Here is a 115,343-nt window from a genome sequence, read left to right as displayed (position 1 = left end):
CTTTTTCGCGCTCTAATAAAGCTATTTCTCCGTCAACGATATACAGGCGGCGTTCTAAGCTCACTAAATTATCATAAATCTGATGGGCTTCGGGAGAATCTACCATACCAGGGAGTGTTTTTTTCATATAATCTTCACTGCCAAGTTCTGTATGATAAATCTTATACCGCTTTCTGATACCTGCCAATGTGTCTAAAATGGCTTGTTTTTGCTCTTTTAATTCGGCTAATGTGGGCTGTATTGCCAAAATGCTCGTTTTGCGGCCGGCAAAAGTTTCTAACAAACTATCTAAATATGTTACCAAAAAATTAGCTGTTGCAGCGGCTTGGGTAGAGTCAATATTAAAGACGGATACGACAATTGAAGAGGCTGGAGTTGTGCGAACGTCTATATCTCCGTCAAAAACGCCTTCTATTATTTTGTCTTGCTTATCTAACGGATAATGAGAAAGCCCAAATTGTTGTATCCATTGAAATTTTTCGGATACCGCCTTTCGGGCAGAAGCTGCTGTTAAAATAGCAACACATCTATCAGCGTCGTCATTTCCGCCAATTCCAAAGCCTACCTGTTGGCTTTCCTTGAAGTTCAACTGTTTGATACTGGCAAAGTTAGGCGGGATAAATTCTGCTGATGCTTTGTATTTGGGGGTAACAAACCAAGGGAGCGAAAATATAACCGCTAATAATGCGCTAATAAGCACGGTAACTATTACGTATTTCCTACGAAACCAAACGCGCAGCCATGCCTCTTGTAGTGTTAGCGGAGGATTATTAGACATCCAAAATGAAACAGCCGCAAAACTATAAAAGCTACTGATACAATTCTAATATATCTGTAAATTTTTATTGCCTTCAGCCCCAAAACCCACCGAACTTGCTTTTTGTTTAAGCTATAATCTTTATTTTGAAACTTATTTATCCCTTTATTTAACAGTTTTCTATCTTTGCGGTTGGTTTTTTAATTTTACTTTTACTATAAATGCGCTTATATTTTTTTTTCGTAGCAACCATACTACTACTTTTTTCAACCGGTTGTACAGAAAAAGACCTTGTATCTGTTACGCCTAAAACAATGGTTCAATGGGCTACTGAGTTGGTTCAAAATACCCCTCCTGCGCAAAATATTTATACAGCCAACACGTCCGTTGTAGCATGGAAGGATCTTGCCGGAGCCGGAGAATATACCTGCAATGCAGACCATAGCGGACTACTAACTGCTTTGTTAAAAGTTACTTATAACTATAACAGCTTTGATCTTCAAACATGGCTTGGTTCAGCTCTACCAAGCGGTACAGACTATTTTCAGGCAATTGAACATAAAGATCGCTTTAAGCGATTCTCTTATATTAAAGATATACACCCAAACACCGTTATCGCGATTCACAATGCTGATTCTGTTGCAACTTTTAACCACATCATGATAGTAACGCTTGTGCCGGAAGAAATAACCCCAATTGCACCGATTGTTGGAAATACCCGCCAGTGGAGTATTCGAGTAGTAGATTCCAGCCTTTTGCCACATTCTAACGATACTCGATGCGATACTTGTTCCGGTCTTGGGGCAGGAACCGCTCGGCTATACACCGACATGAATGGAGTGGTCGTAGGGTATTCTTGGTCATTATCCCCTAACTCTACGGTATATTCCGGAAGCCAGCACCACTTAGCTATTGGGGATTTTGTGCAATAAAACTTATTTTACTTGCACACATAAGTTCTAAAATTACATAACTTTGTATATGGTTTTTCGCTCCATACTGCTTAGCAGTTTATTAGGTTTATTATTGTTTAGCTGTAATTGCAAAAAAGATCCGGATGTTCCGGTGGGTTTATCGGCATCCGAAATAAAAGCTGGCTTACGCGAAACTATTGTCATTGGGTCAGATTCTGTCATCAGCCGTTTAGGGCACTATCAGGGATTTGCAGCCGGAAGTCTCACACAAATACCTTTTCCACAGCAAGATAGCGCATTGGTTTCTATTATGAACCAAACAGAGGCCGGAGTAGCTAAAATGCAGGAATTAGAATACTTAATGAACCGTTCTGCAGAACGTTCTGTAAAAGCATTATTCCCGATAATAAAGCAAGCTACTGATAATTGGGATATTACAGATCCACAAAAAATTTTATACGGAAACCCAACGGACGCAACACGGTTTTTTAAAATGGCTTCCTATGAAATGGTTTATCAAAACTTTCATGGAATTGTGGCACAGGAACTACAATCCAGCTTAGCTACATTGCGTTGGAACGAATTAGTAGAAACTTATCTTAAAGTCCCCAACACACCAACTATTCAAACACAGTTAGATAACTATGTTACTAACAAGATTTTAGAGATTATATTCAATCGTTTAGCACAAGAAGAAAGTTATATCAGAACTATTCCCAAAGCACAGGTAACTCCGTTATTGCAAAGAATATACAGATTTGCATAACTATTGTTTATATTTGGCTTAAAATTTGCTATCTTTGGGTTGTTTTTTATTAGAATTTATGAAAAGAATCATTCTTTTTTACGTAGCATTATTAATGTCCGTAAGTGTTTTTGCCCAGAAAAGTAAAGAGCCGGGCATACATTTTTTTCAAGGCTCTTGGAGCGAATTACTTGCGGAAGCCAAAAAGGCCAAAAAAGGCTTTTTTGTAGATTTTTTTGCGGTTTGGTGCGGCCCTTGCAAAATGATGTCATCTACCACTTTCAAAGATGAAGATGTAGGCAACTTTGTGAGTAAGAATATGTTAGCCTATAAGTTAGATGCTGAGAAAGGTGAAGGCCCCGGACTTCAGAATAAATACAGAGTGAGAGCATACCCAACCGTAGTTTTCTTTGACTCAGAAGGGAACGAAATTGGGCGCGAAATTGGTATGCTGGATAAAACTGGTTTTTTACAGGTTTTGGAAAAATATCTCCCAAATATGAAACCCAAAGGAAAATCTTCTTCACGATTAGAAGATTATCAGCGACTAAAAGAAAAAGTAGCACCCGTTATTGAAGACAAAATCGGGATGAATCCGGCAACTAAGTCTGCCAAGCTAAAAGCCGCCGAGTATGGTAAGTTTTGGAATGAAGTAGATTTTGATGCCCTGATGGCAGAAAGCCAAAAACAGCTGCCTCCAAACCAACTATGGATATTAGAAGCAACTTATTACGGAAATTCGCGACAATATGAGAAGTTAACGGAAATCATTAACCCGCTTTTTGAAAGTGAAAAACTAAGCGCAGACCAATTACATTGGTCTGTGCTTTTTTACATGAATAGCGACCAGATTTCCCCAATAACAATGCGCTGGATTAACCAAGCCATCCGAATGGAACCAGACCCTGAAAAATATGACACCAAAGCCTTCTTGCTGTTTCAAAACCAACGCTACGAAGATGCCGCAGAAGCTATTAAAGAATCCCTAAAATTGGCCAAAAAAGAATCTATTTCCCGAGAAAGCTCCGAAATCCTAAATGCACTCATAACAGCTAAACTTTAACCCCTAAACTTGGAATAAAATTTGCACTACATCTACACAACTAAACCCAAAATGAATAATCATAAGTTGCAGATAACTAAGCTCTTGTTTTTGGCAGGGTTTATATTTTCAACCTTAAATCTTTTGGCCAAACCATCCGAAAAAACCCGCCCTGACTCCGCCTCCCGCAAAGTCAGGCAGGATGCTTTTGTAGAAGGAGAACGTCTTACTTATCGAGTTCATTATGGCTGGCTTAATGCCGGAGAAGCAAGTTTTGAAGTACACAAAAAAAGTATTCTGCATAACGGACGCGAATGTTACCAATTATTAGGAAGTGGCCGGTCTGCCTCTTCTTTTGACTGGTTCTTCCGTGTTCGTGATTACTATACAACTTATGTAGATAAGCAAACACTCCTCCCGCTTTACTATATCCGAAAAGTAGAAGAAGGCGGCTATAAATTTAGTGATACCGTATCTTTCGATTTCAGTACCAAAACAGTCAAAAGTACCCGAAAAACAACCGCTATTCCCATAAATATTCAGGATGTATTAAGTGCCTTATACTATGCACGTTGCTTAGATTTTGAAAACGCTTTATCTGGTGATGTTTTCAAAATCCCTATATTCTTAGATGACGAAATTTATGATTTAGGCGTAAAAGTTATCGGAAAAGAAAAACTTAAATTGGGAAATGCCGTATTTAACACCATTAAACTACAACCGCTCTTGGTTGAAGGCCGCGTTTTTAAAGAATCTAATACTATGGAAATATGGGTTTCCGATGATGAAAATAAAATCCCCCTAAAAGTAAAATCCCCTGTAATCGTGGGTTCAGTAGAAGCAGACCTAAAAAACTATTCTAACTTACGCAACCCGTTCACCTCAAAAGTTAAGTGATGAAGCTATTACGTTTTTGTTCGTTCATAGTAGGCTTATATGCAGGTATTTTGCGGGCTGACTATATCCTTATTCCGATGGATAATACGCAAACAGACCACCTAAAAGCATACGGTGCTGCCTATTGGATTATCGCTCATGGTATAGAAGTAGATTGGCTACTAAATTATCGCGGCGGAAGTTTTATGTTTAAATATAGCCAAGTATTTGAAAATGAACTAACAATACGAGGGATTAGCTATGATCGAATTCCAGATGCCAAATCCACTCAAATTCTCTCTTTAATAGCTTCCGAGAATAACAATATGGATGCCGTGAAGTTAGAGAAGACCCCAAAGATAGCTGTATATTCCCCAAAGTCCAAACTACCTTGGGATGATGCCGTAACCTTAGTGCTTACCTATGCCGAAATACCTTATGACATCGTATATGACGCAGAAGTAATGGATGGAAAATTAGCCGAATACGATTGGTTACACCTTCATCATGAGGATTTTACCGGACAATACGGAAAGTTCTGGGCATCTTTTCACACACAAGCATGGTATCAAAATGACGTGATGGAAAATGAAGCTATCGCTAAAAAATATGGCTATACCAAAGTATCTCAATTAAAATTAGCGGTAGCAAAAAGAATTCGGGATTATGTAGAAAAAGGTGGCTTTTTATTTGCAATGTGCTCTGCAACAGATTCTTATGATATTGCTCTCTGCGCAGAGGGTTTAGACATCTGCGATGTAATGTATGACGGAGACCCGCAAGACCCCAATGCACAATCCAAATTAGATTTTACCCGTGGGTTTGCCTTCCAAAACTTTACCTTAGAAAAAAATCCAGTCATCTATGAATATTCAAATATAGATACCTCTCCTTACCGAATGGTTCCTCAGGATATAGATTATTTCTCATTATTTGAATTTTCAGCTAAATGGGATCCGGTTCCTACGATGCTTTGCCAAAACCATAACCTCACCGTTAAAGGATTTATGGGGCAAACCACAGCATTTAACAAAAAGTTTATTAAGCCGGATGTTTTGGTAATGGGTGAGTTTAAGGCATTTAGCGAAGCCAGATATATGCACGGAAATTATGGACGCGGTATGTGGACGTTTTATGGCGGGCATGACCCCGAAGATTATCAGCATTTTGTAGGGGATGAGCATACCGACCTTTCACTCCATAAAAATTCTCCGGGATACCGGCTTATCCTAAATAACGTCCTTTTTCCGGCTGCGAAAAAGAAAAAACAAAAAACCTAAATCCATTTTGATATTTACTGAAAACCATAAAATACAAACGGTGAATTTTAATCAAAATTCACCGTTTAGCTATTCGTAGGATTTTGCTTCTATCAAAAGAATTCATTTTTAGATTGGGCATCCACCACAGCTATTGAAATCATATTGACAATTTCACGGATAGAACTTCCCATTTGTAAAATATGTACTGGCTTGTTTAGCCCCAATAGAACCGGCCCTATTGCTTCAATGCCTCCAATTTCTTGAATTAGTTTATAGGCAATATTTGCAGAAGTTAAATCTGGGAATATAAACGTATTGGCTCCGGTAGCTGCCAGTTCTGAAAACGGAAAAAATTCCTGCAATAAATCTGTCCGTAAGGCGAAGTTAGCTTGGATTTCACCGTCTAAGATTAGCTTAGGGTGTCTTTGTTTTAAGATTTGGGTTGCCTGCTGGATTTTTTCGGACGTAGAATCTCTATTGCTGCCAAAATTAGAATAAGAAAGCAGTGCTACACGGGGCTGGGCGTTGAAGAAACGAACTGCTCTTACAGTAAGCTCCGTGATTTCAACTAATTGGTCTGCAGTTGGTTGCTTATTAAAGGTGGTGTCGGCAAAGAAGAAAAGACCTCGTTTGGTATTGAGAACATACAAGCCAGCCAATGTTTTTACAAGAGGTTCTTTTCCAATGACTTCTAATGCCGGGCGTATTGCTACCGGATAGCTGTTGTTCAGGCCGGTTATTAATGCATCGGCCATTCCGGTTTCGACCATCATGAGGCCAAAATAATCTGGATTTTGCATCAGGTTTCGGGCTTCAATAAGCCGAATTCCTCTTCGCTGTCTTTTTTCAAAATATAGATTTGCAAAATATTCCCTTTGCTCATGGGCTGGCTCTGGGTCAATAATTTCTACGTCAGCGAGGTCAATTTCAAATTCTTGTATTTTTGCGCGGATTTTAGCCTTATTTCCAATCAAAATAGGCTGTGCAACTCCTTCATCAATAGCTATTTGAGCTGCTTTTAGTATTTTGTAAGAATCTGCTTCCGGCAGAATGATTCTTTTGGGGGTTTGCTGTGCTTTCAGTACAATTGAGCGGATAAAGCCTTTGTTCAGCCCGAGCCTGCCTTCTAATTGTTCTTTATAGTTTTCCCAATTTTCGATGGGTTTTGAGGCAACATTTGTTTTTATAGCAGCTTTAGCCACAGCCGAAGATACTGCCCAGAGTAAACGGGTATCCATTGGTTTGGGAATAAGATATTCCGAGCCAAAAACTAAGCTATGTTTATTGTAAATGCTGGATATGGATTCAGGGACGGGTTCATGGGCTAATGCAGCGATGGCTCGTGCGGCAGCCATTTTCATTTCTTCGTTAATGGCAGTAGCCCTAACGTCTAATGCACCTCGAAATATGTAGGGAAAACCCAATACATTGTTTACCTGATTTGGATAATCTGAGCGTCCGGTAGCCATGATGATGTCGTTACGGGTTTCCATAGCTACAGGATAGGCAATTTCGGGATCTGGGTTAGCTAAGGCAAAAACAATTGGGTTTTTGCTCATGGATAGTAGCATTTCCGGTGTAACTAAATTAGCAGAAGATAGCCCCACAAAGACATCGGCATTTTTCATAGCTTCTGCTAATGTGGTTATTTCGGTACGGTCAGTAGCATACAGAGATTTTACGGAGTCAAGGTTTGGGCGGCTTTTATGGATTACGCCGGTTTTATCTACCATCACAATATTTTGCTTTGAGACCCCTAATGAGACATAAAAGTTAGCACACGCAATAGCTGCGGCTCCTGCTCCGCTAACAACCATTTGAATCTGGCTGATGTCTTTTTGGGCTATTTCTAACGCATTTATCAATGCTGCACCGGAAATAATCGCTGTACCGTGTTGATCATCGTGCATAACCGGTATGCGTAGTATCTCTTTCAGTTTTTTCTCGATGATAAAACACTCAGGAGATTTAATGTCCTCAAGGTTAATGGCTCCAAAAGAAGGCTCTAAGCTGGCTATTATGCGGATAAGTTCTTCGGGGTCAGTGGCGTTTATCTCTATATCTAAACCGTCAATATCTGCATATTTTTTTAGGAGGACGGCTTTTCCTTCCATAACCGGTTTGGCGGCTTCCGGACCAATGTTTCCTAAACCTAAAACGGCAGTTCCGTTACTGATAACAGCAACAATATTTCCTTTTGCCGTGTAGTCATAAACCTTAGAAACGTCTTCGGCAATTTCTAAGCAAGGATAAGCTACCCCGGGTGAATATGCTAATGATAAATCCCGAATCGAAGAAACTGGTTTTGAAGGAATAATTTCTATTTTTCCGTTTTTATCTCCTTGGTGGTATGCCAATGCATCCTCTTTGCGAATATTCATAACTGACAAAATTAAGCGGTTTTAATTAACTTTAATGTTTTTGCACTAAAAATTTTCGGAATAAATCTGGTTGTTTATACCTATATGATTGTGTATTTCGCAATATCAAGCCTTCAAATTATTCAAATCAGTAGTTTTATTATCAAATTGAATTACTTAAAAAGGCCATCCAGAAAACGGGATGGCCTTTTTAAGTATAGGGTTACTGTGTTTTTTAGAAACTTACATTTACTGTAATTTGTTTTTGGGCGTAATTACCGGAGCATATTGTGATGATAGCTGTTCCGGGTGCAGCAGCGGCTATAAATCCGTTGCTATCTACAGTACAAGTAACTGCGTTATCAGAGCTATAGCGCAGTTCTGGATTCGTTACTGGGTTGCCAAGTGCGTCTAAGGCTGCAACAGTCAATTGTTTTGAGGGGTTAGAAGTTACACTTAGGTTGATTGTGTTTCCTTCGGCTACTGTTATTGAGGCAACAGCCGGATTGCCGCTACCGCAATCATCACCAGCCTGAACGCCAACCATAACCATTGCACCTCCCGCAGTGTATTCTTTGCCTGTTACGTAGCAAACTACGGTAGAAGCGTTTCCTTGTATAGCATCTGTTTTTACAGTAACTAAGCCGGTAGAAGAAACCGTTCCGATATTAAGTATGTCAAAGCCGGCAGGGAAAGTAGGTAATTCCCATGTTAGGGGTACTCCGGAAAGAACTGTATTTGTTTTGGCGTTATAAACTTTAGCTGTGAATTGTTTGGTTTTTCCGGGAGCTACTGAGGCATAAAATGGCTCTATAACAACCATTGTATCTGGATATACTTCTAAATAAGCTTCTCCTATCACCCCTTTGGCAATAGCCTGAATGGTAACTTCTCCCATTCCCACACAAGTAACAAGGCCGTTTGGATCTATGGTAGCTACAGAGCTATTGGTCGTTTTCCATGTAAATGTTTCTGTAACTTGTTGATTGTTACCATTAAATGCTTTTGCTGTAAATTGTTTTGTATCTCCTTTAAAGGCAGATGCGCTTCCGGGAGTTACTTGAACCCTCACTACTGGAAGAGTTACTTCTGGAACGCCTACCACAAGCACTGGTACTAATACTACTGGGTCTCCGTCATATTGAGCTTTAACAGTAATTGTAGCTGTTCCGGGAGCTACCGCCTTGAATGCTCCTGAAGCAGAAACCGTAGCTACTGATGATTTATCTATAGAGTAGGTGAATTTATTGGATGCTAAGGGGCCGGTTCCGGTGTATAAGAAAGATTCAAATTGCAGTTCAAAACCGGGATCGCACAAAATAGCTGCGGGTCCAACGGTAAATAGCGGTGTTCCGGCAATTTGTAGTGGTACAGAAGCAGTATATTCACGCCCCTCTAAATTTACCTTTGCTGTGATAGTTGTTTGGCCAATACCTTTTGCCGTTACTACCCCCGAAGCTGAAATATCAGCCACACTGGTAGTGCTTGAACTCCACGTAACACTTGTTGCTGCCGAAGATACGCCGCTTTCGTTAATTACGCGAGCAGTGTAGGTAAATGACTGGTCAGGAAGGATAGTTTTAGCACCATTCTCAATCTGTAAAAGATATTTTCCTTTCCCTTGTGAAGAACCACCATTTGGGTTGTCATTGTCTTTTTTACAGCCCACTAACGTTGCTCCGAATACAAACGAAGCCAGCACTAAAAAGTGCCATAACCGATGAAAAGTTATTCCTTTTTGCATATAGTTTAAAAAAAAGTATTTCTCAATTATCAATATTAATGCCAAAATTAGTTTTTTCTGTTGAAAAAACATATAAAGTAATTGAAAACTTATTCTAATCCGTTGTTAATTAGATTATTTAAAAATCAAAAACTATAATAAGGTTTAATTGTTATCTTCATTATTTGATTTTTAATTAGTTTTTGGGTTAAAAAAACAAATCATTATCTATAAAAATCAAAAAAAAAATAATTTGGCACTCAAGACTAAAATATTCAGTGATGAAGTATGCACATTATTACTAATTTTGCGGGCAATTGAGAAACCTAAGAATACGTAATCCATTAAACTTAAAATATGTTATCACCTAATACGCTTATCTATAAATTTTTGTTAGCGGTTTTTTTGGTTTTCGGGGGCAATCTTATTGCGCAATCACCAGCTAATAATGCGGAAAAAGACAAAAAAACACCCACTACTACTGCTAACCAAAAAGATTCTAAGGCTGCCAGCCCTGCCGTAAATAGCCCCCCTGTTACTTACAATACTTGGTTAATCGGGATTCATGGAGGAGTTACGAACTTTTGGGGAGATATTCGGAACTATGACTTTGGGCAAATTCCACCTTTCTTCAGTAAAGAAGATACTAAGTCGAAATCTGAGTTTCAATGGGGAGCGGGAGCAATGGTTCAAAAAAATATTTCTTCTATGTTTGGCGTAAGATTATCCGGAACTTACGGTAGGCTATCGGGAACTATTACAGTATCTAAAACCCCAAAAACACGCCACTATTTCTTAGCTAATTTTTGGGATGCCTCTCTAAATGGGGTTATTTATTTAAGTAACATCCATTTTAATCCCAACAAAGAGTACAAAAACAGAAAAGCATTGATTTACGCAACATTAGGTGTTGGTACTATTGGTTTTTCAGGGAAGTATCGGAAAGTTTCTAATGACTCTTTACTGCTCAGTTATGGGAGCTATATTCGCCCAATTCTTCCTATCGGCTTAGGAATCAAATATCCGGTAAGCATGAAATCTGATATAGGGTTAGAGTTTTCGTATCGCCCTGCAATTACAGACAAAATAGACGGCTACGAAGCAAAAGGATCTGGTAATGATAGTTATTCATATCTTAATTTAAATTATACCTACTATTTTGGTAGAGGTGACCAAAATATTGATAGAGTTCATCCGTTTGCAGATAATAACGACAAGGTTAATAGTATGGAGGCAACCATCGCAAATATGCGTAAAGATAAAGACAAAGATGGCGTTCCAGATTATTTAGACCAAGACAACAACACCCCTCCCGGTACTATTGTTGGGCCACGCGGTGTTCCAGTTGATGTTGACGGAGACGGCGTAAATGATGCTTATGATATGGATTTAACTACCCCAAAAGGCGACCCGGTAGATAAATATGGAGTCTCTACCAAAGATTCTGACGGAGACGGAGTGCCAGACCATAGAGACCAAGAGCCTAATTCACCCCCCAATGCAATTGTTAATTTCAAAGGACAAAGCGTAACCGGCACAACCCCAACAGCAAATAATGCAGGTAACAACAATACAACCGTTATCAACAAATATTCCGGTAGTAATCTTTTCTTAAATGTAGTTTATTTTGACTTTAATGACTATACTGTTAAAGGTGATTTTTACCCACAGATTGCCGAAGTAGCAAACCTATTGAAAACAACTCCGGAGCTTAGAGTAAATTTATCCGGCCATACTGATATTGTAGGCTCAGAAGCTACAAACCAAAAATTATCTCAAATCAGAGCAGACGCAGTAGCTAAAATCTTAACTGATGTTTATGGTATTCCAGCCAATAAAATTAAAACACAATCATTTGGAAAATCCAAACCATTGTCAGTCAATAAAATGAAAGCCGTACAAGCAACTAACCGTCGGGTAGAAATTCGTATTTCTTTGGACAAAGAGTAATTTATCCTGACATTTTGATTCTAAAAAACTCTGCCTAATGTACTTTTTAGGCAGAGTTTTTTTAATTATCCGTAGTTTTGCCTTTAATATGAACTATCCGTTTAATTCAGAACAAATTGCTGCCTTTCAGAATCAACGTTTTGCAGCTCTTGAAGTTATACATAAGAAGAATGTTTTGTACATTACCCTAAACCGGCCGGAAGTTAAAAACGCTATTAATTCCGTAATGATGTCCGAGTTAGCTTATTCTATGGCGTATGCCCACTACACTCCGGAAGTTTGGGCAGTTGTTTTAAGCGCAAATGGAGATACTTTTTGCTCCGGTATGGATTTAAGAAGCATCGGCAAAACAACTCATTCTGATGAATCTACCATACCTTTAGTGGACGAAACAGTAGTAATCGCCTCTTTGTTTCAAAACTTACATAAACCGGTTATTACCAAAGTACAGGGAAATGTGTATGCCGGAGGCTTCTTATTAGTGGGTTCAAGTACCTATGTTATTGCTACTGAAAAAACTACATTTACATTACCTGAAGTAAAACGAGGTATATTTCCCTTTCAGGTACTCGGGGTTTTGTTAAATTTAATGCCGCCCAAACGTGCCCTTGAACTATGCCTATGGGGAAGAGCAATTTCGGCAACAGAGGCTTACAGTTTAAATATCATAGATAGCATTGTTTCCATAGAAAACATTGATAACCATACTGATACCTTATTAAACTCATTGTTACAGAACTCTCCCACAGCTATACGGCACGGAATGCAAGCCATGCAGGCAATGCGTGGTGTATCTTATGAAGAGCAACAAATTTGGCTCAAAAATCAGCTATCCCAACTACTGCAAACCCAAGATGCCAAAGAGGGAATACAGGCTTTTCTGCAAAAAAGATCCCCTATCTGGACAGGATTATGATTTATCTTGAAAAAATCAGAACTAATTAAATTATTGTTTTTTCTATGTTTTTTTTTCCTTGATTTGCATAATGAACAAGCGTATTCTGACAGGTAGGCCAGATGAGCGTACCCTAAATTTTGCTGAACGTTTATACTTTCCGGAGATATTCAAAGGAATGTGGTACACCTTTAAACACATGTTTAAGCCTACATACACATTAGAGTATCCGGAAGAGAAGCCCGTTTTGGGAGCAGAATTTCGCGGTAGGCCGGTATTAGTGGCCGAAAACAATAAAGAACGGTGTGTTGCCTGTGGACTTTGTGCCCGAGTTTGCCCCCCCTTAGCAATATCTATGCAAGCTGCCGAAACAGATGACCCTAAAGAAAGATACCCCATAACATTTGAAATCAATATGTTACGCTGTATCTATTGTGGCTTTTGTGAAGAAGTTTGCCCAGAAGAAGCCATCGTTATGTCTAACAACTATGACATAAACTTTGCGGAGAGATCCGAGGCTATCTTTGATAAAGCCAAATTACTCACCGAAAAATCTCAATTGACTAACCGTCTTCAATGGTTAGCTCAAAAAAGAAACCCTGACTTTGGAGTTGTGTTTAACTTTTTAGTAAACAACAACCGCCATAGTATTAGAAACCGAGCGTCCCTTTAATCTAAAAATTAAACTACTGAGCAATTCGTAATTCAGAAACTTAAGTTACATTTGCATCTCGTTTTGTTCGTTAGATAACTATCTTTACAGAGAACCTAAGATTATGAAATCTTTGCTAAGAGTATCCAAATTCACTTGTTTTACAGTTATTGGCTTAGGCTTTTGGGCTTGCCAGAAGCCGGACTATCGCTCATGCTTTATTCCATCAGCAACAAATATAAAAGTACGCCAAGAGGTTAGTTTTACCAATTGTTCTGATTATGATAAAGGCTTTGATGATTGTACTTGGTATTTTGGAGATGGAAAAGTGCAAAATTCTGTTGGAACCTTGACCGTTACCCACAAATATTTGGAAGCAGGAAAATACAAGGTTCGCCTTGTTATCGGTGAAAAAGATAATATTAGCGAAAAAACAGAAATTATTACCGTAACGGATTAATTTTTTATTGATTATTATTACTTTTGCTACAAGATTACACGCATAAATCCATAAAGTTATCACACACAAACACACACAATATTCATGAAACGTACATATTTAGCACTCGCCATAGTGCTTGCTATCGGGTCGCATAGTTGTAAAAGTTTTAAAGGGGCAACAGTTACCGTAACGCCTAACCCTTTAGAAGTTCACGCTGATTCCGTTAAATTTTCCGTAAAAGCCAATATTCCGGCAAAATCCGGTATCAAAAAAGGCGGTATTTATACCGGAGAACTCGTCATTAAAAACGGAGCTAACACATTCACACTCAATAAAATTAATGTTCCCTACGAAAAATATCCCAATATCAAAAAAGAGGGAGCCAGCCTCTCTACCAGCGGAGAAACCGCCTTTAACGACAAAATGGACGGCGGAAACTTAATTGCTGTAAATAAATATAGCCGCAAAAAGAAAAACGTTGATTTACCGGATCTCACCTTAGCACCTTGCTGTATCACTACTTCTCGCTTAGTATATGAAAATGACCAATTTTTAATGACTAAGCATAGCTATGTTAAAGAAGTTCCGCTTACCTTAACAGCCGTATTTCAATTTCCTCGTGATGTCTTTGCTATACAGCCCACAGAGTTTGACAAGTCTGAAATCCGTAATATCGGAGATTTTATTTCCAAACGCTTTCCGGCTACCAGCATTACCGTTGTAGGTTTTGCTTCCCCCGAAGGGCCTTTTAAAAGAAATCAAATGCTTTCCGTAAATCGCTCTAAAGAGGTCGTAAAATGGCTAACCGACCAGCTAAAAAATTATGGATATTCCGCTTATTTAGATTCAACTTTCTTTAAAATATCCACTACTTCAGAGGATTGGGACGGGTTTAAGGCAAATTTACGCTCAATGCCTTTCTCCGAAGATGTAAAAAGCCAGATTATCGAAATTGCCTCAGCCGGCTATGATGAAGACCTTAAAGAGAAGAAAATCATGGCTTTAGTTGGTGGCTACAAAAATGTAGAGGAAATTTTAGCTCCGTTACGCCGCGCCACCATTCGCTTAGAAGGCTACGAACCCAGACGCACTGATGCACAAATAGATTCCATTTCTGCTATCTTTGCTAACGGCGGAAACAAAGGTACACTTCGCGAAATCTTCCAAAAAGAAGAATGGCTTTATGCTGCCTCCCGCATTACCAATAACACGGCTCGCCGCGATATGCTCAAAGAATTTACCCAAGCCTACAAAGAAGAGTATCGCGCCTTTAACGACTTAGGAGTTCTTTACCTAAAAGAAAGAAATACCGAAGAAGGCTTTAACGCACTAAGCGAAGCGAACCGACTGAGCGCAAACAACTATATTGTTCAAAACAATTTAGGCGTTGCCTATAAAAACAAGAAAAATATCGCTGAAGCCAAAAAACTATACGAAAATTCATTATCCGGTACATCAACACCTGAGGCACAATTTAACTATGGCGTAATCTTAGAAAAGAAAGCTATGTATTCTGCTGCTACTGAGCGTTTTGGAAACTCTCGTTCTTTGGGAGGTGCGTTATACAATTCAGGATTATGTAAACTCCTAATGGGTGATTTTGCCGGCGCAAAAACAGATTTAGAAACAGCTATTCGCGAAGACCAAACTCAAGCATTATACTATTATGTACTCGCTATCGTAGGTGTGCGTACAGGTGCCAGCGACATAATGGCTGTTAATTTAAAGAAAGCTGCTACCTTAGACTCAAAATTCGGAACCAAAGCTCGTAATGACTTAGAATTCCGTAAACAATGGGAAAGTGCAGAATTTAAAGCCGCAGTAGGAAACTAATTCCATTCTTTTAACCTTTAAAATAGCTGGATAATATCATGTCCAGCTATTTTTTTCTGCCAAAATTTTTTAAAAAACTTGTTTTTTAGCTCGAAAAAAACAATAACTTTGTTCACCTGACAGAGAATCTGTTCGTGATACTTCCTATGATAAGCCAAGCAGTTCAGGATATAGACATACATAAGACCCTCAAGCAATTTTTTGGGTACGACTTTTTTCGCGGAAAACAAGAATCTGTTATTCGCCATTTATTAAACGGCGGAGATTGCTTTGTCGTGATGCCTACCGGAGCCGGTAAGTCGTTATGCTACCAGCTACCAGCCGTTATGAAGCCGGGTACAGCCTTAGTAATATCGCCATTAATCGCACTCATGAAAAACCAAGTGGACCAAATGCAGGCACTTGGTATAGAAGCCGGATTTCTAAACTCAACCATGAGCAAAAGCGAATATGAGTTGGTCAAAGAAAAAGTCATATCCAGACAGTTAAAACTCCTCTATGTAGCTCCGGAATCCCTTGTAAAAGAAGAATTTGTTGAGTTTTTACGGCAAGCTGACATCAGTTTTGTAGCCGTTGATGAAGCTCATTGTATTTCTGAATGGGGGCATGACTTCCGCCCAGAATACCGAAGAATCCGTTCGATTATTAATATCGTAAAACGTGTCCCAATCATTGCCCTAACGGCTACTGCAACCCCAAAAGTTCAACAAGACATTGTAAATAACCTTTCTTTAGAAAATTCGGAGACTTTTATTTCGAGTTTTAACCGCCCTAACCTATACTACGAAATTCGCCCTAAACGAGATCCCGTTACAGATATTATTCGATACATCAAGTCTAATCATAATAAATCCGGAATTATTTACTGTTTAAGCCGCCGTAAAGTAGAAGAGCTTTCTGAAATTTTAACTGTAAATGGAATCAAAGCCGCTCCTTATCACGCTGGTTTAGAGACTTCTGTACGAAATCAGCATCAGGATATGTTCTTATCCGAAGAGATTCAGGTAGTTGTAGCTACTATCGCCTTCGGTATGGGGATAGATAAGCCGGACGTGCGCTTCGTGATTCATTATGATGTACCAAAATCCATCGAAAGCTATTACCAAGAAACCGGTAGATCTGGCCGAGACGGCCTCGAAGGAAACTGCTTACTTTTCTATGACTTTAACGATATTGTGAAGTTAGAAAAGTTTATGAAGGATAAAGGGGTTTCCGAAAGAGAATCACAAAAACATTTACTTTATGAGATGGCGGGATTCTGCGAATCAGGAATCTGCCGCAGAAAATTAATCTTACATTACTTTGGTGAATTCTATGATGAGAAACACTGTGAAGAGATGTGCGATAACTGCCGAAGCCCTAAACAACGTTTTGATGCAAGCGATTTGGTGAAACACGCTCTCGGTTGTGTGCAGGAAACAAACGGAAAATTTCAGATGAACCACCTAATCAGCCTTTTGAGAGGCTCACAAGGCCAGCAAATAAAAATGCACCACCACGATAAATTAAAATCACATGGAAAAGGTGCTCATTTAGATGAACTTGAATGGAAATCTATATTTACCCAACTTATCGTATTAGATTACCTTGTTAAAGACATCGAAGACTATGGCTGCATCAAATTAGGGAAGCACGGTAAAGAATTTTTAGAACACCCAACACCAATATCTCTGATAAAATTTGAAAATACCGTTATTCAAAATAGTAGCGATATTACTCATATAGAAGACGTTAAGTCTTATGATGAGATTCTTTTTGAAATGCTAAAAAATCTAAGGAAGAAAATTGCTCATGATAAGAAAGTTCCTCCTTACATTGTATTTCAAGATCCGTCATTAGAGGATATGGCCATCAAATATCCCATTACGTTGGAGGAATTTGAAAATATCGTGGGTGTAGGAGCCGGAAAAGCACGAAAATTTGCGACACCTTTTTTAGAACTTATCCAAAAATACGTAGAAGAAAACGATATATCTCGGCCAAATGACTTTATCGTTAAAACTAAAGGAGATAACTCCTCTAATAAATTATTTATCATTCAGCACATTGACCGTAAAACCCCGATAGACCAGATTGCAACACTACGCGGCATGACCTTAGCTGAAGTAATTGCCGAAATTGAAAATATTATTTATTCCGGAACAAGACTAAACATAGACTACTATATCCGCCAAATTATTGAGCCAGACCGTATCGAAGAAGTATATAACTATTTTCGCCACGCTGAAGACGGCTCCATTGATATTGCAGTAGAAGAATTTGACGATGAATATGACCCCGAAGAATTACAATTGGTGCGTATCAAATTTTACTCAGAAATGGCTAATTAAAATATTATGAATAACTCATTAGAAGATACTTTTTTTGAAATTGAAAATGCTTTTTTAGAAACCGAAGACAGAGAAGCAGCCTTAGAACAGCTTAAAGCATTACACATAGGACAGTTACGCAACCCTGAATCCTTAGAAGAATTTCGAACCTTAGCCCTCAATGGTTGCGGCGGAATCTACATTCCGTATCTTTTTTGGATTGATTTAACGGGCTTCTTTGCTCATAAAGTCCCCAGCCAACGTTTGTTTGAAATTCTTAAAGCTTTCTCTGAATCTACTTTTGAAGATACCGAAAAAGCAAAAATGAAATCTCTCCTAATGACCTACTTTGGCGCTGAAAAAGAATTTGAAATAGATAGAATCCGCACATTCATCATCCAGAAATCACACCCAAAAGTACAAGAATACTTAAACAAGATTCTCAATTTTGTCCTAAAAAACAACCGTTCAATAGAAGTTTATCACCAAAAATTCAGGTTGTTATCTTCTTTTTATCCGGACTTTACCTTGCTGAATATGCCACTATCCCAAATTCAAGAAACGATTGCATAACAATAAAGTTTTCTGAACTAAGTTTTCTATTTTGAAAAATATACCGTAAAGGAACAACGGAGTTTGTATTTTTGCAGCAAATTCAGGTTTCCTATTATGTTATATAATTCAAAATTAGAATATCCGTTTTCTAACCGGCATATTGGCCCGGACGAGTTGCAAACTCGGGAGATGCTTCAAGCAATTGGTTTTTCAACCTTAGAAGACCTAATAGAAGCGACTGTTCCGAGTTCTATCCGCACCCGCAAGCCGCTAAATCTTCCGCCCGCTTTAACCGAAAATGCTTTTTTAGATACTATCCAAAAAATTGCCGCTAAAAATAAGATTTATCGGTCTTACATCGGCTTAGGGTATCACGACTGTTTTACACCTTACGTAATTTTACGGAATATCTTAGAAAGCCCGGCTTGGTACACCGCATACACTCCGTATCAAGCAGAGATTTCTCAGGGAAGATTAGAAGCTCTGCTGAATTTTCAAACGATGGTTTGCGATTTAACCGGTATGGCTATAGCAAATGCTTCTTTGTTGGACGAAGGCACGGCGGCAGCAGAAGCAATGGTTATGATTCGCTCTATTGTAAGTACCAAAAAATCAACAGCTAACCAGTTTTGGGTAGCAGCTAATAGCCTTCCACAAACTATTGAGGTTTTAAAAACCCGCGCCCAACCGCTTGGAATAGAAATAAAACTCTTTGAAGGAACCCTACCTAAAGACACCTCCGCTATTTTTGGAATCTTACTCCAATATCCTACAACCGATGGATTGGTTGTAGATTACCGGGACTTGGTTTTAGCAGCGCATCAGCAAGATATTTTAGTTGCCGTTGCAGCCGACCTATTAAGTTTAACGGTATTAACACCTCCGGGAGAATGGGGAGCAGATGTTGTTGTGGGTTCAACCCAGCGTTTTGGGATTCCGATGGGATACGGCGGCCCCCACGCAGCTTATTTTGCCTGCAAAGATGAATACAAAAGACTGATTCCCGGTCGCTTAATCGGTGTGTCTATTGACGCTGAAGGAAAAACCGCTTATAGAATGACCTTACAAACCCGTGAACAACATATTCGGCGGGAAAAAGCTACCAGTAATATCTGCACAGCCCAAGTTTTGTTAGCCGTTATGGCAGGAATGTATGCCGTTTATCACGGGCCAAAAGGTCTTAAAAATATTGCAACAAGAACCCACCGCCTCGCCTCAACTCTTTCAGAAGCATTGCAAAAAATTGGATTTTATCAAAATAATAAATTCTTCTTTGATACTTTGTGTATCTCATTAGTAGATAACGCGGGTCAGCAACTTGCAGCAATCAGACGCTTAACGGCAAAAGCAAAAATTAACTTTCGCCTAAACGAAGAAGAAGAAACCGTTTGTATCTCCTTAGATGAAACCACAACAATTGAAGACATTCAGGATATTGTCAAAATTTTTGCAGAAGTAATTGACTATAATGGAACTATACCGGACGTTCTTGAACTCTGGGGGTATGGGAAAATGCAGATTCCCGAATCTCTTACGAGAAAATCTGACTATATGACGCATCCTGTTTTCAACACTTATCATGCTGAAACCGATATGCTTCGCTATATCCACCGGCTTGAACAAAAAGATTTGTCGTTAAACACTTCCATGATTTCATTGGGTTCTTGCACCATGAAGCTAAACGCTACCGCAGAAATGTTGCCGGTAACTTTTCCGGAATTTGGGCGAATCCACCCTTTTGCACCGCAGAATCAAGTTCGTGGTTATCAGCAGTTATTCAAGGAATTAGAACAATATTTAGCCGAAATCACCGGCTTTGATGCAGTTTCACTACAACCTAATTCCGGCGCTCAAGGAGAATATGCCGGCTTAATGGTTATCCGAGAATACTTTAAAGCCAAAAAGCAAGAATTTAGAAATGTTGCTTTGATTCCGGCTTCCGCACACGGAACAAATCCAGCCAGTGCTGTTATGGCTGGAATGAAAGTTGTTGTGGTAGCCTGCGACCCACAAGGAAATATTGATATTAACGACCTAACCCAAAAAGCAGCACAATACCAAAGCCAATTAGCTTGTTTGATGGTTACTTATCCCTCTACTCACGGGGTTTATGAAGAAGGTATTCGGGAGATTTGTACAATTATCCACCAACATGGCGGGCAAGTGTATATGGACGGAGCAAACATGAATGCACAGGTCGGTTTAACGAACCCTGCCTTAATTGGTGCTGACGTTTGCCACCTGAACCTGCATAAGACATTTTGTATTCCACACGGAGGGGGAGGTCCCGGTGTAGGGCCAATTTGTATGGCTAAACATCTGGCTCCGTATCGCCCAAGCCATTCATTAGTAAAAACCGGTGGCCAAAAAGGGATGAGTGCCGTTTCCGCCGCTCCTTTTGGAAGTTCCTCAATATTAGCAATTTCCTACGCCTATATCCGAATGATGGGAGCTACCGGCCTTACTATGGCTACCAAATATGCTATTCTAAATGCGAATTACCTTCGCGCCAAACTCGAAAAATACTATCCGGTTCTGTATAAAGGAAAGCAAAATTGTGTTGCCCATGAAATGATACTTGACTTCCGCCAGTATAAACACTCTGCCGAAATAGAAGTAGAAGACGTAGCCAAGCGACTTATGGACTTTGGGTTTCATGCTCCTACTGTTTCTTTTCCCGTACCCGGCACACTCATGATTGAGCCAACCGAAAGTGAAGCTAAACCTGAGTTAGACCGCTTTATTGCTGCAATGGAAGCTATTTACCATGAAATTGAAGCCGTTTTAGCCGGAAAATCTGATAAACACGATAATCCGTTGAAAAACGCCCCGCATACCGCTATGCGCGTAACCGCTAACGACTGGAAACACGGTTATTCACGGGAACAAGCAGCTTTTCCCCTACCTTGGCTACAAGAAAATAAGTTTTGGCCAGCCGTTTCACGCATAAATAATACCTACGGAGACAGAAACATCATGTGTACCTGCCCACCGGTTTCTGATTACGCAGAAAACCCAACTGCGTAATTTTAACAGTATTGATTGAATATAGCTAAGACAAATTGGGTTCAAACTTCATAGCAGTTTGAACCCAATTTGATATTGTGAGATTAAATAACTCTTTTTAATATGCTACGGCAAACAATACCCTACCGGCAGAGGGTTTTCCGGTACGTATGCAAACGCCCGGTGTCATGTCTCTATCAAAAGGAACACAGCGTATTGTTGCATGGGTTTCTTCCTTGATTAACTGTTCCGTTTCAGATGTTCCGTCCCAGTGAGCATATACAAATCCTCCCTTTTGCGCCATAATCTGTTTAAATTCCTGATAATCATCTACAAAGTAGGTTTGAGATTTTACTCTTTCAGAAGCAATTTTGAATAAATTTTGCTGAATCTCGTTGAGTAATTGTTCACAAGTTGTAACAATACCCGCAAGCGGAGCAGATGTTTTGGTTTTTAAGTCTCTGCGAAATACTTCTATTTGGCTATTGGCTAAATCTCTTAGTCCAATGGATAGCCGAATAGGAACACCTTTTAATTCCCATTCAGCGAATTTCCATCCAGGTTTTTGGGTATCGTCATCATCAAACTTAACAGAGATTCCGGCAGCTTTAAATTCTGCTAAAAGCGGCGTAATTGTATCTTGAATTTGCAATCTTTCTGCGTCATTTTTGTATATTGGGATTATAACTACCTGAATAGGGGCAAGTTCCGGAGGAATGATTAAACCGTTATCATCAGAATGGGACATAATAAGAGCCCCCATCAAGCGGGTAGATACTCCCCATGAAGTTGCCCATACGTATTCCAACTTATTTTCTTTATTCAGAAAAGTTACTTCAAATGCTTTGGCGAAGTTTTGGCCTAAGAAATGGGACGTTCCGGCTTGTAATGCTTTTCCGTCTTGCATCAGAGCTTCGATGCAGTAAGTATCTAAGGCACCAGCAAAGCGTTCTTGGGGTGTTTTAGCTCCTTTTAGTACCGGAATAGCTAAGTAACGTTCTGCAAATGTGGCATATACATTTAGCATTTGAGTAGTTTCGTGGATTGCTTCTTCGGCTGTTGCGTGTGCTGTATGCCCTTCTTGCCACAGGAACTCAGCAGTACGCAGAAATAAACGAGTGCGCATTTCCCAACGAACAACATTTGCCCATTGGTTTATTAATATCGGTAAATCGCGGTAAGATTGTATCCAATCTCGGTAAGAGTTCCAAATAATTGTCTCGGATGTTGGGCGGACGATAAGTTCTTCTTCTAACTTAGCGGTTGGGTCCACTACCACTCCACTGCCATTGGGGTTCTGTATAAGGCGGTGGTGGGTAACAACGGCACATTCTTTTGCAAACCCTTCAATGTGGTCTGCTTCTTTGCTTAAAAATGATTTTGGGATAAATAGCGGAAAATAGGCATTAACGTGGCCTGTTTCTTTAAACATCCTATCCAGATGTTGTTGCATTTTTTCCCATATTGCATATCCGTAGGGTTTAATTACCATACAACCGCGCACAGCCGAATTTTCGGCTAAGCCGGCGCGTTTTACTAATTCGGTGTACCATTCGGAATAGTTTTCATCCCGTTTAGGTAACTTTTTTTCTGCCATTTAAACTATGTGTGTTTTGTATGGCAAAATTAGATATTGTTTGCTAAAATTTTAGCTTTTTACTTAAGCCGGCTGTAAAAACGATTGCTCGGCTATTCGGGGGCACAAAATTTTATTCGGAAAAGAGGGAAATTGTCATCGTTTGGTTATGCAGATAACAGGCTTCACCTTTTTGGGCTGCTGATTTTTTTCCTGTTTCTACACTTTGAACGCCCGGCGCTAGTTCTCCGTAGGAATAAAATCCCGTAATAGCTGCCTTGCCGCCGATAGTTTCCCGTACTGCTTCTACTTCATCTTCTATCTTTTGACCTAATACTAATTTTCTGCCTACACAGCTCACCAAAAGGGCTAATTGCGGTTCTGACTCTAAAGACATACTTTGTTGGGCAGCATGGTTAGCACCTTGAATTAAGCGGTCAAAGTTTGCTTTCATTAGCTGAGCGTGGCTTCCCTGCGGAATATCGCCGGCAAAAGTCATGGATTGGGTTGCTTCATCAACCGAAAGAACCGTTCTGGTTATGCGTTCTTCGTTATTTTGGCCGGCGCGTAGGCTTAACGGAAATAGTAATGCTGATGCCGGTAGTTCTGAGGCTTTTTCTCCCAGATATTCTTTGTATAAAGCTAATGCCGGTTTACCGTCTAATTCATATAAAACGTTGGCTTCTGACTTAGTAACAACGCGCTCCGGCCCAAAAGTTTCCCAGCCACCCATAGTTCCGTAGCCAATCTTAATATCTTGGCCATAAAAACCTACGGCGACTATCAAACCGTCTTTAGGTGAATTGTTTAAACCAACTAATGTTTTTTGGAATCTGGCTCCATCTCCGGCTAACCCTCCCGTAACTGAAATACCCTTTGGTAAAACAGCGTTCAGTCCGGCAATTAAGTCCGTACCATTTACCATTAGCCCGTCTGAAACCACAAATACATGGCGCAAATCATTATGAGATAGCTGCTTGGCTAACTCTTCGCCAGCTTTACGGCTGTCTTTATTTAAATCTAATATCTGAACAGAAGCTACCGAAATAGGTGTTTTTTCAAATTGAATTGCAGTGGCAATTATTGTATCATCCAAAACTGAGGTATTGAGTATTTCTCCAGAAGTAGAGCCTAAAATCACCTGCGCTTTGGGATAAAATTTCTTAATTTCTGCTACTCTTTTTGGGTCTTCCAGTAAATCTCTTCCCCCAAATGCAAACACTAAATTAGCATTGGTTTTCACGGTGGCGCACCTTCCCATAATTTTCCATTTATCGCCTTTAAATGTACGTTGCTCAACTAACATAATGATTTCTAATAAAGTGCACGAATTTATGAATCTAAATTAATATTTACTATTTTTTTTAAAAAGTTATAAAAAGAACTATCTTAGTTTAAAATTGTATAACTATTTTATGGAGAGTGAACTTCCTGAGATTAGTCGCTATCAGCTACATTTGGCTGTTGAAGATTGTATCGCCTGCGATCAATGTGCCCGTATCTGTCCTGTTAATTGTATTGATATAGAATCTATTCGGGCTGTTTCTGATCTTGGCACAACTGCTGACGGAGCCAAGAAAAAGTTCTACCTATCTAAATTTAACATTGATTTAGCAAAATGCTTTTATTGCGGCCTCTGTACTGTTGTTTGCCCTACGGATTGCTTGACGATGCTACCGGTTTATGACTTTCCGACTACAAACTTGGAAAGTTTAAACTTCCCTTTTGGCAACTTAACTGAACAGGAAAAGAGTCAAAAATTAGCTGAATTAGCTGAATTTGAGGCTACTAAAAAGGCAATAAAGTTAGGTTCTGCAAAAACTGATTCAGTATCTACGGATTCTAAAATTACCGATGAAGGGTAATCCACAAAGGCTCTTTTCACCCATTTTCTTACCTTTGATAACTAAGTGTCAAAAATCATTCAGGACACTTGTAATTTTGTGCCGTGTCCCAAGAACCTCAACAGACAAAATCACGGCTAAACGAGCAATTATCTGAGTTACAACGAAAGCTCAGTTTTTTCCGTCTATTGCAAGCAAATATTACTTACGTGATGTTTTTGGTTGTGATTGGCTTACTCTATATCTGGAACAGCCATTTTGCGGAAAAGCAGGTTCGCAAAGCGGAATACTTACAGCGTGAACTCCGTGATTTAAAATCAGAATACATGACCCTAAACGCCCAATTGAGTAAAGCACGGCAGCAAAGCGAAATAGCTAAACGTGTAGCTCCTATGGGATTAGAAGAACTAAAAACCCCTCCCTTTAAATTACCCAACGCAAGCAATAAGTGATTTTTCACCCGTAATTAATTTTTAAACTTAAAATTATGAGCCAAGAAAAAGAATTAAAAAGCCGGATATTATTTCGGGTTTATTTCTTGTTTTTTGTTTTTGCGATATTTGGTTCTCTGATATTTTTTGAAATTTGGAAGATTCAATATATCGAGGGAGACTATTGGCAGCGTAAACAACAGACAGACCGCGTTTATGAGAAAAAACTTTTAGCTGATAGGGGAACCATTTTTGCCTCAGATGGCTCTATTTTGGCGATTACATTGCCTTACTATCGAGTTGCCGTTGATGTAACGGTCTTACGAGAATCAGACTTTCCAAACCTAAAAGACAGCCTAACAGCCTTAGCAAAGCAGTTAGCAAAATATTTTCCGGAGGAAGGAACTTATACAATGCAAGACTATCTCCAAAAACTTCAGTTAGCCCGCCAAAATCACGATAAACACTTTTACCTAACTTCTGTAAAACGATTTTATAACTATCCGGAAGTATCTCTTTTAAAGACATTTCCAATATTTTGTCGCGGAAAAAACGGAGGTGGGCTGATTTTAGAAAAAATCAATAATAAGCGTTTTTATCCATTAGGAGATATGGCCAGAATCACACTTGGGCTAATCCAAGGAGACACAGTGGGTATCAAAGGGTTAGAATTTTCTTTTGATAAAGAACTACGTGGCAAAGACGGCCTAACCCTTGTTCAGCGTATATCTGGAAACGTAGAAGTACCCATTGAAGAATACGGAGAGCTATCCACAGAAGATGGGCACGATATTGTAACAACCTTAAATATTAACCATCAAGATATTGTAGAAACAGCCTTAGAGAAAGCTATAAAAACAAATGATGCTAAATCCGGAGTAGCTATTTTGATGGAGGTAGCTACGGGCAAGATTACCGCTATGGCAAACTATCCGGAAAACTTAAATAACGCTGTTTTAATGCAGGTTGAACCCGGAAGTACCTTTAAGATAGCCTCAACCATAGCTGCTTTGGAAGACAATGCCGTAACTTTAGCAGATACGATAGAAACCAATGGTGGAAGCTATGAGTTTTTTGACCGCACAATGCGCGATGTTCAGGCTAATGAAAAGCTATCTTTTCGGCAGGCCATTGAAAAGTCTTCCAACATCGCAATAGCCAGAGTGATTGATGGATACTATAAATCAAAGCCTGAACTATTTTTTGAGCGCTTAGATCGTATGGGAGTTCTCACCGCTAGCGGCTGCCAGTTGCGGGGCGAGCCAATACCGGCCGTTATCCGGCCAAATACGCCCGCGTGGAACGGAACAACCCTCCCTTGGCTCGCAACCGGATACAACATCCGCCTAACTCCCTTACAACTACTAACTTTCTTCAGCGCAATAGCTAATGGCGGAAAAATGATGCGCCCAATAATCGTATCCGAAATCCGAAATAACGCAGAATCTATCGTCAAATTTGAGCCGGAAGTAATCCGAAAGCAAATCGCTAGCTCCAAAACATTAAAAGAAGTTCAAAGCCTCTTAGAAGGAGTTGTAGAAAATGGAACGGCATCAGGCATTAAGGGATCTCACTATAAAATAGCCGGAAAAACAGGCACTGCCCGAAAACTAATTGACGGAGAATACCAAAAAGTCTATCGGGCATCCTTTGTAGGATATTTTCCGGCAGATAATCCTAAATACTCTTGTATTGTGATTGTGGATGAACCCAATGCTGGACTGATTTACGGGTCTTCGGTAGCTGGGCCTGTCTTTAAAGAAATTAGCGATAAAGTATATGCATTAGATCTTGAGCTAAATCAAGAGCCGGTACGAGAAGTCGCTAATGCGATGCTATACACACCCGTTACCCGCGTAGTTCATCGAGATGACGCAATACGGGTTTACAATGCCCTGAATATATCCTCACCCCAACGCCCAAAAACAGAGTTTGTTGTGGCAAAACGAGATAAAGAAAGTGTCCATTTTCGTCCGTATTCTCCCTCGTCAAGAGTTTTGCCTAACGTACACGGTATGAGTGCCAAAGATGCCCTAAGTTTATTGGAAAACTTTGGTTGTAAAGTGCGGCTAAACGGTACCGGAAAAGTAACAAACCAATACCCACAGGCCGGCTCACCAATGAAAAAAGGAACTACAGTCTGGCTACAATTAGTAACTAAATGAAAAACAGGATTTTATTTTTTAAAATAACCCAAGCTAAAATCAAGTAAGATTATTTGAGATTTTGAGACACACTTCGGTTGTTATCGGTACTTTAACGCATAATTAATGGCAAAATAATTTTATATTTTTTGTCAATCATTATCCAAAACTGTGTAACTTTGGGGCATAATTTTCGTTTGATTAAAAAAACAATTCTAACCCTGAGTATGAAAAAGTCTATTTTCTTTATCTGCTGCTTAGTGATTGCGGCTTTGGCATTTCAGTCTTGTAAAGCTCTTGGTGGCTTTAACTCACATGAGTGTCAAGCCCAAAAGACTGATAATCATTAGACTGTTGCCAAACAACTGCGTTTAGGGCAGCCTAATAATTAATGGTTAATACATTACAAAGGTTTCTTATTAGAAGCCTTTTTTTGTTCGGGACTATCTTTTTTCTTACTATCGTTGGTGGAGTTTTGTTTGCTGGAGTAGTTTATTGGCTTCCGGGGTCAGTATCTTCTGTATCACAAAATGATGACCTAAATGTTATTCACACTGAAAGTAATCCTGACTACATTAACCGGTCGTTACCGTTTTTTTATCTTGGTATAAATTATCATTCCAATAACTTGATTCTGCATTTATTTCCAGTTCGTTGGAATGGTGCTGATAATTTTTTTCATCGGTTTTGGATAGGCTTTATTCACAATAAGGGAGAATCCAAACGGTTAGGCAAAACTGTATTTACTTGTATTTGGGAGGCGTTACCTACTACTTTGTTAATCAGTATTCCGGCGTGGTTTTGGGGCACTTGTTGCGGCGTTTTGGCCGGAGTTTTTATTTCACAACATTACTGGCATCGGTTTCGCAGTATCTTTGAGTCTATCATCATCACAAATTGGGTTATTCCCAGTTTTTGGATAGGTACACTCGCCATTGTGTGGTTTTCAAAAGGAGGGATATTTCCCATCTTCCCAACAGATGGAATCACACTAAAGCAAGAAGATAACTATTGGGCTATTTTCTACAACTATACCACACATTTATGTTTACCCATATTGACAGAAGGATTCGGCATATTTTGGTTTGTATGTAAAATAACGCAAACTCAATGCTTAAATATACAGCAAGAATTATGGTGGAAAGTGTTAATCAGCAAAGGGTTGCAGAAAAGAAGGATTTTGTGGCACTTGATTCCGCATTTACGCCTTCAACAAGCATTTTGGTCAGCTCAGGTTATCTCCAGTTGGATAGTTGGTACATTGGTGATAGAAATTCTTTTTAACCTGCCGGGAATAGGATTTTTGTTTATCAACAGTTTGTATAGTAGAGATTACCCGATTATAGTTGGTTTAATATTATTTTTTTTTATTTGGAGCGTAGCCGCACAATTACTGGGGAAGTGGTTAGTTCAAATAAATGACCCCCGAATATTGCGCCCGATTAGCTCTCCAAAATAAAATTTACGGTATTGCTATTTATCATTTATGTTTTTTATAGTTTTGCAGGAAGAGTTTGTTAGTTATGTCAAAGTTTTTGAGTAACCGTGCTTTAACCGGTTTAATACGAATGGGAGATGTTATGCTACCCCAAAACGGAGAATTTCCGGCCTATTCTGCTTTTGGCGGCTACGAACATATTGACGATCTCTTAGAATATGTTCCAGAAGCAGACCGAAAAGACTTAAATTTAGTATTGGTATCTATTTCGTTTTTACCCAACGGCTTGTTAAACTGGTTAGTAAAAAACATCATGAATAGTTTTGGTACCGGAAATGGTGCTATTGCGGTAGTTTACAGACAATTAAACTTTGCCTTACGTGGGCTGCTCTTCTCTACCTACTATACCGAAAAAAGTGGTGCAAAGTTTTCAGGAATCCGCCCGATAGATATTTGTGGATACCAAATAAACAGAATCTAATCCTAAGTTTTCTTTTTGAGAACTACCAAAACTTTTGATGCTTCAAGAAGTTATTCTTACAAAAGACTTTGATTACGACCTTCCGGATAGTTCTATTGCAAAGTTCCCAAACCCTGAGCGCGATAGCAGTAAATTATTAGTCGTTTTGGGTGAAAAAATACAAGACGATGTCTTTAAAAACATAGCTTCCTATTTACCTAAAAATGCGCTGTTTGTGTTAAATGATTCTCGTGTGTTTCCCGCACGTATTCATTTACAGAGAGATACCGGCGGGGTCATAGAAATTTTACTTGTTCGGGCTTTGCCGGAAAATAGATGGCTTGCCCTTGCCAAAAATAGCAAACGCTGGAAAATCAATGAAACGATAACTAAACATTTTTCAGAAGGTCTTTTTCAGGTAACATTAAAAAATATTCATAACACCGAAATTGAAGTAGCATTATATTGGGAGCCAATTAGTTGGACATTAGAACAGGTTTTACAAACTGTGGGTGAAGTCCCACTACCGCCGTATTTACACAGAAAAACTACTGATATTGATTTTGCGCGTTATCAGACGGTATATGCCCATTCGATAGGTTCTTCAGCGGCTCCTACTGCCGGCCTCCATTTTACACCCGATTTAATAGCCCGTTTGAGCGATTGTGGATACCAATTTGAGAGGCTTACGCTACACGTTGGCCCAGGTACATTTTTGCCGGTAAAAACACAAACGCTGAACCAGCATGAAATGCACACCGAATTTTGCTCTATATCAATACGTTGCTTAAAAAAACTATCTCAATTCTCTCCCATTGTAGCCGTAGGAACTACTACCCTCAGAACCTTAGAAAGTTTTTATAGAGCCGCTTTACCCCTTGTATTCAATGCTACTGAACCACTTACTGTTATCCCACAATTTTCTGATTATCAATATGATGAAAAAAAATCACCTTCTTACCAACTTGTTTTTGAAGCATTATTGGCTTATCTTATTCAAAAAAAATTACAGGATTTTACTATCCAAACAAAGTTAATGTTGGTTCCGGGAATGCAGGTTCATACTGCTGATTATTTAATCACAAATTTTCATCAGCCACAAAGCACTTTATTAGCGTTGGTAGAGGCATTTGCCGGAAAAATTTGGAATCCTGCCTATAAATATGCCTTAAATCAAGGATACCGTTTTCTAAGTTATGGAGATGCTTGCTTGTTCTCCCAAAAAATGAAGTCCGAATAAGCCTAAACTACTACTTTCTAAGATACGGATGTTGTGCTGCCAATTCGTTTTCCCACCAAAGAGCTAATTCTTTTTGGTATTGAGCGAAGGTAAAAGTTTTTATAATTACCTGATAATCATCAGGATTTATGATGTATGGAAACGATTCTTGTGCTAAATAGAAGCGTTGGTTTTCATAGCCAACCAATCCCAGCAGTTGAGTAATCTGGTTAGCCGAAAAGCAGTTACCGATTAAAAGCCTACGAAGCATCTGAACACGCTCTGCATCAGTACCTTGCTGAGAAATGATACCATAAATAGCGCGAAAATCTTCTCTGGGTATTATCTCTGACCCGGCACATGAGGCCTGCCGAGATTTACATAACTCCTCTCCTACCCCCATCAGTTTTCCGGCAAAACACTGATTATAAACTAATTGTAAGAAAAATATAAATATAAAAATAGCTCTCATAACCCTAAGAAATCTTTCTTAGTAGAATAAGCAAAAAGCGTTCCTAAATCCTTACTAATCGCTGGAGACTGTACTTAATGAGGCTTAAATCTCAGTAAAAACACTCAATTAACTATACAATAAACTTATTTTCAGGTAATTAATCGTAATTATGACTAATGAGTGTTTCTTGGTGAAAATAGCTTTCGCTGCTAATTTCCACATTAGTTCCGACGATATTTCGTTTTAAAAACTGGTCATACTTAATGACTTTCCCTATTCCGGGAGCATAAACTTCCCACGCACGCCTATGCGTAATGATAGAGTTTGTATCCAATGCCTGTAAAACCATTACGGATTTTGGGAAAATGTTTCCATTTAGTGTTAGTAAAGTATCTAATGTAGCATATTTGTAAAACTCCTGCCCGCGTAAATTATACTGATTTCCGTCCCATTTTCTCTTATAGTTTAACGGGAAGTTTAGCACTAAATATTTTGTATTTCCCTCAATTCGCTCTGCAAATTGTCCGTCTTTGTATTGTGTCCAAAGTTCCGCAAACTTAAAGTCACTCAAAGAGTCGCTGGTATAAACTTCTAAGCGGCTTACGGTTCGGTTCAGTAAATCTTGTTCTTGACCCTTTGTGAGTTCCATTTTATAGTATTTTCTACCAACAACTCCTGTGGTTGGGTACATTGAATCTACTACTTCGTAAATACGATATTTGGAATCAATTATTGGGTATAAGTTTAGGTCAAGGTTTTCTTCTTCTAACTTTCTATTACAAGCCATAGCCAGAAGTGCATAACAAACAATAAAGATAGCCTTGCGAGAAACCTTGAAATTCACGAACGCAAATATACTATTTTTTTCAAATACTTTCGTCTAAAACCTCTATTCAGTTTCTTTTTGAAAACAGCAGTATTTGTTTCTATAACCCTTTTAGTAGCACATCAAATCTATCAGATTAGCACTGCGTTAGCGGCTAAAAACTTATTAACTTGCGCACTCACTTAAAATAACAAGAAATTGTTTATATCAATTGATAATCAATGAGATATAATCAAAAAGTAAGTGTACTCCATATTTTTCTGATTTTGTATGCAAACAATAGCTCCGTATCAAACTGCCCATAAAGTTCGAATAGTTACTGCGGCCTCATTATTTGACGGCCATGATGCCAGTATTAATATTATGCGGCGGATATTGCAATCGAGTGGTGCAGAGGTAATCCATTTAGGCCATAACCGCTCTGTTCAGGAAATCGTAACTTGTGCTATCCAAGAAGATGCTCAGGCAATTGCGATAACTTCATACCAAGGCGGCCACATTGAATACCTAAAATATATGTACGATTTGCTGGTTCAGGCGCAAATGGAACATATTAAAATCTTTGCAGGCGGCGGCGGTACTATCTTACCAAATGAAATAGCAGAACTCCAAGCCTATGGCATTACCCGAATTTACTCCCCCGATGACGGTAGGAATATGGGACTGCAAGGTATGATTAACGATGTGTTGCAAAAAGCTGATTATGAAATAAATGCAAATATCAATGGAGAAATTAAAAACTTAACAGCAAAAAAGGATCGGGATATTGCCCGTTTGATAACCCTATTGGAAAACAATCCTGAATCCGGTCAAGATATTTTGGCAGAAATTCAACCTAAAACAGCACTTAAAGATGTGCCGGTATTGGGAATAACCGGCACCGGCGGTGCCGGAAAATCTTCTTTAACCGATGAGCTTGTCCGAAGGTTTTTAAACTTTACGACCGATAAGACCGTAGCTATTCTGTCTATTGACCCCAGTAAACGAAAAACCGGCGGCGCATTACTCGGAGATAGAATCCGAATGAATGCCATCAACAGTTCCAGCGTATTTATGCGCTCTATGGCTACCCGCCAAGCCCATACTTCTGTAAATAAGGCCGTTCATGACGTTATCCAACTATTCAAAGCAGCTCAATACGACCTGATTATTATAGAAACAGCCGGTATCGGGCAATCTGATAGCCAAATAACAGAACTCGCCGATGTGTTTTTATATGTAATGACACCTGAATTTGGCGCAGCTACCCAACTCGAAAAAATTGATATGCTCGACTTTGCCGACCTCGTAGCCATCAATAAATTCGACAAAAAAGGTGCCGATGATGCTTTAAGAGACGTAAAAAAACAACTACAACGAAACCAAAAACGTTTTTCTGAACCCTTAGATAATATGCCGGTATTCGGTACTATGGCTAATCAGTTTAATGACTCCGGAACAACCAGACTCTTTTTTGAGGTAATGGCTGCCATTACCCAAAAAACAAAAGTTTCTTTATTGCCGGAAGCTATCACATTTTCTCCTGAATCTACTTCTGTGAAAAGCCGCGTTATCCCACCAGAAAGAACCCGCTACTTAGCTGAAATCGTTGAAGATGGGCAACGATATAACCAACAGGCTCATAAACAAGCAGTTATCGCCAGAACCTTATTTCAACTGCATGGCACTCAAGAACTTTTAGCAAAACAAAATCCCGCAGACCCAACCATAGAGGTAATCCAACAGTTATATCAAAAGCAAGAGCAACTTCTTGACGCAGCAACTCGGCAGATTATGACAAACTGGGAAGCTACCCGAAATAATTTTCGGCAGCCCTATTTTTCATACTTCGTGCGCGGAAAAGAAATTCGGGTTTCAAACTATACCGAAACATTATCACATTTGCAGATCCCCAAAATTGCATTACCCAACTTTCAGGATTGGGGAGAAATTGTTCGTTGGGTGATGTTAGAAAATGTTCCTGGTGAATTTCCATACACCGCAGGCGTTTATCCTTTCAAACGCACTAATGAAGACCCCACCCGAATGTTTGCCGGAGAAGGAAATCCAGAGCGAACCAACAAGCGGTTTCACTATCTTTCGATGGGGATGCCGGCAGTCCGGCTCAGCACCGCATTTGACTCCGTAACCTTGTACGGCGAAAACCCAGACCACAGACCGGATATTTATGGAAAAATAGGCAATTCCGGCGTATCCATCGCCTGTTTAGATGATGCCAAAAAATTATATTCCGGCTTTGACCTCTGCGACCCCAAAACGTCCGTTTCTATGACCATAAACGGGCCTGCACCTATGGTATTAGCATTTTTCTTAAACGCTGCCATAGACCAGCAATGCGAACGCTATATCCTTGAAAACCACCTTGAAGCAGAAGTTCAAGCAACAATAGAAACTATTTATACACAAAAAGGTGAACCACGCCCGGTATATCACGGAGATCTCCCGCCGGGAAATAACGGATTAGGGCTGATGCTACTCGGCGTTACCGGAGACCAAGTGCTCTCCCCCGAAGTTTACCAAAAAATAAAGACCAAAACACTGCAATCAGTTCGAGGAACTGTTCAGGCTGATATTTTAAAAGAAGACCAAGCCCAAAATACCTGCATCTTTTCCACCGAATTTGCCCTCAAATTAATGGGAGATATACAAGAATATTTTATTCAAAATCAGGTACGCAATTTTTATTCTGTATCTATTTCCGGCTACCACATTGCAGAGGCAGGAGCTAACCCGATTTCCCAAGTAGCTTTTACACTGGCTAATGGATTCACTTTTGTTGAATATTATCTGGCACGCGGTATGGATATTAATGATTTTGCTCCCAATCTCAGTTTCTTCTTTTCAAATGGTATAGACCCCGAATACAGTGTAATCGGAAGAGTTGCACGTAGGATTTGGGCAAAAGCTATCAGATTCAAATATGGCGGCAATGAACGCTCTCAGATGTTAAAATATCACATCCAAACTTCCGGACGTTCTTTGCACGCACAAGAAATTGATTTTAACGACATCCGCACTACCTTGCAAGCCTTGTATGCTATCTACGATAACTGTAACTCGCTGCATACTAACGCTTATGACGAAGCCATTACAACGCCTACCGAAGAATCCGTTAGAAGAGCCGTTGCTATTCAACTTATTATTAATAAAGAACTTGGATTAGCAAAAAATGAAAATCCATTACAAGGAAGTTTTATCATAGAAGAGCTAACGGACTTAGTTGAAGAAGCTATTTATACAGAATTTAACAGGATTTCCGACCGAGGCGGGGTGCTGGGAGCTATGGAAACTATGTATCAACGAAACAAAATTCAGGAAGAATCTCTTTATTATGAAACACTTAAACACACCGGAGAATATCCAATTATCGGAGTAAACACCTTTTTGAGTGCCGAAGGCTCACCTACACAAATTCCGGAAGAGGTAATCCGCTCTACCCCAGCGGAAAAACAGTTGCAGATTAACAATATCCAAGCACTTTGCAAACGAAACCAAGCAGAAATCACCATTAGTCTTCAACGCCTTCAAGAGGCCGCACTCAACAATAAAAATATCTTTGAATGTATGATGGAAGCCGGAAAAGTAGCCTCCTTAGGGGAACTTAGCAAAGCTCTTTACCAAGTGGGCGGGCAATATCGGAGGAATATGTAATCGCTGAATTAGCCAAAATATTACCCCCCAAGATACTACTGATAATCAAGAAAAATTTTTAATATTAGATATTTAGAAATACATTTATGCCATTTTCCGCTGAGCATTTTTTTGAAATTTTTTTAAAAGAACTCCAAACACATGACTATTTTGGGGGTTACTATAAGTTTGGAGAGAACCATAAGTTATTAGCGTTTCGCAAGGCTTATTTTATGCAGCGGCTAAACTATATTTGGGAAAATATCCAAAATACGAGCCCTGAAAATCCTATTTTGGATATTGGATGCGGTTATGCCACAACGGCTATCTTCTTGGTTTTGAATGGATACACAGTTAAAGGTTTAACCCTCGAATTTTATTTTCAGCACATTCATAAGCGTAAGGAATTTTGGTCTCAATACGGTGATATTTTCCAGCTTTTTGTTTCTTATGAAAACCTCTTTAATATGCCTCCGGAAGCAAATAGTTATCAAACAATTATTGTTCAAGATACCTTGCACCACTTAGAACCATTATCAGAAGCATTAAAAATAATTTACAATTCTCTGTCAGATACCGGAAAGTTAATCGCGGTAGAAGAAAACGGAAATAATATCATACAACGTGCAAAATTATTTTTACAGCGCGGCAATAAAAGAATTATCCAGATATATGACGAAAAACTCCAAAAGCATATTTTATTGGGAAATGAAAATATTAGAAATCTAAGCACTTGGAAGTCAGAGCTTTTAAAACAAAATTTACAAATTTTGCCGGAATCTGTTCAGTATATTCGCTATTATTTGCCGAATAGCTATGTGGGCGAGTCTTGGCAATCTGTAGCTAACCGAGAGCAAAATATCTGGCGAAATAATCAGTTTTTACGAGAATACTTTTTTTTCGGGCTAAACTTCATCGCCCAAAAGAAATCAACTTTATGAAACCGTTTGGTTTTTTCATCTGGATTTTTATTATTACAATTTACTGCCCTTTATTGGGGTTTGCGCAAGGTAAACGGCTTTCAAGGCAGCCTATTTCCAGAGTGTTGCAAACTAAATTAGACAACGGACTTGATTTTATATTTGTAGAAAACCACGCATTACCGGTATTATCGGTTCATCTTTTTGTTAAAAATGGCGCTTTCAACCAACCATTTTCGGAACAAGGAATTGCCTATTTGATAGAGAAGTCCATTTCTTGTTCCAATCAATTGTATCCTACTCCTTCGGAAAATCAATCTTTTTTCAACAAAAACGCCATTTCTTTTGATTCTGAAACTGATATTGAATACACTCGTTTTTCATTGGAGTTATTGTCAAATCAGATAACGACTGGATTATCTTGGTTAGCGACAGCGGTACGCCAGCCTACTTTTGATTCGCTTATAGTGAAGCAGTTATGCACCCATTTAGGGGATTCTTTGCTGGTGCGGGATAGCGACCCTTTGTTTGGATTGCAGTCCAGATTAAACCGTTTACTCTGGAAAGAAAATTTATATCGGAAGCAAGTTATCACGGATGTAGAATTATTAGCAGGCTACTCTCCGGTATTATTACGGTATCAATACAATCACTATTATTTTCCCAATCATTGTGCATTAGTGATTTCCGGAGATGGGGATTTTGGCCCGTTATATGGCTTAGTAGATTCATTATTTGGGAGTTGGAAGCCATTGTTGATGAATCAATATACTCGTTTTCCGATACCTGATCCAAAACCTTTAAAGCAAGATACTGCTTCTTGGCGCGAAATTTCTGGAGGGGAATATTCTTATCTCACTGTTGGCTGGCAGGGACCTGATTTTCAAAACGACCCGATTGCCACTATTTCGCTATCTGTTCTTTGTGAATTGCTAAATTTTCGCCAATCTAAATTCCAGCAGTCGCTTCCGGAAAAAGTTCCGGGTATGTTATACGGTCAGTTTAAATATACCCCCCGAAAATATACCGGAGAGCTACTTTTTAACGCAGCATTATCTCCTGAAATGACCAAACCTGATGTGCTGGAAAACTTTAAAAACTATCTTAAAGAAGTAGTTGCAGAAAACTATTTTACTGAAAGAGAGTTAAATCGAGCGAGGCAACGAGTAGAGCGAAATTGGATACGTTCATTGCAAAAAAATATTGATTACGGTCGTGAAATCGGAATTGCGTGGGCTACACACCAGCCAGAATGGATTGAACAAAGGACGGACATTTTGTATCATCTGCCAGAATCAGCACTACAAGATGTATGGTCAAATTGGGTACTGGCAAATCATTTTGTAATGGCCGGAAACGTCCCAACGGAAGCTTATCAAAAAAACTTCCTCCCTTTAATATCCCAAACTGCTGCTAAAAATAGTTATCCAAATACAGATTCCACTCTCAAAGAAACACACCATGATACTGCTATTACGGCAAAATCACAAGCCATAGATACATTGCTTTGCATCCGTAGAAACCGCCTACAAATAGACGTTAATACCCGAAAAATCCTGCAGGAATGTTACAAAATATTGGTAAAAAACAAGTTAAGCAAAATGATATTAGTTACTTCTTTTGAAGAAGCTAAAGGAGGTTCAGCCAGAACAAGAGCTTTTCAGCAAGCTATCACGATTAAAAATGAATTAGTTAGAAGCTATAAAATACCGTACCACCAAATTAAGGTACTCTTAGCCCCACAGACCGTTGGTGATGATTGCGTAAAACTAAGTATGGATAGCGGTTCACAAAAATGAACGGGTTGTGAGTGTATTCACGCTTAAATCAAGAATGCAAAAAAACTGCACAATATTAGTGTACTATCGAATTAAGGTTATGGTTCCGGTTTGCCGTACTTCTTTTTTATCAAAACCAACTAATTCCAGATAATACACATAAACACTTTCTGGCGCATCAACACCCGTTTTTGCTTGCCCATTCCATAAAAAGTCCGGCATCTCTGATTCAAAAACTAAATTTCCCAACCGGTTAAAAATCTTTATGGAAAAACGTTCAATAAATAAAGACTCTATTTTAAAAACATCATTAATTCCATCTCCATTGGGAGAAAATGCCGATGGTACATAAACCAATGTTGGAAATGATACCGAAACAGTATTTGACCAAGAAGTATCTCCACAAGCGGTATTGGGATTTAAGGTCATGATTCTGTATAAGAAATTTCCTTTGGAAAGGTCTAAGTTATCATCTGTGTAATAAAAATCACTTGCAGGAAGCGTTTTGAGTGAAATAAAACTATTGGATTCTGAGGTAGCGTTTGTAAATATCTGCCATTCCAGAGGATTCCAAGGTAATTTTCCGCGATCCCACTCTAAATTAGCTACATACGGCTTTGAGCTACCTGATAATAAAATCGGTGCTACTACGTTGCTCGTAACGACCTCATCACAAGAATCAACTGCTTGAATTTTATAGCTATAACTATATTTATCTACAAAAGTATGTTGGTCAATAAAGTTCGTTCGGGATACATCGAGTAGTTGTTCAATAACCTGAAAAGGTTGAGAGTGGTCTTTTTGCCTCAATATTCGGAATTCTTTTAAATCAGGGTCTGTTATTGGATTCCATCGGATTTCAATTCCGTTGTTATTAGGGAGTACCGAAACATGGCAGATAGAAATTCCGGTTGGGGGTATGTTATGTAGGTTTAGCGAACGGGAGGGCGCAGACCAAGCGAAACAATTTGAAAGCGGGTCTCGCACTCTAATCCGAATATTTCCGGTATATTCACAAAGGGAAAGGAGTTCTGTTGTGTCTTGAGGCTGAGAAGCTACGCTGTTGTTGCTTAGAACGACTTCATAAGTGGGGTTATCCCAAGCTGTATAAGCTGACCATTCCAAATATGCTGTGATAGCAGTAACTTCATTAGCGGTACGCAAAATGATATTTGAAACAGAACGGCTTTTGGGGCTTTCATAAAATTCATTACAATATCGAACCGTAGTTAAAGCATAGTAATACTGCTTAGTATTGCAGCCAAAAGCTTTAATATCTGTATAGGTAGTAATTTGGGCGTTTGGTATGCTATCATAAAGTGCCCAGCCGGAACCGTCATTGCGGTAAATTCTGTAAGACACAAAACCATCCGGTATTGGCGGAATTATCCAAGACAATGTTAATGAATTTTGGTTTAAATAACTGATACATCGCAAGTTAGGAGGGTCAGGAAGTCCTGTTACCACAGTTGCCCAAAAATATTGTTGGTTGGTATTTGGCGTAGGGCATTTATAGTTATCCTGCATTTGGATGTAGAACGGGAATACTTTTCCGATTTGGTCGCAGGTTGGTTTCCAACACATTGTGGCATTATACTTTGCCACGCCGGCTCCTTGCAGTGTTGCATTGGGCAGCACTACGGGCTGGTCATTTCCAAAAATTCCGCCTATTCCCTGCACAAATACAGAATCTCCGACATTATCTCTTATCGGAATGGTGTAGCAAGTTTGAACGCCTTCTCGAAACAATAGGGTGTCATTTTGGGGTGCTGGTGAGATTTCGGTAGTATTGACAAAAGGAGCTGTGTTGGCTGGGCATACGGCCACATTAACCTGCCAATCTCGTCTTAGTTCGTTTAAAAGTTCTCCATTTCGGTATTCTTGGGCTACTACCACAAAAACGAATTGCCCAACTCTACCCGGTTGGGCGCGTAAGTAGCCGGTGTTTGGGTCTATTGTTAAAGGGACTGTGCCACCTAATGGGTTCGCTTGCGAAAAATTAGCCGAATACGGTATCAGGGTAAACGGCGGAAAACCGGATGTATCCGGCTTCGGATCTGAATCTGAAGCACCGGTTACCGGACGTTCTAAGCTATAAACAATAACGTCTCCGTCCGAATCTATAGCACGATGGCTAAAACCAAAAGTATCATTCAAACATAAAAAAGTAGGCGGAAAACTTTCAAAAACAGGAGAAGAATTAGGCTGCGGAGGAATCGTTGCCCAATAAGTAATTCCGTACATCTCCGGAGTTGCTAAATTAACAATAGTGTTATTCCGGCAGCATCTCTCCCAAGAAAGAACGTAGCCTGTCTGATTTACCGGCAATTGTATCTCTTTTGTATAAACAGTTTTTTCATAACAAATTCCAGCGGGAGGCGAAACACAGGGATTGTAAGAGGTAATTGGAACGTTTTCAACTGGCCCTAATTTGATGAGGGAACTGCCATAAAAACTATATTGTGAAGCTCCCTGCTTCTCCCATATCGTCAAGGTAATGTCTTTATCAAAAGCAACTTGTTCATTACAATCTCTAAAAACAACGATATTTACCTCATATCGCCACTTTCCGGAAGATGTGCCTAAATATTTATAGGTAATCTCACCTCCGGTTAGGTGCTTTCCAAATAATGCATAAGCACTTAGAAATAAAAGTGTTAACGATAATAAAGTTTGCTTAAAAACCATTGAGTGTTTATCTAACCTAATTCAGGTTTTTATGTTAAATTCGGGTGCAAATTTACCCTAAAAATCTGAAAATACACTACTTTTTACGTAAGTATCCATAGTAAGGTTGCGTAGGCTTTAACCCAATAGTAGGGTATTATTTTTGCAGTAAGTCGCGTATTTCGGTTAGGAGTTTTTGGTCGGGCGTAAGTTCTGGAGCTTCTTCAGGTTTAGGCTCTTCTTTCTTCTTGAGTCGGTTCATCATCTTGATTAACATAAACATAAATAGAGCAACCAACAAAAAATCAATCATTACGGTGATAAATTCTCCGTATTTTATGGCTGCTTCAGCGGCTATAACCTTACCGGCAGCATCTTTTTGTTCTTCGCTTAAAACGTATTTAAGAGATTTAAAATCCACTCCGGCAGTTATTTTACCCACTATTGGCATAACCATTCCGTCAATAAAACTACTGACTAACTTTCCGAAAGCGCCTCCCATCACAAAAGCTATTGCCATATCTATCAGGTTTCCCTTCATGGCAAATTCCTTAAATTCTTTAATAAAACTCATTTGCTTTTAATTTATAGTAAAAAAATATATCCCAAAAAGAGCGATTATTTCACAATCTATAAATGAGAAAGTTATCTACTCTCTTTTCCAAAACGCAAAAATATCTAAAAATGGGTAAAAAAAGAACAGGGATTAGAATTACTTGTGTACCGCCTGCTTTTCAAAAAAACCAGAAAGCCCCGTGATTGTAATAATGATTTACCAACGAAACATTGCTTTTATGCTTTCTAAAGCGCAAGTATTTATTTTTATTTTAGATTTTCAAAAACTCGACCCTACGATTATCTGCCTTGCCTTCCGGTGTATTATTGCTGCTTAATGGTTTGGTTTCGCCATAGCCTTTGGGAGATAATCTTGAGTCTTCAACGCCAAGTGAAACCAGCACTTTTTTTACGGCTTCGGCGCGTTGTTGGGAAAGTTTTAAATTGGAAGTATCATCACCGTCGCTATCAGTATGCCCGCCTATCTCGAGTTTAATCGTAGTGTTTTCTTTTAGCCACTTGGCAAGTTCATTTAGGAAACCCATACTTTCTCCTTTGATTGTTGCTTTTGAAACATCGAATTTAATAGCATGGGTTACAAATTTTCCATCTGTCAGAATTTTTCCCAACATATTCATTCCACCACCTTCGGCAACTTTCACATTTTTTATACGTGTGTTTTCAACAAGGCCGAATGAAATAGATGCAGGGTCAAATCCGCATTTTGGGATTACCAACACCCGATATTGGTCAATATATAATTTAATCTGCTGATTTTTGTATGCAACCGACACATGATGCCATTTTCCGGTGTAATTATCTACATCTCCTTTATAAATACCTACGAATGGATTATCAAAATAATTCGTTTTAATTTCTCCTGTTGATTCAAATGAAATAGACCTTACGTCTCCTGTATTATCGCGTAGAGACAGCATTATATATCCATCATTGTCTTTGTAAAAAAAATCAAACTCAACCGTAAATGCATTTTTGAGATAATTTTTTGTGTTTTTCTTCATTGCCGGCTCAACCTCACAGATGGTACCTAAAGATCCTTCTATACATACCATTGATACATCATCTTTAAGCCTGTTTACAGTTGCCTGGCCACCTAATAGATTCCAACGTGGAGGAAATTCTCCGTTTGGGCTATCCTTAAAATCGTCTTCAAATAAGATTTGCTCTCCTGCAATAAAATCAAAATTACTGTATGGCTTTAAATCATTGTCAGTTTGTGCATTTAGTTTATGGAATAAGAACAGCACCAAAAACGTTAGTAATAAAGTGTATTGGGTGGTTTTCATGAAATTTATTTAACATACAAACCTAATAAAAATATTCAATATAAACAGAAAAATTTAAAAAAAATATTGAAAATCAGATAGTTAATTCTATATAAACTTATTATTCATAATCTCTAATACATGACAAAAATGTGGTTGTAGTTCTGCACTTCTTCAGCCTATTTTTGCTATCTTTACCCCTTGCAATAGTCTTTGCTTTTTATTTTGCACATAAAAAAATAGAAATTTACCACTTCGTTATCTTTTTTATCCTATATTGGAAACTACAACTACTTTTTTAAATTCAAATTTTATTTGATGGAAATATCTACAAAACCGTTACTACTTTCTCCGGCTGGCTCTTGGGAGTCATTAATAGCCGGTATTCAAGCCGGAACTGACGCTGTTTATTTTGGAATAGAGCAGCTAAATATGCGGGCAAAATCTATTAATAACTTTACTATAAATGATTTAGAAAAAATATCTGAAACCTGTAAGCAGCACAATATTAAATCATATCTAACCCTAAACACTATTTTGTATGACCATGATATTTCTTTGATGAAAAAAATAGCTAACCATGCAAAAGATGCCCAGATTGATGCCGTTATTGCCTGCGACCTCGCTTTGCTAAATTATTGTAAAAAAATCAAGTTACCTGTTCATATCTCTACTCAGGCAAACGTTACCAATATAGATACCGTTGAGTTTTATGCTGAATATGCAGATACAATTGTTTTGGCCAGGGAACTAACCCTCAAACAGGTAGAGTTCATCATTAAAAATATCAAACGAAAAAAAATCACCGGAGTTTCTGGGGAACTGATTAAGGTTGAAATATTTGCACATGGTGCTTTGTGTATGGCCATTTCCGGAAAATGCTACCTAAGCCTACATTCTCATTTTGCATCTGCAAATCGTGGTGCCTGCATTCAAAATTGCCGAAGAAACTATTTAGTCATAGATAAACAAGATGGTATTGAATTAGAAGTTGATAATGAGTATATTATGTCAGCTAAAGATTTGTGTACCATAGACTTTTTGGATAAAGTCATTGCTTCCGGAGTTGCCGTCTTAAAGATAGAGGGCAGAACCCGTTCTCCGGAATATGTTTACACTACAACCAAATGCTACCGCGAAGCAATTGAAGCCGTTCTGGATAAAACCTATTCTCTTGAAAAAATCACCCAATGGAAAGAACAGTTAGCTACCGTTTTTAATCGTGGTTTTTGGGACGGATATTATTTAGGAAAAAAAATGGGAGAATGGAGCAACACACACGGCTCTAAGGCTACCCAACAAAAAACGTATGTGGGAAAAGCCCTGAATTTTTTTGACAAAATCAGCGTGGGCGAATTTAAAATAGAAACCGGCACACTCGCTACCGGAGATGAAATCCTAATCACAGGCCCCACAACCGGCATCATTCAAACTACTATTCAAGAACTTAGAATTGATAACACCCAACGAACAGAAGCTATCAAAGGCGATTTAGTTTCATTTCCCTTACCTGAAAAAGTTCGTAAATCCGATAAGTTGTATAAAATCACCCCGGTATGATTAAAATCTTCCATTACAAAAAAAAATGTATTGGTTGTAATGCCTGCGTAGAACTTAACTCAAAACGCTGGAGAATTTCCCAAAAAGACGGAAAAAGTGTTTTGATAGGAGGTATTGAAAAAAAAGGAGAACTTTTTTACTTAGAAACCGACGAAGACGACTTTGAATTAGCGCAGCAAATCGCGGATAGCTGCCCCGCCAGAATCATAAAAGTAGAACAAAAATAAAATTACTCCGGTTTTCTGCAAACAGAAATAAACAAATCCCAATAACTTGCTGTTTTTTAATTTGTTATCTATTCAGATTCTTCAATATTTGGGATAGTTTCGGAATCTAATATTTCTTGAGTTTCTCCAATAACAGGTTCAGTAGGCTTATCCGAGTTATTTTCGGTAATATTTTTTTCAGTTAATTGCTGCTGCAATGTATGGAGAGCTATTTCAGAGGCCAACTGCTCAGCATCTTTTTTTCGGATATGATTTCCCGTTGCAACCGGTTTATCATTCAGCAAAACCGTTACACTAAAACGGTGTCTTATATCATACTTATTTTCAACAACTTGATATGAAATTTTGCCAAGTTTTTGTTTTGTAGCAAACTCAATAATTTTGTTTTTAGGGTTGATTGAGATAGCTTCAAGTTCTTTTAGCGTTAAATAGTTTGATAGCAACCTGTTTAGTATAAATCTTGTAGCAGCTTTCATACCTCTATCTAAATACAACGCACCAATAAAGGCTTCTAAGGCATTTCCAAAAATAACTTGATTCCCTACAAAATTTTTTTTTCTGTATAGCTGGTGAATTACTAATTTGTCAAGACCAATTAATATTGCCAGTTGGTTCATCGTAGCGCGGTTTACTATCTTTGAGCGCATTTCGGTCAAAAAGCCTTCATCCTTTAACGGATACCGCTTAAAAAGATGTTCTGCAACAATCTGATTTAAAACAGCATCTCCCAAGTATTCAAGACGCTCATTACAAGAAGCTGCCGAGATTTCAGTTTTAGTAACAGCCGAATGATGCCGTAACGAAAGTTTGTACAAAAAAATATCATTTGGCCAATATCCAGAAAGAGTAAAAATCTGTATGGATATACGCCTCCTTTTGGGAAGAAGTAAGTTTAGTAACCGTTTATGTAGCAACCTATTCGATAAACTTTTTGAATAATAAGGAAGCGTTATGACCTCCAAATCCGAAAGTATTAGAGATAGCTGCGTTCACTGTTCTTTGCTGTGGAATATGAAATGTATAATTCAAATCACATTCAGGGTCATCTGTAAAATGATTGATTGTGGGAGGCACTATATCGTTTTTAACAGCTAAGATAGTAGCTATCGCTTCAATAGCTCCTGCTGCACCTAACAAGTGGCCAGTCATTGATTTAGTGGAACTTATATTCAAAACGGCAGCGTGTTCTTTAAAAACAGCTTTTATGGAGTTTGTTTCTGCAATATCTCCAAGTGGTGTGGACGTTCCGTGTACGTTGATGTAATCAATAGCGGTATAAGGTAGCTTGGCATAATCTAAGGTAGTTTGCATAACCCGAGATGCTCCGTTTCCATCCGGTGCTGGTGCTGTGATGTGGTAAGCATCAGCCGTCATACCGATTCCGACTAATTCAGCATAGATATTTGCGCCACGTGAAAGAGCATATTCTAAATCTTCCAGAATAAGACAACCGCCGCCTTCGCCCAATACAAAGCCATCTCTATCTAAATCAAATGGACGGCTGGCCGTTTTAGGATCATCATTTCTTTCAGAAAGAGCTTTCATCGCATTAAATCCACCAATTCCGGGCTGCGTTACGGCAGCTTCAGAGCCACCTGCTAAAACTACATCTGCTAAACCAGATTGAATCAACAAATAACCATCTATAATACAATTGGTAGAAGTAGCACAAGCCGCAATGCTGGAAAAATTGGGGCCTTTTAAGCCGTATTTAATGGAAATATGACCCGGAACAATGTCTATAATCATCTTAGGGATGAAAAACGGATTAAAACGGGGTACTCCGTTTCCTTCTACAAACGATTTAACTTCTTCATAAAATGTTTGTAGCCCTCCTATTCCGGATCCCATTACTACGGCAACCCTATTTAAGTCTGTAGCTGAAAAGTTTATCTTGGAATCAACTACCGCTTGGTCTGCCGCAGCAAGGGCATATTGACAAAAGGGATCCATTCTTCGGGCTTCCTTTTTGTCAATATACAGTGTTGGGTCAAAGTCTTTTACTTCACAAGCAAATGTTGTTTTGAATTTGCTGGCATCAAAACGCTGGATAGTGGCTGCCCCACTGACACCTTTTAATAGGGAGTCCCAGTATGTTGGTACATCATTACCAAGAGGCGTAATCGCCCCTAAACCAGTAACTACGATACGTTTGCGCATCGCTGATTTCTCTGTAGTTACGCTACCGAGGTATGCTCCTCTAAGTAGCGAATCGCATCTCCTACCGTAGCTATCTTCTCAGCATCTTCGTCCTGAATACTGATATTGAACTCCTTCTCAAATTCCATAATTAGCTCGACTGTGTCTAAAGAGTCTGCTCCTAAATCATTGGCGAAACTTGCTTCAGGAGTTACTTCCTTAATATCTACACCTAATTTATCTACGATAATGTTCTTTACGCGTGTTGCGATATCTGACATAAAAAAAGTTTTACGGCCGCAAAAATACAGATTTTTTATAGTAAACTAATTTACCGCTATTTTTTTTTAATTAAATTTATATTTTTTTTACAATAAACTATAAATCAGTAACTTACAATTTTTTTTCTATTTACCTAAATACTGCTATAATTTAAGTAGTATGCGATAACTCTCTGTGGTATTTTGCTGAAGCTCGACTATTTTTTTTTTAGATACCTACAAAGGCTTAATTTTGCATCTATTTTTATGGTAAGAGTACGCTTTGCTCCCAGCCCTACGGGGCCGTTACATATTGGCGGTGTTCGGACTGCTTTATTTAACTATTTATTTGCTAAAAAACATCATGGGGATTTTTTACTTCGGATAGAAGACACCGACCAGAACCGCTATGTTCCCGGTGCGGAAGAGTATATTATTAAATCTTTGGCTTGGTGCGGTATTGAGTTTGATTATGGTCCGCATTTAGGTGGCCCAGATGCTCCCTACCGCCAAAGTGAACGGAAAGCTATTTACCGTCAATATGCAGAACAACTTGTAACCAATGGAACTGCCTATTATGCTTTTGATACAGAAGCTGATTTAGAAATTATGCGCCAAAAATTAGAAGCTGCCGGAGTTAAATCTCCACAATACAATGCTGTTGTGCGTAGTTCTATGAAAAACAGTCTCACCTTACCCGCCGGTGAAGTAAAACAACGAATCGAAAATCAAGAACCTTACGTTATCAGACTGAAAGTTCCCAGAAAAGAAGAAATTCGTTTTCATGATGAAATTCGAGGTTGGGTAGTTGTTCATAGCTCACAAATAGACGATAAAGTACTACTTAAAAGCGACGGAATGCCTACTTATCACTTAGCCAATGTGGTAGATGACCACCTCATGCACATCACCCACGTAATACGCGGGGAAGAATGGTTGCCCTCTACCCCACTCCACATTTTACTGTATCGCGCTTTTGGTTGGGAAGAAACAATGCCTAAGTTTGCGCATTTACCACTTTTATTAAAGCCGGACGGCAATGGGAAACTAAGCAAACGAGATGGCGATAGATTAGGATTTCCCGTATTCCCGCTTACATGGAAAGATCCAGAAACCGGAGAAATATCTTCAGGATATAAAGAAGCCGGATACCTTCCCGAAGCCTTTATTAACTTCTTAGCTTTATTAGGTTGGAACCCCGGTAATGACCATGAAGTTATGAGTAAAGAAAAACTAATTGAACTTTTTTCATTAGAGCGCGTAGGAAAATCCGGAACTAAATTTGACCAGCACAAAGCCGCTTGGTTTAACCAAACTTATTTAAGAGCTTTATCTGATGAAAATCTATTGCAAAATGTAAAACCTATTTTATTGGAACATAATTATTCTCTACCGGATGACTTTACCTTAATCAAAATTCTAAACTTGCTCAAAGAAAGGGTTACCAAAATCCCTGAATTTGCAACCATAGGGGATTATTTTTTCAAACCCATACAAAATTATGATGCTCAGGTTATCTCCAAAAAATGGAATCCGGAATCCCGATTATTTATCGAAAATATAATCACTGCTTGGAAAGATGTTTCAGACTGGCATAGCGAGACGCTACACAAAGTAGCGCAAGAAGTAGCTGAAAAACAGGGCGTTCAAATAGGAAAGGTATTACAAATATTTCGTTTAGCACTTACGGGGAGTGCTTCGGGGCCTGCACTCTTTGAGATTTCCGAATTATTGGGAAAAGATACCTGCCTTAGAAATTTACAACACACACTTAACACATTACCAACTGTTGGTTTTTCAAATCAAATAAAAACGTAATTTTACGATACTTTACCCTTAGAAAGTCAGAAAACAATCGCATACACACATTTTTCACAAATTTTAAAACTTTGGCACGATTTATGAACGTGAATTATAAACCTATGAGAGCCGCATCTTTTTCTTGGTTGGTTCTACTACTTAGCTTGTTTTCAACAAGCTACGCTCAGGATGATGTTTTTAATAAAATAGAACAATGTATCCGGACGGGCGATGCAGTAGCTTTATCGGCGTATTTCAACAACAACGTTGAGATAACGGTAGGCAAAACCGATCAAGATTATGCAAAGGCTCAGGCACAGTTTGTAATACGGGATTTTTTTGCCAACAACCCGGTACGTTCCTTTGCTATTGTACACAAAGGGAGTTCAGGGGACACATACTATGCCGTAGGTACGTATCAAAGTGCGCGAGGCAATTATGATACGAATATTTTTTTAAAACGTAATGGCGGTTCATTTCTGATAGAGCAAATACGCTTTGAAATGGACAGGTAAAACATTGTGTTGTGTGTGTATGCGGTCTTGGCGGGTTAGCTGAGACCGTTTTTTTTTTACCTTTGCCCCCACGTATGATTGACTTTTTGCACCACCCAGAAATAGAACGTATTATTAATCAAGCATTAATAGAAGACATTGGAGCGGGGGATGTTACTTCATTGGCTACAATTCCGCTTGAAAGTATGAGACGTGCTCGCTGCCTAATAAAAGAAAACGGCGTTATTGCAGGTGTCCAGTTTGCCGAACAGGTGTTCAGAAAAATAGACAACACATTACACTTTAAACCCATTATTTCAGACGGTTCAGCCGTAAAAGTCGGTGATATTGTCTTTGAAATCTCGGGTTCTGCTCGCTCTATACTATCTGCTGAGAGGTTAGTACTCAATTCTTTACAACGTATGAGCGGGATAGCTGCTATGGCTGCCACTGCGGTGCAAATACTAAAAGGTACAAAGTGTAAAGTATTAGATACCCGTAAAACTACACCACTTATCCGGCATTTAGAAAAATGGGCAGTAGTAATTGGCGGAGGTGAAAACCACCGTTTTGGCTTGTATGATATGATACTTATCAAAGATAACCATATTGACTATGCCGGTGGTATAGCTGCAGCTTTGCGTCAAGCTGTTACGTTTTGCCAAAAAAATCAACAAAAACTACGTATCGAAATCGAATGTAGAAATCTAACGGAAGTTCAAGAAGCCATTGCAACCGGCGGAATGGATATTATTTTACTGGATAATATGCCGCCTACCATGATAGCGGAAGCCGTTTCGATAATAAATGGCCGTTATTTAGTAGAAGTTTCCGGTAATATTACCTTAGAAAACTTAGCTTCTAAAGCTCTTCCCGGCGTTGATTTTATTTCTATGGGAGCACTTACCCATTCTGTAAAAAGTTTAGATATTAGCCTAAAAGCCTTTTAAGGCCATGTGTGGAATTGCGGGTTACGTAGATTTTTCCGAAAATGCCAGCCTTGAAATAGTTCAAAAAATGATTGCTCCGATAGCTCACCGAGGGCCGGACGCAACAGGAACTTATACAGACTTAAATGTTGGACTTGGTCATAAACGGTTAAGTATTATAGACTTATCCGAAAGTGCCAATCAGCCTTTTTGGTCAAGAGATAAACGGTTTGTGATAGTTTATAATGGTGAAGTTTATAATTATCAAGAACTTGCGTCAAAAATTCCTTATCCATTACGGACTCAATCCGATACAGAGGTTATTTTAGAGGGTTTTGCTCATTTTGGGCATTCTTTTTTTTCGCAGCTAAACGGAATGTTTGCCTTAGCTATTTGGGACACTCACGAAAAATGTTTATGGTTGGCACGCGACCCCGTTGGCATAAAGCCGCTCTTTTGGGCATCGTATCAGAAAAAATTATTTTTTGCATCTGAAATTAAATCTATTAAAGCTGTTTTTAATACCTCAGATGTTAATCTTGAATCCATTGCCAATTTTTTATATTTAGGGTTTATTCCCGGGAGGAATACTATTTACCGAGAAATTCAACGTTTTCCACAAGGGCAATTTTGGAAAATTTCAGCATCAGGAATCAAGCAGGATACATTTTTCCAATTATCTGATTTTATTCAGAAAACAGTTATTACAGAAGAGGAAGTAGCTATAAATCAATACCATGAAGTGTTAAAAAATGCTGTTAAGCGGCAATTAATTAGCGATGTTCCGGTGGGTGTTTTTTTTAGTGCCGGAACAGATTCTACCTTACTCGCTTCTTTGGCTAAATCCGTCAGTTCAAAAACAATCAATACATTTACTATTGGGTTTAAAGATTCCATTCACAACGAATCCGAATATGCACAAAAAATAGCTAAACATCTTGGTACAGAGCATCATGAGTTTATATTAGATTCTCGGGAGGTTTTAGATCATTTTCCGGAGTACATAAATACATACGATGAGCCTTTTGGGGATACTTCTACGTTTCCAATGCGTTTAGTTTCTCACTTAGCTCGGAAGTATGTTTCGGTTGTTTTGAGTGGCGAAGGTGGAGATGAGATTATGCTGGGCTATGGGTCTTACCTCTGGGCAGAGAAATTGCAAAATCCGATTATCAGGGCCGGAATCAAGACACTACTTCCGCTACTTACTAAGTATAATCCAAACTTTGGAAGATTTATTGGCTTTTTTGATGAAAAAATTGATAGTAAGCGATTTAAAACTAATTTATTTTCTCAAGAAAATTATCAATTTAGGCAAAAAGAGATTCAAGAACTATTTTGTAGTTCTATAACGTTTTCACCTTTACAAGAGCATTGGCAACTTGCCCGAAGTCTAACGGCTGCTGAAGAACAGGCTTTTTTTGATCTTCATTATTACCTTCCGGACTTGCTCTTGACTAAAGCCGACCGGTGTACTATGCAGTTTTCCTTAGAAGGCAGGGTTCCTTTTTTGGATTTAGAGGTTCTTAAAGTTGCTTTAAATATTAGCCCAAAACTTAAAATACGTGGTTCTATCAGCAAATATTTAAGTAAAAAGGTTCTTTATCAGTACGTTCCTTATTCTTTGCTAAATCATCCTAAGTATGGTTTTGCGCTCCCTGTGGATATGTTACGGAGATTTCTACGCCAAGAACTTCGCAGTTTATTAGAAGAAACTCTTTCACCTGCAGTTGTAAATCGTTATGGTTGGCTAAAAGCAGCAAAAGTTACCGAAGTGCTACATCAATTTCAGCATGGAAATTTGAATAAATTTAACCAAGTCTGGAACCTGTTTATCTTACATCAATGGGCAAAGGAAAAACTATAATAACTTTATTACTATGAAGTTAGCACAACAAATAGGTAGTTTATTACGCAAAGAGATATTAGTAGAGTGGCGGCAGCGATACGCTATTAATGGGCTTGTTTTATACGGAATGTGCATGGTCTTTATGGTTGCTATGCAGGTTCAGGATAGCATCCAACCGGCTACATGGAACTTAATTACTTGGTTAGTAATTGTTTTTATGAGTATTAATGCTAATGCAAAGAGTTTTTTGGCAGAGCCAGCAGAACAGCAGTTATATTGGTATAATTTAGTTTCGCCTATGGCGGTAATAATAGCCAAAATGATTTATAATGCCATTTTGTTGGGTTTTCTAAGTTTGGTAACTACTTTTTTATTTTGGGTATTATCTGGCCCGGATATAGAGCAGCCGTTATGGTTTTGGTTAGCCATTGTGGCGGGTAGTTGGTGTGTGGCTATTAGCAGCACCTTACTGTCAGCAATAGCCGCCAAAGCCACACGACAAGGAACGTTGTTAGCGGTGCTAAGTTTCCCTATTTTACTGCCCGTTTTAGCCAATAATGTTAGCTTAACCCGAAAATCTATCGAAGGAATTGCGCATTGGCAAGCCTCTGAAATACAGATTCTTATTGGAATCACAGGTGTTTTTGCAAGTCTATCGGTTTTGTTGTTTCCGCTGCTTTGGGTAGATTAGCTTTATATTTATTTTTTTAAAATGCTATTAGCCAATAATTTAACTAAAAAATACGGTAGCTTGTGTGTTTTACAAGGTGTTTCATTGGAAATTCAATCCGGTGAAATGGTATCTCTTTTGGGAACTTCCGGAGCCGGTAAAAGCACCTTGTTACAACTATTAGGTACGTTAGATACACCTGATTCCGGGGAAATTTTCTTTAACCAAATTGACATCTTAAAAATGTCCGCTAAACAGCAGGCTATTTTCCGAAATCAGCAGTTAGGGTTTATTTTTCAATTTCATCAATTAATACCGGAACTTACTGCTTGTGAGAATGTTACGATTCCGGCCTTGATTAGCGGAAAACTGTTATCAGAAACTCGGCAGCGGGCAGAAGAGCTTTTGGCCATTTTAGGTTTGGAGGGTAGAAAAGACCATAAGCCTAATGAACTTTCCGGAGGTGAGCAGCAACGGGTTGCAGTAGCAAGAGCCTTGATGAACAGACCAAAACTGATTCTGGCTGATGAACCCACCGGAAATTTAGATTCTAAAAATAGTGAATTACTGTTTCAATTATTCAGAGAATTAGCTGATAATCAGCAAACATCTTTGCTGATTGCTACCCATAACCCAACACTTGCCAATATGGCCCACCGTAAATTGTTTATTCAAGATGGCAGATTTGTGGCTGAACCAACACTGAGCAGAGAGTGAGGGATTCGAACCCTCGATACGTTCTCACGTACACGCGATTTCGAGTCGCGCTCATTCAACCACTCTGACAACTCTCTTTCAGCCGCAAAACTAAAAAAATAATCCTGCTTTTCTCTGCCAAATATTTATTAAAAAATCGTTTCTCATTATTTCCCCAAAAAATATCATGCAAAATCTCTCTCTTTTCAAAAAACATCAAAACCAAATCAAACTGAGTATTCTGCAATATATTGATAATCTGAATGTTTGCAAAATACCATTTCTAAAAAAATATTCAACGCAGGTATTTTTACCAACATCTAATCTTAATTTTTCTTAGACATAGAAAAATGTACCGAAAAGCTTTGATCATCGGAGGCAGTGGATTAATAGGTAGTTTTTTAGTAGATTTTCTACTACAAAGTACTGATTTTGATGAAGTTATTTTGTTTAATAGGAAACCTTTCGGAATCAATAATTCCAAGATAAGAGAGATTATTACGGATTTCCCTACTTTAAAAGAGGCTTTTCCGGAGGTTTATTGCACTGATGTTTTTTGCTGCATAGGCACAACATTAGCAGATGCCGGCAGCCAAAGTGCATTTGAAACTATTGATTATGAATATCCTATGCTTGTTGCTCAAAATGTTCTGCAACAGGGCGCAACCGGATTTTGGGTTATAACGGCTACCGGCGCATCTCTACATTCAGCTTTTTTTTACAACAGAACCAAAGCCCGCTTAGAACAAGCCCTTATCTCATGCCGCTTTAATTCTTTGGGAATTGTGCGACCCTCGCTTTTGCTGGGAAAAAGGCCCAAACGTAGAAGTACTGAACTGATATTCCAATGGTTATTACCCAAACTGCATTGCCTTATGGTAGGAAAATTAAGACGTTTACGCGCCATTCATGCCAAACAAGTCGCTAAGTGCCTGTACATCTTGGCCTTAACAAAAAAAGAAGGTTGCGTAATAGTAGAATCCGAAAATATCGGTTTATATAAATAAATTCATTTCCCTAATTTTTAACTGTATTTATGGGTTCATACTAACTTTTTGTGCATTATTGTTGTTAGGAAAAAAAAGTATTTTTGCCTACGTAAAATGGAAAATTTAACAGCACTGAATCAATTTCTTGAAACCCCCAAACGATTAGTTCTTACCACACATCACAAACCTGACGGGGACGCACTCGGTTCAATGCTTGGTTTAGGCCATTATCTTGGAAGTTTGGGGCATCATATTAATTTTTTAAGCCCCTCCGATTTTCCATCATTTTTAGATTTTTTATATGGAACTCATTTAATTTTAGATGGTTCAAACAATATTGAGCAAGCGGAAAAAATCTTACAGCAAGCTGATTTATTAATTTGTCTTGATTTCAACCGGTTAGAAAGAACCTATGCAATTGAGTCTATTTTAAAAAATAACCCTAAGCCTACTTTTATGATAGACCACCACCTATTTCCTGAAGGGTTTCATCATTATAGTTTTTATGACCCCAAAGCGAGTTCTACTGCCGAACTCGTTTATAGGTTTATCTTAGAAAGAGACTCTGCTCATTTAATAACTCCCGAAATAGCAAACTGTCTTTATACCGGTATTTTAACAGATACGGGATCTTTTCAGTACAAATCAACTACGCCGTTTGTGCACCGAGCTATTGCAGACCTTCTTGAAAAAGGAGCTGATATTCAGCAAGTTTTTAATGAAATTTACTGTAATTATCCGCTTAACCGTACTCAATTTTTGGGATATTGCCTCTACAATAAGTTAGTGGTTTTGCCGGATTTTAAAACAGCTTATATGGCCATTTCAACCGATGAGTTACGCGAGTTTGACATTAAAACCGGCGACACCGAAGGGCTGGTGAATTATGCTCTTGGTATTCAGGGAATTAATTTTGCTTCTTTAATTATTGATAGAAAAGAGTTGGTGAAAATATCTTTTCGGAGTGTGGGTAAGTTCAGTGCCCAGCAGTTTGCCTTGCACTTTGACGGCGGCGGGCACTTTAATGCCGCAGGCGGCAAAAGTTCTCTTTCCTTAGAACAAACTGTTCAAAAATTCCTCTCCATTTTACCTGATTATCGTGAACAACTTAATTACTAATACAATATGAACCCAACCGAGTTTTCAGCTTACCGAAAAAAAATGAATGAACGAATTTTATCCGAAGATTCTTTGGTTTTAAAACGTTTTTTTCACTTAGACGCACAGACGTATGAAGCTAAGCATTTAGATCAAAAAACCAAAGAATTATTAGGTTTAGTTGCTTCATTAGTATTGCGTTGCGATGATTGTGTGCGTTATCATATAGAAGAAAGTTTACGCGCTCAGGCAAGCCCAGCCGAGATTACAGAAACTTTTGAAATAGGTTTATTAGTAGGCGGTTCTATTGTGATACCTCATTTGCGCCGCGCCTATGAATACTTAGATAATTGCCTCCCGCATGACAATCTGGTGTGAGTTAGCGTGGATTTCCGGTACGTTTCAGCCTTCGGTTCGTATTTCGCTTGATGAACAAGCTGTTATTACTCATATTGAGCTGAACCAAGAGCCACAATCCGATGATAGAATTGTAGAAGGTCTAATTACTCCGGGTTTTATTAATGCACATTGTCATTTAGAACTCAGCCACTTACATGAGCAGATTCCGATGCATACCGGAATGGCTGGCTTTGTTGAAACATTGCAACAAAAACGAAACATCGCCACAACTGAGCAAAAAAATAAATCCCAAATAGCTGCTATTCAGCAGTTAAAAAAAAGGGGAGTCGTGGGAGTCGCTGATATATGTAATTCCGCAGATACTATTTCTACAAAATCATTATTCCCTGAAATACAGTTTCATAATTTCTTAGAAGTCTTTGGATTAACAGATAAGTCCGCTCAGAATCAAATAGATACAATAAATTTCCTAACTACTCAATTTTCGACAGCCAGCGTTACGCCTCATGCGCCTTACTCGGTTGCTACTAAGTTATTAGCTTATACCCAAGAACGATTGGAAAAAGTTTACTCCGTTCATCTATTTGAGTCTGAGGAAGAAATGCAGTTGTATGACCAGCAAAAAGGTGCATTGTGGGATTTATTTTCCCGTTGGGGAATCCCCATAGCCGCCGAATTTTACCGTCAAAATCCTATTCAACATATCTCTGCCGGAATGCCCCAAAATGCTGCTATTCTGTGGGTTCATAATGTATGGCTAACCAATAAGCAAATTGAGGCTTTAATACAACTATTTCCCAAAAGTTATTTTTGTCTTTGCCCACGTGCTAATTTATTTATCAACAATAGGTTACCTGATTTTTCTAATTTTCTAAACGTAAAAACAAGACTTTGTTTAGGTACTGATAGTTTAGCGGGCACAACCTCACTTGACTTACTTGCTGATGCTAAAATCTTGATGGAATCTTCGTTCTTTGAGATGAAAGACATCTTAAATATACTCACTTTGAATCCCGCCAAAGCACTTGGTTGGGAAAACGAAATAGGAAATATTGAAATAGGAAAATCTCCAGGAATTAACCAACTATTTCCTATTCAGGCAGATACACCAAGATTACTTTCCGAAACAAGCGTTCAACCAATTGCCAGCCGATGCAGCATATATCCTACTTTTGCTTAAAACGGCTCTGCGATGAATTGCAGAAAAATATTGCATCCGAAAAAATAACCCTAAGTGATTGCTACTCACAAAATAAAGACGAACTCGTTTTAGAATTTAACATAGCCAATATCGCTTTTTATTGGCGAATTAGCTGCTCACCTGAATTTCAATATATTGTACCTGAAAAGGGCTTAAAAAGAGCCCACCAGAATTCAATAACCTTATTTGAAGATATTTTGCAGCAACCGATACAAGAAGTAATCGTACCCAATAACGATAGATGTATCTTGTTTTTGTTTGGTAATCAAGTTGTTTTGCAAATAAAAATGTACGGAAACCGTTCAAATATACTATTGTTTGAAGCCGGCCAAGTTATAGATTGTTTTAGGAAAAAGCTATCGTCTGACTGGGAATCACAATTACCGGATAGCCGCCCCTCTCCTACTGTGATTTATGATAAACAACTTAAACAAGAAGCCACTTTCCTTATTTCTCAGGGAAAGTTACCGGAAGAAGTTAATAATTACCTGATAAACAGTTGTTTAAATGGTTCTGTATGTTTAGTAAAGCAATCCGGCGGTATTCAGTTTTGGCTTGTGAAACCAACTTCGGTTTCAGGGGAAATACGGGAGTTTACAGACTTTCAGACCGGGCTTATAGCTTTTGTTCGGGAAAACTATCGGCTAAGGCGTTTTTCAACACTATTTACCCAAACAAATTCGACTTTAATTGGTGAAAAAAAGTGGCTTGAACATAAAATACAAGATTCTGAAAATCAGGAACAACTGATGAGTGATTGCTCTTATGAATTATTTGGAAACTTAATTTTGGCACACTTACCGGGGATTCAGCCTAAGCAGAAGTCTTTGTGTGTTTGGAACTTTGAGCACACACAGGAGGTGGAAATTTCCCTTAAACCGGAATTAGCTGCTGTTGCAAATGCGCAACGCTATTTCCAAAAAAATAAACGACAACGTATTCAGTTAGAGTACATTAACCAGCAAATAGATAAATATTTTGGTCGTTTATGCGAAGTAGATGCTGCGTTGAGCGAGTTAAACAGTTGTACAACTTTATCCTTACTCAAGGATTATCGAGAGCGTTTTCAGAACCTGTTTCGGGAAAAAAAACAGGTTGAAGACACAGAAATTCTACCCTATCGAAAATATGAATATGCCGGCTATACGATTTGGGTGGGTAAAAACGCAGCTGCAAACGATAAAATGACTGTTCAATATGCCCGTAAAGATGACTTATGGCTACACGCCCGCGATGTAAGCGGCTCACATACAATCATTAAGAAAAAATCTGGCAGTCAATTTCCGGATTTTGTAATAGAATACGCAGCAGGTTTAGCGGCCTATTTTTCCAAAGCTAAAAATGCAACCTTAGTTTCGGTGTCTTTTACGCCCAAAAAATACGTCCGAAAACACAAACGGCATCTTCCCGGACAAGTAACCTTAGATAGAGAAGAAGTTATTTTAGTACCTCCGTTACGCCCCGAAAAAGAAATGCTATAAATCATTACTGCCAAATTTCTTTGATACGCTGCCACCAAGATTTTTTCTGGTTATCCGTATTTTGGCTATTGAAAGAAAAATCATTTTTCGTAAAGCTACATAGCCACAGAAAAGGGTCTAACACCCGGTAAGAATCAAAAATTCCTTGTTCATTTTTCTCTGTAATAGAAGCTACTAAGGTAAATCGAACTTCCAAAAACTGGTCGCGAAGCATATTCACAAAACGATTACACTGCTTTTCTTGTAATAACCATTCTTCAATGGCATTGCTTAAATCCATTAGTTCTAAAACACGTTCAGATAAACTATTTAAGTACCAGCTATTTAGACCAAGTTTAAGAGAATTGGAAAGTTCTGCGGGTATCACCCCATTAAGTAAATCAGCTTTGGTGAAGATAACAACAATGCGCTGCCTCGTTTTTAAATCAACCGATAGATTATCAGCCACAGCGCGAATATAAGTATCCAATAACCCTGTCATCTCTTCGTCTAAGCGGTTTTGATTACAATCTAATAAGCTAATAATAAACAATATAGTGTCAGAATGGGCAACAAAATAACCGGTTCTGTATATCTGAGATGCATCCGTAAAGACCTCCCCGGCAGTATCATAAAAACCAATATAACAGTTTCTAAAGCTGGGAATTTCGTGATAATGAATTAATGCCGGATTAGGAAAGTTTACTGGTGTACTTTCCGGAAGTTTTCCCTCTTCAAACAAAGGTACTTGCTCATATAAAATCTTGTGGGTGTAGTCATCTAAACTTCTATAATAAAAGCTAGGCCAATACTGAGAGAATTTAGATAATGTAGAAAACAATGATGTGAGATACAAGGTTTTACCATGTCCAGAAAAACCTACTACCCCAACCATAGATTTGGGTGTATCTCGATGCTCTATGTAGGTTCTGGGGATTATTGATTGACAATTACTACATTGATAACTTCCTGAGCTATTCACAGCAGATACACCTAAGTCTGTTAGGCAATAAGGGCATCGAAGACTCATTTCATTTAAAGGAAGTTATTTACGCCTTAGGGCGAAACATAATTGCAAAGATAATCGCCACGAATCCCGCCATAATAACCAAGGGCGCAACGTATAATGAAGTAGAAAAATGCTGCGCATCAACAAAGTCATCTATTGACAAAATAAATAACCCAAGTACAATAACAGCAATCCCGCCAAGTATCAAGAGATAATTGGTTTTTGTTAAAGGAAGTTCGTACAAAGTGTCCTTAGAAGTATCTTTTAATTGTGCTGAATTTTTTTTCATGTATGCTAAAATTTAGAATAATCTTATGCCAGAATATAATTTGCAAAGGTAAAAAGTATTCTTGAAAGCATAAAATAGATTTTTTATCACTAATAATCAGTATATTGTAATATTTTTTTAAAATTAATCTATAAAATAATTGGATTGTATTACCAAAAGTCAGAACTTTGCAACTCGATTTAAAAGCCTCCTTAGCTCAGTTGGTAGAGCTACTGATTTGTAATCAGTAGGTCGGCGGTTCAAGTCCGTCAGGAGGCTCGATAGGTCTTAAAAGAGAAAAGAAATTTGGGGGAATACCAAAGCGGCCAACTGGGACAGACTGTAAATCTGTTGACTATGTCTTCGGTGGTTCGAATCCACCTTCCCCCACCAGATAAGCGGGAGTAGCTCAGTTGGTAGAGCATCAGCCTTCCAAGCTGAGGGTCGCGGGTTCGAGCCTCGTCTCCCGCTCTATCTATAAGCCAATGTAGCTCAGTAGGTAGAGCACATCCTTGGTAGGGATGAGGTCACCAGTTCGATTCTGGTCATTGGCTCAACCTAAAATTGCACTACAAAGCACATACATTATTATGGCAAAAGAAGTATTTGATCGTTCCAAACCTCACGTAAACATTGGTACGATCGGTCACGTTGACCACGGAAAAACGACCTTAACTGCAGCTATTACCAAAGTATTAGCCAAAGAAGGTTTAACAGCATTTCGCGATTTCGCATCTATAGATAACGCTCCAGAAGAGCGCGAACGTGGTATCACTATCAACACATCGCACGTAGAATATTCTACTGCTAACCGTCACTATGCTCACGTGGACTGCCCTGGACACGCTGACTATGTTAAGAATATGGTTACCGGTGCTGCCCAAATGGATGGTGCAATACTCGTAGTAGCCTCTACAGACGGCCCGATGCCACAAACCCGCGAACACATCCTATTAGCTCGTCAGGTTGGAGTACCCAGAATAGTAGTATTCCTAAATAAAGTGGATATGGTTGATGACCCAGAACTAATAGACCTTGTAGAAATGGAAGTTCGGGAACTATTAAGTTTTTATGATTTTGACGGAGACAATACCCCTATCATTCGCGGTTCAGCATTAGGTGCTTTAAATGGCGAAACACAATGGGAGAAAACAATCCTTGAATTGATGGAGGCTGTAGATACCTACATCCCAATTCCAGTACGTACTATTGATAAGCCATTTTTAATGCCGGTTGAAGACGTGTTGTCTATTACCGGTCGTGGCACAGTAGCAACCGGCCGTATTGAGCGTGGCGTAATTAACTCTGGTGATGGAGTAGATATTATCGGATTAAATGCCGAAAACCTAAAATCTGTTGTTACAGGTGTTGAAATGTTCCGTAAAACATTGAATCGCGGTGAAGCTGGTGATAACGTAGGGCTGCTACTTCGTGGTGTTGATAAAGATGAAATCACACGCGGTATGGTTATTTGTGCACCAAACTCCGTTAAGCCACATCAAAAATTCAAAGCTGAAATCTACGTCTTAAAGAAAGAAGAAGGTGGCCGTCATACAACGTTTAAAACAAACTATCGTCCACAATTCTATTTCCGTACAACGGACGTTACTGGTACAATCACATTGCCAGAAAACGTAGAAGTAGTTATGCCTGGTGATAACGTAACTATTTTTGTAGAACTTATTTATCCTATAGCGATGGAACCCGGCTTACGTTTTGCTATTCGTGAAGGTGGGCGGACAATCGGCGCAGGACAAGTAACTGAAATTCTTGTTTAACACATAAAAAACGGGTGTAGCTCAATAGGTAGAGTAGCGGTCTCCAAAACCGTTGGTTGTGGGTTCGATTCCTACCACCCGTGCCAGCATATAACCAATGGACAAGTTAAAAAATTACCTTAAACTCTACACAGATGAGCTACTCTACAAAGTACAGTGGCCAACTTTCGAGGAGTTGCAATCTAGCACACTTGCCGTCTTGGTTGCATCATTGTTGGTTGCTATCGTAATAGCCTTGTATGACACAGTGTTTAATACAGGACTTCGATTTATCTACAATTTGTTTTGATATAAAGTCATGGAAGTTCAGCCTTCGGCAGGTGAGCAGTGGTATGTTATTAGAACAGTAAGCGGCCAAGAGAGAAAAGTAAAAAAACATATCGAATTGGAGCGCGACCGTCTAAACTGGCAGGATAAAATCCCGCAAATTCTAATACCCATAGAAAAAGTATTTGAAGTTCGGAACGGAAAAAAGATTTCTCGGGAACGTATCTATCTACCGGGCTATATTATCATGTGCGCACATATACAAGGTGAAGTACTTCAAATGATTAAAGATATACCCGGTGTAATCGGATTCTTAGGTTCCGAAAAAAGAGGTAAACGAAGCGACCAAAATCCCCCTATACCACTCAGAAAATCTGAAATTGATGCTTTACTAGGCCATGTAGAAGAATTTTCTAGGCGAGAAGAAATCCCCGAAAACCCCTATACTGTTGGAGAACAAGTAAAAGTTATGGATGGACCCTTTAAAGACTTTGACGGAATAGTAGAAAAAGTATTAGAAGACAAACGTAAACTGCGAGTAATGGTTAAATTCTTCGGAAGAGATCAACCAATAGAACTTAACTTTGTTCAAGTAGAAAAAATAAATTAACAATATAAGACTTATAAAATGGCAAAAGAAATTGCTACCTACATTAAACTACAGGTAAAAGGCGGTGCTGCGAACCCATCCCCACCGATAGGGCCGGCTCTTGGCTCTAAGGGGGTTAATATCATGGACTTCTGTAAGCAATTTAACGCAAGAACCCAAGATAAAGCTGGACAAATTTTACCGGTAATTATTACTGTCTATACAGACAAAAGTTTTGATTTTGTTATCAAGACCCCTCCTGCAACAATACTACTGATGAAAGCTGCTAAAATAGAAAAAGGATCAGCCGAACCTAACCGTAAAAAAGTAGGTAAAGTTAGTTGGGATCAAGTAAAAGAAATAGCAGAAATTAAAATGCCAGACCTAAATTGCTTTGTACTCGAGTCTGCTATGCGTATGGTAGCAGGTACTGCTCGAAGTATGGGAATTACAGTAGAAGGAAAAGCACCCTGGAACTAACATAATTAAGACAAACGGCAATGGGAAAGTTAACGAAAAACCAGCAAAAGGCTCAACGTGCCTTAGATGCAACGAAGAACTACTCATTAACTCAAGCAATTGAGCTAATTAAAAGTATTACCTTCACGAAATTCAATGCCTCTGTGGATATTGATGTTCGATTGGGAGTTGACCCTAAACAGCCAAATCAAATGGTACGTGGCGTAGCAACGCTACCGCACGGCTTAGGAAAAACTGTTCGAGTGTTAGTGCTAACTACCTCAGACAAAGAAGCCGAAGCTAAAGCAGCAGGTGCAGACCACGTAGGCCTTGATGACTATATCCAACAAATAGAAAAGGGTTGGACAGATGTAGATGTCATCATTTGCTCACCAGATGTTATGGCCAAAGTAGGGCGTCTCGGTAGGATATTAGGACCAAGAGGTCTGATGCCAAACCCCAAAAGCGGTACAGTTACCGCAGATGTGGGAAAGGCTGTAACCGAAGTAAAAGCAGGTAAAATTGACTTTAAGGTAGATCGTTTTGGGATTATCCATACCTCTATCGGAAAAGTAACTTTTACCCCGCAACAGCTTGTGGAAAATGCCACAGAGCTAATTTCCGTAATCCATAAACTAAAGCCAAGTAGCGCAAAAGGCACTTATCTTAGAAGTGTTCATGTTTCTTCTACAATGAGCCCAAGTGTAAAAATTGATAAATCCACAATTCACGGCATTTAATTATGACAAAAGAACAAAAAAACGCAATCTTATCTGAACTAACGGAAGTATTTGCCCAAAACCCAAACTTTTATGTTTTAGATACATCTGGATTGCCTGTATCCAAAATCAACAAATTCCGCGCTTTGTGTTTTAACTCTAAATTAAAACTACGGGTTGCTAAAAATACACTGATTAAAAAAGCCTTAGAACGGCAAAATATAGATTACTCTGGTGTATTTCCAGCTTTAAAACAATCTTCTGCGGTGCTGTTTATTGATGAAAATATCAGCGAACCAGCTAAGATGCTTCAAAAATTTCGGGGAAAAGCAAAAAGCCCAGCCCTGAAAGGCGCATTTATTGACTCAGCTATTTTCTTAGGAGATGAATCTATAAAAGATTTATCCACACTAAAATCTAAATCAGAACTTATCGGTGAAGTTATTGCTATGCTACAAAGTCCGGCACAAAATGTTATCAGTGCCCTTCAATCCGGCGGAAGCAATATCGCAGGTATTCTTAAAACTCTTTCTGAACGTTCCGAATAAAAAAATAAACAACAATTAAACACAAAATCAATGGCAGACCTTAAAACATTTGCAGAACAATTAGTCAATTTGACTGTTAAAGAAGTAAACGAACTTGCTCAAATTTTAAAAGATGAGTACGGCATTACACCGGCAGCAGCAGCTCCGGTAGTAGTAGCGGGTGGTACCGGTGGTGCTACCGAAGAAAAAGCTCCCGAAAAAACAGAGTTCGATGCTATATTAGCCAAAGTAGGGGATAAAAAACTCGAAGTTGTTAAAGTAGTCAAAAATATCACCGGCTTAGGCTTAAAAGAAGCTAAAGAATTGGTTGATTCCGCTCCTAAGCCAATCAAAGAAAAAATCAAAAAAGAAGAAGCTGAAAGCATCAAAGCACAACTTGCCGAAGCTGGTGCCGAAGTGGAAATTAAATAACGTGTTTCAGCTGATAACCAGCTTTATAAAAACGATGTTAGACGCAGTAATTTACTGCGCCTAACATCGTTTTTATATATTTAAAACTTGAAAAAATATTTTCAAAACCTTTAAAAGACATACAAATTGGCAAATCCGATAATTTATAACGATTCAGATAAAGAAAGAGTAGCCTCATTGAGAAATACCGGAAGAATATCATTCTCTAAGTTTGACCGTGATGTAGCTATTCCAGATTTATTAGAAGTCCAAATAGACTCTTTTAAAGAGTTTATGCAGTTAGAAACGCCCCCCGATAAACGGGCTGAAGAAGGGCTTCACAAGGTATTTAATGATAACTTTCCGATTACAGACGCACGTGAAAACTTCGTGTTAGAGTATAAAAGCTACCATATTGACCCTCCTAAACACACCATCGAAGAATGTAAAGAACGTGGCCTCACGTATGCTGTTCCTCTAAAAGCAAAATTATATCTTTACTCTAAAGATGCTGATAATGAAGACTTTGTACCAAAAGAAAACGAAGTATATTTAGCTAACATTCCCTATATGACCCCCAGTGGTACTTTTATCATCAATGGGGCTGAGCGCGTTATTGTTAGCCAGTTACACCGATCTCCCGGCGTTTTCTTCGGTATGAGCATTCATCCAAACGGAACCCGACTATACTCCGCACGTGTTATCCCATTCAAAGGATCATGGATAGAGTTCTCCACAGATGTTCACAATGTCTTATATGCCTACATTGATTTAAAAAAGAAATTTCCAATCACAACTCTTTTGCGAGCTATTGGATTTTCCTCAGATAAGGATATTCTCGATCTATTTGAGCTTTCTGAAGAAGTAAAAGTTACCAAAAAAGACCTCAAAAAATGTGTCGGCAGAAAATTTGCCGCTAGGGTATTACGTACATGGACAGAGGATTTCGTAGATGAAGATACCGGAGACATGGTTATCGTTACCAGAAACGATGTTGTATTTGACAGAGAATATGAGCTAAGAGAAGAAGATATTGAGCTAATTATAGACTCCGGACAAAAAACAGTATTCTTTTTGAAAAATGATGAGCAGATTAAAGAATATTCCATCATTCTAAATACCTTACAAAAAGATAACTCTAACTCCGAAAGTGAAGCCGTTAGTATGATATACCGGCAGCTTAGGAATGCAGATGCTCCAGACCAAGAAACAGCCCGAAGAAGTATTGATAACCTCTTTTTCTCTGATAAACGTTATGACTTAGGCGAAGTAGGTCGTTATCGGCTAAACAAACGCTTAGGACTTAGCAATAGCGAACAAAGCCGCGTACTTACGAAGCACGATATTATCGAAATTATTAAGTATATGGTTGAACTACTTAATAATAAAGCTACAACCGATGATATTGACCACCTAAGTAACCGGAGGGTACGTACTGTTGGGGAACAACTTTATGCTCAATTTGGCGTAGGCTTAGCCCGTATGGCTCGAACTATCCGGGAGCGTATGAATATTCGGGACACAGAAGACTTTACGCCTTCGGAACTTATCAATGCTCGAACCCTATCCGGAGTTATCAATTCTTTTTTTGGTACCAGCCAGCTTAGCCAATTTATGGACCAAACTAACCCATTGGCAGAAATCACCCATAAAAGACGTGTTTCTGCATTAGGGCCGGGCGGTTTATCCAGAGAAAGAGCAGGCTTTGAAGTGCGAGACGTTCATTACACCCACTACGGAAGGCTATGCCCCATCGAAACCCCAGAAGGACCTAACATCGGTTTAATATCCTCTTTATGTGTGTTCGCTAAGGTAAATGACCTTGGATTTATTGAAACACCTTACTGGAAAGCAGAAGAAGGAAAACTAATCAATAAAATCCAATATCTTAGTGCAGAAGAAGAAGAAGGAAAAGTTATTGGCCAGTCAGACACTCAAACCAATGCAGCAGGAGAAATTACTTCAGAACGAGTAAAATGCAGAAAAGAAGGTGATTTTCCAGAAGTTGACCCCGCAGAAGTTCATTACTTAGATGTTTCTTCAAACCAAATTGTGAGCCTTGCAGCATCATTAATTCCCTTTTTAGAGCACGATGATGCCAATCGAGCTTTGATGGGTTCTAATATGCAACGTCAAGCTGTACCACTTCTTCGCGCAGATGCACCGCTTGTAGGCACAGGTTTAGAAAAAATAGCCGCCCTTGACTCCCGAGCACTTATCGTAGCTGAAGGAGACGGCATTGCAGAATACGTAGATGGTAAAATTATCAAAATACGATATACACAAAACGAAAAACAAAAACTACTGAATTTTAATGGTGAAGTTACTGAGTATCATATCACCAAATTTAGCAGAACAAACCAAAATACCTGCGTTAATTTACGCCCAATCATCAAAACCGGTGATAGCGTTAAAAAAGGAGACATCTTGGTAGAAGGTTATTCTACAAACCAAGGAGAATTAGCTATCGGGAAAAATCTACTCGTAGCTTTCATGCCTTGGCAAGGATACAACTTTGAAGACGCAATCGTAATTTCAGAAAGAGTCGTTTCGGAAGATGTTTTTACCTCTATCCACATAGAAGAATATGAACTGCAAGTTAGAGATACAAAACTTGGCCAAGAAGAACTAACCAACGAAATCCCCAACGTAAGTGATGACGCTACACGTAACCTTGACGAAAATGGATTGGTTAAAATTGGAACAGAAATATCAGAGGGAGACATTCTCATCGGAAAAATCACCCCAAAAGGAGAAACCGACCCAACTCCCGAAGAAAAACTGCTTAGAGCTATCTTTGGAGATAAAGCCGGAGATGTTAAAGACGCTTCCTTAAAAGCACCCCCTTCTGCCAAAGGCGTTATTATTGATAATAAGTTATTTAGTAAGGAAAAAAAAGACGCTCGCTCTAAAAATAAAGACAAAACAAAAATAGAAGAGCTTGATAACATCCTGAATATCGAAAACTTAGAACTTCACCGCAAAATGACAGAAAAACTGTTAATAATACTCGGTGAGCATAAATCTGCCGGCGTAAAAGACCAACACGGAAAAGACGTAATTCCCGAAGGCAAGAAATTTACTGATAAAGCCCTCGCACCGGACACCATTAATTATATGGAAGTTACTTACCAAAACTGGACAAAGGACGCAGAAACAAACCAGTTAGTAAGTAGCTTGTTCCAAAACTATCGAGAAAAATATAATGATATTGATGCAAAATATAAACGTATTAAGTATCAAATCAGCGTGGGAGACGAATTGCCCACCGGTATTTTAAAAATGGCTAAGGTTTATGTAGCTAATAAAAGAAAGCTCAAGGTAGGCGACAAAATGGCCGGCCGGCACGGCAATAAAGGGATCGTTTCACGAATCGAAAAACGCGAAAATATGCCCTATCTCGCAGACGGCACACCCGTTGATATTGTCCTAAACCCATTAGGTGTACCTTCTAGGATGAACTTAGGCCAAATCTATGAAACCATTCTTGGATGGGCAGCCAAAAAGTTGGGCGTCAAATTTGCAACCCCAGTATTTGACGGGCCAAGTTTAGACGATATAAATATGCAACTTCAGCAGGCCGGCCTTCCTGAATACGGAAAAACCCAACTCTATGACGGACGTACCGGAGACCCATTTGACCAACAGGCAACCGTAGGCATTATCTATATGCTAAAATTAGCCCACCTCGTGGATGATAAAATGCACGCCCGCTCTATTGGCCCCTATTCTCTGATTACACAGCAACCTCTGGGCGGAAAAGCTCAATTCGGAGGGCAACGTTTCGGAGAAATGGAAGTGTGGGCATTGGAAGCCTTCGGAGCATCCCATATTTTACGAGAACTCCTTACGGTTAAATCCGATGATGTTATTGGTCGGGCAAAAACCTATGAAGCTATTGTAAAAGGAGATCCGCCCCCAACACCCGGTATCCCAGAATCTTTTAACGTACTCCTCCATGAGCTACGTGGTCTCGCATTAGAAATAACACTCGAATAACCAAAAACTTCAAAAAGAAAACAGGCTATGTCTTTAATAACCAATAAAAAAGACTCAAAATCTGCAAGCCAATTCTCCAAAATAACAATCAGTTTAGCCTCCCCCGAGGCTATACTGAGCCGCTCTAACGGAGAAGTGCTAAAACCAGAAACAATTAATTATCGTAGCTACAAACCGGAAATGGGTGGGCTATTTTGTGAACGCATTTTTGGCCCAATCAAAGATTATGAGTGCCATTGCGGGAAATACAAGCGCATTCGATATAAAGGTATTATCTGCGATAGATGCGGCGTAGAAGTTACCGAAAAAAAGGTTCGTAGAGACCGAATGGGGCACATAGACTTAGTAGTTCCAGTTGCCCATATTTGGTACTTCAAAACTGCTCCCAATAAAATTGGCTTATTATTAGGACTTTCCACTAAAAAGTTAGACCAAATTGTTTATTATGAACGCTATATAGTCGTTAATCCAGGGCCTTTTGCAACAGCCGAAAGCGGCGCAACTCCATTAGCTAAATATGACTTCTTAACCGAAGACGAATACTTGGCTTATGTAGAACGCCTCCCCAAAGAAAACTACTACTTAGAGGATACTGACCCCAATAAATTTATCGCTAAAATGGGCGCAGAAGCAATTGAAGCATTACTTCAATTACTTAACTTAGACCACTTATCCGCCGAACTTCGCCTAAAAGCCTATAATGAAACTTCACAACAGCGTAAAACAGAAGCACTAAAAAGACTGAAAGTTGTTGAATCTTTTCGGGCAGCCCAAAAAAGAATTGACAACAGGCCGGAATGGATGACAATCCGTATGATTCCAGTTATTCCACCGGAACTTCGCCCATTAGTGCCGTTAGAAGGCGGGCGTTTTGCTACCTCTGACCTAAATGACCTTTATCGCAGGGTAATTATCCGAAATAACCGCTTAAAACGCCTTGTGGAAATAAAAGCTCCCGAAGTTATTTTACGTAATGAAAAGAGAATGCTCCAAGAGGCCGTAGATTCACTTTTTGATAACTCCCGAAAAGTGAATGCGGTACGTACCGACTCTAACCGTGCCTTAAAGTCTTTGAGTGATATGCTCAAGGGAAAACAAGGCCGATTCCGCCAAAATCTGCTTGGAAAACGGGTAGATTATTCCGGACGTTCAGTTATTGTGGTTGGCCCAGAACTTCAACTCCACGAGTGCGGCCTCCCCAAAGATATGGCAGCCGAATTATTCAAACCATTTATTATTCGCAAGTTAATTGAACGAGGTATCGTAAAAACGGTAAAGAGTGCTAAAAAAATTGTGGATAGAAAAGATGCTGTTATCTGGGAAATCTTAGAAAACGTCATGAAAGGGCACCCCATATTACTGAACCGTGCTCCTACATTGCATAGATTAGGGATTCAGGCTTTTCAACCACGATTAATAGAGGGAAAAGCCATTCAACTACACCCATTGGTTTGTACCGGATTTAATGCAGACTTTGACGGCGACCAAATGGCGGTACACGTACCTCTATCTAATGACGCTTGCTTAGAGGCTATGCTACTCATGTTAGCCAGCCACAATATTTTACACCCGGCAAACGGAACCCCTATAACCTTACCCTCACAAGATATGGTTCTGGGAATCTATTATCTAACCAAGGGCCGCCCCAATCAACGAGGTGAAGGTCTTACTTTTTACTCCGCAGAAGAAGCTATTATTGCCCATAATGAAGGGCGCGTAGCTACCCATGCTATGGTAAAAGTAAAAACCCCAATATATGACCCCTCAACCAAAGACTACAAGATAAATCCTAAAACCGGAGAAACTCATACCGAAATACTTGAAACAAGTTTAGGGAAAATTATTTTTAACGAAATCGTTCCTAAAGAAGTCGGGTTTATTAACCGAGTACTGACCAAAAGCCAGATAAAAACTGTTATTAATCAGATTTTTACCGAATCAGGGATGGCTCGTACTGCTCAGTTTTTGGATGATTTAAAAGGTTTAGGTTTCCGTTGGGCGTTTCGCGGAGGACTATCATTCAGTTTGTCAGACGTTCTTGTTCCGGCAGCTAAAGACCAAGAAATCTCAAATGCCTATGGTAAAGTAGGAGAAGTTCAGGATAGCTACGAAATGGGCTTAATCACTGAAAATGAACGCTATAATCAAATTATTGATATTTGGACTAGGGCAAATTCTAAAATACAAGAGGCCCTTATCAAGCAATTAATAACTGATAATGACGGGTTTAACTCTGTTTATATGATGTTAGATTCCGGTGCACGGGGTTCTAAGGAGCAAATTCGCCAGTTGGGCGGTATGCGCGGTTTGATGGCTAAACCTCAAAAATCTTTGAAGGGATCTGTTGGGGAAATTATTGAAAACCCAATCCTATCTAACTTTAAAGAAGGGCTTACGGTGATAGAATACTTTATTTCTACACACGGAGCACGTAAAGGTTTAGCTGATACAGCTCTTAAAACGGCAGATGCCGGCTACTTAACCCGAAGACTTGTGGACGTAGCGCAGGACGTTATCGTTACGGAGCATGATTGCGGCACATTACGCGGAATACCGGTAGCTGCACTCCGCGAAAATGACGAAGTAGCAGAACATCTTCAAGACCGTATCCTGGGAAGAACCGTTGTGGATGATATGTACGACCCCGCTACCGGAGAACTAATCATAGCTGCCGGACAGGAAATTACAGAGACAATCTCCGCAGCCATTGAAGCAGCAGAAATAGATACTGTCGAAATTCGATCCGTACTTACCTGCGAATCCAAAAGAGGCTGCTGCATAAAATGTTATGGACGTAACTTGGCAAGCGGTAAAATGGTTCAGATAGGAGAAGCCGTAGGCGTTATCGCCGCACAATCTATCGGTGAACCGGGTACACAGCTAACACTACGTACATTCCACGTAGGGGGAGCTGCCCAACGTATATCTTCCGAAAACCAGCTAAAAGCAAAATATGCAGGGAAAGCTTATTTCACAGATATTAAATACGTAGAAAAAGATAACAAAAAAATTGTCGTTTCCCGTAGCGGTGAAATCCGTATTATTGACGAGAAAAAGCCTGATAACGTTCTTCAACATTTCAACAATGTTCAATACGGATCTACCCTGTATATCAATGACGGCGATATTGTTGAAAAAGATACTAAAATAAGCGAATGGGATCCCTATAACTCTGTGATGCTCTCAGAAATTACGGGAGTTGTTCATTTTGAAGGAGTTATCTCCGGCCAAACTTTCCGCGAAGAGGTTGATGAGCAAACTCAAGGTAGCCAAAAAGTGGTTATCGAAAGTCGCGATAAAACCATAAACCCAGAGATTTTTATCTTAGATGCAGATACACAAGATCCCTTGTTTAGACAAGTGCTACCCGTGGGGGCGCACATCATTGTTGATGAAGGAGATAAGATTGTAGCCGGGGATATTTTTGCTAAGATTCCACGAATTGCCTCAAAGAGTGCAGACATTACCGGAGGTTTACCCCGCGTAACAGAACTTTTTGAAGCCAGAAACCCATCAAATCCGGCAGTAGTAACCGAAATAGACGGAACCGTTTCTATGGGTTCTATCAAACGAGGTAACCGTGAAATCACAATCACCTCCAAAGACGGAAGCGAAACCAGAAAATATCTTGTTCAGTTAAGTAAACATCTTTTGGTACAAGAAAATGACTTTGTGCGAGCAGGCGACCCATTGTCAGACGGTGCCATCACCCCCTCAGATATTTTACATATTAAAGGCGCAGGCGCAGTGCAGTCTTACATCGTAAACGAAATACAAGAAGTATATCGCTTACAAGGGGTAAAAATTAATGACAAGCATATTGAAGTAATTGTCCGCCAAATGATGCAAAAAACACAAATAGAAGACCCAGGAGATACTCTTTTCCTTGAAAAAGAAATTGTAGATAGGCTTGACTTTCAAGAGGAAAATGACTGGATCTGGGATAAGAAGTTTATAGAGGATGCCGGAGATTCCACCACATTAAAGGCTGGTTCTATCGTTTCTTATCGGGTAGTTCGTGATGAGAACTCGATGCTAAAGCGAAAAGATAAAGCATTGGTTAAGTTTCGGGACGCAAAGCCGGCTGTTGGTAACCTAACACTACAAGGGATTACCCGTGCATCTTTGGGAACAAAAAGCTTTATGTCTGCCGCATCATTCCAAGAAACTACCAAAGTTTTGAGTGATGCTGCCATCTCCGGTAAAGTAGATGAATTGCTGGGCTTAAAAGAAAATGTTATTGTTGGGCACTTGGTTCCAGCAGGAACAGGCATACGTGCCTATGAACATCTTGAAGCAACACGAGATACCAATACATTTCCATACGAAACCCATAAGTCTTCCCACAATAATCAATTTACCTCCGTTTTCTTAGAGCAATAATAAATAAACCTATAAAAACAACGTACTATTTCTACAATAGTACGTTGTTTTTATACAATAGTGTTGCTTTTTTCCACAAGGGCTATAGTGTAAGATATTTTTCAGTTAAAAAAACGTAGTTTTGCAAAGTTTTATCTATTAAAAGAATCGGGGTTTGCTTCGATTAAGCTATTTATTAGGGGTTTGGGTTATTATCTTATTGATAGGTATGCCTTTTTCCGGTGTTTCGCAATTGCGGACACGCCCGGACGGTAAGCCCTGTAAAGGTCCGAACTGTGATCCTAATGCAAGATACAAACGGTATAAACGTTTTTTGTTTATTTCATCTTATGCCCCGAAGCCCTATAAACAAAAAAATATTCCGGTTCAAACCAAACCTTATGTAGTCAAAAAGCCTTCACATCAGCCGGTAAATATTCGCCCTTATGCATTAAAGATGCAAGAGCATCGCCGTTATGTTCAATATAAACCCTACACTTTGAAAGGGCAAAAGCGGCTTAACTCTACATGGTTACGCAACTCTAACTATCGAGTATATCGCCAAACACATCGGACAAATTACTACAATGCTCGCCCGCTTGGGGGTATCAATATCTTACACAAAAATCGGCAGTATGTTCGGTTTCGCCCCAATCAGTTGAACCATAGAGCATTAACACGTGCCGGGCAGCGTTACAACAGAATATCTCACCCAAGTTTAGGAAATGTTTCCCAACCACGATTGCAGATTTTTCACCGAAACGACAGCAAAGTGGCTCTTCCTACGCGCACATACATATCGCATCGCAATGATTATCAAAAGTTTACACAAGGTAGTTATCGGGTAGGGCATAGAAATGGTTTTCAGAATTACAACAGTCCGCGTTTTTTTATGCGGCACCAAAATGGCCATCAGCGATATTCCAGCCCTACTTATGGTCTAAAACGCCGTGATTTTCAGCAGTTTTCCTATCCTCGTTTAGCTATCCGAAGAAACAATCTACAAGGTGTTTCTTCCCCCCGCTTAATTGTTGGGCATAACCGGAATTACCAAAGATATAATTCTTACCGAATCATTATTGGGCATCGAAATTTTGAAAAATTTGGCTATCCAAGATTGGCATTAGCCCGAAGAGATTTTCAACGATATACACAACCTCGACTACAGATTTTACATAAGAGCCTACATGGGTATCCTCAAATTCGGCTACAGGTATTACATAGAAACTTACAATCAAATTGTTATCCTAAGTTGCGTATAGCTCATCAACCTGTACCACAGTTTTGTGCTCCAAAGTTACTGATTAAACACAGTTGGGTACATAACAATTGCTATCCTAAATTGCGCATACCTCATAAGTCATTTGAAAATATGTGCTATCCTAAATTGCGGATTCAGCATCAAAATTTAGGTTCAGTATGTTATCAACCGAAAATAAGATACCGTCGTTTTGACTTTAACCGCGTAGCTTGCTACCCTAAGCTGCAAATCAGGCATCAAGATTTATCCCAAGTGTGCTTACCTAAGTTGCGGATACGGCATAAAGACTTGTCGCAAGTATGTTATCAGCCAAAGATTCGTTATCAACGTACTGATTTTAATAAGTTTCCGTGCTATCCTAAGCTGCAAATTAGGCACAAAGATTTTAATCAATTCACCTGCGGAATGCCCCAAATAGCGCATCGTCCTTTTGGATCATATAAAGTTGCGTGCGACCCCAATATCTTATCTCCCACAACCAATATGGAAAGAATTGGCAAAGAAGTAAAATACCTATTTACCAATCACCGTAAGCATTGCAAACTTCAAGCAATTCACTCTGGCGTTTCTGTTGGGTCTATTGTAGAAACAAAAGTGTGGAAAAAAGTAGTCGTAGCAGATTATATCGTTCGAAAGAAGCGACTTCGGTTTGTACGTTACACAGACGGCGATTCTCTTAATGGCCATATTGTGCATAAGCCGATACCTTCTGTTCGAAACATTGTCGTTTGGGTACCTAAAAAAGGAGGAATGCGTAAGCCAAACGGAATACCTAATTTCAAAAAAGTACGCTTAACCGTTAATGAAACCAAAGAGATTATGATTCAGAATTTACTGATTCGAGATAAGGTAAATTGGTTGGTTCAGATGTATCCAGAAGAGCGTATGAACTTAGAGGTTTTAAAGAAGAAGTATAATTGGAAACCTTTGCAACGCGGTGTTCGTGCCCCCAAGCCTGATTCTCCCGTACCTTCAACGGAATAATGAATACTTTATCTAATAAGCCGCCTTTTCAAGGCTTAATGGTATTAGAAATAGCAACGGTTTTAGCCGGGCCTAGTGTAGGGCTTTTTTTTGCTGAACTGGGAGCTACGGTTATCAAAATAGAATCACCTCATAATCATGATGTTACCCGAAGTTGGAAAATTGCGGCAGAACTTCATACTGAAAAGTTATCAGCATACTTTGCCGGAGTTAATTACGGGAAACAGTTTCGTAAAATAGACCTACGGTCAGCAGCAGAAAAAACGTTATTTGAAGATCTTGTACGGAATGCAGATATTTTAATTGTAAACTTCAAGCCGGGTGATGCCGAAAAGTTAGGTTGTACCTATGAGCATCTATCTAAAATCAACAAAAGACTTATTTACGCGGCCTTAACAAGCTACGGCTTAGCAGATAGCCGCCCCGGATATGATGCCTTATTGCAAGCAGCTTGCGGTTTTATGCACCTAAATCGTATGCCGGACGCAGCACCTCAAAAAATACCTGTCGCTATGATTGACATTTTAGCGGCACACCAGCTTAAAGAAGGTATCCTAACAGCTTTATATAACCGCGAAAAAACAGGCGAAGGAGTTTACCTGCAAACCAGCTTGTTTGCATCCGGAATCACTGCTTTGGCAAACCAAGCATCAGCCTTTCTCTGGGCAAAATCAGAACCCCAACCCAGCGGCTCAGAGCACCCAAGTATTGTACCTTACGGAACAGTATTTTATGACCAAAACCACAAACCTTTATGCCTCGCCGTAGGCAATGATAAACAGTTTCTGGCACTTTGCCGTACTTTAAAAATCTCTCATGTAGGAGAAAATGAACTCTTTAAAACAAATCTTGAGCGAGTTAAAAACCGAAAAATATTAATCCCAATATTACAAGAGGCTATTGGTAAAGAAGATAGAGATATTTTAATAAAATTATTAATTCAAGAGAAAGTTCCGGCAGAAGCTGTTTGTACTGTTTCGGAAGCCTTAAATACTGCGGCAGCTCAGGAACTAATGGTTTCAATAGGTTCGCAAACATTATTGCATAGCGTTGCCTTTGAAACAGTTCCGCCATCTTGGTTGCAAAACACGTACTCATCACCAGAGTAAAAAAACAACTACCATAACCCAACCAACTTTTAAGCCAAGCCTTTGTCTGTGAAAAATTATTAGTTTTGTGTATGGAGAAATACACAAATAGCATCAGAGGTCTGTTATCTCGCCAAAAAAACAGTTGGGGAAAATACATAAATATTTTATTTTTAGGGAATTATTCCCATTTTGTTTTTAGTATTGCTATATTGGGATTTCTTATTATGCTGCATAATTCCCTTTTTGCACAGTTAGGATACACACAAAAAGGAGCAGCCTCTTATTATGCGGATAAATTTCACGGGCGATTTACTGCCAGCGGAGAGCGTTATGACAGAAATCAGCTTACAGCAGCCCATAAAACAATCGCATTTCAAAGTATTGTAAAGGTTACAAATATCAGCAACGGCAAAACAGTAACAGTTCGAATCAATGATCGAGGGCCACACTCACCCGGCAGAATTATAGATGTTTCGTATAACGCAGCCAAAGAATTGGGGATTTTAGCAAGCGGAACCGGAAACGTAAAAATAGAGGTTATTGGGCTAAATGGAAAAAATCCAGAAATTCATAACAACATAGAAAAAACGGAAACAACAACTACAAAAGAGCAAAACCCACCCATAGAAACCTCAAAACAGCCGGAGAAAATAATCGAAATAAAACCACCTCAACCGGAAAAAGAAACACCTAAGCAACCGGAAAACACTCCCCCACCGCAAGAAGTGAAAAAACAACCGATAGACATAACTATTTTCAAAAAAAGTGGCATCTACAACCTTGACGGAAGCAAAGCAACGGTAACAGGCTGGGGAATACAACTTGGGGCTTTTCGAGATCTTGAAAATGCCTTGCGCATAGCAGAAACCGCTAAGCAAAAAGGATATTCCCGCGTTTTTATCTGGGCAATAGCCAAAAAGAACAGTACATTATACAAAATTACCTTGGGAATCTATAACGATAAAGCTACCGCTAAGAAAAATATAACCGAAATTAACACCAAAGGATTAAGCGGATCCCCAATTGAATACCCTAACTAAAATACAGTGTATCAATATTTTAATCATAAAACAAATTGTATTGTTACCTTCTGCCTAATAGCAGTTTGTTTTTTTTCTTGCCAAACAAACCGTCCATACTATGCCAATAAACAGGCCAAAATAGACTCCTTAGATTTACAAAAAACGCCGGATTTTAATTTATTTTTGATAGGGGATGCCGGAGCTGCCGAAAAAACTAAGGGAGGAACTGCCATAAACTATTTAGGCAAGCTCATTCCAGATAAGTCTATAAATCCCCCCAAAAGCTGCGCACTTATCTTCTTAGGAGACAACGTGTATCCCAAGGGGATGCCCAAACCTACGCATGAAAAACGTAATGAAGCCGAAAACGCCCTAAAACCGTCCTTAGAAGTTGCTAAAAAATGCTTCGGAAAAAGGATTTTTATACCCGGAAATCACGAATGGTATAATGACCCACAAGACGAAGCCGATTATATTTTTTCTCAAGATTCAACGATTGAATTTCTTCCGGCTAATAACTGCCCGGGGCCCGTTGTTCCTATCAAAGCAAAAAACTTTTCTGTTATTATCATAGACTCGCAATGGTTTTTACAAAACCAAAAATCCAATATAAATACCTGTAAACAAAGCGATAGTATTTTTTGGAAAAACTTAGCGGATACGCTGCAAACCTATCAAAATAAACCTATTATTCTAATTGGTCATCACCCGCTCATCAGCAACGGGCATCATGGTGGGTATTATCATTGGTTAGACCACATTTTTCCCATTCGGCAAATTACTCCTTATGGATTCATTCCACTACCTGTTATTGGAACAATTATGTGCTTAACCCGAAAATGGATTGGGCACAACACTGATTTATCTAACGCCCGCTATCGAGAGTTTAGCAAAAAAATGATTCATCTGATTGGAACATTTCCCAACATACACTACGTTTCTGGGCATGACCATAATCTGCAATTTCATCATCTATTGCCCAAAAATTTTGATATACAACACCCATTTTCGCATACCGTTAGTGGCTCAGGGAGCAAAAGTTCTTATGTAGGAAAAAGGAATCACGCTTTGTTTACTGCGCAGAGACGCGGTTTTGCCGTAATTTCTGTAATAGCCGATACGTTTTTTATGACTATTTATGATGCTGAAAACGAATGTATTTTATTTCGTAGGCTACTTTTTTGACTTTTGGCGTGCAGGTTTTAGCCGTTTTTTTATCTTTTGCCAAAGCGTTTTAGGGTTTTCATCTTCAAAGTAGCCGTCATTATACTGCCCATAATAGCCTCCATAATAGCCACCTCCGTCATAATAACCATAGCTTCCAGATTGCTCTGAAAAACCATTTAAAACACAATATAAGTTCTGCAATTTGTGCTCTTCTTTTATTCGTTTCGGAATTTGTGCAAACTGCCTTAGAGAATAATTGTATCTAAATACATACAAACAAACATCACTTAATTTTGTAATTGGGATTGCATCTGAAACAAGCCCTACCGGGGGTGTGTCAATAAAAATAAAATCATAGCTTTGGCTCAACTCTTCAATAATTTTACCAAACTGCTCTCCCATAATTAATTCTGCAGGATTTGGAGGAATTGGGCCTGCTAAGACAATATCTAAATTTTGAAGTCCTGTATTTTTGATAACAGATTGAATATCAGCTAAACCAGCTAAACAGCTGCTTATTCCAACATCATTTGGAAGATTAAGTCTTTGGTGCAATTTTGGTTTTCTTAGATCGAGTTCCAAAATAATTATCTTTTTATCGAGCAATGAAAACATCGCTGCTAAATTTGAGATAATAAAGGACTTACCTTCTCCGCTAACCGAAGATGTAACGCTAATAATAGGGGTCTTTTTGCTATTATTACGAATAAATTGAACGTTTGTTCGTAACGCCCGTAGCGATTCTGTTATTGCAGAACGCTGATTTGCAATAACTTGTATTGGACTTTGTGGTGCTCCTTTATTTTCAATGCTCCTAATAACCCCAACTACCGGTATTCCCGTAAGGTGTTCTACTTCCGTAGGTAAATAAATGCGATTATTAAAGAAATCAATAAGTAAAATGACAAATACTGCGCCGCCGCCGCCCATTATGAAGCCCAATAAATACACTAATTTTTTGGACGGAGAAACAGGATCTTCTGGCACTATTCCTTTATCTACAACTCGGGCTGAAGAAACTACAGAAGCACGCGCAATAGATTGCTCTAAGCGCTTTTCCATCAAAAGATCATATACTTTTTGGTTTATTTCATAGCTACGCAGTAAGTTGATAAACACACGTTCCGTTTCCGGAATTGTTGTTAAACTTCCCTTTGAATCTCGAATAAACCTGCTTAATAACTGAATCTGCTCCTCTATTCTTTTCTTAGCAACTTTGATATTTTGCTGGATAGCACGTTTTGTTTCTGCAATTTTCTGGTCTATTTCCAAAACATAGGGGCTTTCCGGTGTGTAAACCTGTAATCGAGATTTTCTTTCTGCATTTAATTGGTTCAGTATTCCTATCAACTCTATCAACACAGGGTCAATATTTCCTTCAAGGTTAAAACTTAAATTTGAAACTTCCTGATTATCAGCAATTTGCTTTTCTAAATTGAGGATAGCTATTTTTTGGATTTCCAGCATATTTTGCTGAACTTCTTGGTTAGATACACGCTCTAAGCCAAGTTTGGTATTTAATTCTACATCTACAATGTGGTTATCACGTTTAAATTTTTCTAATTGTAATCCGGATTCTTGAACCTTTAAGGAGAGTTCGGATAGCAAATTATCTATAAAAGCTAAGGTTTGGCTGGCTGCTTGAGCTTTAATGAGTATGTCTTGATCTATATACACCTGTGATAGCGTATTAACAAAATCTGCCGTAAGTTCCGGAACAACGTCTTTGATTGAAATTTCAACCAGAGAGACCTCCTTAACCGGCTGCTTTATAGAAAGATTTTCCCGAATTCTCTCAATTATATCAACCGTCTTATTGAAATTAAAACGATATTTTTCAAATTCAAGTGGTATTGAGTCTATTCTTACGAGTCTAAATTTAATTGGGGGAAAACTGACCCATTCTCCGAACTGAACTGTTTGGGGCTTAAAAACGGCCTCTAAATCCGTGCCTTTTGCAGCTAATAAAAATTTGTTTGATTGGTTAGGGTCTATTTTTACCGAAAAATAGCCTTCAAAAGGTAAGCTATCTCGGCGGGTATATTCTACCCGAAAAGGAGCTTTGTTGTACATTTCTCTATCAACAAATCTCCCTGCAGAAAAATAGCTTACTCGAAGAGGCAACTTTTCTATAGAAGCCTCTATTAAACTTCTGGATTTTAAAATTTCTACTTCGGTGAGTAATTTATCTTTGAGAGTAGTGCCCGTTAAATCAGCAAAATCACCATACAATCCCAAGTTATCATCTTCTACCCGCACAGTAGCAGTAGCTTGAAAAAGAGCAGGGGTATATCTTAAAAACAAAAAGGCTACGGTAACCCCCAATAAAGTCCCCAACAAAATCCACTGCCATTTTTTGAGTATGGTAAATAAAAATTTCCGTAAATCAATCGCTTCGGCCTGTTGGTTAGAATCCGCTGGACTTGTTTGCATAAATTATCGTAGAAAACGAAACCCTAAAATAATCGTGCTGGCAATCGAGGTGATAATAGTAACAAACGGCAAAATAGGGCCTAACACTTCGTTTACCAACCGGCCACTTCGAGGCTCAATGTAAACAATATCTTTGTTCCGAATAATTAATTCTTCGGTTTCAATTGTTTGGATGTTTGTTAGATTAATCAAAAGCACTTCAGGATTTTTAAAATCCCCACGAATTATCTTAATATTTCTTTTTTTGGCATAAACCGTAAAGCCTCCGGCCTGTGAGATGGCTTGAGCCAAATGTAATCGTTCCTGAGCTAAGGGATAGATACCCGGTTTTTGAACTTCCCCTAAAATACTGAAGGTAAGATTCAGTATTTCAACGCTTACGATAGGATCATTAAGGTATTTTTTATAGAGTTCTTCTAACTTCAATACTGCCTGTACACGAGTTAAGCCTACTAAGTTTACCCTACCAATTACGGGTAAAGCGACTAAACTGTCTATACCAATCAGATAGCTAGGGGGTGTATCTGATTGATTTGTTTTAGGGATAGCTGATGCCAACTCTACGGCATTCGAAACACGTACATCTAACCTATCTCCAACAGACAAAATGGGAATTATTGGTACGGAACTTTCTTGGCCAGACACACGCACGACCGTTTCATGGCGCATATCAACGGGATTAGCTGTTTTAAACAAAACCTGCTGATGCTTATAGCCGCATCCGGTAGTCGCCAAAAAAGCAGTTAGTGCTATGCAGTAAAAAAATATACGAGAAAACACTTCGTCGCAAAATTAAACGCTTTTATCGTTAATCCGGCAAATAGATTAAAACTTTATTGGCGATTTATTTTGGGTAAACAATACAGTTTGTATTAGAGGTTATTAACCATAATTTTGTAGGCTAAAACTGTGCCTAACAAAAACCAACCTTCCTTAGATAAGCAATTTTCTACGTATTTAGAAGCTAACCAATTGATAAACAAGCATCAAAATTTACTTTTAGCTTGTAGTGGCGGGGCAGACTCGGTGGCTCTTGGCTTGCTGTTATTCAAGAATAACTACCGTTTTTCCTTAGCCTATATGAATTTCAATCTTCGTAAAGAGGCCGAAGAAGAAGAAATTTTTGTCCAGAAATTAGCTGAACAGTGGAAAACTTTTGCTCATATCAAACAGGTTTCTTGCCAAGAATATGCTAATCAACATAAAATTTCTATTCAAGAAGCGGCCAGAATCTTACGTTATCATTGGTTTAATGAACTCATAAATCAGTTTCACTATGATTATTTACTAACAGCTCATCACTTAGACGACCAAATAGAAACCATCTTTGCCTCTGTTCTTAGATCGTCTGAATTTGCAGTTATCTTTGGAATACCTGAAAAAAGAACCCTAATTGTTCGCCCTCTGTTAAACTTTTGTAAGAAAAAAGACTTGCAGCAATTTTTAGAATCAGAAAACTATACGTGGTGTGAGGATGTAAGCAATTCTTCTAATAAATATCAACGAAATTTCATTCGTAATCACTTAATAAAAGATGCGTTATTAGTTAACCCCGGGCTTCATTCTTCTTTACAGCAAAAAATAGGGTTATATACTCAACAAATTGCTTTTATCGAGGAGGTATTTCGCCCCAAAATTGCTCTTTATGAAACAGCAGAACCGGACGGCTTTGTTACATTAAATTTCCAGAAATTAGCTCAAAATGAAACTTCGCAAGCAGCTAAGTTATTTGAAATATGGTGGTTAAGTAGGCTTAGGTTTTCATTTAAGCAAATAGCGGAAATTCTTGCGTTGAGGCAAACACAAGTGGGGAAAAAAATATTACTGAACCAATATGAAATCTGGAGAGAACGAAGCGGAATCAGTATTGGTTATCCTGCTTATGCGGCCTTGGACACAGAGATTCCATTACAAAATCATTGCACGATTCAATTAGCGAACCGAAAAATCTATGTAGAAACTTTAGCCACCGAAAAGTACTTTCTGAGATACTGGAAAGCCGGAGATAGGCTAAAAATATCCGTAAAAGCCCCCAACTCGATTCTAATCAGTGATTTTTTGACCAATAAATCAATTCCGGCAAGGCAAAAAAAGAATTGTTTTGTAATTACAACTGAATCAGGAGAAATAATAGCCCTTGATAGCCTTTGGTACAGCAAAAAGCATCTGATTAAGATTCAGGTAGAATGGATGCCCGTTTCTTATCCAACAACCGATTCCAGTTCAGCTCTTTTGGAATAGGAATATTTTTCAACATATTGTCTGCTAATATGTTGGCTGTTAAAGGTGCAATTAACACACCTTTAGTGCCGAGCCCGTTCAACATAAAGTAATTATCATATCGAAAATGCTTTCCGATAAGCGGTTTTCGGTCGAAAGTTGTTGGCCGAAGGCCGGCTTGCTGGTTAAGCCAGTGAATATTTCGGATTGCTAAAAGTTCTTGGGCTTTATCTTGCAGTTGTTGTGTTGATACGTCCGTAACTGATTCATCTTCAAAGTCTAATTCGTAGGTAGAGCCTATTAAAAAACAACTTCCTTCGTTTAGCACAAAAACAGCTCTGGATAACCCAAAATCCACATTGGTAGGCGGCTCAAAGGTGCAGAAGCCTAACTGGCCTTTTAGGGGAACGACACATTTTGCCGGCCAGTCTGAATCCTGCAAAATATCAGTTCCCGTACAATTTACTACAAAACGGTAGGATTCTCTCTTTCCGTCAAGCTCAAATTCTCCTGAATCTAAGAATAGTTGGCTTTTTAATAGTGGTTTATTCAGAAACTGAAAGCGGCCAGTTTGGCTTAAAATCGGAATGACTTTTTCTATAAAAGAATTTACTTGTAATCTATATCCTTGTATGTTAATTCCGCCAAATGGGTCTATCAATTCTGGAACTCCCTTAGTTCCAAACTGATAGTGAACAAAGGGGGCGAAGTTTGGGTCGGCACTTTTTCCTGCCCATTCATTAGCTTCAAAGGCAGTTTTAAAAGGTCGGTAAAGCTGTAGCGGCTGCAAAAGATATTTTAAGGAATTTAGATACGGGGATTCAAACCTTTGGATTAGATATTGTAAGAAAGTATCTACTTCCCATGTTTTAGCGGCTCTTTTTCCGGTTATTGGGTTAATAACACCTGCACCTATTCTGGAAGCGGCATTGGGTTTTGGGGCATCAAATAAAACAACGTATTCTCCACGTTCTATCAAGTTGATAGCGAGCCACAATCCGGATAGCCCGCCACCGACTATGAGTATTGGAGGGGGCTTTATAGTTCCCGCGCTGCTAACCATCTTTCAGCATCTAAGGCAGCCATACAGCCACTCCCCGCAGCCGTAACTGCTTGACGGTAAGTAGCATCTTGAATATCGCCACAGGCAAAAACACCTTCTATATTTGTATGGGTACTTTTTCCTTGAGTTATGATATATCCATTTGCATCTAAGTTTAGCTGGCCTGCCAAAAATCCGGTATTCGGTTGGTGGCCGATAGCTACAAAGAAACCAGTTATGGATAGCTGTTTTTCGGTATTATCATTCAGGTTTTTTAGGATAGCTCCGGTTACACTGGTTTCTCCGATAATGTCTTGGGTAACGTAGCCCCACAATATTTCGATGTTCGGGATTTTCTGGATACGTTCTTGCATTACTTTGGAGGCGCGCAGTTCATTTCGGCGGACGATAAGATATACTTTTTTGCAAAGTTTGGATAGATATGCGGCTTCTTCGCAGGCAGTATCTCCGCCGCCTACAACGGCTACGTCTTGGTTACGGAAGAAAAATCCATCACATACAGCGCAGGCACTTACACCTGCTCCGTTAAGTTTTTTTTCAGCCGGTAACCCTAACCATTTTGCTGACGCTCCTGATGCGATAATGACGGCATCCGCAGTAATCTCTTGGCCGTCATCTATAATGGCACGTTTGGGATTTGACTGTAAGTCTATAGAAGTTACATAAGCGTATCGAATGTCTGTGCCAAAGCGTTCTGCTTGTTTTCTAAACTCTTCCATCATTTCTGGTCCGGTAATGCCGTTTGGGTAGCCGGGGAAATTCTCAACGTCTGTGGTCGTTGTTAATTGGCCGCCAATTTGGATTCCTGTGTACAAGACCGGGTTCAGGCTTGCACGAGCTGCATAAATAGCCGCCGTATAACCCGCAGGCCCAGAACCTATAATTAGGCAATGGGTATGTTCAATCTGTTTTTCGCTCATTGAAGGAATAAACTGTCTTTGTTGGTATAATTGGGTAAAATATAGATAGAATCCAAGGCTGTAAGTGCCGGATCCTGAGGATAATAGCAGGAAAAATAAACCATTCCCATAGGTAAAGAAGATATTGTAGCAATTCCTTCTTTATTGGTATTTGTAGTCTTGAAGTAGTTATTTCTTTCCAGATCTAAGCGAGAACGATAGGTTTTTATGAAAAACCCCGGCCCCGTTCCAAAAACCGGATGAAATACTGTAAGTTCTAAATTTCCTACATTTCCAGTGGCTGTTGTATCCTTAACAGGTATATTTAGCTGGTTATTAGGAAGTTCTGTCTTTTTGTTACAGCTAAACAAAACTCCCAATACGGCTACAATAATAATTGCTCGCACCATACGTGATTTCAAGCCCAAATAACGGAATTATTTTTGACTACTCAAAATCACGCTGAGAGATTTTCGTAATTACCTTTTAAAACAACGATACTTATACCTCTAAAACTAATGAAACAGCAGTTGAACGGGTTTTCTTTTTTCGGTTGTTATTTGTGCATTACATAAAGTACCGGTTTGTATCTGAACGTCCGGGCCATGGGAGGCTGTCCATTCATATTGGCTTTTGGTACTCAGGTCTTTTTTCAGTTTAATTTGTACTGCTATGAGTGCATCTTGCTCATTCAAAAGTGATTGCACTAATTGAGTGTTTCCAATTTCATTTTCCATTGCCTGTTTGGTAGCCGGAAATCCAGATACAGAGATAACTGTTCCTTTAACATAACCATGCTCTTCAACCCTAACGATAGACGGTGCTACGTGGGATTCCATGCCAACCTTTATTTTTTTCCCGTCAACCGCCGGAACATATACTAATGCGATTAAGTCTTTGGTATCTGTTGTTTGTTCTATGCTTAAAATGGTCGCTCCTGCCGGAATTAAATCCCCTTCTTTGGCAACTATTTCTAAGATTACGCCGGAAAATGGGCTTGTAATAATGGATTGAACATTTAACTGTGCTTCTAACAGACGCAGTTTATGTAAGGCTTGGTTTCTTTGGGCTAATATTCCGTCGTTGTAATGGGATTTCTGTTCAATAATATTTTGTAAATCTATGTCTAATTGCTTGAGTCGAATCTGGTTTGCCTCTATTTCATGCTGGGTGTTTGTGTAGCTTTGCTTCGTGTTTTCCAAATCCTGTTTGGCTATCAATCCTTTATCTAACAGTTTTTCTTCTGCTTCGATGCGATTTTGCAGGGTAATAATTCTTTCTTTTAAAACCTTAGCGACATTATTAATATCTTTTCGTTTTTTTTCTAAGAAGTCTTTTTGGGCATTAATGTCTCTTTTTTCTAAGTTTTGGCTATTAAGTAATTGTTTTTCGTAGAAGTCAAGTTCTTGTTTCGCGTTTGAGAACTGTACGGCGAGTTCTGGTTGTGAAACGATTGCCAGTGTGTCTCCTACCGAAACTCGTTGTCCGCTTTTTGTTTTGATGTCCATCACTTTTCCGGTTCCGAGGGCGGCTACTTTGGATACGCTTTCCGGTTTTATCAACACTCCTCGCCCGCTTACTTTGGTCGTTACTGTGCCAAAAAAAGACCAGCTAAGCAACACAAGCAGTATTAGTATCATGGCTATCAGCGCGAACCACGGCCTTGAGCTCGTAAGACGCATCATCTCGTCTAATTGCTCAGGCGAAGCGAGTTTTTCTAACGGCTTTTCTCTAAAGATGGGCTTACTCATTGGGTAATTCTGGTAATCCTGTTAATAATTTTGGATACAATACTGCCTCATCATTCACAAAATAAACAAGCATACCACATTCAGCTCTTAGAGCCAGCGTAGATAGCAGATAATTCATTTTTGCTTGAATTTTATCTATTGATGCCTCCATAAGAATGTTGTGTGCATATAACAAGTCCAATATTGTTGATTTTCCTAATTCAAGTTTAATTTGCTCATTTTCGATTATTTTTTGATATGAAGAAACGGTTTCTGCGGCTTTTTCCCAGCCTTGATAAGATAGTTCTATATTTTTTAGCTGTAAAGAGATATTGATTTCAAGGCTGTTTTTCAGATAATCATTTCTGAGGCGGGTTTGTTCTAAGAGACTTTGGGCTTCTAACTGTTTGCCTTTGGCTAAATCTTTTTGTGGTGGGAAGGATAGTGAAATTCCGGCTACAAAGCTGGGGCCGATTGGGGAAGCATATAATGGCTGAATTAAATATTTTCCGGCAAAAGGTTCATCTTGATAGCGGAAACTTTGGCCTGTTAGGCCAATGCTTCCGGTTAAGTCTAACTTAGGTAAACTTAGCTGCTTAGATTGTTCTAAGAGTTTAGTATATGCAATAGCTTGGTACTCAGTAGTTTTTAAATCAAAGCGATTTTGCTCGGCAAATTGTAGGTATTGTTTTCTATTCGTTATTTTGTTTATTGGTACGAGGGTTATTCTTTCTATATCCGGTGTTGGGCGGATTTCGGCTTGATTCGTTCCGGTATTCAGGATCAGCTGGGCAGCTATTTCATTCAACTTGATTTCGGTTTCTAAGCGTTTTCTTTTTTGGTTAGATAAGCTGGCTTTTATGGGAATTGTATCGGATTGTTTTAACTTTCCGGCATCTGCAAGTTCTTGAATATTAGAGAAAAGCTGCTCATAACGAGTTTCTGCTTCTAACATTGCATTAATTTGGGAACGTAGAGTTGCCCAGCGGATATAACTTTCGGCAGTACGGTAAATCTGAAAAGATACTTCTGCTTTAAACTTATTTTCTTCGGATTTTAAAAGGGATTGTTGAATGATTGTTCCTGCATAAAGGCCTTTTTTTCCGGCTCCTTGCAATAATGGTTGAATCAGTGTAAAGCGAATATCTCCCCGATAGCCATTACCCGGTAAATACGAAAATGATTGATACTGAACTCCTACGGACATTAAGAGTTCTTGCCCAGCAGAAAAAGTTTTTTTTCCTGTAATTTGATAGTATAGGCCGTCTGCTCTAAATAAATCTTGATGTAGTGATAAAACCTCTTTATCGTATGCTGATAGCGGTATTTGTGCGGAAGAGATTCCGGCAGAGAGGCCTCCTACCCAGTTAAAAAGTGAACGTTGCTGCTGAAGTAATCCTTGTTGTTGCGACACTCGTAGGTGCGCAATGCGTGTAGAGAAATTGTAACGAATTGTTTGTTCTAAAAAAAAAGTCAAATCTTGGCCTTCACAGACCTCCACTCGCCCCCAAAATAACAAGAAAAGGCAAAAAAACCATCGTATTTTATAGTACACTTTTACCCAAAATCCCATAAAGCAAAAATACACGTTTATTTTATAACTCATTAAGTTTGTTTAGCTCCAGAAACTAACCGAAAAATTATTCTAAAAATATAATTATCAATAAATTAAAAATAATAATACTTTACTTTTTGTTTTAAAATCACAGCTATTTTATTTTTTCTAAATCAACGGAAGATATATCTACATTTTGATAGTAAAATTTAATAATTCGCTTAAAGTCCCATCCTTTTTTTCCGAGTGTTAGTGCTCCGTCTTGGCACATTCCTACTCCGTGCCCAAATCCTTTTCCTTGGAAATGAACAAATTGTTCATCTACATTGATTGTCATTTTAGAGCTTTTCAGGGAGAACATTTTTCTCAATTGTTCTCCGGTGATTACTAATTTATCATCTTGATTCATTAATAGCATTTTAACTCTGCCACTTATATCTTTAACGGTGGAGAATTTACTGATAGTTATGTTGTAATAATTTGATAGGCTGGTATAAAATTTTTTTTTGTTAATTACTTTTGACCATTCTGCGTTATTAGTTCCGTTACAGTTCGTTAGGTCATCAACGCTTCTGAGATAAGATATTTCATTAGCCCAAACGTCTTCTGAGTTAGCTGTTTTTCCGCCACAATTAGCACAGAAAACGGCATCTATCAGGCGGCCTCGGCTATCCATGATAATAAGATTTTGGGTTTTTTGGACTGCTTCTGTGTACTGTTTATGTTTGTAGGTTATATCTCGGTACACTTGGCAATGGGTTTTATCACAAACATCAAAGCCTTCTTCGGCATGTTTGTATAGGTTTTTGTATAGATAAGTGCGGCTACAAACGGCCTGTACCTGCTGAAAGTTTGGGTTCATGTATAGGCCAGCTTCTGCCGCAATAACTCCCGGCAGGTAATTTTCTATAAAAACACGATTGTAAAGTATTAATTCTGAGCCATTACTGAGCACCATAAGCTCATCTGGATAGGTGTAACTTTGTCCTTGAATTTTCATTTTGAATATTCCGCCGGAATCCGGCGAAAAAAAGGTAATTTTATCAAAGTATCCAATCACAGAATCATTGGAGGTTAGTAATACGAGGTCTCCATATATCGAAATTCTTATTGTTTCATCTAACTTTAAACGGTAAAAAGCTTCGGGAAAGCCATTTCCTTGCGCTATGATTGTATTGGGCATCAAGGCCGTAAATTCTAAGTAATGAATATTAGTTGCCGGGGCTATTTTTACGGTTATAGTCTGGCTAAAAACCCCTGTTAAACTTCCAAGCCCAATCCAAAAAAGAAAGTATAAAATTTTAAGCACTTTTATATGGGTAAAGTTAGCAGTAGTTCTTTCAAAAACGTATCTACGGTAACTCCCTCTGCAAGAGCTTCAAAGCTTAGGCCAATTCTATGGTTAAGTACCCAGCCGGCAACGGCTTTTACGTCATCTGGAGTTGTGTAGGTACGGCCGGAAAATAACGCTTGGGTGCGGCTTAAACGGTTTAGGGCAATGGTTGCCCGAGGTGAAGCTCCATATCGAATATAGTTTTTCCATTTAGAGAGCTGATATTCAGCGGGTTCTCTGGTTGCTCTAACTATATCTACCATATATTCTTCTAAACGTTCATTAACTGCTATGCTATTTACTTGCTTCTGAATCGCCTGGATTTCTTCTGACCCAATGATTGTCTGAACTTGCGGCAACTCTGTATGATTCGATAATTGCCTCATAATCATGAGTTCTTCTGAACGATTCGGATAGGTGATGAATATTCGGGCTAAAAATCTGTCTATTTGTGCTTCCGGTAGCGGATATGTGCCTTCTTGTTCTAAGGGATTTTGTGTTCCTAATACGATAAATGGACGAGGTAAGCGGTGAGTTTCGTCTCCAATTGTTACCTGACGTTCTTGCATAGCCTCTAACAACGCACTTTGTACTTTTGCCGGAGCGCGGTTAATTTCATCAGCTAAAATAACTTGGCTAAAAATAGGACCTTTTCGTACTTCAAATAGAGTTGTTTTGGGGTTAAAGATGCTCGTTCCGATAATATCTGCCGGTAATAAATCCGGCGTAAACTGGATTCTCCGAAAAGATAAACCTGTTATTTTAGATAATGTAATGATAGACAATGTTTTAGCTAAGCCTGGCAATCCTTCAATGAGTAAATGCCCTTCATTGATCAATGCCATTAAAATGGCATCTATCATCGCACTCTGACCAACGATTACTTTTGCAAACTGTTTCCGGCATTCCGTTATTAAATATGCGGTTTGTTGAGCCTGCTTTTCCAAAACAGTTTTTTCCATTTATTTACCTTTAAACCCACAAAAGTAATGGATTCTTCATTTAACGCAGGGTTGATATTCTACCCAATTTGAGTATTCATAGCATTGACACTATTGTGATATTTGTTAAAATCTTTATGAGAAAATTTAGCAAAGTATTTTTCTCCTTCACGGAAGTTTCTAATCTTGTAAATTACTCTAACTCAGGTTTTTTAGCTGTTTATCCATTATAGCTAATCCGTCTTCAAGTGATTTTGGTTTGTAATCAATATCTTGCATAGCTTTCAAGATGATAAACCCTGTTTTTAACGGTCTTTTAGCCGGCTGAACAAAAGACTTTGTATCAATTGCTGTAATTAGGGATTCATCTAATTTCCAGAAGCGGGCTACTCTACAAGCCAAGTCGTAAATAGACATAATCTCCGGGCCAGTAAGATGATAGATTCCTGTTTTTTGGCGTGTAATTAATTCAACAATTCCCGCAGCTAAGTCTTCAGCCAATGTTGGAGAGCGATATTGGTCATGCACAACTTTAATAGGCGTACCTTTCTCTAAGGATTCTTTAATCCATGAAACAATATTCATCCTACCCGACCCCAGAACTACACCGTACAAAATGATAGTTCGGGCGATAGCTGCCGGTATTCCACTTTCTATGATTATTTTTTCAGCCTTAAACTTAGAATTTCCATACGTAGAAAGTGGATTTGGTTTACCTTCCTCCCGATAAGGGCCATCTAAACCGTCAAAAATAAAGTCTGTTGATATATGCACCAGCCGGCAGTTACTCTTTTTACAATAATCAACCAAATTCTGAACAGCCTCTGTATTAATCTTGTAGCAGAATTCAACATTTGATTCACAGGCATCTACGTTGGTCATTGCTGCCGAGTTTATTATGTAATCCGGTTTATGAGATTCTAAACACTCCGTTAATTCTTGCTTGTTCGTTATATCCAAAGAAACATATTCATAACCATTCGTTTGAGGGTTTCTATTGTTAGCAATCGAAGTAGCTATTAACTTAAAATCCTGATTATCAGCTAATATATTGGTTATCTTTTGGCCTAATAAGCCGTTGCTACCGGTTAATAAAATTTTCTGCATAAAACTGATTGTATCTATTGTTTAGGAGTGGGTGCGGGAATAAACCAGCAACTTACCAAAAAAGATATAGGTTGCCCAGTTTGGGGAATTGGTGTATATCCGGCCAGTAGTTCTGGTCGGTTTAGTAAATTATAGCCCGAAAGACCAATACCAAACTGCTTATAGCTGAACCGGACGGAAGAGTTAAGGGAAAACTGCATTGGTATTGTGTAAATAGCCGTTTGATAATCTGGATTTGGGCTTCTGTTTTGAACGTTAGGGTGAATGATAAAATCTATTGGTGCCCACGAAGTGGCATAGGCAGTTAAGGAAAGTCCTTGAATTGGTCTTATGGTTATGCCGGAACTCCCTGTCCATTTTGGCCAGTTTAGGAGATTACTACCTGCTATGCTAATGGAATCTGCCGTAAAACTCATGGTGTAGGCAGCACTAGCAAAGACACCTATAATATCTGTATTAACTCTAAGCAGCAGTTCTGCGCCGCGTGTACTTATGTTGGATACTTCCCTATAAAATCTTTTTTCTGTAGAATCTACCTGCGGCATTATTACCTGTTTAGTTTGGTTATGAAAAGCAATAAGTTGGTAACTAAATAATTCCTTTGTGTTTCCTACGATAGCCAGTTCAAGGCTTTTTAATTGTTCTGGGCCTGCCTGCCTTGAACCCGTTACATCCATAGCTGGAATACCTTGCCGATACCAAGGAAAAGTAGGCAAGGCCGCTGTAGATGCCATTAGTTTAATCCGAAATATATTTGCAAATCGCACCGTTAATGCGGCACGGGAGCTTGGCAGCCAAGAAAAATAATTGTGATAATCCGCCCGCGCATGCACCGTTAATGCCATTCGTTTAGGCCAAAACCAACTTTCATGGGATATAAAGCCGGAAATATTAGACTCTAATTCTCCTGCAAAGGGGCGATTTCCTTTGTCCGGCGTGTATGTTCCTAAATAAATACCATTTGCTAACTGCGGTACTTCAAGCCGATAAGCCTGCCCAGAAATATTCCCTTGTATCCCAATAGTTGTTTCACGTTGTTTACCAATGCCCCAACGTGTAGTTTTAAAAATAGACTCAATAGTGCCACGTTGGCTACTCCCACTTAGTCTATAAACACTTCCATAGTTTTTGTAAGGAAATTTAGAATGATATAACATATCTTGGTCTAAACCGAAATTATCAAAAGACGCTCTTAATACCCAGTCATAATTTGGCTTATTGTAAAATACTTTGAAGTTCATCTCTACCGTAGCTCGGGTATCAGCTCTATGGGAGCGTTTAAATGCCTCTTGATCTTTAATAATTAGGTTGTAATCGGAGCGAGTTCGTTGAACCCCCCAGTCATTTCGTTCTAAATTAGCCATAACCGAAAAGCGGTATCGCTGATAACAAGTATAAAACTCAAAACTCGGATAATACTTGTTAACGAACTCAGTTCCTCCCATTGAAGGGCGATATGCTTCATTATGGGTTACGGATAAATCTCTCAGGCTGTCTTGCAAAACAGGTAAACCGTCTGACTGCTTATAGTTGAGTGAAAAATAGATATTTTCAGCGTCTGAAAACTTACGTCCTATTTGAGCATTCGCTAATATCGTATTCCCATTTCCGTATCGGGCAGAAATCAACCCTCGATTAGATTGATTACCAACTTTTGTAACAATGTTGATTACGCCGTATTCTGCATTAAAGCCAAACTTAGAAGTAGCTGCGCCTTTGATAATTTCGACTCTATCAATATATTCTAAGGAAAATCTATCTAAATTAGATGTATTGGAAATCAAGTCATTTGTACGATGCCCGTTAATCAATATCAAAAACCCATTGGGGGTGTCCTTAGAAAGGCCGCGAAAGGCGTAATTACGTTCATTTAAGTCTCCAACCTCAACAAAGCCCGGGGTTATTCGGATTAAGTCATACAAAGATCGGGCACCTAACTCTTGGATTTGTTCTGATGTATAAATGATAGCTACGGCAGGAACTCCAGTTATTTCTTGACTATGGGTGAATGAATTACTAATCGTTATTTTAGATAGTGAATCCATATTTGCTTCATAAATATCTGTTGAATCTACTTGGCCATAAACAAGATAGCTATTTATGGGTGATACAATCCAAAGCAAAATAAATTGAATATACTTCCGCACGGCTTACAAACATAAAGTTAATTGAGCATCATATAGAGCAATTTTAGGGTGCAGTTGATTATGGCATTAGGCGGGAGCGAGACCAGCCGGATGGTGTTTTTTCAAAGATAATTCTATCATGAAGCCGAGCTGGTCTTCCTTGCCAAAATTCGTAGTATTCCGGTATTAGGAGGTAGCCTCCCCAATGAGGTGGTCTTGGAACTTCTTGGTCTTCAAATTGCTGTGCGAGGGCATAAACGCCCATATAGAGGTCTTCTATGTCTATAATTTTTTCACTTTGCTTTGAGACCCATGCGCCAACCTGACTTTCTCTTGGTCGAGTGCGAAAATAAGTATCTGAAATAGCGGGGTCCACTTTTTTAACGCTACCTTGAACACGCACTTGGCGCTCTAAGAGTGGCCAAAAAAATAAGCCGCTTGCAAAAGGGTGATGTAATAATTCTTTTCCCTTACAGCTATTGTAATTTGTGTAAAAACACCATTCACCTGATTCCAAAATCTCTCGAACATATACAATACGTACATTTGGGAGCTGTGTTTGTGGGTTAAACGTAGCTAACGTGATTGCATTAGGCTCTTTTTCTTCTGATGCAATGGCCTCCTTGAACCAACGCATAAATAGCTCTACGGGGTTATCGCCAGCGGTATGGTCGTCCAACACATTTGAACGAAAATCATCTCGTTTACTTTGTATTTGGCTATTGAGTTCAGAATCCATGACCAAAGTTATACAAAATTGAGTGTTTTCCCAAAAAAATATCTTTATTTTAAATAGACATTAAAGACAAAAATAGTTTATCTTTCTAACTATTTAGTTATCAATATATCTTTTGTTAAAAAAGATTTCTGCCTTTAATGTCTATTCTCTATTATTGTTTCAAGTTCTTTTTTACGGCGAGCATTAGGTTAGATTGGCTATTACCGTACTTGTAACCAATACCAAAATCCAACTTTTTGATCGTATTAGTAGAGTCTTTATAGGCTTCTTCTAAATCTTTTTGTTTCCATTTATTAAACATTGGGATTGTGCCGGTATAAACCCCATAAAAGGTTAAATCCCATTGTTTTCTATCAAAGTATTTTAATGGAATGCCGGAGTCGTCTTGTATATAAATTTGGCTAATGTCTAAGATTGTATTTCTAATGGTAGAGAAATAGTCTTTGTGCATTAAGTAGGATGCGGATTTTACATAGGTATGGGTTGGTTTTTGGCTTTGCAGTAGTTTCAGAAAGTTTTCTTTCTTTTTCAGGGAGTTATCACCAATATCAACGCTGAAATAAGTCATTGTTTGGAGTTTTCCGGTTTCTCCTTTTTGGAAATAGACTTTTACGCCGGTAATGATGCTGTCTTGTGGGTTTTGTGGGATTTTTTCGGTATAAGCTACTACGTCGCCTTCTGGGGTTATTTTAACGGCTTCTACATTCAGGATTTTATTTCCTTTTCGGGCTATGAATGCTAATAATGCCGGTAAGGTTCCATCTAATTCAGCACTTCGAAAGTCCGTTGCCATATTTATTGTTTTGAAAAAGGTATGCTCCATGATGGATGCTAAGGATTTTTCGAGGTTAGCAAGATTATTTCTCAGTCGTTCTTTTTTTATCTTAGTTAGTTCCGGTAGATGTCCTTCGGGTTCTAAGCCAAATAATAGGTAAGAATCTGCATTGGGATAAATAGTGTTGATTGTCATGAAGTCTGCTCCACTAAAAGGGTAAAAGACACGGGCATCGGTGCCGGGTAATGGGCTTATTTCTTGTTGTGCCCAACTTGCTAATTTTGACAGGTGGGTTATTTCTTTTTTCTTCCAAGCTTTTTCGAAATATTCTTGGTGTTCTAAGGCTTCGGCGCGGTAATCAATGCTATCCAAAGTACTTTCTGGCGTAGGTGGTAATCCGCCTAAGTATAAAGCTAAGTCATTCCAATACCGGTTGGTGGGAATATTAGGCGTTTTCGCTTTTTGGGTTGTATCCGCTAAAGATGCTTGTGTGCTATCTTGGGGTTGAGTGTTTTTAGAATTAGGGTTATCGGGAGTGCATCCTACCCAAAAGATAGCGATAGCTCCTAAAAATAATAATCGTTTCATGAATGTTTTGTAATATCAGGTTGTTTTGTTTTTGTGTTGATTGGTGGCCATGTAAATAACAAGCCCCAAGGCTATTGTTCCAAAGCCGGCTATTGCTGTTTTATAGTTTTCTATAATTGTATAAATCACAATCCACGCGCTGAGAACCAAGAAGAGTGCGGGAACTACCGGATAGCCGGGAGTCTTATATTTGGGTATCCATTCCGGATGTTTAACTCGATATACAAAGACCCCTAAAACCGTTAAAAAAGCAAACAAGCTTAAAGTGAAGCCAATATACCGCAATGTATCTTCAAATGAAGCTGTTAATACATAGGTAATTGCAATAACTAACTGGATCAAGAAAGCGTTTAAGGGAAGGCCACGCTTATTATTTTTACCTAACCATTGTAGCCCCTGTGTATCTTTGCCCATAGCTGCCGTAATCCTAGGGCCTGCCATAACCATAGAACTGACCGAAGATACTAATGCCAAAGCTATTAATGTAGAAACTATAGAGCCGCCTACATCTCCAAAGATAGCCCTTGCTGTTAGGTCGCCGATAGCTAATTGGCCTTGCATTTCTGGGATAGTTAGGATATAAACAAACACTAAATTCAGCAGTAGATACAACACCATTACTGTTCCGGTTCCCAAAATCAATGATTTAGGCACATTACGCTCTGGGTTTTGCACTTCTCCGGCGATATAAGCAGCCGCATTCCAGCCGGAATACGCAAACGAAATATAAATCAACCCAACGGCAAACTTCCCGGACGTGAGCATCGAAAATTCATCCCCCCGAAAAGATAGTGAAAAACCAGCCGATGCTTTCCCAAACACAAAACCACAAATAATGAAACCTATAATTAACGTTATCTTAGCTACGGTAAAGACATTTTGGGTACGGCTCCCTATGTGTAAATCCCAAGTATGCAAAAAAGTCATCAAAATAATGATTAATAAAGCCGCAACAGGCTCAGGAATCATCGGTGCTACAATGTGAAAATGCTTTGCAAAGGCAGTAGCCGAAGCGGCTATGGGGGCAGCAAAACCCGCAAATAATGAAACAAAGCCGGATAAAAACCCCAATGCAGGATGGTAAATCTTGGATAAATAATGATATTCTCCGCCGGATTGGGGCATCGCAGCAGCTAACTCTCCATAAGATAACGCCCCACACAAAGCTAACACACCTCCCAATGCCCACGCTATCAAAATCCCAATAGGTGAAGGTACATCACTCGATAAAAAACCGGTTGTCGTAAAAATACCCGTCCCGATAATATTGGCTACTACTAACGCCGCAGCGGTTCGAAAACCTACCTGACCCCTTGCTAACGACACCTGCCCTTTTTGCGGCAAACCTACATATTTTTTTATTATTACTAAACACCCAAAAATTAATTCCTGAAATTTAACCAAACATAACCTAAAAACGAAACTTATCCTTAGAACTAATGAGCCTGTTGCACGACAAAAAGAATAAAAATATTTAACTATTTGATTTTGAATTAATTAAATAATTTATTATTTTTGTGGTGTGATAAAGCACGCCCAAATACAGATGAGTTTTAGCCAGCCCTACGTTTCTAAACGCAGTTCTAAAAACGCGTTTCTAAAGCAAATAAATGAGGTAATTGATTGGGAATCAATCGTAAAAATACTTCAAAAACACTACCCAAAAGGGCTTAGACCGGACGGCAGACCCGCCTACAACCCCATTATTCTTTTCAAAATGCTACTGCTCGGCGTTTGGTATAAAAGCCTGAGCGACAGAGACATAGAAGACAGGACCAACACCGATTTAAGCTGGATGACCTTCGTTGGGCTGAGTCTTGAAGACGAAGTACCCGACCACAGCACCCTGTGCCGCTTCCGCAACGAACTGGCAGGAAGCAATGCCTACGACTTGCTGTTGCAAGAACTTAACCAACAGCTTGATAAACATGCTATTACGGTAAAATCCGGCTGCATAATAGATGCCTCCATTACCGACAGCCCCCGCAAACCCACCGGAAAACCCACCTACGAAATTGCCGAAGACAGAAAAGAAAACGAACAAACGGAAGAAGCTATACAAACACAAACGGCTGAATTAAAGCTTGTTAAAGTAAATCAACCTGGCGTGGACGACGAAGCCCGCTGGCTCAAAAAAGGCAAAGAAACCCGCTTTGGCTACAAAAAACACGTTATTACCGACGGCAACGGATTGGTCCTTGCCCTGGAGACCACACCCGCCAACGTCCATGACCATAACCACTTTAACACATTGATAACCAAGGCACAAGTTCCCCCAAAAGTCGCCATCTATGCCGACAAAGCCTACAAATCCAAAGCCCATACCACCTACCTCAAAGCGAAGGGACTTAAAGATAGAGTGTGTTATAAAGCAGTGAAAAACAAACCCTTAACAAAATTACAACTCAAATTCAACCAACTCTGCGGCAAACACCGCTACAAAATAGAGCGCACCTTTGCCGGCACCAAAAGCTGGTTCGGCGGCGGCACCGCCCGCTATGTGGGCATCGCCAAAACCCACGCCCAGCACGCCCTGGAAGCAATTGCATACAACCTGTATAGGTTACCTAAGCTATTAGTAAACAATATGTTAACACCAAAAACGGCACCACCTCAAATGCAGCTATTTTAAGCCTGTAGGCCCAAAATACGCCCAATTGGTAAAAATGAGGCGAAAAAGGGGCAAAAACATAAAAAATGAAACCCCACACCCACAAAAAAAGACGTAAAATGTAAAAAAAACTCCCCAAAAAATCAAAATTTATTTTGAACGGGAGAAAATTTGGGGGTTTTTAAAAATTTAGAGGTTATGCAACACGCTCCTAATATAAACATCTATCTTTTTAATAAATTATATCTTATTGAATAGACATTTTAAATCCTTCCTGAATTTTTGTTCTAAACCATAAGTACTTAGCTATTTTCTGCTTAATATAGATTGATTGGACATTTTTATACTAAAAAAATCTACCTATTAATACGTAGTAATATTTTATCTACGCCAATTATTTTTTCTAAAATCATCAAAAAAACCTTTTTTTTACTTTCTTTTTTCATAAACTTGCAGAATAATACGAACACCTTTTATTGACTTATAATCAATAAGTTATAATAATTTTATAACCAATAAGTTACCTATAATAATAAGTTTTTAACATAACAATAAATATGAGTAAAAGGATTTATAATTTACATGCTGAAGTCTGTAAAGCATTAGCGCATCCACTTCGAATAGAAATTATAGAAGCACTTCAGAATGATGAGTTGAGTTTTACAAAACTTGCAGAAATCACCGACTGCCCCAAATCAAACCTTTCCCAGCATTTATCTAACATGACTCAAAAAGGAATCTTACGAATACGCAAGGACGGTTTGACGAACTATTATAGGCTAAGCTCCCCCAAAGTTGCAGAAGCCTGTTTTTTAATCCGTGAAGTGTTGATAGAAAACTTCAAAAATCATAAGGAAATTCTGGATAATCTTTGATACTGAATTTAACCCAACGAAACTCTTAGGAACAATTTCTACCTAAGTTCTATTGTTTATCTTTTTTGAGTACCACTTTTTGGTTCTCTCTTAGCTCCTTAGATATGACTGTATAAGGGCCGGAGATTATGATTTCCCCTACTTTGAGTCCGGATTTGATTTCAATAAACTGGTCATCACTGATACCGGTAGTTACCGAAGTCATTTTGGTATTGCCGTTGTTAAATAGATAAACTATTTCTTTGGGGGAATCAGTATTGGCAGGTGTTTTTGAATCAACTTCTGATTTTTTTTCTAATGTAACTGCTTGAATAGGAATGGCGATTACGTTAGATTTAGTATTTGTGAATATATTCACTACGGCTGACATTCCGGGTCTGAATGGGCTTTGATAGGCGGCTAAGCCACGCATAAAGGCTGTGTCATTGCGGTAAGAGTCCGGGATTATGGCTACCTTAACGGGAAAGTTAGTTACTTGATCTGTGGTTCCGGCAGCGGTCATATTAGCGGAATAAGCTATTTCTCGTACTACTCCTTTAAAGATGCGGTTGGGGTAGGCATCTACTTCAATTTCGGCAGTATCACCTAAGGTAACCTTAACAATGTCATTTTCATTTATATCAGCTTTTAGCTCCATATCTCTAAGGTCAGCTATTTTTAAGATTTCTGTACCTTGAAATTGGCCTGTGCCCACTACCCGCTGGCCTAATTCTGCGGTTAGCTTAGTGATAGTTCCATTTAAAGTTGCACGAATGCTTGTTCGGCTTAGATTTTCTTTAGCTTGTTTTAACACTGCCTCTGCACTTTGAATGCGGTAAAAAGCGGCCTTAGCAGCTTGTTTAGAAACTTCATATTGAGCCAAAGAAATACGATATTTTAGCTGAAAGTTTTCTAAATCTACTTGAGAAATCACTTTTTGCTCAAACAGCTTTGTATTTCTGGCAAGGTTTAAAGAATCTTGAATTACATTGGCTTCGGCTTGGGCTATGGCTGCTTGGGTGTTTGCATAATCAGAACGAGCACCGTTTAAACTTGCCGTTGCTTGCTCTAAGGCAGCTTGATAGTTATCCGGCTTAATATCAAATAGTTTATCCCCTACTTTCACATAATCTCCTTCTTGAACGTATAAAGCTACGATTTCGCCGGATACTTCTGGCGCAATCGGCAGTTCGATATTAGGTTGTATAATGCCGGATTCGGTGATGCGCTCTATGATGGTTCGCGTAGCTACAACACTTGTTTCAACTTCTATATCCTTATTTTTATGCACTAACCAGAACCATATACTTGCCCCAATCAAAACAAGTAATAAAATGATCCCATAAAGCCTATATTTTGGGTTATTTTTCGCAGCCATTTACAGATACAAATATCGTTTTGATACTAATCTCTATTATTTTTTTTCGGCAAAAGGCTATAAAATTGGCTTAAAATTGGCTTTTTGAGGTATAAGGTTAAAGTTATATCTTAAAAGAGTGGTTCTAAGTAACCTTGTCCGCGATAATTTTGAGCAGCGTCAAATATTGCCCATACATAAGTGTTTTGGATTCTGAAAACCCTACCCTTGCGGCTCATACGAGTTCCAGAATAATTCATAAACTTACCTCGCTGCTTAACTCCCTCTGTAAACAGAAAAACTGCCGCAGTGGACTCCGGAACAGTAGTTTCTCGCAACGTTAATTGAGGAACATCATCCCAAGATGTCTCAAACCGATTTTGGGCGCGAAGATTCATATAACTATAAACCGGCTCATCTGCTTCATTAATAGAAAAATACAAAAATGGAGCATGATATAATTTTAAAGATAAATCATAAGCATCAGAATAAGGTATTAATGACTCCAAAAACCAATGGGCAAAAGAGGTCTCCAAAAGCATCACTTGCTCTTTGATAATATCACTGTTTAGCTCTCGCTCTGTAAGAATTTCAGGCATACGTTTAAGCAGCAAAAATACGACATCCTCCAACAGCCTTTCAAAATGGAATCATTTTTACTGCTTTTTTTCGGATAAATTGATGTATAATCTGTAGAATATCTTTTGTTTCTGGGTATTCCCGAATGCTATCCCGCCAAATATCTATGTTTTGGCCTTGCAGTTGAATGTCTATAAAGCCAAACCCGACGTATTTTCCATTTTGTACCAAAACGATGGCGCGCTCTTCTATATTCCTCCCTATATCCACCAAATAAAAATTCGGTGTTTCAAAAATTAAGGATTGAATTGCATTAGCAAGCCTCAGATTATACGATTTTGGCGGCTCTTTTTGAATACAAGCACCCAAACATTGATGCACTTGATACTGAAAGCAAGACCCTGAAGTATGGTATAACCCCGTCAGTTTCTGGCAAAGTTGGTGCTCTTTAACTTTTTCAGCTAAATAATTTTTAGCTTCTTGCTTGTTTGAAAACGAAATAAGCGGCTTTTTAGGGTGATTTAACCTTTCGATATATAGATTATTGTATCCACGTGAATCTTCAAAAGAAAAGATACCGTAGTTAAAGTAACTTTTTCGCTGAGAACGGTTGTATAACGGTTTTAGCCGCTTAATTTCGTCAGCCTCCCAAAGTAAGGCTACCAGTTCACTGCCGGTTAATTCATAGCTAATATCAGCTATTTTCTGCTTAAAGTCTAACGGCTTTTTGGTATCTGAAAAATGTGAAAATACTCTTTTTTTGATATTGGTGCTTTTGCCAACATAAATCACATCGCCTTCTGGGTCATAGAAATAATAAATTCCGGCTTCCTCCGGTAGATTGTTGAGGGTATCTTCATTCAAAAGTGGGGGAATTTGGGCAGCTTTTAAGGTATGCTGCGGTTGAATTAAGGAAGGTATCCCTTGTTTGAAGATTTTTTGAAATAGCTCTGTCGTAGCGCGGGCATCACCTAAGGCACGATGCTGGCTCTGGTGGTTAATATCTAATTGTTGGCAAATTTTACCGAGTTTGTAGGAAGTTAAGCCCACAAATATCTTTCGGCTAAGCTGAACGGTGCACAAAATAGGACGGGTATAAACATAGCCTAAATCCCGAAATTCATGGCGAACAAACCCATAATCAAAACTAACATTATGAGCAACAAAGACACAGTTTTGGGTTATTTCAACTATTTGTCGGGCTATTTCCGAAAACTTTGGGGCATTTTGCACCATCTCATAGGTTATGCCGGTAAGTTGTGTGATAAAATACGGAATACTCCGTTCCGGATTTACTAAACTGGAAAATTCTGAAAATATGGCTTTTCCATCTGTGATAATAATTGCTATTTCAATAATTTTCCCGGCTTGGCTAACGCTGCCAGTCGTTTCAACATCAATAATGGCATATTTAGTATCCTCCATCTAAGCGTCCTGCTACGGTTCAAAGATAGAATTAAATTTATTGAAACCCATGAAGGTAAAGACTTGGTTTATGAAGTTTTTTGCTCTCTGCTACTCTTTTTATGTGCTACTTCCTGAATGATAATCTAATTTTTAAGTTAGCTGGAGCATGAAACTTAAATTTGTGTTTATTTGTAGCATAAAAAATATGACGGCTGAAATAATCACAAACCGAGGTACGTTACTGGTAGAGTTTTATGAGCAAGATGCTCCTAAGACCGTTGCAAACTTTGTTAAGTTGGCGAAGGCTAAGTTTTATGATGGTTTAAAATGGCATCGGGTAATCCCGCAATTTGTAATCCAAGGTGGCTGCCCAAACAGCCGAGCAGGTGCAACGGGACATCCCGGAACAGGAGGCCCTGGATATAGTATCCCATGCGAACTTACCGGCGGTAATCAATACCATGACAGAGGCGTTTTGTCTATGGCTCATGCCGGCAGAAATACAGGAGGATCCCAGTTCTTTGTTGTACTCTCCAGAGCGCAAACAGCCCATTTAGACGGAAATCACACCTGCTTCGGAAAAGTAGTTCAAGGATTAGACACCCTCGACTTAATCAAGCAAGGTGATGATATACAGCAAATTATCATTCATGAATAATAAAATTAATATTTAAAATTATGCCAAGGCGTATTAAATCTGGGTTAATCCAAATGAGCCTTCCCATGACGGAGGGGCAAGGAAGCATCCCTGAAATTATCGAAGCGATGTTTCAGAAGCATATTCCATACATTGAATCTGCGGGCAAACAAGGAGTTCAGATACTGTGTTTACAGGAGATTTTTAATACGCCTTACTTTTGCCCCGGCCAAAATGCAAGTTGGTATGCCTCTGCTGAGCCTGTTCCCGGGCCTACCACAGAACGGCTTGCCGAATATGCTAAAAAATATAATATGGTACTGATTGTACCTATCTATGAAAAAGAGCAGGCCGGCTTTTTATACAACACAGCCGCAGTATTGGATGCTGACGGAACCTATCTGGGAAAATACCGCAAAACACATATACCGCACACATCAGGCTTTTGGGAAAAGTTCTTTTTCCGTCCGGGAAATTTAGGCTACCCTGTTTTTGAGACAAAATATGCCAAAGTTGGGGTTTATATTTGCTATGACCGGCATTTCCCCGAAGGTGCTCGTGCATTAGGGTTAAATGGAGCCGAAATCGTCTATAATCCTTCGGCAACCGTTGCCGGACTTTCCCAATATCTATGGAAGTTAGAGCAGCCTGCCCATGCAGCCGCCAACGGCTATTTTATGGGCTGCATCAACAGGGTAGGCATCGAACAGCCTTGGAACGTAGGTAAATTCTACGGAAACTCCTACTTTGTAGATCCACGCGGCCAAATATTCGCCTGCGCATCCGAAAATAATGACGAACTTTTAGTCGCAGAATTTGACCTCGATATGATTGATGAAGTGCGCTCTGTATGGCAGTTTTTCAGAGACCGCCGACCAGATATGTATGCACCTCTCGTGCAACCCTAATAAAGCAGCACATTTCGCAGCGTATCCATTAAATAATAGCTTAATCTGGAATACATTATTTCTTTGTATTTAGTTTTATTAAACTATTAAGCTACTGTGCAAGAGATCTTTTTCTGCTATCTCTGCATTTTTTATATGAATTTACGATTACTTCTTAGGATTTGTTGTTCAGTTTGGCTATGTTTAGCGGGTTATTTTTTTACGTTTTTTCATAGCTACGGCCAATTATTCCCGCAGGGGAAACAGGCTTATAGCGTTCAGATGCACTTGCACGCACATTCTCACCACAACGGTGCCGATAAACCAGCCTCTATGCAATGGCACGCACATTATGCTAACCAATTCAACCAAAATGTTTTATGGTGGACTGACCATGATGAAGTGCTTAACCTCAACCGTATTTTAAACTATAACTTTTCATCTACGACTAACGTTGATTCACTGGGAAATGTAGTCAATATGAATGGAGCTATTGATCGCCCTATCCGCTTGGAAGCAGTTATGAGCGGCGGGCAATTTGCTGCTTCTGTGCAAAATAAAATCCTAACGTGGCAACTAACAGGCACAACTGCAAAATGGGATAGCTTTGGCTATGTCCCAAGAGGAACTTTTGGCAAACTAATGCAATTCCGTATGCCAAGACCCATTTCAAGCCAAGCAATGCTTAAATTGGTTGTTGAACCTTTTAATTTTAACGCTAATACCAAACACCAAATTATCGTTGAACTTTCTTGGCATTTTCAGCAAAAACCAGTATTGCATAAAATTATTTACACATTAGTTCCTGATTCTGTTTCATTAAATCCTATTAATCAAGGAGATAGCTTAGCTTATATTTATGTTCCTTGCAAAACAACTCGGGATACTATTCTGTTAAATTTACTAACCGATGCTTCTTTATTATTAGACGGAGACGATAATACAATTACAGATATTCACATTCAGTTGCTTGCTAAAAATGGGCAAACGGCAAAAATGACGTTGTACTATTTTGAATTGTATAGCAATGCTCCGCAGCCCCAAAATCAAATAAATCAAATGGGGTTTTTCGGAAACCGATACGGCGCAAGATATGGACACAAAGAAATCGTAGGAATAGAATTTGCCACCGGGCCTAACAGCAGAGAATACCACCTAAATGGCTTTGTTCCAAGCATAAACATTCGGGATAGCGTTTTGTATGGAGATTCTATGATGCGGATTTATCCAGATTCTTTTGCCCGAAATATCCAAAATGCAGGCGGCGTAGTTTCCTTTAACCACCCCTTTGGAACAAGTTCCTATTTATTAGATCCGGATATTGTTCAAGATAGTAATTGCAATAACGTTGCATTAAAACTACTTCAAAATCAGGTATTTGGCTGTAATATTATAGAAATTGGGTCCTATTCTCGAGGGGGAACGGATTTAAGTAGGCACACTCGTTTGTGGGATATTCTTACAGCAAACAAATTATATCTCTATGGAAACGGCAGTTTTGATTCTCACGGAGGAGCTTGGTATGACATGATGGCACCCAACTCCATGAGTACGTGGGTTTGGGCTGATGACGACTCCCCAGAAAGTTTAATTGACGGGTTAAAAAACGGACGTATTTACTTTGGAAGCCCTTTTCGCTATAACGGACGTTTCAACTTTTGGGTTGGAAGTGCCCAAATGGGAGATAGAACAACCAGTAACCAAATTTATGACACCTTAAGTCTATCCTTTGACCCACTTCCGGTAGGCTCAAAAGTATATGTTTATCAAGGACTTATAAATTCTCCCGGAACCAATGTAAACTATCTCTTATTCAAAGACCAAATTAACCCATACTCCAAAATCTGCCTTGATTTACAAAACCCTTGTTTCATTAGAATAGAAGTTTATGACATCAGTAATCGATGCATCTTATTGAGTAATCCCATTGTTTTTCATACTGTTACGAACCAAATTGCACAGCATTGCACGATAAGTACTTTTGAAGAACAGCCACGTGTGATTGTTAAACCCAATCAAGGAACGTTAGAATTGTACCCGGGTGATTTCCAAAAATCACTAACCATTCACATCTGTAATTCGATGGGGCAGGTTGTTTGGGAAAAACATTTAAAAAATAGCGTTGAATATCAAATAATGCTTTCAGAAGGCTTCTACTCATGGGAATATAAATCAATTGCTTCCGGAATTTACTTTGTTCAATTCTTAAAAGATGGAGCATTCCCATACACACAAAAAGTTATTTTATTAAATGATTGATAATGAATTAGTTGTTAAGATTTTACAGAAAACAACAGCTTTATTGGAAATAGTGGGCGAAAATCCTTTTAGGGCTAAATCTTTTGCTATCGCGGCACAAAATATTGCAAGTTTTCCAGAATCGCTCGAATCCTATGTAACCAAAGGCATAAAACCAAATATTCCCGGCGTGGGTGCAGGTATCTGGAAAGAAATCGTTGAATTATTCAAAGAGAATACATTTCAGCCGATGCAAGAGGTTTTGAAAATATTGCCTCCCGAACTCCCTGAACTCCTAAACGTACCCGGAATCGGACCCAAAAAAATCCAGCAACTCTGGATACAAGCTCAAATCACCTCCCCAAAAGAACTTTTACAGGCCTGCTACGAAAATAAATTACTGAATATCAAGGGTTTTGGAGAAAAATCCCAAAAAAACATACAACGTGCATTAGAATTTTACTTAGCTAATCAAGGGTTTTATCACCTCCATACGGCTTATGCACTTTGGGATTCTTTTGCCCAAAAATTTCCCTATCCGGTGTTTCCCGTAGGAGAATTAAGGCGCTTCTGCCCAACTATTCAACAGATAGAAGGATTAACAAAACTTAACCAAACAATTGATTTTCAATTAGATAACTGGATTTTAAACGTACAAAATGATGATTTTGCTGACTTTTTTTCTTTGGACAAACAGCATCATATTCGTATTTACAAATCAAGTTCTGAAACGTTTTACAAATCTTATTTTTTGCTGACCGGCAGCCAGATTCATATCGAGGCTGTTCTGAAAGAAACTGAACTAAACTTTCAATCAGAAGAGGAAATTTATCAAGCTAACGGCTTTACTTTTGTTCCGCCGGAATGTAGGGAAGGCATTGGAGAATTAGAAAATACCGAACAAAAAGTAGCGCATTTGATTGATAAAAAGGATGTTGTCGGCATTTTCCATGCGCATACAACTTGGTCAGATGGTGCAAATTCTTTGTCGGAAATGGTAGATGCCTGCCAAAAAAATGGTTATCATTACTTAGGGATTTCTGACCATAGTCAATCTGCTTTTTATGCCAACGGGCTATCTATTGGCAGAGTAACGGCTCAACAAGAAGAGATTAGATCCATAAACCAGAAATTAACTGATTTTACCGTTTTTTCCGGTATCGAATCCGATATTTTGCCTTCTGGAGAGTTAGATTACCCTGAAGAGATTTTAAAGACCTTTGATTTTGTGATTGCTTCTATTCATAGTTCGTTTAATATGAATGCTGAAGAGGCTACGCGCCGGCTTATAAAAGCTATCGAAAATCCATATACCCGAATTTTAGGCCATCCAACAGGCAGGCTGCTGCTCATAAGATCCGGCTACCCAATTCATCATCAATATATTATAGACGCGTGTGCGGCTAATCATGTTGCTATCGAGTTAAATTGCAATCCATATCGCTTAGATATTGACTGGACTTGGATTCCCTATATGGCTGAAAAAAATGTTTTGTGCGTTTTATCACCGGATGCACACAGCCTCAAAGGGATACAAGACATTCATTGGGGAGTTCAGGTTGCCCGAAAAGGAATGCTGGCTGCCGAACAGTGTGTTAATTGTTGGAATACAGAAGAAGTGCGTATTTGGCTTACTAACAAGTAGTTGAATTTAGCGAAATTTTTCCTTCGTAAACCAATACTACAGGGCCTTGTAATGTAAATTGTGCCCTTTGGAAGTTAGTTATAGCTATTAAAGCTCCGCCTAATGTATGAATTGTGGTATTATTTGCTGGTTTTAGGGTACGAAAAGCAGCCGCAGCAGCCATTGCCCCCGTCCCGCAACTTAATGTAACTGCCTCAACACCACGCTCATACGTCCAGACAAATAGCTCATTATCATTCAATATTTGTACAAAATTAACGTTAATACCTTGTTGACGGTAGGTTTCATTGTATCTGATTTCTTTTCCAAGTTTTAGAACTGTTTGTTCATCAAGGGGTTGTGAAACAAAGCGAATATAATGCGGAGAGCCTGTATCTGTTTCAAAGTCAGTTTCGTTGATTTGTTTTAAAAATTTAGGAGGATTTAGGCTAATAGATACTTGGTTTTGGTTGTTCATTTGGGCAGTATGATGCCCGTCATAAGCCAAAAACAGAATATCTTGTTTTGTTTCTGGGAATAGGCCGAATTTTTGTGCTGCAACGACCGCACAACGGGAGCCATTGCCACATAAAGAGCCTAAATTTCCATCAGCATTGTAATATAGCATTTCAAAGTCTGCATTTAGGGCAGCCTGAATTACAATAACTCCGTCAGCACCAATTCCAAACCTCCGATGTGTTAAGAGCCGTATTTGTTCCGGTGTGAAGCCGTTTGCGGGAAGATCCGGCTTTGAAAAAACCACAAAATCATTTCCTGTACCATGAAATTTGATAAAAGGAATCATAGAAAGCATTGGTTTTGACCACGATAAGTAGGTACAGTTTGGGTTATTTTATAGTTTTGGATAAGGTGCAGGTGCGTAAACCGCTCACAGAGTTCGCCGGCTTTAGCATGGCGAAAAAACACCATTCCTCCGACTTCCAATGGTTTTGGGCATTTTACCGGCGTTTGAACTTCGCCTGCGCCTTCTAAGGAAGTCAGTTCCGCTTCGTTTGGCAACCAAACTAAGGGTTGTTTTTCTATACCTGCACTACCGGAGGCGATGTAACCGCCGCCAAAACAAGTATAAATATTCTGTTGCGGGTTACGGGTGATCTCTAAGGCAAAACCGGCAGCCGGCTCATGCCTAAATGACTGATAATAATCAAATAAATGTGATTGATAAAACCCTGAACCGGCAGTAACCTCTGTTACAAGGTCTTCCTGACAAGTTGTTTCTAAGCTGCCTGTTCCGCCGCCATTTACAAAGTCTAATTCAATCCCAAGCTGTTTAATAGCTTCAATGGTTTGGGTTCTGCGCTGTTTTATTTTCGGTAGCGAAATAGATTTTAAGAGTTGGACTATCTTGTTTTTCAGATAGTTATTATTCATTTTATCTCCTACGCCGGCTATTTGTGCTTCATAACCCATTAGCCCAACAAGTTTTAGATGTTTTTTTTGTTGAATATACTTTGCTAATTCTACGGCATTTTCGGAAGTTTTAATTGCCGAGCGTAGTACCCCAAAATGAAGTCCGGGGAAAGTTACTGATAAATCTAAATCAAGACAGATCGGCAAAATGCAGTTTTTTTCTTGCGCAACTTGCTGATAATTATCTATATGCTGCTTTAAATCAGCCATTACAATGATTTTTTTTCCGTTTATGATTTCATTGGCAACGGCTTCAATCGCTTGTTTTTGGGTAAACGGATAAGCAATAAGCATATCATCAAAACCTTGCTGGGCTAAAAAGACAGCTTCTTGGGGATGATAGCACATTAATCCCTGAAAAACGGCAGGATTAAACTGCAAAATATACTTTGTCAAATGCACACAACGAATTGATTTTGTGGCAATTCTGACTTTTTTGGAAGAAGCTCTTTGCGCGATAGCTTTGATATTATTTTCAAAAGCGGCCATATCTACAAAGGCCAATGGAAGTGCTTTATCCTTAAAGGCAGCACAGAGAGCCGAATATTCAAGCATCAGTTTTCAAAACGCCGTTTAAATAGTTGATAAAACTCAAGCGCAAGTTCATCTTCTAAGGTTAAGTTATTGGGTTGCAAATACTTCTTATTCAGCACATATTCTAAATCAGATACAGTTTCACAGTCATTTAAGTCTTCAATGCAGGTTTTGAGGGCTTCGGAATTTCCTTGAAACATTTTTTGGGAAAACTGAAACCGCTTATACAACGGGATTTGCTCAACTGTAACATTTTTTTTGTTGAGGCTTAGATTATTCGGCTGTTGTGATTGTTTGTATTGGTCAATTAAGCGGGGCTTGCTGCTATTTTCTGTCTGGATAAACGAATTCAGGATATTATGTTTTTTACTAACTTCTTGATTTACTTGATCTTCTATTTTAGAATTTTGAATAACCGGAATTTCAAGTTCAGTGTCAATTTCTCCAAATTGGGTAATTAGCTTATTTTCTTTCAATATTGTTTTTTCTTTTTGGGGAATAGTAATTTTGGGGGCTTCAACTACTTGGTTGCTATTAATATAATCTTCCCAAAAATAGCCGGTAAGTTGGGCAAAAATAGCCTTACGGTAAACCGTAAAGTTTTGACCTTGTTTTTCTTCATAGAGTTGCACAACGCGGTCTATCTTTTCTAAAAATACTTTTTTCTCAACTATTTGTAGGTTGTTTTTTTTGTGATAAGATAAAATACTTGAAATAATAAAGTCAAAGTCCACAAAATAATTGGCGTACTTTTCAAACAAAGTAATGGGAATTGATTCTTTGGATTGAAAAAAGAAATTAGCAAAGCACTCTGCCGGATTGATGATGAGTTTCAAGTTGTTATATATAGCTTTTTCAACCATTCCACGAAATTCGCTGCGTTCAACCTTAATGTGTCTGGAAAGAACGTTGTGAAACTCAACCATCGCTTTTTTTACTTCTTCATGTTTAAAATCAAAAAAAGGATGCTGTAATTTACTCTGAAAGGTATTCCAATCTTGATATATCTGAAATAAAATGAAATGATTAACTTGCTTATGGGAAGCAAATGCTACAATTTCATCGCCGGTAATAAAACTTTTTGTTTTGAAAAAATCCGTAATCCATTGTTTGGTTAAACTGGCAATTAGTTCATTAACAGATTTTTCCGTAAGGGTTAGTAGTTCCATTTTTGAAAAAATTATTATTGTTGTTTTAAGTAATATAAAGTGGAACAGTTGTTTGGGTTTAGGTACTTTTGGGCGGCCTGTTTTACGTCATCACAAGAAATTGATTGGTAGATGTCTAAGATGGTGTTTATTTGGTTAGGATTTCCTAAGGAGTCATAGATAGCTAATTCTTGGGCGAGGTTAAGCATGCTGGTTCTTTCAAAAATCAGGTAGGATTCTATTTTGTTTTTTATTTTGGTTAGCTGTTTTTCGGATATATCTTGCAGATTATCAATTGTTTTTTGCAAAGTAGCTTCATATAGTTCGGTTTTTTTTCCTTGTGCTACTTGCCCGTCAATGGATATCATTCCGGGGTCGTATGCTCCCCAAGAGAAAGCGGCAATGTTATTGGCCACTTTTTCTTTTTTTACCATTTCTTGAAATAGCAATGAACTTTTACCGTTGGAAAGTAGGTCTGTCAGAATATCGGCGGCAAAGTAATCGGGGTTTGTTCTGGCGGGAATATGATATGCTTTGTAAATTGCATCAAAAGGAACGTCTTTTTGGACTGTCAGTTTACGGGGGGATTTTTGGGGTGGTTCTTGGGGCAGCGGTTTCTTTTTGAGGGTACGTTTAGGTATCGGGGCAAACCATTTTTGGGCTAACTGCTCCACGGTTTCTGGAGATACGTTTCCACAAACGACCAAAGTAGCATTATTGGGAGCATAAAAACCATAAAAAAACTCCCTTACATCATCTAAGGTAGCATCCTGAATATGAGATAGTTCCTTTCCAATAGTAGGCCAGCGATAGGGATGTGTTTGGTAATGCACCGGCCTAAGCAAAAGGTGTGCATCTCCATAAGGCTGATTTAGATAACGTTGTTTAAACTCTTCACAAACGACACTTTTTTGGACGTTTAAGCTGTCTTGGGAAAAATCCAACTCCAACATCCGGTCAGATTCTAACCAAAAACCCGTTTCAAGCTGGCTTGTAGGCAAACTCAGGTAATAGTTGGTAATATCGTTTGTAGTGTAGGCGTTATTTTCTCCGCCTGCTTTTTGCAACGGCGTATCATAAGAAGGAATATTTTTAGACCCCCCAAACATCAGATGCTCAAAAAGGTGAGCAAATCCAGTTCTACTTGGGTCTTCATCTCTTGCACCTACCCGATATAGCACACACATAGCCGCACGAGGGCTGCTCAAATCTGTATGAACGATAACCCGAAGACCATTCTGTAATTCAAATTGCTTGAAATCAATTTTTTGCATCTAAATTTTTCTCAAATCACAAAATTACTAAGTCTTGGCTTAAAATGAGTATAGAAAAACAAAAAACATAACTATCTATGATAGTTTTAAGCTGCAAAAATGTTTTCAAGTAATTGTTTGATAATTAACACTAACTTGTTTTGAAAAAAACAAAAAATATTTCAAGCTGAGGTTTACTCTGAAATCTTACTTTTTGAGAAGGTGAAAAGAATATTATCTTTGCGTAATGGTTTGTAAGATTTTTTATCGGTTAGTTTTAGGGGTATTTTTAGGGTCAATATTTCCGTTTATGGCCTTGGGGCAGGGTAGCGAAGATGCCGGCTTTTGCTCTGTTGGCTCGTTACGCTCCCTAAACATTACCCAAAGCGATAGCTTTAAGCAACGAATATTGGGGGCAGGTTTGGGCTTTGGTATGGGAGAAAAAAATATCATCATAGCAATCCCCACTATTGAGTGGAATCAGTCTTTTGGCTCTAAATTTGCTGTGCAAGGAAAACTTTCCTACCAATATTCAAGTGGTAAATTGGGAAAAGTAACCGGAATAAGTGATGCTTTTTTAACTGTAATGCCCACTATTTATCGGCCAAAACAAACTGACTCAACTCAATCTAATATATTGATTACCGGAACTATCGGCGTTCGAGCACCGCTTGGCAGAACCGACTTTGAAACAGAAACCATAGATAGTGCTTCATTAATGCCCATAACTTACCCAATGGCTTACCAGCCAGGCCTGGGAAGTTTAGACCTGATTTTAGGAACTACCTTTCAAGTAAAAAAGTGGCATTTTGCCTTAGCTGCACAACTTCCTGTGTATCATGTAAATAGAAATAACTTTATGTATTCTTCGGATACTGTTAAAGTTGTGGAAAAATATTTTGAATCTCGGCAATTAATCCGTAAACCGGATGTAATGCTTCGGGCAGATAGACGTTTCCATTTAGGCGAAAAATTCCAACTATCAACAGGATTGATAGCTTTATATCACTTAGGAAACGACACCAGCTTAGATAGTACCGGAAAACGTTTTGAACATCTTAATTCTGAGGGGCTTACTGCTAATATTAACTTAGGGATGGTTTGGCTTGCCGGCAGCCATTTTCGGATTGAAGCTCAGGCCGGTGCACCTATTTTGGCACGAAAAAGCCGCCCAGACGGCCTTACCAGAAATGGAATCATAACGGTTTTATTTCAATATAGTTTCTAACTTAAGGCACTAAGAATCATCAAAATACCAATAACTAAGGCACATAAACTAAATCTAAGATTTTTATGATTTTACTGTTTTTCCTCGATTTTTGCAGGAAATAGTTTTCTGAAGTCAATATTATAGGTAAGCCAGAGTTGAACAGTATGGTTGTTTTCCATATCCACAGCGTTTGGTTTTTGGATATATTGATTCATATAACCAACTTGTAAGTTCAAGTCAGGGTTAAATTGCCAGCCTAATGTGGCCGAAATTCGGTTTTGGTCAAATAGATTTAGGCCGATGTTGTGCCCAATATTGACAAACAGTTCGTCATACAAGCTTAAAAACAAGGTATTGTTTGTCATTTCTTTATGGTTAAGGGGAATCGAGACCATAAAACGATAACGAGCGCGGTTTCTAAATATATAATTATCCAGAACATATTTATTTTCGGGAGTTTTTGTGAAGTTTTGCATCCAACGTTGCTCTAAACGATAGCGGTGGTTAAAATAACATCTTCCGATACGTTGCCTTTGGATAAACTGCTCCCATATATCGTGCTCACCAACGGCGTGGTTAAGCGGCTGCTTTCCGTATGGATACGTTATGACGTAGCCATAACCCAGCGTTAGCAATGTGTTGTCGGTAGTTCGGTAGTTAAGCCCAAGTAACGGCAAACTTTGCTGCCAATCTGTGATTATATTAGACCTTATCCACTGATACTCAGTATGTAATCCAATTTTTTTAGTTATCGTATGGTCACCGGTATAGATATACCAGCCATTCCATTGGTTTACAATGTTTTTTTGGGCAAACGAAAGATTAAAAGCTAACCCAAAAATCATTAAAACGATTATTCTATGGACATATTTCATTCTTATATGTTAAATAGTTATTTTTTTCTCCTTCCGGATAATTTGTGATTAGAGAAACCTTGAAGGTTTTCTAAGCCAACTACTGAGAAATTGCCTCCACCATTATTGTATTCAGTTTCAAAGTACCGAATAAAATTCATAAAGGAATGATCTATCAATGTAGATTGGCTCACATCAAAGATAACCTTTTGTTTTTCAGTTAATTTTGTCAAAATCTTTTTGAAGCTGATTAGGTTTGAGAATATTGCTGCTCCTTGAACATGGATAACCGTTTCGTCTGTATTTTGATCAATTTGATATTGTGCTTTAAATACATTTCGATAAGATATACCATTTAGGAAATAAACTATCATTTCAACTAAGATTCCGGTTAAGACACCAACCAATAAGTCTTCCGCTAAGGTTACGATAATTGTTATCAAAAAAACCAATAGTTGTTCTTTTCCGATTTGATAAGTATGCGCAAATTCTTTGGGTGAGGCAAGCCTAAATCCTGCATAAATTAACATTGCGGCTAAGGTAGCATTGGGTATCAACTCAATAACCGGTATTAAAAATAGCATCACTATTAGTAAAAATATTCCGTGGAAGAAATTTGACCACTTTGTTTTGGCACCAAAGCCAATATTAGCAGAGCTTCTCACGACTTCTGAAATTATGGGTAGCCCGCCAAGTAAGCCGGATAAAAAGTTCGCAAAACCCAAACCCATCAAATCTCCGTTAGGGTCTGATTTTCTGGAAGTTTTATCTAATTGATCAACTGCTTTTACGGTAAGTAATGATTCTAAACTATTGATAAACAAAAACATAAATACATATTTCCAAAATACTAATGTAGTAATTCCGGAGAAATCAACGTGTAGCCCCATACTTCCCCAGAAATCACCTATTGAAACGAGCGAATAATCTGGTTCAGTTTGCTTAAAGTGCCAATAAATAGACAACGGAATTGTTAGTATTAAAGCTATCATTGGTGCAGGGATTTTTTGGATAAC

General features: G+C 38.8%; 94 protein-coding genes and 6 tRNA genes (2 of these 100 cut by a window edge). 61 read left to right on the top strand and 39 right to left on the bottom strand.

Annotated features, from left to right (window positions below):
* Positions 1–778, bottom strand: partial view of a hypothetical protein gene (locus tag LC115_06295; GenBank protein ID MCZ2356285.1) — the 5' portion only. Its footprint begins 176 nt before the window's first position; the window shows 778 of its 954 coding nt (coding positions 1–778); its start codon is at positions 776–778; its stop codon lies beyond the left edge, outside the window.
* Between the two features lie 200 nt (positions 779–978).
* On the opposite strand from LC115_06295, the gene LC115_06290 reads away from it, so the two are divergent.
* Genes LC115_06290 through LC115_06270 form a run of 5 tightly spaced genes read left to right on the top strand, consistent with a single transcriptional unit; the run spans position 979 to position 5,614 of the window.
* The gene (locus LC115_06290) at positions 979–1,689 is read left to right on the top strand and encodes a hypothetical protein (protein MCZ2356284.1); all 711 of its coding nucleotides are present in this window, start codon (positions 979–981) and stop codon (positions 1,687–1,689) included.
* A gap of 49 nt (positions 1,690–1,738) precedes the next feature.
* Positions 1,739–2,437, top strand: a complete 699-nt coding sequence (locus LC115_06285) for a DUF4197 domain-containing protein (GenBank protein ID MCZ2356283.1) — start codon at positions 1,739–1,741, stop codon at positions 2,435–2,437.
* Positions 2,438–2,495: 58 nt separating this feature from the next.
* Complete coding sequence (locus LC115_06280; protein MCZ2356282.1) at positions 2,496–3,479, top strand: thioredoxin family protein; 984 nt, start codon at positions 2,496–2,498, stop codon at positions 3,477–3,479.
* Positions 3,480–3,530: 51 nt separating this feature from the next.
* Positions 3,531–4,355 (top strand): DUF3108 domain-containing protein, encoded by an 825-nt coding sequence (locus LC115_06275; protein ID MCZ2356281.1) that lies wholly within the window; start codon positions 3,531–3,533, stop codon positions 4,353–4,355.
* Complete coding sequence (locus LC115_06270; GenBank protein MCZ2356280.1) at positions 4,355–5,614, top strand: asparagine synthetase B; 1,260 nt, start codon at positions 4,355–4,357, stop codon at positions 5,612–5,614. The genes LC115_06275 and LC115_06270 overlap by 1 nt, the downstream gene beginning before the upstream one ends.
* A gap of 92 nt (positions 5,615–5,706) precedes the next feature.
* Here the strand turns inward: LC115_06270 and LC115_06265 are convergent, their stop codons facing one another.
* Entirely contained in the window at positions 5,707–7,977 is a 2,271-nt protein-coding gene (locus LC115_06265; GenBank protein ID MCZ2356279.1) for an NADP-dependent malic enzyme, read from the bottom strand.
* Between the two features lie 214 nt (positions 7,978–8,191).
* The gene (locus LC115_06260; GenBank protein ID MCZ2356278.1) at positions 8,192–9,700 is read right to left on the bottom strand and encodes an Ig-like domain-containing protein; all 1,509 of its coding nucleotides are present in this window, start codon (positions 9,698–9,700) and stop codon (positions 8,192–8,194) included.
* A 336-nt stretch (positions 9,701–10,036) separates the two neighbouring features.
* Between LC115_06260 and LC115_06255 the strand changes: the two genes are divergently transcribed.
* The 8 genes from LC115_06255 to gcvP all read left to right on the top strand — a co-directional run bounded on the left by LC115_06255 (position 10,037) and on the right by gcvP (position 21,342).
* Positions 10,037–11,629, top strand: a complete 1,593-nt coding sequence (locus LC115_06255; protein MCZ2356277.1) for an OmpA family protein — start codon at positions 10,037–10,039, stop codon at positions 11,627–11,629.
* A gap of 88 nt (positions 11,630–11,717) precedes the next feature.
* Positions 11,718–12,545, top strand: coding sequence for an enoyl-CoA hydratase/isomerase family protein (locus LC115_06250; GenBank protein ID MCZ2356276.1), 828 nt, complete (start codon positions 11,718–11,720; stop codon positions 12,543–12,545).
* A 70-nt stretch (positions 12,546–12,615) separates the two neighbouring features.
* Positions 12,616–13,197 (top strand): NADH-quinone oxidoreductase subunit I, encoded by a 582-nt coding sequence (locus LC115_06245; GenBank protein MCZ2356275.1) that lies wholly within the window; start codon positions 12,616–12,618, stop codon positions 13,195–13,197.
* Positions 13,198–13,300: 103 nt separating this feature from the next.
* Positions 13,301–13,636, top strand: coding sequence for a PKD domain-containing protein (locus LC115_06240; protein ID MCZ2356274.1), 336 nt, complete (start codon positions 13,301–13,303; stop codon positions 13,634–13,636).
* An 84-nt stretch (positions 13,637–13,720) separates the two neighbouring features.
* Complete coding sequence (locus LC115_06235; protein MCZ2356273.1) at positions 13,721–15,451, top strand: hypothetical protein; 1,731 nt, start codon at positions 13,721–13,723, stop codon at positions 15,449–15,451.
* Positions 15,452–15,597: 146 nt separating this feature from the next.
* The gene (recQ, locus tag LC115_06230; protein MCZ2356272.1) at positions 15,598–17,781 is read left to right on the top strand and encodes a DNA helicase RecQ; all 2,184 of its coding nucleotides are present in this window, start codon (positions 15,598–15,600) and stop codon (positions 17,779–17,781) included.
* A gap of 6 nt (positions 17,782–17,787) precedes the next feature.
* Entirely contained in the window at positions 17,788–18,333 is a 546-nt protein-coding gene (locus LC115_06225) for a hypothetical protein (GenBank protein ID MCZ2356271.1), read from the top strand.
* 96 nt (positions 18,334–18,429) lie between these two features.
* Positions 18,430–21,342: an aminomethyl-transferring glycine dehydrogenase gene (gcvP, locus tag LC115_06220; GenBank protein MCZ2356270.1), complete on the top strand. Its 2,913-nt coding sequence runs from the start codon at positions 18,430–18,432 to the stop codon at positions 21,340–21,342.
* 97 nt (positions 21,343–21,439) lie between these two features.
* On the opposite strand, the gene proS is transcribed toward gcvP, so the two are convergent.
* Positions 21,440–22,918 carry a proline--tRNA ligase gene (gene proS / locus LC115_06215; GenBank protein ID MCZ2356269.1) on the bottom strand — a complete coding sequence of 493 codons (1,479 nt, stop codon included), beginning with the start codon at positions 22,916–22,918 and terminating at the stop codon, positions 21,440–21,442.
* 112 nt (positions 22,919–23,030) lie between these two features.
* Positions 23,031–24,203: an FIST C-terminal domain-containing protein gene (locus tag LC115_06210; GenBank protein MCZ2356268.1), complete on the bottom strand. Its 1,173-nt coding sequence runs from the start codon at positions 24,201–24,203 to the stop codon at positions 23,031–23,033.
* 109 nt (positions 24,204–24,312) lie between these two features.
* On the opposite strand from LC115_06210, the gene LC115_06205 reads away from it, so the two are divergent.
* The 6 genes from LC115_06205 to LC115_06180 all read left to right on the top strand — a co-directional run bounded on the left by LC115_06205 (position 24,313) and on the right by LC115_06180 (position 30,454).
* Positions 24,313–24,762, top strand: a complete 450-nt coding sequence (locus LC115_06205; GenBank protein MCZ2356267.1) for a 4Fe-4S binding protein — start codon at positions 24,313–24,315, stop codon at positions 24,760–24,762.
* Between the two features lie 83 nt (positions 24,763–24,845).
* The gene (locus LC115_06200; GenBank protein MCZ2356266.1) at positions 24,846–25,193 is read left to right on the top strand and encodes a hypothetical protein; all 348 of its coding nucleotides are present in this window, start codon (positions 24,846–24,848) and stop codon (positions 25,191–25,193) included.
* Positions 25,194–25,228: 35 nt separating this feature from the next.
* Complete coding sequence (locus LC115_06195) at positions 25,229–27,337, top strand: transpeptidase family protein (GenBank protein MCZ2356265.1); 2,109 nt, start codon at positions 25,229–25,231, stop codon at positions 27,335–27,337.
* A gap of 412 nt (positions 27,338–27,749) precedes the next feature.
* Positions 27,750–28,775, top strand: coding sequence for an ABC transporter permease (locus tag LC115_06190; protein MCZ2356264.1), 1,026 nt, complete (start codon positions 27,750–27,752; stop codon positions 28,773–28,775).
* A gap of 64 nt (positions 28,776–28,839) precedes the next feature.
* Positions 28,840–29,235, top strand: a complete 396-nt coding sequence (locus tag LC115_06185) for a hypothetical protein (GenBank protein MCZ2356263.1) — start codon at positions 28,840–28,842, stop codon at positions 29,233–29,235.
* Between the two features lie 37 nt (positions 29,236–29,272).
* On the top strand, positions 29,273–30,454 hold the full coding sequence (locus tag LC115_06180; protein ID MCZ2356262.1) for an S-adenosylmethionine:tRNA ribosyltransferase-isomerase: 1,182 nt from the start codon (positions 29,273–29,275) through the stop codon (positions 30,452–30,454).
* 10 nt (positions 30,455–30,464) lie between these two features.
* Here the strand turns inward: LC115_06180 and LC115_06175 are convergent, their stop codons facing one another.
* Positions 30,465–30,905: a DUF4476 domain-containing protein gene (locus LC115_06175; GenBank protein ID MCZ2356261.1), complete on the bottom strand. Its 441-nt coding sequence runs from the start codon at positions 30,903–30,905 to the stop codon at positions 30,465–30,467.
* A 139-nt stretch (positions 30,906–31,044) separates the two neighbouring features.
* Complete coding sequence (locus LC115_06170) at positions 31,045–31,731, bottom strand: hypothetical protein (protein MCZ2356260.1); 687 nt, start codon at positions 31,729–31,731, stop codon at positions 31,045–31,047.
* A 252-nt stretch (positions 31,732–31,983) separates the two neighbouring features.
* Between LC115_06170 and LC115_06165 the strand changes: the two genes are divergently transcribed.
* From LC115_06165 to LC115_06155, 3 genes are all read left to right on the top strand, one after another.
* The gene (locus LC115_06165) at positions 31,984–35,364 is read left to right on the top strand and encodes a methylmalonyl-CoA mutase family protein (protein MCZ2356259.1); all 3,381 of its coding nucleotides are present in this window, start codon (positions 31,984–31,986) and stop codon (positions 35,362–35,364) included.
* Positions 35,365–35,450: 86 nt separating this feature from the next.
* Positions 35,451–36,284, top strand: a complete 834-nt coding sequence (locus LC115_06160) for a class I SAM-dependent methyltransferase (GenBank protein ID MCZ2356258.1) — start codon at positions 35,451–35,453, stop codon at positions 36,282–36,284.
* A complete protein-coding gene (locus LC115_06155; protein ID MCZ2356257.1) occupies positions 36,281–38,062 on the top strand; it encodes an insulinase family protein in 1,782 nt (593 codons plus the stop codon). The genes LC115_06160 and LC115_06155 overlap by 4 nt, the downstream gene beginning before the upstream one ends.
* Positions 38,063–38,125: 63 nt before the next feature.
* Here LC115_06155 and LC115_06150 read toward each other — a convergent pair whose 3' ends face one another.
* The 3 genes from LC115_06150 to LC115_06140 form a co-directional block, all read right to left on the bottom strand.
* A complete protein-coding gene (locus LC115_06150) occupies positions 38,126–40,729 on the bottom strand; it encodes a gliding motility-associated C-terminal domain-containing protein (protein ID MCZ2356256.1) in 2,604 nt (867 codons plus the stop codon).
* Positions 40,730–40,865: 136 nt separating this feature from the next.
* Positions 40,866–41,282, bottom strand: a complete 417-nt coding sequence (gene mscL / locus LC115_06145) for a large-conductance mechanosensitive channel protein MscL (protein MCZ2356255.1) — start codon at positions 41,280–41,282, stop codon at positions 40,866–40,868.
* A 253-nt stretch (positions 41,283–41,535) separates the two neighbouring features.
* Positions 41,536–42,570, bottom strand: coding sequence for an OmpA family protein (locus tag LC115_06140; GenBank protein MCZ2356254.1), 1,035 nt, complete (start codon positions 42,568–42,570; stop codon positions 41,536–41,538).
* A gap of 297 nt (positions 42,571–42,867) precedes the next feature.
* On the opposite strand from LC115_06140, the gene LC115_06135 reads away from it, so the two are divergent.
* Both LC115_06135 and LC115_06130 read left to right on the top strand, forming a co-directional pair.
* Entirely contained in the window at positions 42,868–44,109 is a 1,242-nt protein-coding gene (locus LC115_06135; protein ID MCZ2356253.1) for a U32 family peptidase, read from the top strand.
* Positions 44,106–44,336 carry a ferredoxin gene (locus tag LC115_06130; GenBank protein MCZ2356252.1) on the top strand — a complete coding sequence of 77 codons (231 nt, stop codon included), beginning with the start codon at positions 44,106–44,108 and terminating at the stop codon, positions 44,334–44,336. Before LC115_06135 ends, LC115_06130 begins: the two co-directional genes overlap by 4 nt.
* A gap of 68 nt (positions 44,337–44,404) precedes the next feature.
* On the opposite strand, the gene LC115_06125 is transcribed toward LC115_06130, so the two are convergent.
* The 3 genes from LC115_06125 to LC115_06115 form a co-directional block, all read right to left on the bottom strand.
* Complete coding sequence (locus tag LC115_06125) at positions 44,405–45,151, bottom strand: ribonuclease III (protein MCZ2356251.1); 747 nt, start codon at positions 45,149–45,151, stop codon at positions 44,405–44,407.
* A gap of 100 nt (positions 45,152–45,251) precedes the next feature.
* Positions 45,252–46,496, bottom strand: coding sequence for a beta-ketoacyl-ACP synthase II (fabF, locus tag LC115_06120; GenBank protein ID MCZ2356250.1), 1,245 nt, complete (start codon positions 46,494–46,496; stop codon positions 45,252–45,254).
* Positions 46,497–46,513: 17 nt separating this feature from the next.
* Positions 46,514–46,756 carry an acyl carrier protein gene (locus LC115_06115; protein MCZ2356249.1) on the bottom strand — a complete coding sequence of 81 codons (243 nt, stop codon included), beginning with the start codon at positions 46,754–46,756 and terminating at the stop codon, positions 46,514–46,516.
* 246 nt (positions 46,757–47,002) lie between these two features.
* Here LC115_06115 and gltX point away from each other — a divergent pair, with 246 nt between their 5' ends.
* The 6 genes from gltX (at position 47,003) to LC115_06085 (ending at position 53,194) form a co-directional block, all read left to right on the top strand.
* Positions 47,003–48,553, top strand: a complete 1,551-nt coding sequence (gene gltX / locus LC115_06110) for a glutamate--tRNA ligase (protein MCZ2356248.1) — start codon at positions 47,003–47,005, stop codon at positions 48,551–48,553.
* A 104-nt stretch (positions 48,554–48,657) separates the two neighbouring features.
* Entirely contained in the window at positions 48,658–49,050 is a 393-nt protein-coding gene (locus LC115_06105; GenBank protein MCZ2356247.1) for a DUF4783 domain-containing protein, read from the top strand.
* A 74-nt stretch (positions 49,051–49,124) separates the two neighbouring features.
* The gene (gene nadC / locus LC115_06100; GenBank protein ID MCZ2356246.1) at positions 49,125–49,979 is read left to right on the top strand and encodes a carboxylating nicotinate-nucleotide diphosphorylase; all 855 of its coding nucleotides are present in this window, start codon (positions 49,125–49,127) and stop codon (positions 49,977–49,979) included.
* Positions 49,980–49,983: 4 nt separating this feature from the next.
* Positions 49,984–51,825 carry an asparagine synthase (glutamine-hydrolyzing) gene (asnB, locus tag LC115_06095; GenBank protein ID MCZ2356245.1) on the top strand — a complete coding sequence of 614 codons (1,842 nt, stop codon included), beginning with the start codon at positions 49,984–49,986 and terminating at the stop codon, positions 51,823–51,825.
* Between the two features lie 13 nt (positions 51,826–51,838).
* On the top strand, positions 51,839–52,498 hold the full coding sequence (locus LC115_06090) for a heme exporter protein CcmB (GenBank protein MCZ2356244.1): 660 nt from the start codon (positions 51,839–51,841) through the stop codon (positions 52,496–52,498).
* A 21-nt stretch (positions 52,499–52,519) separates the two neighbouring features.
* Positions 52,520–53,194 (top strand): ABC transporter ATP-binding protein, encoded by a 675-nt coding sequence (locus tag LC115_06085; protein ID MCZ2356243.1) that lies wholly within the window; start codon positions 52,520–52,522, stop codon positions 53,192–53,194.
* On the opposite strand, the gene LC115_06080 is transcribed toward LC115_06085, so the two are convergent.
* Positions 53,185–53,271, bottom strand: a tRNA-Ser gene (locus tag LC115_06080). The genes LC115_06085 and LC115_06080 overlap by 10 nt on opposite strands.
* Before the next feature lie 252 nt (positions 53,272–53,523).
* Between LC115_06080 and LC115_06075 the strand changes: the two genes are divergently transcribed.
* The 5 genes from LC115_06075 to LC115_06055 all read left to right on the top strand — a co-directional run bounded on the left by LC115_06075 (position 53,524) and on the right by LC115_06055 (position 58,302).
* Positions 53,524–54,180, top strand: coding sequence for an NAD-dependent epimerase/dehydratase family protein (locus LC115_06075; protein ID MCZ2356242.1), 657 nt, complete (start codon positions 53,524–53,526; stop codon positions 54,178–54,180).
* A 96-nt stretch (positions 54,181–54,276) separates the two neighbouring features.
* A complete protein-coding gene (locus LC115_06070; GenBank protein ID MCZ2356241.1) occupies positions 54,277–55,281 on the top strand; it encodes a DHH family phosphoesterase in 1,005 nt (334 codons plus the stop codon).
* A gap of 6 nt (positions 55,282–55,287) precedes the next feature.
* Positions 55,288–55,638 carry a carboxymuconolactone decarboxylase family protein gene (locus tag LC115_06065; GenBank protein ID MCZ2356240.1) on the top strand — a complete coding sequence of 117 codons (351 nt, stop codon included), beginning with the start codon at positions 55,288–55,290 and terminating at the stop codon, positions 55,636–55,638.
* A complete protein-coding gene (locus tag LC115_06060) occupies positions 55,622–56,800 on the top strand; it encodes an amidohydrolase family protein (protein MCZ2356239.1) in 1,179 nt (392 codons plus the stop codon). The genes LC115_06065 and LC115_06060 overlap by 17 nt, the downstream gene beginning before the upstream one ends.
* Entirely contained in the window at positions 56,773–58,302 is a 1,530-nt protein-coding gene (locus tag LC115_06055; GenBank protein MCZ2356238.1) for an NFACT RNA binding domain-containing protein, read from the top strand. The genes LC115_06060 and LC115_06055 overlap by 28 nt, the downstream gene beginning before the upstream one ends.
* Positions 58,303–58,306: 4 nt before the next feature.
* Here the strand turns inward: LC115_06055 and LC115_06050 are convergent, their stop codons facing one another.
* Positions 58,307–59,311, bottom strand: coding sequence for a GTPase domain-containing protein (locus LC115_06050; GenBank protein MCZ2356237.1), 1,005 nt, complete (start codon positions 59,309–59,311; stop codon positions 58,307–58,309).
* Between the two features lie 19 nt (positions 59,312–59,330).
* On the bottom strand, positions 59,331–59,579 hold the full coding sequence (locus LC115_06045; GenBank protein MCZ2356236.1) for a DUF3098 domain-containing protein: 249 nt from the start codon (positions 59,577–59,579) through the stop codon (positions 59,331–59,333).
* Between the two features lie 185 nt (positions 59,580–59,764).
* On the opposite strand from LC115_06045, the gene LC115_06040 reads away from it, so the two are divergent.
* From LC115_06040 to LC115_05955, 18 genes are all read left to right on the top strand, one after another.
* A tRNA-Thr gene (locus tag LC115_06040) sits at positions 59,765–59,837 on the top strand.
* A gap of 29 nt (positions 59,838–59,866) precedes the next feature.
* Positions 59,867–59,951 (top strand) — tRNA-Tyr (locus LC115_06035).
* A 5-nt stretch (positions 59,952–59,956) separates the two neighbouring features.
* A tRNA-Gly gene (locus LC115_06030) sits at positions 59,957–60,029 on the top strand.
* Positions 60,030–60,039: 10 nt separating this feature from the next.
* Positions 60,040–60,112 (top strand) — tRNA-Thr (locus tag LC115_06025).
* A gap of 36 nt (positions 60,113–60,148) precedes the next feature.
* Positions 60,149–61,336, top strand: a complete 1,188-nt coding sequence (gene tuf / locus LC115_06020; protein ID MCZ2356235.1) for an elongation factor Tu — start codon at positions 60,149–60,151, stop codon at positions 61,334–61,336.
* 10 nt (positions 61,337–61,346) lie between these two features.
* A tRNA-Trp gene (locus LC115_06015) sits at positions 61,347–61,422 on the top strand.
* Positions 61,423–61,433: 11 nt separating this feature from the next.
* Positions 61,434–61,625, top strand: coding sequence for a preprotein translocase subunit SecE (gene secE / locus LC115_06010; GenBank protein MCZ2356234.1), 192 nt, complete (start codon positions 61,434–61,436; stop codon positions 61,623–61,625).
* A 9-nt stretch (positions 61,626–61,634) separates the two neighbouring features.
* A complete protein-coding gene (gene nusG, locus LC115_06005; GenBank protein MCZ2356233.1) occupies positions 61,635–62,213 on the top strand; it encodes a transcription termination/antitermination protein NusG in 579 nt (192 codons plus the stop codon).
* Positions 62,214–62,231: 18 nt separating this feature from the next.
* Positions 62,232–62,672, top strand: a complete 441-nt coding sequence (gene rplK / locus LC115_06000; protein ID MCZ2356232.1) for a 50S ribosomal protein L11 — start codon at positions 62,232–62,234, stop codon at positions 62,670–62,672.
* Positions 62,673–62,692: 20 nt separating this feature from the next.
* A complete protein-coding gene (gene rplA, locus LC115_05995) occupies positions 62,693–63,391 on the top strand; it encodes a 50S ribosomal protein L1 (GenBank protein MCZ2356231.1) in 699 nt (232 codons plus the stop codon).
* 2 nt (positions 63,392–63,393) lie between these two features.
* Complete coding sequence (rplJ, locus tag LC115_05990; GenBank protein ID MCZ2356230.1) at positions 63,394–63,918, top strand: 50S ribosomal protein L10; 525 nt, start codon at positions 63,394–63,396, stop codon at positions 63,916–63,918.
* 30 nt (positions 63,919–63,948) lie between these two features.
* Complete coding sequence (rplL, locus tag LC115_05985) at positions 63,949–64,329, top strand: 50S ribosomal protein L7/L12 (GenBank protein MCZ2356229.1); 381 nt, start codon at positions 63,949–63,951, stop codon at positions 64,327–64,329.
* A gap of 177 nt (positions 64,330–64,506) precedes the next feature.
* On the top strand, positions 64,507–68,307 hold the full coding sequence (gene rpoB, locus LC115_05980; GenBank protein MCZ2356228.1) for a DNA-directed RNA polymerase subunit beta: 3,801 nt from the start codon (positions 64,507–64,509) through the stop codon (positions 68,305–68,307).
* Positions 68,308–68,343: 36 nt separating this feature from the next.
* Positions 68,344–72,690 (top strand): DNA-directed RNA polymerase subunit beta', encoded by a 4,347-nt coding sequence (gene rpoC, locus LC115_05975; protein MCZ2356227.1) that lies wholly within the window; start codon positions 68,344–68,346, stop codon positions 72,688–72,690.
* Positions 72,691–72,844: 154 nt separating this feature from the next.
* Positions 72,845–74,914: a hypothetical protein gene (locus LC115_05970; GenBank protein MCZ2356226.1), complete on the top strand. Its 2,070-nt coding sequence runs from the start codon at positions 72,845–72,847 to the stop codon at positions 74,912–74,914.
* Positions 74,914–76,023, top strand: coding sequence for a CoA transferase (locus LC115_05965; protein ID MCZ2356225.1), 1,110 nt, complete (start codon positions 74,914–74,916; stop codon positions 76,021–76,023). The genes LC115_05970 and LC115_05965 overlap by 1 nt, the downstream gene beginning before the upstream one ends.
* Before the next feature lie 71 nt (positions 76,024–76,094).
* On the top strand, positions 76,095–77,045 hold the full coding sequence (locus LC115_05960; GenBank protein ID MCZ2356224.1) for a septal ring lytic transglycosylase RlpA family protein: 951 nt from the start codon (positions 76,095–76,097) through the stop codon (positions 77,043–77,045).
* A 6-nt stretch (positions 77,046–77,051) separates the two neighbouring features.
* On the top strand, positions 77,052–78,212 hold the full coding sequence (locus tag LC115_05955; protein MCZ2356223.1) for a metallophosphoesterase: 1,161 nt from the start codon (positions 77,052–77,054) through the stop codon (positions 78,210–78,212).
* Here LC115_05955 and LC115_05950 read toward each other — a convergent pair.
* Complete coding sequence (locus LC115_05950; protein ID MCZ2356222.1) at positions 78,201–80,627, bottom strand: polysaccharide biosynthesis tyrosine autokinase; 2,427 nt, start codon at positions 80,625–80,627, stop codon at positions 78,201–78,203. The genes LC115_05955 and LC115_05950 overlap by 12 nt on opposite strands.
* 3 nt (positions 80,628–80,630) lie before the next feature.
* Positions 80,631–81,407: a polysaccharide biosynthesis/export family protein gene (locus tag LC115_05945; protein ID MCZ2356221.1), complete on the bottom strand. Its 777-nt coding sequence runs from the start codon at positions 81,405–81,407 to the stop codon at positions 80,631–80,633.
* Between the two features lie 129 nt (positions 81,408–81,536).
* Between LC115_05945 and tilS the strand changes: the two genes are divergently transcribed.
* Positions 81,537–82,868, top strand: a complete 1,332-nt coding sequence (gene tilS / locus LC115_05940) for a tRNA lysidine(34) synthetase TilS (protein ID MCZ2356220.1) — start codon at positions 81,537–81,539, stop codon at positions 82,866–82,868.
* On the opposite strand, the gene LC115_05935 is transcribed toward tilS, so the two are convergent.
* The 12 genes from LC115_05935 to LC115_05880 all read right to left on the bottom strand — a co-directional run bounded on the left by LC115_05935 (position 82,798) and on the right by LC115_05880 (position 97,029).
* Positions 82,798–83,910 carry an FAD-binding oxidoreductase gene (locus LC115_05935; GenBank protein MCZ2356219.1) on the bottom strand — a complete coding sequence of 371 codons (1,113 nt, stop codon included), beginning with the start codon at positions 83,908–83,910 and terminating at the stop codon, positions 82,798–82,800. The genes tilS and LC115_05935 overlap by 71 nt on opposite strands.
* Entirely contained in the window at positions 83,886–84,830 is a 945-nt protein-coding gene (gene trxB / locus LC115_05930) for a thioredoxin-disulfide reductase (GenBank protein MCZ2356218.1), read from the bottom strand. The genes LC115_05935 and trxB overlap by 25 nt, the downstream gene beginning before the upstream one ends.
* Complete coding sequence (locus LC115_05925) at positions 84,827–85,219, bottom strand: hypothetical protein (protein ID MCZ2356217.1); 393 nt, start codon at positions 85,217–85,219, stop codon at positions 84,827–84,829. The genes trxB and LC115_05925 overlap by 4 nt, the downstream gene beginning before the upstream one ends.
* A gap of 105 nt (positions 85,220–85,324) precedes the next feature.
* Positions 85,325–86,560: an NHLP bacteriocin system secretion protein gene (locus LC115_05920; protein MCZ2356216.1), complete on the bottom strand. Its 1,236-nt coding sequence runs from the start codon at positions 86,558–86,560 to the stop codon at positions 85,325–85,327.
* Positions 86,553–88,040: a TolC family protein gene (locus LC115_05915; protein ID MCZ2356215.1), complete on the bottom strand. Its 1,488-nt coding sequence runs from the start codon at positions 88,038–88,040 to the stop codon at positions 86,553–86,555. The genes LC115_05920 and LC115_05915 overlap by 8 nt, the downstream gene beginning before the upstream one ends.
* Before the next feature lie 208 nt (positions 88,041–88,248).
* Positions 88,249–89,403: a SpoIID/LytB domain-containing protein gene (locus LC115_05910; protein MCZ2356214.1), complete on the bottom strand. Its 1,155-nt coding sequence runs from the start codon at positions 89,401–89,403 to the stop codon at positions 88,249–88,251.
* Positions 89,404–89,405: 2 nt separating this feature from the next.
* The gene (locus tag LC115_05905) at positions 89,406–90,389 is read right to left on the bottom strand and encodes an AAA family ATPase (GenBank protein ID MCZ2356213.1); all 984 of its coding nucleotides are present in this window, start codon (positions 90,387–90,389) and stop codon (positions 89,406–89,408) included.
* Between the two features lie 177 nt (positions 90,390–90,566).
* Positions 90,567–91,475 (bottom strand): NAD(P)-dependent oxidoreductase, encoded by a 909-nt coding sequence (locus LC115_05900; protein MCZ2356212.1) that lies wholly within the window; start codon positions 91,473–91,475, stop codon positions 90,567–90,569.
* Positions 91,476–91,489: 14 nt separating this feature from the next.
* On the bottom strand, positions 91,490–93,598 hold the full coding sequence (locus LC115_05895; protein ID MCZ2356211.1) for a TonB-dependent receptor plug domain-containing protein: 2,109 nt from the start codon (positions 93,596–93,598) through the stop codon (positions 91,490–91,492).
* 82 nt (positions 93,599–93,680) lie between these two features.
* Positions 93,681–94,340: a pyridoxamine 5'-phosphate oxidase gene (gene pdxH / locus LC115_05890; GenBank protein MCZ2356210.1), complete on the bottom strand. Its 660-nt coding sequence runs from the start codon at positions 94,338–94,340 to the stop codon at positions 93,681–93,683.
* 151 nt (positions 94,341–94,491) lie between these two features.
* On the bottom strand, positions 94,492–95,703 hold the full coding sequence (locus LC115_05885; protein MCZ2356209.1) for a hypothetical protein: 1,212 nt from the start codon (positions 95,701–95,703) through the stop codon (positions 94,492–94,494).
* Positions 95,704–95,718: 15 nt separating this feature from the next.
* The gene (locus LC115_05880) at positions 95,719–97,029 is read right to left on the bottom strand and encodes an amino acid permease (GenBank protein MCZ2356208.1); all 1,311 of its coding nucleotides are present in this window, start codon (positions 97,027–97,029) and stop codon (positions 95,719–95,721) included.
* A gap of 196 nt (positions 97,030–97,225) precedes the next feature.
* On the opposite strand from LC115_05880, the gene LC115_05875 reads away from it, so the two are divergent.
* A complete protein-coding gene (locus LC115_05875; protein MCZ2356207.1) occupies positions 97,226–98,335 on the top strand; it encodes an IS5 family transposase in 1,110 nt (369 codons plus the stop codon).
* A 536-nt stretch (positions 98,336–98,871) separates the two neighbouring features.
* The gene (locus LC115_05870) at positions 98,872–99,189 is read left to right on the top strand and encodes a metalloregulator ArsR/SmtB family transcription factor (GenBank protein ID MCZ2356206.1); all 318 of its coding nucleotides are present in this window, start codon (positions 98,872–98,874) and stop codon (positions 99,187–99,189) included.
* Between the two features lie 49 nt (positions 99,190–99,238).
* Here the strand turns inward: LC115_05870 and LC115_05865 are convergent, their stop codons facing one another.
* The 3 genes from LC115_05865 to LC115_05855 form a co-directional block, all read right to left on the bottom strand.
* Positions 99,239–100,546, bottom strand: a complete 1,308-nt coding sequence (locus tag LC115_05865; GenBank protein MCZ2356205.1) for an efflux RND transporter periplasmic adaptor subunit — start codon at positions 100,544–100,546, stop codon at positions 99,239–99,241.
* Between the two features lie 110 nt (positions 100,547–100,656).
* Entirely contained in the window at positions 100,657–101,124 is a 468-nt protein-coding gene (locus tag LC115_05860) for an MEKHLA domain-containing protein (protein MCZ2356204.1), read from the bottom strand.
* A 40-nt stretch (positions 101,125–101,164) separates the two neighbouring features.
* Positions 101,165–102,529, bottom strand: a complete 1,365-nt coding sequence (locus LC115_05855; GenBank protein ID MCZ2356203.1) for a GIY-YIG nuclease family protein — start codon at positions 102,527–102,529, stop codon at positions 101,165–101,167.
* Between the two features lie 187 nt (positions 102,530–102,716).
* Between LC115_05855 and LC115_05850 the strand changes: the two genes are divergently transcribed.
* From LC115_05850 to LC115_05835, 4 genes are all read left to right on the top strand, one after another.
* Positions 102,717–103,169 carry a peptidylprolyl isomerase gene (locus LC115_05850; protein ID MCZ2356202.1) on the top strand — a complete coding sequence of 151 codons (453 nt, stop codon included), beginning with the start codon at positions 102,717–102,719 and terminating at the stop codon, positions 103,167–103,169.
* Positions 103,170–103,189: 20 nt separating this feature from the next.
* Positions 103,190–104,056 (top strand): acyltransferase, encoded by an 867-nt coding sequence (locus LC115_05845; protein MCZ2356201.1) that lies wholly within the window; start codon positions 103,190–103,192, stop codon positions 104,054–104,056.
* A gap of 135 nt (positions 104,057–104,191) precedes the next feature.
* A complete protein-coding gene (locus LC115_05840; GenBank protein ID MCZ2356200.1) occupies positions 104,192–106,294 on the top strand; it encodes a hypothetical protein in 2,103 nt (700 codons plus the stop codon).
* Positions 106,287–107,918: a PHP domain-containing protein gene (locus LC115_05835; protein MCZ2356199.1), complete on the top strand. Its 1,632-nt coding sequence runs from the start codon at positions 106,287–106,289 to the stop codon at positions 107,916–107,918. Before LC115_05840 ends, LC115_05835 begins: the two co-directional genes overlap by 8 nt.
* On the opposite strand, the gene dapF is transcribed toward LC115_05835, so the two are convergent.
* The 4 genes from dapF to LC115_05815 are packed head-to-tail and all read right to left on the bottom strand — an operon-like array spanning position 107,908 to position 112,284.
* Positions 107,908–108,702 (bottom strand): diaminopimelate epimerase, encoded by a 795-nt coding sequence (gene dapF / locus LC115_05830; protein MCZ2356198.1) that lies wholly within the window; start codon positions 108,700–108,702, stop codon positions 107,908–107,910. The two genes, LC115_05835 and dapF, sit on opposite strands and share 11 nt — an antisense overlap.
* Positions 108,699–109,883 (bottom strand): amino acid deaminase/aldolase, encoded by a 1,185-nt coding sequence (locus LC115_05825; protein ID MCZ2356197.1) that lies wholly within the window; start codon positions 109,881–109,883, stop codon positions 108,699–108,701. The genes dapF and LC115_05825 overlap by 4 nt, the downstream gene beginning before the upstream one ends.
* Positions 109,883–111,031: a hypothetical protein gene (locus LC115_05820; GenBank protein MCZ2356196.1), complete on the bottom strand. Its 1,149-nt coding sequence runs from the start codon at positions 111,029–111,031 to the stop codon at positions 109,883–109,885. Before LC115_05820 ends, LC115_05825 begins: the two co-directional genes overlap by 1 nt.
* Before the next feature lie 14 nt (positions 111,032–111,045).
* The gene (locus LC115_05815) at positions 111,046–112,284 is read right to left on the bottom strand and encodes an insulinase family protein (protein MCZ2356195.1); all 1,239 of its coding nucleotides are present in this window, start codon (positions 112,282–112,284) and stop codon (positions 111,046–111,048) included.
* A 226-nt stretch (positions 112,285–112,510) separates the two neighbouring features.
* Between LC115_05815 and LC115_05810 the strand changes: the two genes are divergently transcribed.
* The gene (locus LC115_05810; GenBank protein ID MCZ2356194.1) at positions 112,511–113,491 is read left to right on the top strand and encodes a hypothetical protein; all 981 of its coding nucleotides are present in this window, start codon (positions 112,511–112,513) and stop codon (positions 113,489–113,491) included.
* Between the two features lie 71 nt (positions 113,492–113,562).
* Here the strand turns inward: LC115_05810 and LC115_05805 are convergent, their stop codons facing one another.
* Together LC115_05805 and LC115_05800 are read right to left on the bottom strand one after the other, a co-directional pair.
* Positions 113,563–114,348: a DUF2490 domain-containing protein gene (locus tag LC115_05805; GenBank protein MCZ2356193.1), complete on the bottom strand. Its 786-nt coding sequence runs from the start codon at positions 114,346–114,348 to the stop codon at positions 113,563–113,565.
* A 17-nt stretch (positions 114,349–114,365) separates the two neighbouring features.
* Positions 114,366–115,343: the 3' portion of a SulP family inorganic anion transporter gene (locus LC115_05800; GenBank protein ID MCZ2356192.1), read on the bottom strand. Its footprint extends 603 nt past the window's final position; only the last 978 of its 1,581 coding nucleotides appear in the window; the start codon falls outside the window, past its right edge — the gene reads right to left on this strand; it ends in the stop codon at positions 114,366–114,368.

It is taken from the genome of Bacteroidia bacterium (genome assembly GCA_026932145.1).
Lineage (GTDB): Bacteria > Bacteroidota > Bacteroidia > J057 > JAIXKT01 > JAIXKT01.
Note: the sequence above shows the minus strand (reverse complement) of the source record. Positions and strands in the feature narration are given on the sequence as shown.

Coding starts and splice junctions, on each gene's coding strand:
- LC115_06235 (MCZ2356273.1), top strand. CDS start 13,721: ATGAAACGTACATATTTAGCACTCGCCATAGTGCTTGCTATCGGGTCG.
- LC115_05885 (MCZ2356209.1), bottom strand. CDS start 95,703: ATGAAACGATTATTATTTTTAGGAGCTATCGCTATCTTTTGGGTAGGA.
- pdxH (MCZ2356210.1), bottom strand. CDS start 94,340: ATGGATTCTGAACTCAATAGCCAAATACAAAGTAAACGAGATGATTTT.
- LC115_06130 (MCZ2356252.1), top strand. CDS start 44,106: ATGATTAAAATCTTCCATTACAAAAAAAAATGTATTGGTTGTAATGCC.
- secE (MCZ2356234.1), top strand. CDS start 61,434: ATGGACAAGTTAAAAAATTACCTTAAACTCTACACAGATGAGCTACTC.
- LC115_06155 (MCZ2356257.1), top strand. CDS start 36,281: ATGAAACCGTTTGGTTTTTTCATCTGGATTTTTATTATTACAATTTAC.
- LC115_06060 (MCZ2356239.1), top strand. CDS start 55,622: ATGACAATCTGGTGTGAGTTAGCGTGGATTTCCGGTACGTTTCAGCCT.
- LC115_05935 (MCZ2356219.1), bottom strand. CDS start 83,910: ATGGTTAGCAGCGCGGGAACTATAAAGCCCCCTCCAATACTCATAGTC.
- LC115_06165 (MCZ2356259.1), top strand. CDS start 31,984: ATGCAAACAATAGCTCCGTATCAAACTGCCCATAAAGTTCGAATAGTT.
- rplJ (MCZ2356230.1), top strand. CDS start 63,394: ATGACAAAAGAACAAAAAAACGCAATCTTATCTGAACTAACGGAAGTA.
- LC115_05865 (MCZ2356205.1), bottom strand. CDS start 100,546: ATGGCTGCGAAAAATAACCCAAAATATAGGCTTTATGGGATCATTTTA.
- LC115_05805 (MCZ2356193.1), bottom strand. CDS start 114,348: ATGAAATATGTCCATAGAATAATCGTTTTAATGATTTTTGGGTTAGCT.
- LC115_05825 (MCZ2356197.1), bottom strand. CDS start 109,883: ATGCTTGAATATTCGGCTCTCTGTGCTGCCTTTAAGGATAAAGCACTT.
- LC115_06250 (MCZ2356276.1), top strand. CDS start 11,718: ATGAACTATCCGTTTAATTCAGAACAAATTGCTGCCTTTCAGAATCAA.
- LC115_06290 (MCZ2356284.1), top strand. CDS start 979: ATGCGCTTATATTTTTTTTTCGTAGCAACCATACTACTACTTTTTTCA.
- tuf (MCZ2356235.1), top strand. CDS start 60,149: ATGGCAAAAGAAGTATTTGATCGTTCCAAACCTCACGTAAACATTGGT.
- asnB (MCZ2356245.1), top strand. CDS start 49,984: ATGTGTGGAATTGCGGGTTACGTAGATTTTTCCGAAAATGCCAGCCTT.
- recQ (MCZ2356272.1), top strand. CDS start 15,598: ATGATAAGCCAAGCAGTTCAGGATATAGACATACATAAGACCCTCAAG.
- LC115_05925 (MCZ2356217.1), bottom strand. CDS start 85,219: ATGGTGCGAGCAATTATTATTGTAGCCGTATTGGGAGTTTTGTTTAGC.
- LC115_06160 (MCZ2356258.1), top strand. CDS start 35,451: ATGCCATTTTCCGCTGAGCATTTTTTTGAAATTTTTTTAAAAGAACTC.
- LC115_05840 (MCZ2356200.1), top strand. CDS start 104,192: ATGAATTTACGATTACTTCTTAGGATTTGTTGTTCAGTTTGGCTATGT.
- LC115_06280 (MCZ2356282.1), top strand. CDS start 2,496: ATGAAAAGAATCATTCTTTTTTACGTAGCATTATTAATGTCCGTAAGT.
- LC115_06075 (MCZ2356242.1), top strand. CDS start 53,524: ATGTACCGAAAAGCTTTGATCATCGGAGGCAGTGGATTAATAGGTAGT.
- LC115_06090 (MCZ2356244.1), top strand. CDS start 51,839: ATGAAGTTAGCACAACAAATAGGTAGTTTATTACGCAAAGAGATATTA.
- LC115_06195 (MCZ2356265.1), top strand. CDS start 25,229: ATGAGCCAAGAAAAAGAATTAAAAAGCCGGATATTATTTCGGGTTTAT.
- LC115_05855 (MCZ2356203.1), bottom strand. CDS start 102,529: ATGGAGGATACTAAATATGCCATTATTGATGTTGAAACGACTGGCAGC.
- proS (MCZ2356269.1), bottom strand. CDS start 22,918: ATGGCAGAAAAAAAGTTACCTAAACGGGATGAAAACTATTCCGAATGG.
- LC115_05900 (MCZ2356212.1), bottom strand. CDS start 91,475: ATGCAGAAAATTTTATTAACCGGTAGCAACGGCTTATTAGGCCAAAAG.
- nadC (MCZ2356246.1), top strand. CDS start 49,125: ATGATTGACTTTTTGCACCACCCAGAAATAGAACGTATTATTAATCAA.
- LC115_06085 (MCZ2356243.1), top strand. CDS start 52,520: ATGCTATTAGCCAATAATTTAACTAAAAAATACGGTAGCTTGTGTGTT.
- mscL (MCZ2356255.1), bottom strand. CDS start 41,282: ATGAGTTTTATTAAAGAATTTAAGGAATTTGCCATGAAGGGAAACCTG.
- LC115_06225 (MCZ2356271.1), top strand. CDS start 17,788: ATGAATAACTCATTAGAAGATACTTTTTTTGAAATTGAAAATGCTTTT.
- LC115_06150 (MCZ2356256.1), bottom strand. CDS start 40,729: ATGGTTTTTAAGCAAACTTTATTATCGTTAACACTTTTATTTCTAAGT.
- LC115_06055 (MCZ2356238.1), top strand. CDS start 56,773: ATGCAGCATATATCCTACTTTTGCTTAAAACGGCTCTGCGATGAATTG.
- LC115_05870 (MCZ2356206.1), top strand. CDS start 98,872: ATGAGTAAAAGGATTTATAATTTACATGCTGAAGTCTGTAAAGCATTA.
- LC115_06265 (MCZ2356279.1), bottom strand. CDS start 7,977: ATGAATATTCGCAAAGAGGATGCATTGGCATACCACCAAGGAGATAAA.
- LC115_05920 (MCZ2356216.1), bottom strand. CDS start 86,560: ATGAGTAAGCCCATCTTTAGAGAAAAGCCGTTAGAAAAACTCGCTTCG.
- LC115_05960 (MCZ2356224.1), top strand. CDS start 76,095: ATGGAGAAATACACAAATAGCATCAGAGGTCTGTTATCTCGCCAAAAA.
- LC115_05860 (MCZ2356204.1), bottom strand. CDS start 101,124: ATGCCTGAAATTCTTACAGAGCGAGAGCTAAACAGTGATATTATCAAA.
- LC115_05950 (MCZ2356222.1), bottom strand. CDS start 80,627: ATGCAAACAAGTCCAGCGGATTCTAACCAACAGGCCGAAGCGATTGAT.
- LC115_06135 (MCZ2356253.1), top strand. CDS start 42,868: ATGGAAATATCTACAAAACCGTTACTACTTTCTCCGGCTGGCTCTTGG.
- LC115_06270 (MCZ2356280.1), top strand. CDS start 4,355: ATGAAGCTATTACGTTTTTGTTCGTTCATAGTAGGCTTATATGCAGGT.
- LC115_06105 (MCZ2356247.1), top strand. CDS start 48,658: ATGAGAGCCGCATCTTTTTCTTGGTTGGTTCTACTACTTAGCTTGTTT.
- fabF (MCZ2356250.1), bottom strand. CDS start 46,496: ATGCGCAAACGTATCGTAGTTACTGGTTTAGGGGCGATTACGCCTCTT.
- LC115_06285 (MCZ2356283.1), top strand. CDS start 1,739: ATGGTTTTTCGCTCCATACTGCTTAGCAGTTTATTAGGTTTATTATTG.
- LC115_05905 (MCZ2356213.1), bottom strand. CDS start 90,389: ATGGAAAAAACTGTTTTGGAAAAGCAGGCTCAACAAACCGCATATTTA.
- LC115_05815 (MCZ2356195.1), bottom strand. CDS start 112,284: ATGCAAAAAATTGATTTCAAGCAATTTGAATTACAGAATGGTCTTCGG.
- rplK (MCZ2356232.1), top strand. CDS start 62,232: ATGGCAAAAGAAATTGCTACCTACATTAAACTACAGGTAAAAGGCGGT.
- LC115_06070 (MCZ2356241.1), top strand. CDS start 54,277: ATGGAAAATTTAACAGCACTGAATCAATTTCTTGAAACCCCCAAACGA.
- LC115_06245 (MCZ2356275.1), top strand. CDS start 12,616: ATGAACAAGCGTATTCTGACAGGTAGGCCAGATGAGCGTACCCTAAAT.
- rplA (MCZ2356231.1), top strand. CDS start 62,693: ATGGGAAAGTTAACGAAAAACCAGCAAAAGGCTCAACGTGCCTTAGAT.
- LC115_05820 (MCZ2356196.1), bottom strand. CDS start 111,031: ATGGAACTACTAACCCTTACGGAAAAATCTGTTAATGAACTAATTGCC.
- LC115_06185 (MCZ2356263.1), top strand. CDS start 28,840: ATGTCAAAGTTTTTGAGTAACCGTGCTTTAACCGGTTTAATACGAATG.
- LC115_05810 (MCZ2356194.1), top strand. CDS start 112,511: ATGGTTTGTAAGATTTTTTATCGGTTAGTTTTAGGGGTATTTTTAGGG.
- LC115_06115 (MCZ2356249.1), bottom strand. CDS start 46,756: ATGTCAGATATCGCAACACGCGTAAAGAACATTATCGTAGATAAATTA.
- LC115_05835 (MCZ2356199.1), top strand. CDS start 106,287: ATGATTGATAATGAATTAGTTGTTAAGATTTTACAGAAAACAACAGCT.
- LC115_06065 (MCZ2356240.1), top strand. CDS start 55,288: ATGAACCCAACCGAGTTTTCAGCTTACCGAAAAAAAATGAATGAACGA.
- LC115_05965 (MCZ2356225.1), top strand. CDS start 74,914: ATGAATACTTTATCTAATAAGCCGCCTTTTCAAGGCTTAATGGTATTA.
- LC115_05845 (MCZ2356201.1), top strand. CDS start 103,190: ATGCCAAGGCGTATTAAATCTGGGTTAATCCAAATGAGCCTTCCCATG.
- gcvP (MCZ2356270.1), top strand. CDS start 18,430: ATGTTATATAATTCAAAATTAGAATATCCGTTTTCTAACCGGCATATT.
- LC115_05850 (MCZ2356202.1), top strand. CDS start 102,717: ATGACGGCTGAAATAATCACAAACCGAGGTACGTTACTGGTAGAGTTT.
- LC115_06260 (MCZ2356278.1), bottom strand. CDS start 9,700: ATGCAAAAAGGAATAACTTTTCATCGGTTATGGCACTTTTTAGTGCTG.
- LC115_06205 (MCZ2356267.1), top strand. CDS start 24,313: ATGGAGAGTGAACTTCCTGAGATTAGTCGCTATCAGCTACATTTGGCT.
- LC115_06045 (MCZ2356236.1), bottom strand. CDS start 59,579: ATGAAAAAAAATTCAGCACAATTAAAAGATACTTCTAAGGACACTTTG.
- LC115_06140 (MCZ2356254.1), bottom strand. CDS start 42,570: ATGAAAACCACCCAATACACTTTATTACTAACGTTTTTGGTGCTGTTC.
- LC115_06240 (MCZ2356274.1), top strand. CDS start 13,301: ATGAAATCTTTGCTAAGAGTATCCAAATTCACTTGTTTTACAGTTATT.
- dapF (MCZ2356198.1), bottom strand. CDS start 108,702: ATGATTCCTTTTATCAAATTTCATGGTACAGGAAATGATTTTGTGGTT.
- trxB (MCZ2356218.1), bottom strand. CDS start 84,830: ATGAGCGAAAAACAGATTGAACATACCCATTGCCTAATTATAGGTTCT.
- rplL (MCZ2356229.1), top strand. CDS start 63,949: ATGGCAGACCTTAAAACATTTGCAGAACAATTAGTCAATTTGACTGTT.
- LC115_06175 (MCZ2356261.1), bottom strand. CDS start 30,905: ATGAGAGCTATTTTTATATTTATATTTTTCTTACAATTAGTTTATAAT.
- LC115_06275 (MCZ2356281.1), top strand. CDS start 3,531: ATGAATAATCATAAGTTGCAGATAACTAAGCTCTTGTTTTTGGCAGGG.
- LC115_06180 (MCZ2356262.1), top strand. CDS start 29,273: ATGCTTCAAGAAGTTATTCTTACAAAAGACTTTGATTACGACCTTCCG.
- LC115_06210 (MCZ2356268.1), bottom strand. CDS start 24,203: ATGTTAGTTGAGCAACGTACATTTAAAGGCGATAAATGGAAAATTATG.
- LC115_06255 (MCZ2356277.1), top strand. CDS start 10,037: ATGTTATCACCTAATACGCTTATCTATAAATTTTTGTTAGCGGTTTTT.
- gltX (MCZ2356248.1), top strand. CDS start 47,003: ATGGTAAGAGTACGCTTTGCTCCCAGCCCTACGGGGCCGTTACATATT.
- LC115_06050 (MCZ2356237.1), bottom strand. CDS start 59,311: ATGAGTCTTCGATGCCCTTATTGCCTAACAGACTTAGGTGTATCTGCT.
- nusG (MCZ2356233.1), top strand. CDS start 61,635: ATGGAAGTTCAGCCTTCGGCAGGTGAGCAGTGGTATGTTATTAGAACA.